At 63.9% G+C, this 115,343-nt stretch carries 94 protein-coding genes and 1 pseudogene (1 of these 95 running past the window's edge); 62 read left to right on the plus strand and 33 right to left on the minus strand.

All coding sequences use genetic code 11. From position 1 onward, the window contains the following. The 10 genes and pseudogenes from ABWO90_RS08345 to ABWO90_RS08390 all read left to right on the plus strand — a co-directional run. A pseudogene (locus tag ABWO90_RS08345) lies at nucleotides 1-390 on the plus strand (glutamine synthetase); the annotation flags it as partial. 104 nt (nucleotides 391-494) lie between these two features. Continuing rightward, complete coding sequence (locus tag ABWO90_RS08350; protein ID WP_353190751.1) at nucleotides 495-1,883, plus strand: aldehyde dehydrogenase family protein; 1,389 nt, start codon at nucleotides 495-497, stop codon at nucleotides 1,881-1,883. A gap of 36 nt (nucleotides 1,884-1,919) precedes the next feature. Then, nucleotides 1,920-3,083 carry an iron-containing alcohol dehydrogenase gene (locus ABWO90_RS08355; protein WP_353190752.1) on the plus strand — a complete coding sequence of 388 codons (1,164 nt, stop codon included), beginning with the start codon at nucleotides 1,920-1,922 and terminating at the stop codon, nucleotides 3,081-3,083. 9 nt (nucleotides 3,084-3,092) lie between these two features. Next, entirely contained in the window at nucleotides 3,093-4,550 is a 1,458-nt protein-coding gene (locus tag ABWO90_RS08360) for a M81 family metallopeptidase (RefSeq protein WP_353190753.1), read from the plus strand. 187 nt (nucleotides 4,551-4,737) lie between these two features. Beyond that, a complete protein-coding gene (locus tag ABWO90_RS08365) occupies nucleotides 4,738-6,243 on the plus strand; it encodes an amidase (RefSeq protein WP_353190754.1) in 1,506 nt (501 codons plus the stop codon). Nucleotides 6,244-6,288: 45 nt separating this feature from the next. Next, nucleotides 6,289-7,608: an MFS transporter gene (locus tag ABWO90_RS08370; RefSeq protein WP_353190755.1), complete on the plus strand. Its 1,320-nt coding sequence runs from the start codon at nucleotides 6,289-6,291 to the stop codon at nucleotides 7,606-7,608. Between the two features lie 168 nt (nucleotides 7,609-7,776). Continuing rightward, nucleotides 7,777-8,508, plus strand: coding sequence for an iron-containing redox enzyme family protein (locus tag ABWO90_RS08375; RefSeq protein ID WP_353190756.1), 732 nt, complete (start codon nucleotides 7,777-7,779; stop codon nucleotides 8,506-8,508). 94 nt (nucleotides 8,509-8,602) lie between these two features. Further along, nucleotides 8,603-10,057, plus strand: coding sequence for an aldehyde dehydrogenase family protein (locus tag ABWO90_RS08380; RefSeq protein ID WP_353190757.1), 1,455 nt, complete (start codon nucleotides 8,603-8,605; stop codon nucleotides 10,055-10,057). Nucleotides 10,058-10,090: 33 nt separating this feature from the next. Continuing rightward, the gene (locus ABWO90_RS08385) at nucleotides 10,091-10,570 is read left to right on the plus strand and encodes a GlcG/HbpS family heme-binding protein (RefSeq protein WP_353190758.1); all 480 of its coding nucleotides are present in this window, start codon (nucleotides 10,091-10,093) and stop codon (nucleotides 10,568-10,570) included. Between the two features lie 14 nt (nucleotides 10,571-10,584). Then, nucleotides 10,585-11,616 (plus strand): 2Fe-2S iron-sulfur cluster-binding protein, encoded by a 1,032-nt coding sequence (locus ABWO90_RS08390; protein WP_353190759.1) that lies wholly within the window; start codon nucleotides 10,585-10,587, stop codon nucleotides 11,614-11,616. A 65-nt stretch (nucleotides 11,617-11,681) separates the two neighbouring features. On the opposite strand, the gene ABWO90_RS08395 is transcribed toward ABWO90_RS08390, so the two are convergent. Further along, on the minus strand, nucleotides 11,682-12,611 hold the full coding sequence (locus ABWO90_RS08395; protein WP_353190760.1) for an ornithine cyclodeaminase family protein: 930 nt from the start codon (nucleotides 12,609-12,611) through the stop codon (nucleotides 11,682-11,684). A gap of 226 nt (nucleotides 12,612-12,837) precedes the next feature. Between ABWO90_RS08395 and ABWO90_RS08400 the strand changes: the two genes are divergently transcribed. The 5 genes from ABWO90_RS08400 to ABWO90_RS08420 all read left to right on the plus strand — a co-directional run bounded on the left by ABWO90_RS08400 (nucleotide 12,838) and on the right by ABWO90_RS08420 (nucleotide 16,351). Continuing rightward, nucleotides 12,838-13,149, plus strand: a complete 312-nt coding sequence (locus tag ABWO90_RS08400) for a 2Fe-2S iron-sulfur cluster-binding protein (protein WP_353190761.1) — start codon at nucleotides 12,838-12,840, stop codon at nucleotides 13,147-13,149. A 344-nt stretch (nucleotides 13,150-13,493) separates the two neighbouring features. After that, a complete protein-coding gene (locus ABWO90_RS08405) occupies nucleotides 13,494-13,772 on the plus strand; it encodes a 2Fe-2S iron-sulfur cluster-binding protein (RefSeq protein ID WP_353190942.1) in 279 nt (92 codons plus the stop codon). Further along, nucleotides 13,766-14,725, plus strand: a complete 960-nt coding sequence (locus ABWO90_RS08410) for an alpha/beta hydrolase (RefSeq protein ID WP_353190762.1) — start codon at nucleotides 13,766-13,768, stop codon at nucleotides 14,723-14,725. Before ABWO90_RS08405 ends, ABWO90_RS08410 begins: the two co-directional genes overlap by 7 nt. A gap of 193 nt (nucleotides 14,726-14,918) precedes the next feature. After that, complete coding sequence (locus ABWO90_RS08415) at nucleotides 14,919-15,593, plus strand: GntR family transcriptional regulator (protein WP_502922574.1); 675 nt, start codon at nucleotides 14,919-14,921, stop codon at nucleotides 15,591-15,593. Nucleotides 15,594-15,676: 83 nt separating this feature from the next. Next, the gene (locus ABWO90_RS08420) at nucleotides 15,677-16,351 is read left to right on the plus strand and encodes a methyltransferase family protein (RefSeq protein WP_353190764.1); all 675 of its coding nucleotides are present in this window, start codon (nucleotides 15,677-15,679) and stop codon (nucleotides 16,349-16,351) included. Between the two features lie 23 nt (nucleotides 16,352-16,374). On the opposite strand, the gene ABWO90_RS08425 is transcribed toward ABWO90_RS08420, so the two are convergent. The 8 genes from ABWO90_RS08425 to ABWO90_RS08460 all read right to left on the minus strand — a co-directional run bounded on the left by ABWO90_RS08425 (nucleotide 16,375) and on the right by ABWO90_RS08460 (nucleotide 27,928). Then, nucleotides 16,375-18,750 carry a TonB-dependent receptor gene (locus ABWO90_RS08425; protein WP_502922580.1) on the minus strand — a complete coding sequence of 792 codons (2,376 nt, stop codon included), beginning with the start codon at nucleotides 18,748-18,750 and terminating at the stop codon, nucleotides 16,375-16,377. 226 nt (nucleotides 18,751-18,976) lie between these two features. Next, complete coding sequence (locus ABWO90_RS08430) at nucleotides 18,977-20,020, minus strand: FecR family protein (protein ID WP_353190765.1); 1,044 nt, start codon at nucleotides 20,018-20,020, stop codon at nucleotides 18,977-18,979. A gap of 102 nt (nucleotides 20,021-20,122) precedes the next feature. Continuing rightward, nucleotides 20,123-20,620 carry a sigma-70 family RNA polymerase sigma factor gene (locus ABWO90_RS08435; protein WP_353190766.1) on the minus strand — a complete coding sequence of 166 codons (498 nt, stop codon included), beginning with the start codon at nucleotides 20,618-20,620 and terminating at the stop codon, nucleotides 20,123-20,125. A 199-nt stretch (nucleotides 20,621-20,819) separates the two neighbouring features. Beyond that, nucleotides 20,820-21,500, minus strand: coding sequence for a Fe2+-dependent dioxygenase (locus ABWO90_RS08440; protein WP_353190767.1), 681 nt, complete (start codon nucleotides 21,498-21,500; stop codon nucleotides 20,820-20,822). Between the two features lie 87 nt (nucleotides 21,501-21,587). After that, nucleotides 21,588-24,263 carry a TonB-dependent receptor domain-containing protein gene (locus ABWO90_RS08445; protein ID WP_353190768.1) on the minus strand — a complete coding sequence of 892 codons (2,676 nt, stop codon included), beginning with the start codon at nucleotides 24,261-24,263 and terminating at the stop codon, nucleotides 21,588-21,590. A 110-nt stretch (nucleotides 24,264-24,373) separates the two neighbouring features. Next, the gene (locus ABWO90_RS08450) at nucleotides 24,374-25,417 is read right to left on the minus strand and encodes a FecR domain-containing protein (RefSeq protein ID WP_353190769.1); all 1,044 of its coding nucleotides are present in this window, start codon (nucleotides 25,415-25,417) and stop codon (nucleotides 24,374-24,376) included. A 14-nt stretch (nucleotides 25,418-25,431) separates the two neighbouring features. After that, complete coding sequence (locus ABWO90_RS08455; RefSeq protein ID WP_353190770.1) at nucleotides 25,432-25,941, minus strand: sigma-70 family RNA polymerase sigma factor; 510 nt, start codon at nucleotides 25,939-25,941, stop codon at nucleotides 25,432-25,434. 184 nt (nucleotides 25,942-26,125) lie between these two features. Beyond that, entirely contained in the window at nucleotides 26,126-27,928 is a 1,803-nt protein-coding gene (locus ABWO90_RS08460; protein ID WP_353190771.1) for a sigma 54-interacting transcriptional regulator, read from the minus strand. A gap of 354 nt (nucleotides 27,929-28,282) precedes the next feature. Between ABWO90_RS08460 and ABWO90_RS08465 the strand changes: the two genes are divergently transcribed. The 5 genes from ABWO90_RS08465 to ABWO90_RS08485 all read left to right on the plus strand — a co-directional run bounded on the left by ABWO90_RS08465 (nucleotide 28,283) and on the right by ABWO90_RS08485 (nucleotide 33,268). Next, nucleotides 28,283-29,179, plus strand: coding sequence for a VOC family protein (locus ABWO90_RS08465; protein WP_353190772.1), 897 nt, complete (start codon nucleotides 28,283-28,285; stop codon nucleotides 29,177-29,179). Nucleotides 29,180-29,291: 112 nt separating this feature from the next. Next, the gene (locus tag ABWO90_RS08470) at nucleotides 29,292-29,864 is read left to right on the plus strand and encodes a flavin reductase family protein (RefSeq protein ID WP_353190773.1); all 573 of its coding nucleotides are present in this window, start codon (nucleotides 29,292-29,294) and stop codon (nucleotides 29,862-29,864) included. A gap of 58 nt (nucleotides 29,865-29,922) precedes the next feature. Next, nucleotides 29,923-31,392 carry a 4-hydroxyphenylacetate 3-hydroxylase family protein gene (locus tag ABWO90_RS08475; protein WP_353190774.1) on the plus strand — a complete coding sequence of 490 codons (1,470 nt, stop codon included), beginning with the start codon at nucleotides 29,923-29,925 and terminating at the stop codon, nucleotides 31,390-31,392. Nucleotides 31,393-31,425: 33 nt separating this feature from the next. After that, nucleotides 31,426-32,298, plus strand: coding sequence for a 2-hydroxy-6-oxo-6-phenylhexa-2,4-dienoate hydrolase (gene bphD / locus ABWO90_RS08480; protein ID WP_353190775.1), 873 nt, complete (start codon nucleotides 31,426-31,428; stop codon nucleotides 32,296-32,298). A 22-nt stretch (nucleotides 32,299-32,320) separates the two neighbouring features. Then, nucleotides 32,321-33,268 carry a SphA family protein gene (locus ABWO90_RS08485; protein WP_353190776.1) on the plus strand — a complete coding sequence of 316 codons (948 nt, stop codon included), beginning with the start codon at nucleotides 32,321-32,323 and terminating at the stop codon, nucleotides 33,266-33,268. Here ABWO90_RS08485 and ABWO90_RS08490 read toward each other — a convergent pair. Continuing rightward, complete coding sequence (locus ABWO90_RS08490; RefSeq protein ID WP_353190777.1) at nucleotides 33,255-34,079, minus strand: DNA-binding transcriptional regulator; 825 nt, start codon at nucleotides 34,077-34,079, stop codon at nucleotides 33,255-33,257. The genes ABWO90_RS08485 and ABWO90_RS08490 overlap by 14 nt on opposite strands. 291 nt (nucleotides 34,080-34,370) lie before the next feature. Between ABWO90_RS08490 and ABWO90_RS08495 the strand changes: the two genes are divergently transcribed. From ABWO90_RS08495 to ABWO90_RS08520, 6 genes are all read left to right on the plus strand, one after another. After that, nucleotides 34,371-36,227, plus strand: a complete 1,857-nt coding sequence (locus ABWO90_RS08495; protein WP_353190778.1) for a bifunctional 3-(3-hydroxy-phenyl)propionate/3-hydroxycinnamic acid hydroxylase — start codon at nucleotides 34,371-34,373, stop codon at nucleotides 36,225-36,227. A 1-nt stretch (nucleotide 36,228) separates the two neighbouring features. Further along, entirely contained in the window at nucleotides 36,229-37,185 is a 957-nt protein-coding gene (locus ABWO90_RS08500) for a 3-carboxyethylcatechol 2,3-dioxygenase (RefSeq protein WP_353190779.1), read from the plus strand. 18 nt (nucleotides 37,186-37,203) lie between these two features. Continuing rightward, nucleotides 37,204-37,989: a 2-keto-4-pentenoate hydratase gene (gene mhpD / locus ABWO90_RS08505; RefSeq protein ID WP_353190780.1), complete on the plus strand. Its 786-nt coding sequence runs from the start codon at nucleotides 37,204-37,206 to the stop codon at nucleotides 37,987-37,989. Between the two features lie 105 nt (nucleotides 37,990-38,094). Continuing rightward, entirely contained in the window at nucleotides 38,095-39,354 is a 1,260-nt protein-coding gene (gene mhpT, locus ABWO90_RS08510; RefSeq protein ID WP_353190781.1) for a 3-(3-hydroxy-phenyl)propionate transporter MhpT, read from the plus strand. 99 nt (nucleotides 39,355-39,453) lie between these two features. Beyond that, nucleotides 39,454-40,332: an alpha/beta fold hydrolase gene (locus tag ABWO90_RS08515; RefSeq protein ID WP_353190782.1), complete on the plus strand. Its 879-nt coding sequence runs from the start codon at nucleotides 39,454-39,456 to the stop codon at nucleotides 40,330-40,332. Between the two features lie 174 nt (nucleotides 40,333-40,506). Beyond that, on the plus strand, nucleotides 40,507-40,899 hold the full coding sequence (locus tag ABWO90_RS08520) for a hypothetical protein (protein ID WP_353190783.1): 393 nt from the start codon (nucleotides 40,507-40,509) through the stop codon (nucleotides 40,897-40,899). Between the two features lie 116 nt (nucleotides 40,900-41,015). On the opposite strand, the gene ABWO90_RS08525 is transcribed toward ABWO90_RS08520, so the two are convergent. Next, complete coding sequence (locus tag ABWO90_RS08525; RefSeq protein WP_353190784.1) at nucleotides 41,016-42,386, minus strand: APC family permease; 1,371 nt, start codon at nucleotides 42,384-42,386, stop codon at nucleotides 41,016-41,018. Nucleotides 42,387-42,646: 260 nt separating this feature from the next. Here ABWO90_RS08525 and ABWO90_RS08530 point away from each other — a divergent pair, with 260 nt between their 5' ends. Continuing rightward, nucleotides 42,647-44,110 carry a metal-dependent hydrolase family protein gene (locus tag ABWO90_RS08530; protein WP_353190785.1) on the plus strand — a complete coding sequence of 488 codons (1,464 nt, stop codon included), beginning with the start codon at nucleotides 42,647-42,649 and terminating at the stop codon, nucleotides 44,108-44,110. Between the two features lie 100 nt (nucleotides 44,111-44,210). On the opposite strand, the gene ABWO90_RS08535 is transcribed toward ABWO90_RS08530, so the two are convergent. Together ABWO90_RS08535 and ABWO90_RS08540 are read right to left on the minus strand one after the other, a co-directional pair. After that, nucleotides 44,211-45,242: an AI-2E family transporter gene (locus ABWO90_RS08535; protein WP_353190786.1), complete on the minus strand. Its 1,032-nt coding sequence runs from the start codon at nucleotides 45,240-45,242 to the stop codon at nucleotides 44,211-44,213. 39 nt (nucleotides 45,243-45,281) lie between these two features. Beyond that, the gene (locus tag ABWO90_RS08540) at nucleotides 45,282-45,959 is read right to left on the minus strand and encodes a DedA family protein (protein ID WP_353190787.1); all 678 of its coding nucleotides are present in this window, start codon (nucleotides 45,957-45,959) and stop codon (nucleotides 45,282-45,284) included. A 316-nt stretch (nucleotides 45,960-46,275) separates the two neighbouring features. On the opposite strand from ABWO90_RS08540, the gene ABWO90_RS08545 reads away from it, so the two are divergent. The 3 genes from ABWO90_RS08545 to ABWO90_RS08555 all read left to right on the plus strand — a co-directional run bounded on the left by ABWO90_RS08545 (nucleotide 46,276) and on the right by ABWO90_RS08555 (nucleotide 47,822). Next, on the plus strand, nucleotides 46,276-46,737 hold the full coding sequence (locus tag ABWO90_RS08545) for an outer membrane lipoprotein (RefSeq protein ID WP_353190788.1): 462 nt from the start codon (nucleotides 46,276-46,278) through the stop codon (nucleotides 46,735-46,737). 62 nt (nucleotides 46,738-46,799) lie between these two features. Beyond that, nucleotides 46,800-47,102, plus strand: a complete 303-nt coding sequence (locus tag ABWO90_RS08550) for a hypothetical protein (protein ID WP_353190789.1) — start codon at nucleotides 46,800-46,802, stop codon at nucleotides 47,100-47,102. Between the two features lie 195 nt (nucleotides 47,103-47,297). Then, nucleotides 47,298-47,822: a DUF308 domain-containing protein gene (locus ABWO90_RS08555; protein WP_353190790.1), complete on the plus strand. Its 525-nt coding sequence runs from the start codon at nucleotides 47,298-47,300 to the stop codon at nucleotides 47,820-47,822. A gap of 224 nt (nucleotides 47,823-48,046) precedes the next feature. On the opposite strand, the gene ABWO90_RS08560 is transcribed toward ABWO90_RS08555, so the two are convergent. Beyond that, nucleotides 48,047-48,367 carry an RcnB family protein gene (locus tag ABWO90_RS08560; protein WP_353190791.1) on the minus strand — a complete coding sequence of 107 codons (321 nt, stop codon included), beginning with the start codon at nucleotides 48,365-48,367 and terminating at the stop codon, nucleotides 48,047-48,049. 290 nt (nucleotides 48,368-48,657) lie between these two features. After that, nucleotides 48,658-49,074, minus strand: coding sequence for a BON domain-containing protein (locus ABWO90_RS08565; RefSeq protein ID WP_353190792.1), 417 nt, complete (start codon nucleotides 49,072-49,074; stop codon nucleotides 48,658-48,660). Nucleotides 49,075-49,281: 207 nt separating this feature from the next. On the opposite strand from ABWO90_RS08565, the gene ABWO90_RS08570 reads away from it, so the two are divergent. The 8 genes from ABWO90_RS08570 (at nucleotide 49,282) to ABWO90_RS08605 (ending at nucleotide 62,012) form a co-directional block, all read left to right on the plus strand. Further along, on the plus strand, nucleotides 49,282-52,032 hold the full coding sequence (locus ABWO90_RS08570; protein ID WP_353190793.1) for a cation-translocating P-type ATPase: 2,751 nt from the start codon (nucleotides 49,282-49,284) through the stop codon (nucleotides 52,030-52,032). 19 nt (nucleotides 52,033-52,051) lie between these two features. Further along, nucleotides 52,052-53,740 carry a SulP family inorganic anion transporter gene (locus ABWO90_RS08575; RefSeq protein ID WP_502922581.1) on the plus strand — a complete coding sequence of 563 codons (1,689 nt, stop codon included), beginning with the start codon at nucleotides 52,052-52,054 and terminating at the stop codon, nucleotides 53,738-53,740. A 300-nt stretch (nucleotides 53,741-54,040) separates the two neighbouring features. Next, nucleotides 54,041-55,102: an efflux RND transporter periplasmic adaptor subunit gene (locus tag ABWO90_RS08580; RefSeq protein WP_353190794.1), complete on the plus strand. Its 1,062-nt coding sequence runs from the start codon at nucleotides 54,041-54,043 to the stop codon at nucleotides 55,100-55,102. Nucleotides 55,103-55,115: 13 nt separating this feature from the next. Further along, complete coding sequence (locus ABWO90_RS08585) at nucleotides 55,116-58,376, plus strand: multidrug efflux RND transporter permease subunit (RefSeq protein WP_353190795.1); 3,261 nt, start codon at nucleotides 55,116-55,118, stop codon at nucleotides 58,374-58,376. Next, nucleotides 58,369-59,766: an efflux transporter outer membrane subunit gene (locus ABWO90_RS08590; RefSeq protein WP_353190796.1), complete on the plus strand. Its 1,398-nt coding sequence runs from the start codon at nucleotides 58,369-58,371 to the stop codon at nucleotides 59,764-59,766. The genes ABWO90_RS08585 and ABWO90_RS08590 overlap by 8 nt, the downstream gene beginning before the upstream one ends. Before the next feature lie 517 nt (nucleotides 59,767-60,283). Next, a complete protein-coding gene (locus ABWO90_RS08595; RefSeq protein ID WP_353190797.1) occupies nucleotides 60,284-61,123 on the plus strand; it encodes a LysR family transcriptional regulator in 840 nt (279 codons plus the stop codon). A gap of 278 nt (nucleotides 61,124-61,401) precedes the next feature. Next, complete coding sequence (locus ABWO90_RS08600) at nucleotides 61,402-61,779, plus strand: hypothetical protein (protein WP_353190798.1); 378 nt, start codon at nucleotides 61,402-61,404, stop codon at nucleotides 61,777-61,779. An 11-nt stretch (nucleotides 61,780-61,790) separates the two neighbouring features. Then, nucleotides 61,791-62,012, plus strand: coding sequence for a YMGG-like glycine zipper-containing protein (locus tag ABWO90_RS08605; RefSeq protein ID WP_353190799.1), 222 nt, complete (start codon nucleotides 61,791-61,793; stop codon nucleotides 62,010-62,012). A gap of 59 nt (nucleotides 62,013-62,071) precedes the next feature. Here ABWO90_RS08605 and ABWO90_RS08610 read toward each other — a convergent pair whose 3' ends face one another. Beyond that, nucleotides 62,072-62,332 (minus strand): type 2 periplasmic-binding domain-containing protein, encoded by a 261-nt coding sequence (locus ABWO90_RS08610; RefSeq protein WP_353190800.1) that lies wholly within the window; start codon nucleotides 62,330-62,332, stop codon nucleotides 62,072-62,074. Nucleotides 62,333-62,692: 360 nt separating this feature from the next. Here ABWO90_RS08610 and ABWO90_RS08615 point away from each other — a divergent pair, with 360 nt between their 5' ends. Then, nucleotides 62,693-63,157 (plus strand): ArsI/CadI family heavy metal resistance metalloenzyme, encoded by a 465-nt coding sequence (locus tag ABWO90_RS08615; RefSeq protein WP_353190801.1) that lies wholly within the window; start codon nucleotides 62,693-62,695, stop codon nucleotides 63,155-63,157. On the opposite strand, the gene ABWO90_RS08620 is transcribed toward ABWO90_RS08615, so the two are convergent. Further along, nucleotides 63,158-63,481, minus strand: coding sequence for an ArsR/SmtB family transcription factor (locus ABWO90_RS08620; protein ID WP_353190802.1), 324 nt, complete (start codon nucleotides 63,479-63,481; stop codon nucleotides 63,158-63,160). Between the two features lie 109 nt (nucleotides 63,482-63,590). Here ABWO90_RS08620 and ABWO90_RS08625 point away from each other — a divergent pair, with 109 nt between their 5' ends. Together ABWO90_RS08625 and arsB are read left to right on the plus strand one after the other, a co-directional pair. Beyond that, nucleotides 63,591-64,112: an arsenate reductase ArsC gene (locus ABWO90_RS08625; protein ID WP_353190803.1), complete on the plus strand. Its 522-nt coding sequence runs from the start codon at nucleotides 63,591-63,593 to the stop codon at nucleotides 64,110-64,112. Between the two features lie 50 nt (nucleotides 64,113-64,162). Beyond that, nucleotides 64,163-65,191, plus strand: coding sequence for an ACR3 family arsenite efflux transporter (gene arsB / locus ABWO90_RS08630; protein ID WP_353190804.1), 1,029 nt, complete (start codon nucleotides 64,163-64,165; stop codon nucleotides 65,189-65,191). 32 nt (nucleotides 65,192-65,223) lie between these two features. Here arsB and ABWO90_RS08635 read toward each other — a convergent pair whose 3' ends face one another. Continuing rightward, the gene (locus tag ABWO90_RS08635) at nucleotides 65,224-66,501 is read right to left on the minus strand and encodes a HipA domain-containing protein (protein WP_353190805.1); all 1,278 of its coding nucleotides are present in this window, start codon (nucleotides 66,499-66,501) and stop codon (nucleotides 65,224-65,226) included. Nucleotides 66,502-66,881: 380 nt separating this feature from the next. Here ABWO90_RS08635 and ABWO90_RS08640 point away from each other — a divergent pair, with 380 nt between their 5' ends. After that, entirely contained in the window at nucleotides 66,882-67,721 is an 840-nt protein-coding gene (locus ABWO90_RS08640; protein WP_353190806.1) for a class I SAM-dependent methyltransferase, read from the plus strand. On the opposite strand, the gene maiA is transcribed toward ABWO90_RS08640, so the two are convergent. Next, entirely contained in the window at nucleotides 67,712-68,356 is a 645-nt protein-coding gene (gene maiA / locus ABWO90_RS08645) for a maleylacetoacetate isomerase (protein WP_353190807.1), read from the minus strand. The genes ABWO90_RS08640 and maiA overlap by 10 nt on opposite strands. Before the next feature lie 267 nt (nucleotides 68,357-68,623). Here maiA and ABWO90_RS08650 point away from each other — a divergent pair, with 267 nt between their 5' ends. Further along, entirely contained in the window at nucleotides 68,624-69,514 is an 891-nt protein-coding gene (locus tag ABWO90_RS08650; protein ID WP_353190808.1) for a hypothetical protein, read from the plus strand. Nucleotides 69,515-69,518: 4 nt separating this feature from the next. Here ABWO90_RS08650 and ABWO90_RS08655 read toward each other — a convergent pair whose 3' ends face one another. Further along, complete coding sequence (locus tag ABWO90_RS08655; RefSeq protein WP_353190809.1) at nucleotides 69,519-70,376, minus strand: lysozyme inhibitor LprI family protein; 858 nt, start codon at nucleotides 70,374-70,376, stop codon at nucleotides 69,519-69,521. A 138-nt stretch (nucleotides 70,377-70,514) separates the two neighbouring features. On the opposite strand from ABWO90_RS08655, the gene ABWO90_RS08660 reads away from it, so the two are divergent. Continuing rightward, entirely contained in the window at nucleotides 70,515-71,840 is a 1,326-nt protein-coding gene (locus ABWO90_RS08660; protein WP_353190810.1) for an MORN repeat-containing protein, read from the plus strand. Nucleotides 71,841-71,842: 2 nt separating this feature from the next. On the opposite strand, the gene ABWO90_RS08665 is transcribed toward ABWO90_RS08660, so the two are convergent. The 7 genes from ABWO90_RS08665 to ABWO90_RS08695 all read right to left on the minus strand — a co-directional run bounded on the left by ABWO90_RS08665 (nucleotide 71,843) and on the right by ABWO90_RS08695 (nucleotide 79,212). Then, entirely contained in the window at nucleotides 71,843-72,469 is a 627-nt protein-coding gene (locus ABWO90_RS08665) for a hypothetical protein (RefSeq protein WP_353190811.1), read from the minus strand. A gap of 12 nt (nucleotides 72,470-72,481) precedes the next feature. Continuing rightward, complete coding sequence (locus ABWO90_RS08670) at nucleotides 72,482-73,897, minus strand: hypothetical protein (RefSeq protein WP_353190812.1); 1,416 nt, start codon at nucleotides 73,895-73,897, stop codon at nucleotides 72,482-72,484. Further along, nucleotides 73,894-75,561, minus strand: coding sequence for a vWA domain-containing protein (locus tag ABWO90_RS08675; RefSeq protein WP_353190813.1), 1,668 nt, complete (start codon nucleotides 75,559-75,561; stop codon nucleotides 73,894-73,896). The genes ABWO90_RS08670 and ABWO90_RS08675 overlap by 4 nt, the downstream gene beginning before the upstream one ends. Beyond that, nucleotides 75,551-76,663: a vWA domain-containing protein gene (locus ABWO90_RS08680; RefSeq protein WP_353190814.1), complete on the minus strand. Its 1,113-nt coding sequence runs from the start codon at nucleotides 76,661-76,663 to the stop codon at nucleotides 75,551-75,553. The genes ABWO90_RS08675 and ABWO90_RS08680 overlap by 11 nt, the downstream gene beginning before the upstream one ends. Continuing rightward, on the minus strand, nucleotides 76,650-77,234 hold the full coding sequence (locus ABWO90_RS08685) for a DUF4381 family protein (protein ID WP_353190815.1): 585 nt from the start codon (nucleotides 77,232-77,234) through the stop codon (nucleotides 76,650-76,652). Before ABWO90_RS08685 ends, ABWO90_RS08680 begins: the two co-directional genes overlap by 14 nt. After that, the gene (locus ABWO90_RS08690) at nucleotides 77,231-78,136 is read right to left on the minus strand and encodes a DUF58 domain-containing protein (RefSeq protein ID WP_353190944.1); all 906 of its coding nucleotides are present in this window, start codon (nucleotides 78,134-78,136) and stop codon (nucleotides 77,231-77,233) included. The genes ABWO90_RS08685 and ABWO90_RS08690 overlap by 4 nt, the downstream gene beginning before the upstream one ends. A 116-nt stretch (nucleotides 78,137-78,252) precedes the next feature. Next, the gene (locus ABWO90_RS08695) at nucleotides 78,253-79,212 is read right to left on the minus strand and encodes an AAA family ATPase (protein ID WP_353190816.1); all 960 of its coding nucleotides are present in this window, start codon (nucleotides 79,210-79,212) and stop codon (nucleotides 78,253-78,255) included. 395 nt (nucleotides 79,213-79,607) lie between these two features. Between ABWO90_RS08695 and ABWO90_RS08700 the strand changes: the two genes are divergently transcribed. The 6 genes from ABWO90_RS08700 to ABWO90_RS08725 all read left to right on the plus strand — a co-directional run bounded on the left by ABWO90_RS08700 (nucleotide 79,608) and on the right by ABWO90_RS08725 (nucleotide 87,919). Next, the gene (locus ABWO90_RS08700; protein ID WP_353190945.1) at nucleotides 79,608-80,738 is read left to right on the plus strand and encodes a formylglycine-generating enzyme family protein; all 1,131 of its coding nucleotides are present in this window, start codon (nucleotides 79,608-79,610) and stop codon (nucleotides 80,736-80,738) included. Nucleotides 80,739-80,785: 47 nt separating this feature from the next. Continuing rightward, a complete protein-coding gene (locus ABWO90_RS08705) occupies nucleotides 80,786-81,877 on the plus strand; it encodes an HAD family hydrolase (protein WP_353190946.1) in 1,092 nt (363 codons plus the stop codon). A gap of 137 nt (nucleotides 81,878-82,014) precedes the next feature. After that, nucleotides 82,015-83,586 (plus strand): arylsulfatase, encoded by a 1,572-nt coding sequence (locus ABWO90_RS08710; protein ID WP_502922582.1) that lies wholly within the window; start codon nucleotides 82,015-82,017, stop codon nucleotides 83,584-83,586. A 102-nt stretch (nucleotides 83,587-83,688) separates the two neighbouring features. Beyond that, nucleotides 83,689-86,415, plus strand: coding sequence for a fused MFS/spermidine synthase (locus ABWO90_RS08715; RefSeq protein WP_353190818.1), 2,727 nt, complete (start codon nucleotides 83,689-83,691; stop codon nucleotides 86,413-86,415). A gap of 50 nt (nucleotides 86,416-86,465) precedes the next feature. Next, complete coding sequence (locus ABWO90_RS08720) at nucleotides 86,466-87,431, plus strand: SphA family protein (RefSeq protein ID WP_353190819.1); 966 nt, start codon at nucleotides 86,466-86,468, stop codon at nucleotides 87,429-87,431. Between the two features lie 35 nt (nucleotides 87,432-87,466). Beyond that, nucleotides 87,467-87,919 (plus strand): glycine zipper domain-containing protein, encoded by a 453-nt coding sequence (locus tag ABWO90_RS08725; RefSeq protein ID WP_353190820.1) that lies wholly within the window; start codon nucleotides 87,467-87,469, stop codon nucleotides 87,917-87,919. A 39-nt stretch (nucleotides 87,920-87,958) separates the two neighbouring features. Here the strand turns inward: ABWO90_RS08725 and ABWO90_RS08730 are convergent, their stop codons facing one another. Next, complete coding sequence (locus tag ABWO90_RS08730; RefSeq protein WP_353190821.1) at nucleotides 87,959-88,984, minus strand: alpha/beta fold hydrolase; 1,026 nt, start codon at nucleotides 88,982-88,984, stop codon at nucleotides 87,959-87,961. A 187-nt stretch (nucleotides 88,985-89,171) separates the two neighbouring features. Between ABWO90_RS08730 and ABWO90_RS08735 the strand changes: the two genes are divergently transcribed. Beyond that, nucleotides 89,172-89,639, plus strand: coding sequence for a DUF2946 domain-containing protein (locus tag ABWO90_RS08735; protein ID WP_353190822.1), 468 nt, complete (start codon nucleotides 89,172-89,174; stop codon nucleotides 89,637-89,639). Between the two features lie 168 nt (nucleotides 89,640-89,807). Beyond that, nucleotides 89,808-91,337, plus strand: coding sequence for a PepSY-associated TM helix domain-containing protein (locus ABWO90_RS08740; protein WP_353190823.1), 1,530 nt, complete (start codon nucleotides 89,808-89,810; stop codon nucleotides 91,335-91,337). A gap of 21 nt (nucleotides 91,338-91,358) precedes the next feature. Here the strand turns inward: ABWO90_RS08740 and ABWO90_RS08745 are convergent, their stop codons facing one another. Continuing rightward, entirely contained in the window at nucleotides 91,359-92,558 is a 1,200-nt protein-coding gene (locus ABWO90_RS08745) for a citrate synthase family protein (protein ID WP_353190824.1), read from the minus strand. 166 nt (nucleotides 92,559-92,724) lie between these two features. Between ABWO90_RS08745 and ABWO90_RS08750 the strand changes: the two genes are divergently transcribed. Continuing rightward, entirely contained in the window at nucleotides 92,725-94,182 is a 1,458-nt protein-coding gene (locus tag ABWO90_RS08750) for a CoA transferase (RefSeq protein WP_502922575.1), read from the plus strand. A 45-nt stretch (nucleotides 94,183-94,227) separates the two neighbouring features. Here the strand turns inward: ABWO90_RS08750 and ABWO90_RS08755 are convergent, their stop codons facing one another. Together ABWO90_RS08755 and ABWO90_RS08760 are read right to left on the minus strand one after the other, a co-directional pair. Then, a complete protein-coding gene (locus tag ABWO90_RS08755; RefSeq protein ID WP_353190825.1) occupies nucleotides 94,228-96,003 on the minus strand; it encodes a GGDEF domain-containing protein in 1,776 nt (591 codons plus the stop codon). 216 nt (nucleotides 96,004-96,219) lie between these two features. After that, nucleotides 96,220-98,241, minus strand: a complete 2,022-nt coding sequence (locus tag ABWO90_RS08760) for an NADPH-dependent 2,4-dienoyl-CoA reductase (protein ID WP_353190826.1) — start codon at nucleotides 98,239-98,241, stop codon at nucleotides 96,220-96,222. A 153-nt stretch (nucleotides 98,242-98,394) separates the two neighbouring features. Here ABWO90_RS08760 and ABWO90_RS08765 point away from each other — a divergent pair, with 153 nt between their 5' ends. The 7 genes from ABWO90_RS08765 to ABWO90_RS08795 all read left to right on the plus strand — a co-directional run bounded on the left by ABWO90_RS08765 (nucleotide 98,395) and on the right by ABWO90_RS08795 (nucleotide 110,768). Next, nucleotides 98,395-98,967, plus strand: a complete 573-nt coding sequence (locus ABWO90_RS08765) for a PadR family transcriptional regulator (protein ID WP_353190827.1) — start codon at nucleotides 98,395-98,397, stop codon at nucleotides 98,965-98,967. A 131-nt stretch (nucleotides 98,968-99,098) separates the two neighbouring features. Further along, the gene (locus ABWO90_RS08770) at nucleotides 99,099-100,130 is read left to right on the plus strand and encodes a YncE family protein (RefSeq protein WP_353190828.1); all 1,032 of its coding nucleotides are present in this window, start codon (nucleotides 99,099-99,101) and stop codon (nucleotides 100,128-100,130) included. Between the two features lie 12 nt (nucleotides 100,131-100,142). Further along, the gene (locus ABWO90_RS08775; protein ID WP_353190829.1) at nucleotides 100,143-101,147 is read left to right on the plus strand and encodes a sterol desaturase family protein; all 1,005 of its coding nucleotides are present in this window, start codon (nucleotides 100,143-100,145) and stop codon (nucleotides 101,145-101,147) included. Nucleotides 101,148-101,469: 322 nt separating this feature from the next. After that, the gene (locus ABWO90_RS08780; protein WP_353190830.1) at nucleotides 101,470-102,774 is read left to right on the plus strand and encodes an efflux RND transporter periplasmic adaptor subunit; all 1,305 of its coding nucleotides are present in this window, start codon (nucleotides 101,470-101,472) and stop codon (nucleotides 102,772-102,774) included. A gap of 40 nt (nucleotides 102,775-102,814) precedes the next feature. Continuing rightward, nucleotides 102,815-105,964, plus strand: coding sequence for an efflux RND transporter permease subunit (locus ABWO90_RS08785; RefSeq protein WP_353190831.1), 3,150 nt, complete (start codon nucleotides 102,815-102,817; stop codon nucleotides 105,962-105,964). Next, on the plus strand, nucleotides 105,961-109,248 hold the full coding sequence (locus tag ABWO90_RS08790) for an efflux RND transporter permease subunit (protein WP_353190832.1): 3,288 nt from the start codon (nucleotides 105,961-105,963) through the stop codon (nucleotides 109,246-109,248). The genes ABWO90_RS08785 and ABWO90_RS08790 overlap by 4 nt, the downstream gene beginning before the upstream one ends. A gap of 83 nt (nucleotides 109,249-109,331) precedes the next feature. Beyond that, nucleotides 109,332-110,768 (plus strand): efflux transporter outer membrane subunit, encoded by a 1,437-nt coding sequence (locus ABWO90_RS08795; protein WP_353190948.1) that lies wholly within the window; start codon nucleotides 109,332-109,334, stop codon nucleotides 110,766-110,768. 21 nt (nucleotides 110,769-110,789) lie between these two features. On the opposite strand, the gene ABWO90_RS08800 is transcribed toward ABWO90_RS08795, so the two are convergent. Further along, the gene (locus tag ABWO90_RS08800) at nucleotides 110,790-111,509 is read right to left on the minus strand and encodes a hypothetical protein (RefSeq protein WP_353190833.1); all 720 of its coding nucleotides are present in this window, start codon (nucleotides 111,507-111,509) and stop codon (nucleotides 110,790-110,792) included. Nucleotides 111,510-111,657: 148 nt separating this feature from the next. Here ABWO90_RS08800 and ABWO90_RS08805 point away from each other — a divergent pair, with 148 nt between their 5' ends. Both ABWO90_RS08805 and ABWO90_RS08810 read left to right on the plus strand, forming a co-directional pair. After that, nucleotides 111,658-112,728: an Lnb N-terminal periplasmic domain-containing protein gene (locus ABWO90_RS08805; protein ID WP_502922576.1), complete on the plus strand. Its 1,071-nt coding sequence runs from the start codon at nucleotides 111,658-111,660 to the stop codon at nucleotides 112,726-112,728. Beyond that, nucleotides 112,725-115,001, plus strand: coding sequence for an esterase/lipase family protein (locus ABWO90_RS08810; RefSeq protein ID WP_353190834.1), 2,277 nt, complete (start codon nucleotides 112,725-112,727; stop codon nucleotides 114,999-115,001). The genes ABWO90_RS08805 and ABWO90_RS08810 overlap by 4 nt, the downstream gene beginning before the upstream one ends. A gap of 12 nt (nucleotides 115,002-115,013) precedes the next feature. Here ABWO90_RS08810 and ABWO90_RS08815 read toward each other — a convergent pair whose 3' ends face one another. Continuing rightward, nucleotides 115,014-115,343, minus strand: the 3' portion of a protein-coding gene (locus ABWO90_RS08815) for a putative pterin-binding protein (RefSeq protein ID WP_353190835.1). The gene runs 270 nt beyond the window's last position; 330 of the gene's 600 nt are visible here — the last part of the coding sequence; the start codon falls outside the window, past its right edge — the gene reads right to left on this strand; it ends in the stop codon at nucleotides 115,014-115,016.

The following is a 115,343-nucleotide window of genomic DNA, read 5'->3' on the forward strand; positions in this document are numbered from 1 at the left end:
TGGGGCATGGAGAATCGCACCACGGCGCTGCGTCTGATTCCCGGCACCGACAAGTCGCAGCGCGTGGAAGTGCGCATCGGGTCGGCGGACGCGAATCCGTACGTCGCGCTGTCCGCCGCGATCGGTGCCGGTCTGTACGGTATCGAGACGGGGTTGACGCCGCAGCCGATGGTGCAGGGCAACGCCTACACCCAGCAATTCCCGCCGGACCTGAAGCTGCCGAACACCCTGTGGGATGCGGCGCAGCGCCTGCGCGGCTCCGCTGCCGCGCGCACCTTGTTCGGTGACGCCTTCGTCGAGCACTTCGCGGCCACGCGAGAGTGGGAGGAGCGAGAGTTCCGGCGCCACGTCACCGACTGGGAGCTGGCGCGTTACTTCGAAATCATCTGAACCGCGAAACCGTTGCGAGTGGCGAGGCGGTCCGTTCGTTCCGATCGATTCGCGCGCCGCTCGCGTTGTCATGTCTCGACTTTCAGCCCTTCTGCCAGGCGCCCATGAAACAGGAACTCATTACTATCAGTCCCATTGACGGCCGGGAAATCGTGCGTCGTCCGTATGTCACCGAAGCCGACCTTGCGGCCATGCTGTCGCGCGCGCAGCAGGCGCAACGCGCCTGGCGGGCGCTGGCGCTCGGCGAGCGTCAGGCTCGCGTTGGCGCAGCAGTGGCGCGTTTTGTCGGAATGCGCGACGAGGTTGCACAGGCGATTACCCGTCAGATGGGGCGTCCCGTGCGCTACACCCCTGGCGAAGTGGACGGCTTCGCCGCCCGCGCGCGACACATGATCGAGATTGCCGAGACTGCGCTGGCCCCGGTGGCCGTGGCGCCTCAATCGGGCTTCACGCGCTACATCAAGCGTGAGCCCATTGGTGTGGTACTGACGATCGCGCCGTGGAATTACCCGTTGCTCACCGCCGTGAACAGCATCGTGCCGGCACTGGTCGCAGGCAATGCGGTGATTCTCAAGCACTCGGAGCAAACGCCGCTGTGTGCCGAGCTGATGCATCGTGCGTTCACCGAGGCGGGAATGCCGGACGGCGTCTTCCAGTTCGTCCATGCGAATCACGAGATGACGCAACGATTGATCGCCGCGCCGGAGATCGGTTACGTCTCGTTCACCGGGTCGGTCGGCGGCGGGCGCATGGTCGAGCAGACGGCGGCAGGGCGATTCATCGGTATCGGCCTCGAACTCGGCGGCAACGACCCGGCCTACGTGCGCGCCGACGCGAAACTCGATCATGCGGTCGAGACGCTCGTCGACGGCGCGTTCTTCAATTCGGGGCAATCGTGCTGCGGCATTCAGCGCATTTACGTGGCGCAATCGGTCTACGGTGCGTTCGTCGAACAGGCGGTAGCGCTCACCGAGCAATACGTGCTGGGCGACCCGATGGATCCCGCGACGACGCTTGGCCCGCTCGTGCGCGTGTCGGCGGCCGATGGCGTGCGCGCCATCCTCGCCGACGCCACCACTCGCGGCGCCCGCAATCTCGTGGATGCGCGTCGTTTCGAGGCGGCACGCGAAGGCACGGCGTACATGGCCCCGGCGTTGATGGTCGATGTCGACCACGGCATGACCTTGATGAACGATGAGTGCTTCGGCCCGGCAGTCGGCATCATGCCGGTCAAGGACGATGACGAGGCGATTCGTCGGATGAACGACAGCCCCTATGGCCTGACAGCGGCGGTCTTCACTTGTGACGAGGACGCAGCCGTGCGTATCGGTGAGCGTGTCGAGACGGGGACCTTCTTCATGAACCGGTGCGACTATCTCGACCCTGCGCTGGCGTGGACCGGCGTGAAGAACACGGGGCGCGGCGCATCGCTCTCGGTGATCGGCTACGAACATCTGACGCAACCGAAGTCCTTCCATCTGCGCTCACTCTGACGCGCCCGAACCGATTGCCTTGCCAAGGATGAGCTTATGAAACCCGCTTCCGTGAACTGGAATTACCCGACGTCGGTCAAGGTCGGCCCCGGGCGCGTGCGCGAATTGCCCGAGTGGTGCAAGAGCCTGGGGATGAAACGTCCGCTGCTGGTCACGGACCCTGGTCTTGCCAGCCTGCCGATGGTGGCGCAGGTGCGCGAGCACTGCAATGCCGCCGGGCTCGCGTGCGGACTGTTTCACGACATCAAGGGCAATCCCACGGGGGCCAACGTCGACGCAGGCACCCGGGCATTTCGCGATGGCCGGCACGATGGCGTCATTGCCTTCGGCGGCGGTTCGGCCCTCGATGCAGCGAAAGCGATTGCATTGATGGCCGGGCAGACGCGACCGTTGTGGGACTTCGAGGACGTCGGCGACAACTACTTGCGTGTGAACGTCGCGGGCATGGCGCCGGTCGTCGCCGTGCCGACAACGGCCGGCACGGGCTCGGAAGTCGGTCGCGCGTCCGTGATTACCGACGAGACCGCGCATGTGAAGCGCATTATCTTTCACGCACGCATGCTGCCTGCCGTCGTCATTCTGGATGCGGAACTGACCGTCGGATTACCGCCAAAGCTCACGGCAGCGACGGGCATGGATGCGCTGTCTCACAATCTCGAGGCTTACAGCTCGCCGTTCTATCACCCGATGGCCGCCGGCATTGCCGTGGAAGGCATGCGTCTGGTCAAGGACTACCTGCCGCAGGCCGTGCGTCATGGCGATGATCTGGAGGCGCGCCAGCAGATGCTCGTGGCGTCGGCCATGGGAGCGACGGCGTTTCAGCGCGGACTCGGCGCGATGCATGCGCTGGCGCATCCGCTGGGGGCGCTGTACGACGCGCATCACGGCATGCTCAATGCGATTCTGATGCCCTATGTGCTGCGGGCCAATGCGCCCGTCATCAGCGAGCGGATTGCAGCGCTCGCGCGCTACCTCGATTTGCCGTCGGCGACGTTCGACGGATTCCTCGACTGGGTATTGGCGCTGCGCGACTCGATCGGCATTCCGCATACGCTGGCCGAGATCGGCATCGGGGCCGAGGACGCCCAGCGCATCGGTGAAATGGCCGTGGCCGATGGATCTTCCGCCACCAATCCGATTGCGTTCGACGCCGACAGCTACGCCAAACTGCTGACAGCCGCCGTCCGGGGCACCCTGTAAGGACCCGTCATGGCCCGCATCGGTATCGGTGGTTTTCTTCACGAGACGAACACATTTGCGCTGAAGCCGACGCGTCTGACCGACTTCATTGCGGCTGACGCGTGGCCGGGGCTTCTCTGCGGCGACGAGATGTTCGAAGCATGCGCGGGCGTGAACCTGGCGCTTTCCGGCTTTGTCGAGGCGAGCGCAGGGCAAAGCCTGGTGCCGCTGGTCTGGTGCTCGGCGAATCCGGGCGGGCCGGTCACCGAAGACGCCTTCGAGGCGGTGGCGTTGATGTTGTCGCTGGCCATTCGCGACGCGGGTCCCCTCGACGCGCTATTCCTGGATTTGCACGGCGCCATGGTGTGTGAACATCTGAACGACGGGGAAGGGGATTTGTTGAGACGTCTGCGTCGCCAGATCGGTGCGGATGTGCCGATCGTCGCCGCGCTCGACTTCCACGCGAACGTGAGCGACGCCATGTGCCGGGAGGCGGACGTTCTGGTGCCGTATCGCACGTATCCTCACGTCGACATGGCCGATACGGGCCGGCGTGCGGCACAGATCATGCGACGCCTCCTGACCGGCCAGCGGCCGGCGAAGGCATGGCGGCAACTGCCATTCCTGATTCCGATGCAATGGCAGAGTACGCTCGCCGAACCGGCGGCATCGCTCATGGCGCAAGCCCGGACGATGAGCGATGCGCCAGGCACGTGGCTCGCAGCACTGGTGCCGGGATTTCCGCTGGCGGACGTACCGGATTCCAGTCCCAGCGTGCTGGTCTACGCTGACGAAGCGGGCGCGGCGGATCTCGCGGCGGCGTCGCTCGCGGAGGCCGTCGAGGGGCAGCGGGAGGCTTTTGGCGGTGTCCTGCATTCGCCGTCGGAGGCGGCAGCAATTGCGAAGCGCCACGACGGTGCGGGCGCAATCATTCTGGCGGATACACAAGACAACCCCGGCGGTGGCGCCGCAGGCGATACGACCGATCTGTTGCACGCACTGGTGCGCGAAGACGTCAGCAACGCATTGGCTGGCGTCGTATGCGATGCGACGTTCGCGGCTGCGGCACATCGGGCAGGCGTTGGCGCGACACTGCAGTTGCCGTTGGGCGCGGCGAGCGGCATCGGTGCCGGACCGCTCGCCGCTGAATTCGACGTCGTCGCCTTGGGTGACGGTCAATTTGTGGGAACCGGGCCGTTCTACCTCGGTTGCCGGATGGATCTGGGCCCGATGGCCCGGGTCAGGACGGGCGGGCTCGAGATCGTCGTATCCAGCCGCAAGCAACAGGCTGCGGATCAGGCGATGTTCCGACATCTGGGCGCCGAACCGTCGGCCTATCGGATTCTGGTACTCAAGAGCTCCGTGCATTTTCGTGCCGACTTCTTGGCATTGGCTGGCGAAATATTGATGGTCGCGGCCCCCGGGGTGAATGTCGCCGACCTGCGCCAACTCGACTACCGACATCTCCGCAAGGGCGTGCGCGTCTGATCCCGGCCCCCGCCACGGGCGGCCAGCGCCGCCCGGACGCCGTATCCGTGCGCTCCGCCACGGGCTATGCCGTCACAAACCACACGGCGATTCCCCGCATCTCCGCAGAAACCCTGATCTGTAATTGACTTGACAGCGACAATTTGTCCATCGATGGTATACAGAATACTGAAACGGGTTCTCCACCATGACAAATCCTGCTGTCGAGTCGCTCGACGACGATATCGCATCTTGGCAGTCGCCCGGCGCCCCGCAGTGGCGTTACGCCACGCTCACCGCCGCACAGGCAGCGTTGCGGCGTCGTGAAGTGACCTCGGAGGCACTGGTGTCGGCCTGTGAGTCGGCGTGGCGCCGCGCGAACCCGAAGCTTAACGCGGTCGTCGTCAGTGATTTCGAACGGGCTTATACGGTTGCGCGGCAGTGCGACGCCGAATTGCGCGCAGGCCTGGTGCGCGGGCCGCTGCATGGCATTCCGTTCACGATCAAGGAGTCGTTCGATGTCAAAGGGTGGCCCACGACCGTGGGTGATCCGGCGTTCACGGACAATGTCGCGACTCAACATGCCACGGTCGTGCAGCGCCTCGTTGACGCGGGGGCGATCCTGCTCGGGAAGACCAATGTCCCGATCTGGCTGCGCGACTGGCAAAGCTACAACGACGTCTACGGCACCACGCGCAACCCCCACGACCCGGGGCGCACGCCCGGCGGATCATCGGGCGGCAGCGCCGCCGCTGTCTCGACCGGCATGGCCTTTTTCGACGTCGGCTCCGACATCGGTTCCTCGGTTCGCAATCCCGCGCATTATTGCGGCATCTTTTCGCACAAGAGCACGCACGGCCTGGTGCCGCTCGACGGGCATGGGTTGCCCGGCGGCGTGACGCTCCCGGATATCAATGTGGCAGGCCCCCTGGCGCGCAGCGCGGCGGACCTCGAAACGGTGCTCTCGGCGATTGCCGGACCGTCGGCCGACGCGGCTTGTGCCGTGCGCTTCGAGCTACCGCCATGCCACGCGACCGACCTGCGCCAGATCCGGTTCGGGATTCTCGCCAACCACCCGATTGCCGACGTCGACGCCGAGGTGGAGCAGTGCATCGTTGACCTGGGACGCGTGCTCGAAGCGCGTGGGGCGCAAGTGGTGTGGGACGCCCGTCCGTCGCTCGACGCCGCCGAGCTGATGCGGGTCTACACGCTGATGCTACGTGCCTCCACCTGCGGCTATCTGGGCGACGACGCCTTCGAAGCTGCGGTGACGGCCGCAGCACAGGCCGACGCCGACGATATGCGCTACGCGTCGCTCCAGTATGCGGGCGCCGTGATGCGGCATCGCGACTGGCTCAGGTTGCAACCGGCGCGCGAGCGCTTCGCGGCGGCGTGGCGCGAACTGTTCGAGCGTGTCGATGTGTTGCTGTGCCCGGTGGCTGCGACGCCCGCATTCCCCCTGAACGAGGAGGGCGCGCCGTGGCAGCGCACGCTCGAGGTCAACGGCCGCGCACAGCCGCTCACCACACAGCTTTTCTGGGCCGGACACTCCGGTCTGTGCGGCTTGCCCTCGACCGTCGCGCCCGCAGGACGCACGGCACAAGGGCTCCCCGTGGGCGTTCAGATCGTGGCGCCGCTGTATCACGACCTGCGCTCGATCCATGTAGCCAGATTGCTTGAAGCCGCCGGCTACGCCTTCGCACCACCCGCCTGACGCATCGCCCCACAAAACCCACGACCCACCAAGGAGGACACCTTCATGTCCTGGCTCAGTTCACTGTCACGAAACGAGAAGCGTGCCTTCGCGGGCACCTTCATCGGCCATACGGTCGATGTGTACGACTTCATGATCTATTCCTTCCTCATCCCGGTGCTGCTCACCACCTGGAACATGAGCAAGGCCACCGCCGGCAGTATCGTCACCTATACGCTGATTGCATCGCTCGTGGGCGCCATCGGTGCCGGGCTGCTCGCCGACCGCTACGGCCGGGTGCGTATCCTGCGCTGGACCATCGCCATCTTCGCGCTGGCGTGTTTCGGCTGCGGGCTGACGAACTCGCCCACGCAACTGGCCGTCATGCGCGTGATCCAGGGCCTCGGCTTCGGCGGCGAATCGTCGCTGTGCATGGTGTTGGTCATGGAGACGATTCGTAACCCGGCGCATCGCGGGAAGTTCTCCGGCTTTACGGCAAGCAGCTATTCGTTCGGCTGGGCGCTGGCCGCACTGGCTTACAGCGCGATCTTCAACTGGCTGCCGCCCGAACTGGCTTGGCGCGTGTGCCTGTTCATCGGCGTGGCACCGGCACTGATGGTGATCTGGCTGCGTCGCAATCTTGAAGAGCCCGAGGCCTTTACGCGCACGATGGCCGAGCGCCGCCAGACCAGTCCGCTCAAGACCATGCGCGGCGTGTTCAGCGGCCGGCTTGCCGCTCGCACCCTCTGGTGCAGTCTGCTTTCCGGCGGCATGCTCGGCTCGTACTACGCGATCGCGACGTGGATGCCGACCTGGCTCAAGACCGAGCGCGGCATGTCGGTCTCCGGCACGGGAATGTGGCTGGCCATCACCATCGTCGGATCCCTCGTCGGATACGCCGTAGGGTCGTGGGCGACCGATAGACTCGGCCGCCGTCCGACCTACATTCTGTTCGCGGTCGGCGCGTTCGCGATGAGCATCGCCTACATGCTGATTCCAGCCCCCATGCCCGTGATGGTCGTGCTCGGCTTCCTGATGGGCGTACTGATGCAGGGAACGTTCGCCGGCGTGGCAGCGACGATCTCCGAGACGTATCCGCACGAGATTCGTGCGACCGGCTACGGTGTGGCCTACAACGCCGGACGCGTGATCGGCTCGGTGTTCCCGTTCATGGCGGGTTGGCTGGCCAGCGGACATACCACGCTGACGCTCGCGATTCCTATCGTTGCCGCCGTAGGGTATGGACTGGTCGTGATCGCGGCCATCATGCTGCCGGAAACGAACGGTATCAAGCTCGACGCCATCGAACCCGTCCATACGGGTGCTGACAGTTCACACGGCGTACACGCTGCTGTTCCCGGCGCTATCGGCCGCGCTGCCGACTGATTTCCCGCTTTCCTGTTCTGCTTTCGCGGCACGCGCCCCAACCGCAATTTGTTGTATTGGCATTTTCGTTAAAACTGTATACAGTGTACCGAAATGACAAATCGAACCCGCTTCGCAGCGACCGACACCGACGAAGCGGGTCATCCACCTGGAACCAAGGAGCAAGACATGGCTGACCTGATGGACCGCGAAACCTTCCGCGCGGCACTCGAAGAAGCAATCAAGGGCAAGAGCGCGAACAAGGCGCCGTTCAGCATTGCGTGGGCGAGCGGCAAGCTCTCGCGCGCTCACCTCGCACGCTGGGCGGAGAACCACTACCACTATGTCGGGCCGTTCGCCGACTACCTCGGCTATTTGTACGCCCGCACGCCTGACCACATGACCGAGGCCAAGGACTTCCTGCTGGCGAACATGTACGAAGAGGAAATCGGCGGCGACCGCCACACCGATCTGCTGATCCGTTTTGCCGAAGCCTGCGGCACGACGCGCGAGCGCGTGGTCAACCCGGACAACATGTCGCCGACCACTCGCGGACTGCAAAGCTGGTGCTACGCAGTGGCAATGCGTGAGGACCCCGTGGTGGCCGTGGCCGGGCTGGTGGTCGGGCTGGAGTCGCAAGTGCCGTCGATCTACCGCAAGCAAACGCCGACGCTGCGCGAGAAGTATCAGTTCACCGACGAGGAAGTCGAGTTCTTCGACCTGCATATCGTCTCCGACGAGATTCACGGCGAGCGCGGCTACCAGATCGTGCTCGAGAACGCGAACACGCCGGAATTGCAGCAGCGTTGCCTGAAGATCTGCGAGATCGGCGCCCAGATGCGTCTGCTGTACACGACGGCGCTCTATTACGACTACGTCGAGAACGAAGTGCCGCTACCCGAGCTGGGACTGGCCGCCTGAGCGGCGATCTGCCGCGCCGCCGTCGAGATCCGCGGTGCTTTCACGGATCTCCCGGCGGCGCGGGTGTTGAAGACTTCTTGCAGGACGCAGCGTGATGACGACCGTTCCCACATTCCTGAATTACATCGACGGCGAATGGTGCGCGAGCCGCTCGGGCGCCACTTTCCAGAATCTGAATCCCGCCGACACGCGCGACGTCGTCGGTCTTTTCCAGGCGTCGGGGGAAGCCGATGCACAAGCCGCCGTGCGGGCGGCGGCCAACGCTTTCGGCGAATGGAAGCGCCTGTCGACGACCGCGCGCGCCAAAGTGCTGCTCAACGCGGCGGCTTATCTCGAACGTCACGCAGAACGTTTCGGGGAAGAACTGACGCGCGAAGAGGGAAAACAGAAAGCCCTCGCCAAGGACGAGTTCCTGCGCGCGGCGCAGACCCTTCGCTTTTACGCGCTGGAAGCGCAGTCGTATGGCGGTGAAACCTTCCCGAACGACGACGGCGACATGACGGTGTACACCGTGCGCGAGCCGCTGGGCGTGGTGACCGTAATTTCGCCGTGGAACTTCCCTGTCTCCATTCCCGCACGCAAGATCGCCCCGGCGCTCGTATGCGGCAATACCGTGGTGTTCAAGCCTGCGACCGATGCGCCGCTGAGCGGGCTGCGTCTCGCGGAGGCCTTTGTCGAAGCCGGGATTCCGAAGGGGGTGCTGAACTTCGTGACCGGCAGTGCTTCGGCCGTCGGCCCGACGCTGGTCGGTGCGCGCGAGGTCAGGGCCATTTCCTTTACCGGATCGACGACCGCCGGCGAGCAGATCCACCGGGCTGCATCGCTGTCCACGCGCACCCAGATGGAGCTGGGGGGCAAGAACCCGTTGATCGTGCTCGATGCGCGCGACATCGACCGCGCCGTCGACCTGACGATCAAAGGCGGCTTCTCGCTGACGGGGCAAGCGTGCACCGGCACCAGCCGCGTGCTGGTCGCGCGTGACATCCGGACGACGTTCGTCGAGCGCCTCGCAGCGAAGACGGCGTCGCTGAAGATTGGCAACGGGATGCAACCCGGCATCGACATCGGGCCGCTCGCCACGGCGGGGCAGTTGCGCACCGTGCTCGACTACGTCGAAATCGGCAAGCAGGAAGCCACGCTGGTGTGTGGCGGTGAGCATCTCACCCATGACGCCTACGCCCACGGTTATTTCGTGACGCCGGCGATCTTCTCGGAAGTGCCGCGCGATGCCCGTATTGCACGCGAAGAGATCTTCGGCCCGGTGATCGCCGTGATCGACGTCGACAGCTATGAGGATGCGATCGCCGTGGCGAACGACAGCGACTACGGCCTCGCTGCATCGCTGGTCACCCACGATGCCCGGCTGATGCATCGGTTCGCGAACGACATTGAAGCCGGCACCGTGAAGATCAACCGCACGACGACCGGCAATCTGATCAACGCACCGTTCGGCGGGCTCAAGCGCTCGAGTACCGCCACGTTCCGGGAGTCCGGGCGCGACGGTCTCGAGTTCTACCTCCAGATCAAGACGGTCTATCGCGGCGTCTGACGCGCCGACTCGAACACAACCTCGATATCCGACATGAAACCTTTCTTCAAACTTGAACTCGCCGAAGCCCGCCACATGATCGCCGCCGCCATTGCGCGCTCGCAGGAGATCGGTGTCCTCGAATCCATCTGTGTGGTCGACGAAGGCGGCTTTCCGCTGGCACTCGAGCGTATGGACGGCGGGCGCATTACCGGGCCGCAAATCGCCTGGAACAAAGCCTTCACGGCCGCCGGACACAAACGCTCCACGCATCTCTTCACCACGCCGCCCAACGGGCCGGCGTTGCCCGGCAATGAAGCGTTCGGTATTCAGTGGAGCTTCGAGGGACGCTTCGCCGCGTTCGTGGGCGGCTTTCCGATCGTGGTCGACAAACAGGTCGTCGGCGGCATCGGCCTGTCGGGCGGCAACGGCGAGCAGGATACGCAGGCCGGACTCGCAGGCCTCGCCGCGTTGCAATCGTTGTTGCTCGAGAGCGGACGCGAAGTGCTGGTGCAGCCCGATATCAAGCTTTGACGTGGAGGCGCCCCGTGAGCTACCGAATCACATGGATCGAAGCTGAGCGCAGCTTCGACGCGACACCTGACGAGACGGTGCTCGACGCGGCCCGGCGGGCAGGGGTGGTGCTGCCGTCCGAATGCGAGTTCGGCGGCTGCGGGACTTGCCGCGTCAAGCTCGCACAGGGGCAGGTCAGCTATGAAGACCTGCCTGACGCGCTCTCACCGGCGGAGGCCGAGGCGGGCTACGCGTTGTTGTGTCAGGCGCGTGCCTGCTCGGATCTGGCGATCAGCACGGAGCGCGTGCTCGAGGCCCCGACGGCGCCGCGTCGGCGCGAAGCGCGTGTGGTGCACGTGGAGGCGTTGGCGCCCGACGTCACCCGACTGGTGTTGGCGTTCAATGACGGTGAGCCCTGGGTGTTTCGCCCTGGTCAGTACCTGAACATCCTGCCCGGCGATACGGGGCCGCGTAGCTTCTCGATGGCGTCGTCGTTACCGGCAGACGACGCTCGCGGGGAAATCGAGCTTCACATCCGGCAGATCGACGGCGGACATTTCACCCAGACCCGTCTCGCAAAGCTGCGCCCTGGCGACAAGCTGGACATCGACGCGCCACTGGGCGGCTTCGGCTATCACGAAGAAGACTATCGGCCCATCGTCATGGTGGCGACAGGCACAGGAATCGCGCCGCTGCGCAGCATGCTCATGCAGATGCTGGCGAGCGGCGACACTCCGCCGATTGATCTGTATTGGGGCGGCCGTACGCTGGCGTCGCTATATCTGCACGACGAACTGACGGCGCTCGCGAGCCAGCATGCGGACTTCCGTTATGTACCGGTGCTCTCACGTGCGCACGACGAATGGGATGGGGCGAGAGGGTACGTGCAGGATGCCGTGCTGTCAGACCACCCCGATCTCGGCGAGCACGCGGTGTACCTGTGCGGGTCGCCTGCAATGATCTCCGACGCCAAGCAGGCGTTTGTGGCGAATGGCGCCAGTGTGCGGTATCTGTATGCGGACAGCTTTACGTTCCAGCACCCCGTGCCGGTGGACGCCGCGGCCTGATCGCACCCGAGTATGTCGCCGATGCGGGCAAAGCGGATCTCTTCGCTCTGCCCGCATCGTCCCGATCAATGAGCGCGCGCGATGAACGTGTTGTAGGCGAGTGCGGCGAGTGCCACGTCTTGCAGGCCAAAGCCCACGGCCTTGTATAGGATGATCTCGTCGTCACGCTGGCGTCCGGGCGTCATGCCCTCCAGCACGTCGCCCAGTTCGACGACCGAGTCCCAGTTCACCAGGCCCGGTGCGGCCAATATCAAATCTCCGGCTTCTTCGCGCGCCTGTTCGCGCAACTCGACGACGATGCGTGCTGCGCGGGCGACGGTGTTGTCGTCGGTTTCGCGCGTATGCGGCAGGCTGGAACCGATGGCCGCGACGAACGCACCGGGCGACAACGCCTGGCCATCGAACAACGGCATGCTCGAACGTGTGGCCGTGATGACGATGTCGGCGCCGTCCAGCGCTTGCGCCGCGCCAAGCGCCTTGGCGTGCATACCTTTCGCCCCGTAGGCGGCATTGAGAGACGCTGCAAGCTCGGCATCGCCTTCGATGCCCACGATACGCAGATCCGTGACGTCGGTGAACTGCGCGAGCGCGTGGGCATGTGCGGCCCCCTGAACGCCGGTGCCGAAGATCGCTGCCGTGCGCGCGTCTTCCCGGGCGAGTGCCTTCACTGCGAGCATCGTCGTTGCCGCAGTACGCAGGCGAGTGATGGCATTGGCATCCAGCGTCGCAAGGCATGCCCCGTCCGAAGCGCGGAACAGCACGATCACAAAGTTGAACTGCCCCCGGATCGTTGTGTAGACCTTGGCGCCTGCGACATCCGCGCCCGGAAGCACGGCGCCGAGCGTGGAGAGTTTGGTGCCTTGCGCTTCCGTTCGCACGCGACACTGTACCGCCGCAGCGCCTCGCGCCAGTTCGCGAAAGGCGTGCTCCAGTGCAGGAATTGCCTGTGGGAAGCGGATGAGTTCGTCGATCTGTGTATCGGTCAGGTGGATCATCGGTCGAGGTCCGTTCGGTCAATGGTGAGTATACGGTATACGAACGGTAGATTTTTCTCAAATTCCCTTGAAATGTGAGCGCGGGAAATCCCCTTATTTCGCCACATCTCCAACGGCGCCTTCGGATTTTATTTATTGTGGTATACAGTATTCATATATGCGATACACTGACGCAAAACCTGCCGGGGATACCAGCGCGGCGGTGATTCTGCAGAGAGGAGGAGGCATGCCAGTCGTCGTTTTCCGTAGTAATGGGCAGATGTACAAGGAAGAAGTAAAGGCGAATACCAATCTCGTGGTGCGTGCCGGGATCAAGCAGTTTCCCTTCCCGCACTTGCGCTACGAGTGCGGCATGGGCAAGTGCGCGCGCTGCGCCTGCCGCGTGCTGGCGGGTGGCGAGCATCTGCCCGCGCCGAACTGGAAAGAGAAGAAGCAACTGGGCGAACGACTCGACGAGGGATTCCGGCTGGCCTGTCAGTTGTGGATCGAGCAGGACATCGAACTGGCGCAGGACGACGAGCCGACGGCGGCGCTTTGAGCGCGGCACATCGTCAACGAGGACAACGCATGTACATCGTACTTACCAGCCGTCCGGGGCAGTACCGCAGCGAACCGACGCCCGGCATCACACCGATCGAAACGCATGATTATTTTTATGGCACGCGTCATGTCGCCGCGTTTGTCGTGGCGAAGCTCGACGGCCCATCCCGGGTGAAGATCATCGATGACGCCGATCCGGGCGCAGCCAATCTGGTACCGACGAAATTCTTCGAAACGTTCGAGAGCGTGGCGGGCGCCGTCGCGTCGCTGGCGTCGCTGGTCGGACACGACACAACACAGGCACGGCTCTGCCGTCGCGATGCCGAGACAACCGTCAGCAATATGGTTCAGATCACGTTCATTACGAATAATGGCAAGACCGTCGAGGCACCGCCCAACAGCAATCTCCTGCGTGTCTCGCTTCGGGAGAAGGGCGGCATTCCGTTCAAATGTGGTGGCGGATTATGCGGCACCTGCCGCTGTCGGGTGGAAGCCGGACGTGAGCACACAGACGACGTGAAGCAGAAGGAACGGCGCCATCTGAGCCCAGAAGATCTGGCCAACGGCTATCGCATGGCGTGCCAGACGTTCGTCAACGGCGATGTGAGCGTGTCATGGTGAGCTTGCCGGAAATTGCCTCGGGGCCGTTCTCGGCGTTGCCATTGGCCCGTCGGCGCGAAATGCTCGAACTCGGGCCGCGCTGGAACGACGACATCCTCGCCCATCGCAAAGCGGTCATCGACTGCTACACGCCGATTCTGGCGGCTGCCCCGAAGAGTCCGCACGTTGAGCGGGACGTGCCTTACGGCGAGCACGCACGGCAGGTATTGGACATTTTTGCCCCCGTGACGGATGGCACGGATGCCACCGCATTGCGCGAAGCCGTCGTGTTCGTTCACGGTGGTGCATTCGTGCGCGGCAACAAGAGCGTGAATGGCGAAGTCTACGACAACGTGTGCCATTGGTTCGCCCGTCAGGGCAGGGTGGCGATCAACGTCGAGTATCGCCTGGCCGATGAGGCCCCCTGGCCCGGCGGCGCACAGGACGTCAGGCAAGCGATCGACTGGATTCACGCGCATGCGGTGCGCCTGGGCATCGATACGTCTCGCATCTTCCTGATCGGCCATTCGGCGGGGGGTACGCATGCGGCAAGTTGCCTGTTCGACCCTGCGCTGACAGGTCCGGCAGCCCGACAGCGGTGCACGGTGGCCGGCTTGGTGTTGATCAGTGCGCGGCTGTTCGCCGACGTGGATCCGCGCAATCCCAACGCGCGGCCTGTACGTGCCTATTTCGGGGACGACGAAGCCCGGTACGTCGAGCGCTCGCCGTTGACCCACGGGGCGCATAACTCGCTGCCAACGATGATCGCGATCGCGGAATACGAAAACCGGTTTCTCGACGACTACGGTGCGGCGTTCTTTCAGACGCTATTGCGAGCACGGGGCGTAGCGCCGCGATTCGTACAGATGCGGGGGCACAATCACACATCCATCGTCGCGCATTTCAATTCCGGCGAGGATTGGCTCGGGCAGGAGATTCTGGCGTTCATGGGCGCAGTACCGCGTGTTGCCTGAGCCGACGGACGACAGCAGCGAAATCGGCGGTGCCGTGCGCAAGGGGCCTTGACCCTGCGCAACGATAGCGCCTTCCATATCGTGTACAGTCTACAAAATGCCGGCGCTGCGATAAAATGCGCCGGTTATGGGTGCCTTGGGCCGCGATGAAGGTCCGATGGCGCAGGACTGTCGGTTTGTGGAGAGTGGAATTATGGTGCGGGGAGCCACGGGGGCAAACGGTCGCGAGCCGATCATGCACCAGCAATTGTCGGACCTGGTGATCGCCCGTCTGCGCGAGTCCATCACGTCGGGCGCCTACAAGCCGGGCGATCGCCTTGTCGAAGGACGCATTGCACAGGAACTCGACGTCTCGCGCGTGCCCGTGCGAGAAGCCCTGCGCGCACTGGCCGTCGAGGGACTTGTGGAAGTCCGTCCGCGGCACGGTGCGGTGGTGGCCTCGTTCGACCCGGCATCGGCGCGTGAACTCGTGCAGATTCGCGCCACGCTGGAAGGGCTGAACGCGCGCCTCGCGGCGGAACATTGCACACCGGACCTCGTCAAGCGAATCGAAAAGGTGCTGCAGGAGGGGAACGCGAAGGTGGCGGCAGGAGAGACGGCCGGGCTGCTGGAACTGAATGCGCGTTTTCACGATCTGCTTTACTCGGCCGGGGCCAATGCGATGCTCGCCGAGCTGATGCGTTCGATGCGCGATCGCTCGCGCATGCTGTTCGTCAACGCCAGCGACGAAGAAGTGCGCATCACCTGGGAAGAGCACGCTGCGATCCTGCGGGCGGTGCAGTCGGGGGATGCGGCGTTCGCTGCGCTTCTCGCCGAACGCCATGTCACGCGCGCGGCACAGTACTACCTCGACAACATCGCGCGCTGAACCGGACAGCGATCCGCGCGTGGGCAGGCCGTGACATGCAGGCGTAAGCTGTCATCGTTACGCTCCACGCGACACGTTGCGAAATGCGGAATGCGACCACGACCCTGTGGCGCAATCTGGTGCTCGGCTACGGCCTGATTGCGCTCATCTTGTTCCTCTCGGCAGGCACGCTCCATTTCTGGCAGGCCTGGGTATTCCTGGCCGTCGGTGCCGTCACCAGCCTGCCGTTGACGCTATTCATCGTCAGGCATCCGTTGCTCGTTGAAAGCCGCGCCAGAGCTGGCCCTGGTGCAGAGCAGCGAGGCATTCAGAAAATCATCGTATGGGCGCTCATGCCGGTCTGGATCTCGGCGTTTGTCGTTCCCGGACTCGACCAGCGTTTCGGCTGGTCAGTCATGCCGCCTTCGATCAGCATCCTCGGTAACCTCCTGATACTGGCGAGCATGTGGCTGGTCTACCGCGTGTTCGAAGCCAATCCGTTCGGATCGGCGACCGTGGAAGTCACCGGGTCGCAGCGCGTGATTTCCACGGGACCGTACGCTGTCGTCCGTCACCCCATGTACTCGGGAGCGACGCTGTACTTCGTCGGCAGCGCGCTGGCCTTGGGCTCGTATTGGGCTTTGGTGCCTGCCACGCTGATGGGCTTGGGATTCGCCTGGCGCCTGCGCGACGAGGAACACTTTCTCGCAGCGCAATTGCCAGGCTACACCGCGTACTGCGCCAAGGTCCGCTGGCACCTGATACCGGGGATCTTCTGAAGGGAGCGCCGTCGGCGACTGGCTCACCAGCGGTGTTGATACGTGGCCGTGAGCGTGATCCCCGCGCCCGGCAGATGGCTCGTGTTGTTACTGTTGCGCATGAGCTGGCTGTAGAGCGGGTAATAGTAGCGATTGAACAGGTTCTGCACGCCGACGGTGGCGGTGTCGTTCTTTGTCAGCTCGTAGCGGCTGATCACGTCCACCGTGGTGTAGCTGGTGGCGTCCATCCGTCCGAAGCTGGCCATGCCGTTCAGGCGATAGTCACGCCCGGAAAAGTAAGTGACCTGAAGCCGGTTGCTCCACTTCGGCGTCGGTTTGAACTGCACGTAACCCGTTAGCTTGAGCGGCGGAATGCGGTAGCCGCTCATGTCCTGGCTGTTGGCCCCTTGCGGCGTTTCACGACCCTGCATCCACGTGAACGTGCCGCCGAGCCCCCAGCGTTCGTCTTCGGTCAGATAGTCCGCAGTGCCTTCCACACCGAAGATCTTTTCCGCCGTGCGCGTCAGGATGAGACCGTTGTTGAAACTCTGGACGTCGCCGAGATCCGACGTGGTGTAGAAGACGGCAAGCGAAGTGAGCGTGTTGCCGAACACGCCGCGCCAACCCAGTTCGTAATTGTTGGTCTTGACCGGGCGCAGATCCGAGGAATTGATGTCGAACCCCGGGCGCGCATTGCGAACCTGAACGCCAATGTCTGGAAGATTGAAACCCTGACTGAAGGCGGCATAGAACTCGTGCCCCTTGACCGGCGAATAGGTCACGCCAAGATTGCCGAGCAACGCGGTGTAGTTCGTCGTGCCACCTTTGACGCTCTGCGGATTGGCGACCTTCGACTGCGACAGGGGGACGAAATCGTTGAAGCTCGCCGTGGCGTATTGGTAGCGCAGGCCACCTTCCGTCGACCAATGGTCGTTGAACTTGTGCTGCAATTGCGCAAACCCGCCGAGGCTGCGGGTGGTGAGCGGCGGCAGATAGGTCGCCTGGCCGATCTTGCGGAAGACGCGTCCGCCGCTGGCGTCGTACAGCGCCGGGTCGAAGATGTCGAGCGGCATATCGCTCTTTTCCTGCTCGAAGTCCATCCCCCAGACAATACGGGTTTTCTTCTCGGCGCCGATGGGCGTCTTGATCGTCAGGCGGCTGCCGAAGACCGTCGAATCCTGCATGGTCTGGTCGACGTTGCCGCCGCGTGTCGCCACCGCACGGGCATCGAAGGGCGTAAAGCGCGTGAAGTAGTCGCGATAGTAGAACTGCGCAGACAACTGGCTGCCCAGCAGATCACGGTGCTCGTACTCCAGGTTGACGAGTGTGTTTCGCAGCTGATTCTGATCGTCGAGCTGCAAGCCGTCGATGCCACGCGCGGGCACGCTGCCGGCCGGCAGGCGCGCGACCGACGGATCGGATGCGTAACGTGTGTCCTGCGACGAATTGATGCGACTGACCGACAACTGGACACGCTGATCGGGCGCAAAACGCAGCCCGAGCTTGCCGCCGATGTTGTAGTTGTTCGACGAAAACAGGTCGCCCTGGCTCGGCTCGGGCGCGATGCGCTGACCGCGGGCATCGTAGGCATTGCCGATGCGGCGGCCGCCGACGTCGAACGCGTAGTCGAGCATGCCTGTGCTGCCGGAGAAGTGCTGCTGGATGTCGGCGCCGAGTCCGTCCGCGCGCAAGCGCGAGAGCGGCGAGCTTAGCGACACCGTCGTGTCGGCCTTGGGTTCCCCCCCCGCCGGTCGGGTCGTGATGGACACGATACCGCCGGTGGCGCCGCCGCCATAAATGGAACTACTGCCGCGCAAAACTTCCACGCGCTCGACCAGCGCCGGATCGATGTTGGCCAGATTGCGGGAGGAGTCGCGGTTGGTATTGAGCGGCACGCCGTCGAGCAGCACGAGCATGCCGCGCCCGCGCAGCGTCTGTCCGTAGTCCGTCACCGTGCGGCTGGAGTCGGCCATGCCCGGCACCACCTTGGCGAGTACCGTCGCGAGGCTGTCCGACGCCGTCTTGAGCTCGTCGAGTTCGGCACGCTCGATCACCGTAACCTGACGCGTCGGGCGCACCAGGTCGCTCGTCGTGCGCGACGCCGTAATCTCTACCGGCGCGAGTGCCAGCGAGTTCACCGGCTCGCTGGGCGAAGCTTCCGCCTTGCTCGACGTGGCAGAAACCAGCACGTATCCCTGATTCCCGCTGCGGCGAAATACGATGCCGGTGCCCTGAAGTAGCGCTGACAAGGCGGCCTCAGGCGACATCGAACCGCGCACCGCGGGCGATGTCTTGCCGCGCACGAGGTCCGGCGTGAAGAACAGCTGCAAATTGGCTTGGCGTCCGAACTGGACGAGGGCGTCCGACAGCGGCTGTGCGGCCAGACTGACGTCGATAGGTGTGCCTGCATTGGCAGACACACCGCCTGACGGCGTTTGCGCGAGCGCCTGCAGGGGCTGGCTGCTCAAAGCAGCGATGGCGGCGAGGAAGAGTGTCGACGCGGCCGTCCGCGGACGGTGCGACAGGGCATGGCGAGCGTGTGTAAAACCTTTCACGGCAATAGGTCTCTGTTCGATTTTTGATGGATTCGCAGCGCGATGAACGGTGCGAACTCTCAGAAGACGAATCAGCGACCAGAAACCTGAATTACTTCGACGAAATAGTGACGCTGCCGTTGGGGAGCGTCTGCAACCTGACCGGCAGGAACTCGGGCAGGGCGGCCAGCAGCGCGTCGGTGTCGTCGGCGCTGAAGACGCTGGTCAGTCGCAACCGGGCAGCGGCGCTGTCCGAAACCGTGACCGGCGCGCGCCGGTACCGAGAGACTTCCTCGACCACGTCGGCGAGCGTTGCGTTGCGAAAGATCAGCTTGCCGTCGCGCCATGCGAGCGCGGTGGTCAAATCCACCGGCTGCGCGGGGGCAACGGAGCCGTCCGCACGAACGGTGGTGCCGAGTGCGCGCGTGAGTGTCACGGACGATCGGGCCACAGTGGCGGCACTGGCCCCCGCATTCCCGTCTACCTTGACGGATCCCGACTCGACCGCGACCGAGACCCCGGTCGTCGCCCGGCGCACATCGAAGCGTGTTCCTGTCACGGTCACGCGCCCTGCGCCGGCGTCGACGACGAATGGACGCGCGGCGTTGTGGGCCACGGAAAACATGGCCTCGCCGCTGATCAAGGTGACGTCTCGCTGTTCGGGGGAATATCGAACGCGCAGATGCGTTCGCGTGCTCATTTCCACGGTCGTACCGTCGGCGAGCGTGAGGGTGCGCCGTTCTCCCGGACCTGTCGTGTATTCGTCCGCCGCGTGCGCGGTCGTCAGTGCAGGCGAGCGGGTCTGGACGATGTCCACGTTCTCGTCGGCGCGCCAACCCAAACGCACGATGCCGATCGATACCGCGAGCAGGCAGAGGCTCGCCCCGGCGATCCAGCGATAGGACTTCGACCCACGCCCGGCCGGTGTTGGGTCTCGTTGCCCGTCAGGCGCAGCCACCAACGCGCGCAATCGGTCAGCCGGAACCGCAGCCGCAGCCTGCCACACGCGCTCGAGCGCCGAGTACTCGGCACGGTGCGTCGGATCAGCCGCGAGCCAGGCGTCGCGCGCAGCCTGCTCCGAACCGGTGAGCCGACCGTCGAGCGTCTTGGCAAACCATTGCGCCGCCTCCTGGCGAATACGTTCAGCGGCGGGCATCGGACAAGGCGAGGAAGTTGGCGAAAGCGTCAGAACGCATCGGGCGAACGGATCGGTAAAGGGAGCGGGGGAGGCTGGATAGCGATGTCACGGTCGCAAGCATTACTGGGGCGCCAGTGGGCCGAGACGTTCGCGCAAGTGTTTCATCGCCCGAATCATATACTTCTCGACCATGTTTTTCGACAGGTCGAGACGGTCCGCGATTTCCTGCTGGCTCAAACCATCCAGCCGTTGCCAAACGAAGACTTGCCGGCATTTCAATGGCAGCTCGGCAAGCGCGGTTTCGATGGCGAGGGCAAGTTGCGCGGCGTGAACTTCTTCTTCGGGATTACCGGACGTGGCTTCGTGCAAGGCCAGCGCGTCGAGCGTGGTCTGTTCCCGGCCGCTGTCACGCCGGTAGCCGTCGATGGCGATATTGCGCGCGGTCTGATGCAGGTAGGCGCGCGGCTGCTCCGGTGGCGTTTCCAGCTCCAGCACCCGAAGCAATGAGTCCTGCGCCAGATCCTCCGCCTGATGACGATTGCTCAATTTGCCCGTCCATGTCCGGAGCAATTCGTCGTAGTAGGCAAATAGGCCGCGTGGGCGAGTGGACGCCGACATCACGCAAGCGAGACAGCCAATTCAGCGATGGCAGCGTGGCGTCCAGCGGGATAGCGCAAATTCGAAAGGCACACGGGCAGGCGAGCGGCGGGCACCGCAATGCACGGTGCCGAACCTATTTTCTTGAATGAGACTGATTATCATTTCAACGAAAAGGCACGTCAAGCGAGTTATCTCGTTGAGCGCGCGTTCGCGCCGATCAGCAGTCGGCGTGCAGCCGGAGCAGGTTGTGATAGGTGTTCGTGAGCGACAGCACGGCGGGATGGTCGTCGGGCATGGCCTGCCGAATCTGCATGATGGCCATGTCCAGTTCGTGCAGAATGCCGCGCTGCTCGTGCGAGCGCACGGTCGACTGGGTCCAGAAGAACGCCGCCAGGCGCGTGCCTCGCGTAATCGGGCTGATGCTGTGAATCGTGTCGGTGGGGTAGACGAGCAGGTCGCCCGCCTGAAGCTTGTACGTCTCCGTACTGTGCAGACGATGGATGACGAGTTCCCCGCCGTCGTACTCGTCCGGATCCGAGAGAAACAGGGTCGACGACAGATCGGCACGCATTCTCGGTGCGCCGGGCACGGTGTGGATCGCGCCATCGACGTGCGCCCCGTAGCTCATGCCGGTGTCGTAACGATTGAACATCGGGGAGCGCACACGTAACGGAATGGCGACCGAGTTGAACAAGGCGTTGCGTCCGAGTGCGCGCAGAATCAGGTCGCCCAGTTCCTCGTACGTCTGCGAATTGATCTGGATCTGCACGTTGCGCTTGACGTCGCGGGCCTGCTCGCCGGCACTCTCTTTGCCATCGACCCACGACGCCTTGCCGAGCACGTCGCGGCAATGCGCAAGCGCTTCGGGTGTCAGGACTTTGGGGATAGTGACGATCATGGGGGCCTCTCGTGCGTCTCGTTTTGAATCGCTTCGAATCACTGCGAAGGGGCCACCGACGGGGGTTTCCCGCCGATGGCCAACCGATTACATGGAAATACGGGTGCTGAGAATCACTGCGCGGCCCGCCGAGGGGATGGCGCGCGCCGTGTTCGCGTTCTCACCCGCGAAGTAGTTGTCGTAGTTGATGCGGTTCGCCAGGTTGTAGCCGTTGAGCGCCACGCGAACGTTCTTGTACTCCCAGGCGAGCATCGCGTCAAACGACAGGCTGAACGGCACCTTCGCCATCATGTCGTCACGAATGTACATGCCGTCGCGATACGTGAGGCCGCCGCCGACCATGAAGCGTCCGGGCAGTACCTTCGACCATTGCGGCGTCAGATCGTAAGTCGTCCACAACGTGGCCGAGTTGCGCGCTGCGCCCTGGACCGGATTGCCGATGTTGCTTCTGGTCGCCGAGTCGACGATCTCGCTGTGCAGCCACGCATAGCCGATGTAGGCCGTCCACTGCGGGGTGAGCTTGCCCGACAGGCCCAGCTCGACGCCGTAATAGCGTTCCTTGTTGCCGGTGGCCGTCAGGTTACCCGTGCCGTCATCGTAGTACGAGTTGTTCTTCTCCGTGCGGAACACGGCGCCCGACACGCCGAGACGTTCGCCGAGCAGGTCCACCTTGCCGCCGAGTTCGAGCGTCTTGGTCTTCTCGGGCGACAGGTCGCGGAGGTTGTTGCTGGCGGTCGTCACGCTATTCACGCCCAGCGGGTTCGCGTCGGCGGTAATCGATCCGGCCCACGGCGTGGTCGAGGCCCATCCATACGACAGGTAGTACGACTGTTGCGGCGTCGGCTCCCACATCAGGCTCAGGCGCGGGCTGATGAAGCTCGCGCTCGTGCTCACGTTGGACGCCTCGCTGCCACTGCTCAACGTGGAAAGGCGAGACGTTTGCGAGTAGTAGTCCCAGCGCACCGAGCCGAGAATCGACCACTCCGGCGTGAAATGGACACGATCGCTGGCGAACAACGCAACGTCCGTCAGCGTCGAGTCACGCACATCGTTCGTGCCGTTCGGATCGATGGCCACGATGTAGTTGCTCGACGAGGTGTTCGGACGCAGCAACGTGCCGGGGATCTTCGTCGTCGTGCCGGACATGTCGGGCTTCATGTACGCGTAAGCCTGGCGATGATCCGTCTGGTACGAGAAATCCAGGCCGAGACGCACGTCGTGCTTGAGCGCGGCCGTGTCGAACGCGGTTGCCAGCGTCGTCACGTTCTGGAAGCCCGTGGAACGTTGCGAGTAACGCGGCCCGCCGCCGGAACCGAGAATGATCGGGCCGTCGCCTGTCGTGAAGAAGGAATCGGCGCAGGCCTGATCGCAAGTCGCGGACGTTGAGCTGAACATGCGCTCGTAGTAACCGAAGCGCGTGTCGTTGCTGATCGAGGTCGTGTCGCTGATGCGGTGCTTGAGCAGCGACGTGAAGATGTCGGCCGTGGAGTGATCGCGGTCCGTATCCTTACCGTAATAATTCGAGCGGGGAACGCCGAAGGCCGAGGCGACGGGCTCACGCACCGCGGTCGCGGTGCGACCGATCAGCGGCTGCCCGTAGTCCGGGGTGCGCTTGTTGTCCTGATGGAAGTAGTTCAGGTACCAGGTGGTGGGCGTGGTCAGCCCTGCCGCGAACGACAGCGCCATGCCCCAGCGATCGGACTTCACGCCATCGCGATCGACGATGTTCTGGTCCTGGCGCATGGCGTTCACGCGCAAGGCCGTCGTGTCGCCCAACTGACGGTTGATATCCACCGTCTGCCGGTTCATCGGACCGTTGCCGAGCATCGCTTCGACCGATGCCGCGTTATCGAGATGCGCCAGCTTGGTCTCGCTGTTGATCACGCCACCGTTGGACCCCATGCCGAAATTCTCGGACGACGGCCCCTTGACCACGATCACCTGCTCGGTGTTGAACGTGTCGCGCACATAGACGCCGAAGTCGCGCAGCCCGTCGAGGAACGCATCGTTCTTGGTCGTCGCGCCGCGAATCCGGAACTGATCGCCGTTGGCCCCGCCATTCGCTTCACCGATGGCGACCGTGATGCCCGGCACATTGCGCAGTGCTTGTTCAAGCGTGGTCGCCTGCTGCTGTTGCATGACGTCCTGCGGCACGACGTTGACCACCTGCGGAATCTCGCGGATCGGTCCGGGCATGCGTGCGATGTTGGTCTCCGCGTGGAGCAGGTTGCCCGCGGCGAGGGGATCGGCGGTGACGTTCGACGGCGGCAGCGATGCCGCGAGCGCGTTGGAGTTTACCGTCGCCGTAGGCAGCAAGACGTGGCCCGCACTCGCGGCGCCATCGTTAGCGGCGACCTGTACGCCGTAGCTGCCGTCCGGCCAGCGGACCGCCTTCAGTCCGGAGCCACTCAGCAAGACGTTGAGCGCTTCTTCCGCCGTGTACTGGCCATTCACGCCCGCCGTCACTTTCCCGGCGGCCTGATCGGGCGTGAAGGACAGCAAGGCATTGGACGTGCTTGCCCAACGGTGCAGGGCGGGCGTGAGCGGACCCGCCGGAATGCTGTAAGTGCGAGCCGTGCTTTGCGAGGCCTTGTTCGTGGCGGTTTGCGCCACTGCGGGTGTGACAACGCCCCCGTACAGGGCGGCACTGCAGAGCGTTGCCGAAACGGCCAGCGTCACCGCCTGACGTTTCGGTGCCCGAGGCATCCCCGTGGATATGCGCGACCGGTTCCGGCCCTGGTTGTTGTTATGACTGCGTGACATGATCTGTTTACCTGAAAGAGATATCAAAAAATCCATCTTCATCAGGTAGGTGCCGCGAGAATCGAAATCGGGCAGATGTTTCTGAAAATAATTGCGGAATTGCCTGGGACTCAGTGAGACGCGTCGATCATCGTCCAGTACCGGGTCACGCTGCGAATGCGCACGGGGAGCACACGAGGCAACGACGCCAGAATGCGATCGGTGTCGGTGATGGGGAACGCGCCCGAGATGCGTAGATCGGCAACATCGGGGGACACGCGCACCACGCCGGTCCGATAGCGCGCGACTTCGTTGACGAATGCAGCGAGTGTCATGTTGTCGGCGACGATCTGGCCGTGGAGCCAGGCCGCCTGCGTGTCGCCGGACGGTTGAATCGGGCCGACGACGTCGTTCCGGAAGTCGACTTGTTCGCCTTGCCTGAGCGTTGTGGCAACGTGAGGTGTCTCGGCGGAACTGATGTCGACGCGCTCGCGCAGCACGACACAGCGGGTGTGGTCGGGATGCACGCGTGCCATGAAATCGGCACCGCTCGTGCGAATGACGCCGTGCTCGGTGACCAGTGCCAGCAGCGGCGCCTCGTTGGATCGGGCTGCGTGGCTTGCCATCCGCACACAGACCTGCCCCTGCAGCAATTCGATCTCACGTCGACCGTCGCGAAAGCGAGTGGAGACGGCGGTCTCGGTGTCGAGGAAAAGAGACGAACCGTCCCGCAGCCGCACCGACTTCGTCTCGCCTTTGCCTGTGCGGTAGTCGGCGGAAATCGCGAGCGCAATCTGGCTGCGGGTTGCGATGCCACCGGCGCCGAGCAGGAGTCCGGTGAGCGCGAGTCCCTTGACGACACTGCGGCGCCGCGCCCGATGCTCGCGTTCGGCGAGCGTGGGAGCATGCGGTGAGTAGGGCGTCAGGGTGCGGTAGGCACGCTCGACGTCGAGCTCACGAATCCTGCCGAACACGGATTCCACTTTTTCCCAAGCCACCCGATGCTCGCCCGACGCCCTGAGCCACGCGCTCCACTGCGCATGCTCGCGCTCACCGGCGTCGCCCGACTTGAGGACGGTGAACCATTCCACTGCCTGATCCAGCGCCGCGCGAGACGGCGGCACAGGGGGCAGGGTGGACGGGTGAGGGAAGGCGGAATCCTTCTGGGCCGGCATCGCGATGGGTCCCGTCAGTCAAGAAGCGCCAGCACGCATTGCCCGTTGGCACGCAGCAGGTACTGTTTGACGGAGCTGGCCGAGACGTTCAGCCGCTGCGCGATTTCCGAATACTTGAGATCGAGAAGGTGCGCCAGCAGGAACGCCTCTCTCACTTTCGGCGGAAGACCGTCCAGTGCGCGATCGATTGCCGACAACGTCTGCAACGCGATCAGGCGGACTTCCGGTGCCGGCGCGTGGTCTTCCGGGAGTTCTGCCAGCAATTCGAGATAGCTCGTCTCGAGGACCTGGCGGCGATGGTAGTGAGACAGCAGGCGACGGGCAACGGTGGCGAGGAACGGACGTGGCTCGCGAATGGACGCGACGCTGCCGGCATCGATGATGCTGACGAACGCATCCTGTGCCAGATCGGCCGCAATGCTGGCGTTGCCAAGCTTGCGGCGAATCCACCCCGTCAACCAGCCGTAGTGGTCGACATATAACCCCGTCACCTGGCGACGGAGTTCTGCCTCGCTCGAAACCACGATGTCCTTGCAATGCCTGCCCGGTATTTCTCAAGGGCACGCATCATAGTAATGAGAATTATTCGCAATATAGGGTGAAGCCCTTGCGAATGCAACAACTTTTTCTGAAAGGAGGGCGTCAGGCGTCGGAGGACGACGCCCGGACAAAGCGTGCAGGAGGCATGAACACCGGTTCGGGAAGTCCTCAGCGATCCTCCTCGTGCTTCTTTACTCGGTAATCGAGCTGCGAACGCGTGATGCCGAGCAATCCGGCTGCGCGTGAAATGTTGCCACCAGCCTGTTTGACCGCCGCGCGCACAAGGGCTTCTTCCATCTGCGGCAGCGAGGTCATGCCTTGCCGGACCACGTCTTCGGCAATGGCGTCCAGCGACAGCGTGGGGCCGGTCGCGTCCGACGACGCATCCGGCGGTTCATCGTGCTCCGTGAGCCCGCCGTCCTTGCCCAGCGCGAGAAACGCCGACGCGTGCAAGGCATCTTCGACGCTCGTCAGGTGGACGATGTCCAGAGATTCGCCTTCGGGCACCATGATCAGACCGCGCTCGAGCATGTTCTCGAGCTCGCGGATATTGCCGGGCCAGTCGTGATGGATGAGCGCCTGCATCGCGCGCGGCGTAATGCGCGGTGTAGTACGCATATGGCGTCGGGCAAACCGGTGCAGCAGCGCCTGCGCGAGCACCGGGATATCGTCGCGCCGTTCGCGCAAGGGTTGGATCAACATGGGGAAGACGTTGAGGCGGAAGTAGAGATCCTCCCGGAACCTGCCTTCCTGCACGGCCTGCTTGAGCGGTTCGTTGGTTGCTGCGACCACCCGAACGTCCGTTGTGACGGTGCGATTGCTGCCGAGCCGTTCCAACTGCCCGTTCTGCAACACGCGCAGCAATTTGCCTTGCGCGGTCATGCTCAGCGTAGCGATCTCATCCAGGAAGAGCGTGCCGCCGTGGGCGGCCTCGAAGCGGCCCACGCGCGCCGAAGTGGCTCCCGAGTAAGCACCTCGCTCCACACCGAACAACTCCGACTCGATCAACGCCTCCGGAATCGCCGCACAGTTGACTTCGACGAACGGGTCGCCCGCACGTCCACTCAGACGATGAATTTCCCGGGCGATGAGGCTTTTGCCTACGCCACTCTCGCCCAACAACAGCACCGTTGCCTGGGTTCCCGCGACCCGCTCGATCTTGTGACGCAGCAGCGTGTAGGCCGTCGACACGCCCACGACAAGGGATTCCGGGGCTTCGTCGATAAGCGCATGCTCCACACCCTCGGCCGTAGCGTCTTCTCCGGGCCCCATCGAAGTCGCAGCGGGCACATGGATTCGGGTATCCCGCTGTTGCGGCAACAGGTAGCGCAGATCCTCCTGTGCCTCCTCCCATTCGCTCGCCGGGCGCGCCACGATGCGGCAGTGCGCATGCCCCATCGAGCGACACTCGACTTCACGCACGACGATCTGGCGTTGCGCGCAAACGCTCAGGTATCCGGAGCAATAGCCGACGGCATTCCAGCACACCGCATGATTGCCAACGCCATGCGAGGCGATGTGCGCTTCGTCCTCCAGCGACTCCTTCCAGATCGCCTCGCCCCGGTAGTCGTCGGCGTGCAGATCGCCTGCCGCCAGCCCCGGGCCGGAGTGCTCTGGCAACAGAAATCCCTGCAAAGCGTGCAGCGTCCCCCCGGCATTGAGCACGTCGCGCCACGACACGTTGGGGCCGCCCATCTTGGAGACCATCTGCGCATCGCGCTGGCCGGCCTCGTAGCCGATGCGCGTGATGATCGTGCGCGTCTGCTCCATGCCCAGCGAATCGATCAGTGCTTCGCGCAAGGCGGCGAACGCCTCGGCATGCAGAAGTACCACGCGCCGCTCGCCCAGCCAGATGCGACCTTCCGCAACGGAAAACCTCAACCGGTTCGCCAGATCCCGGACCTGCGGCAACTTGAGATCGACGAGCACGTCGGGCACGGCGATCGTCTTTTGGGGGGGCTGAATCGACATTTACAACCTCGACTGACTGCAGAAATGTCCGCGCACGGCATTTCCTGAAATTATGAAAACGTGTCTCCTGCGTTTGGGCACGACTTCCTGAAATTCTGAAATGCGTGGCGCCGTGGCAGTCCTTCGGCAGAGCGAGATCATCGCGCAGTCCGGCCGATATGTGGCGCGCCACTGTCGAAATTGCGGGTAAACGTGGAAATCCCCGAGCTTTGGCGACGATTTTCAGCATCGGCGATCATGCTGGCACGGTATTCGCTATATCGATGGCAGGCCTCGTACACAAGAGGCGAGCGCAACGTCCGCATCGCATGCGGCGTTCGACCATCGATAACGATAGTGAGAAGGAGACATACCGTGGCAGACATTGCGAATCTCGGATACCTGGTGCTCGGCGTGAGCGATCTCGACGCGTGGGAGCACTTCGCCGTCGACGTCGTTGGCCTGCAGGCCGGTCGCCGTACCCCCGGAGAAGCACTGGCCTTGCGAATGGACGACTACGCGCAGCGCATGCTGCTGGTCAGGCACGAGGCGGACGATCTGCTCGCCGCCGGATGGGAAATGCCCAACGACGAAGCGCTCGATCGATTCGTGGCACAACGTCGTGCGGCGGGTCACGCCGTGGAGGCGGGCGATCCGGCATTGGCGGTGCAACGCGGCGTGGCAAGGCTGTTCTGGTGCGAGGACCCTGATGGCATTCGCCACGAGTTCTACGTGGGCGCGACGCGTGCCGCCATGGCCGATCCGTTCCGCTCGAAGGTCATGCGTGACGGCTTCAGTACCGGACGTCTCGGCGTCGGCCACCTCGTAGCCGTGCCCAAGGACACGGTGGCAACAGACACCTTCGTGCGACAGGTGCTCGGCCTCAAGGTCAGCGACTACATCAGCGGCGAAATCGCGCCGGGTGTCGTGCTCGACATTGCCTTCTTCCACGCAGTCACCGGACGTCACCATTCGCTTGCTTGCGCAAAGGTGCCGTTCCCGCATGCCAAGCGCATCCATCACATCATGGTCGAAGCCCTCGACATGAACGACGTCGGCCTCGCTTACGACCGGTGTGTTGCGGCGGGATTGCCGATCGTGATGGAGCTCGGGCACCACCCCAACGACGGGATGTTCTCGTTCTACGTGAAAACACCGTCGGGCTTCGCGCTCGAATTCGGCGCAGGCGGCATTGTCGTTGACGACGCCCATTGGGAAGTCCGCCGCTATGCGCAGTTGAGCGACTGGGGACACCGCAACCCGGCGCACTGATCCCTCTGCCGGCCTGCGCCGGCACCTCGCAACATTCCGATGCTCTGCCGATCACGCCTGACGCCGCCGCGTCCGGCGGTGGCGGCGTGCGTCCTGACGTCAGGAGACTCATATGAATCGCCCCCAACATCACGCCGCACCCACCGCGCGCGACACCGCGCGACTGGCCGAACCGCTCGCGTCGCCGGCCGACGTGTTCAAACAAGGCATGCGCCGCCTGGCCGGTGCCGTCTGCGTTATCGCTACCGGCCACGCCGGCGAGCGGGCAGGACTCACTGCGACGGCCGTCTGCTCGGTGAGCGCCGAACCGCCGCGCTTGCTCGTGTGTGTCAACCAGAGCGCCAGCGCGCATGACCGGATCGCAGCCGAAGGGCGCTTGTCGGTGAACGTGCTCACGCATCAGCAGCAGCACATCGCCGAGCGATTCGCCACCAGCAGCATCAAGGGCGAAGCGCGCTTCGCACAGGGCGAATGGCGTGCCGTCAACCATGTGCCGCTGCTCGACGATGCGTGCGTCGCTTTTGCCTGCGAGATCGTCGAACGCATTCCCGCAGCGTCGCATTCCATCTTTCTCTGCGACGTCGTGAGTTGCCGGGTCGGCGGCCACACGGGCAGTGCGTCCGACGGCCTGCTGTATTTCGACGGCCGCTTCCGTCGACTCGACGGTGCGTGCACCGACGCCTGATAGCGCGCTCACCCCCGATTTTTCTCAGTTTCATCCCCCATATCCCGAGGAGACAACCATGGGCATTCGTACCGGACAGCAGTTCATTGCGTCCCTGCAAGACAACCGCAAGCTCTATATCGACGGCAAGCTCGTGCGCGACGTCACGACCTACGGCCCGCTCAAGGGCGTGATTGCGACGATGGCGGCCCTCTACGATCAGCAGCACGATCCCGAATTCGCCGAAATGCTGACCTACACGTCGCCGACCTCTGGCGATCGGGTCTCGAAGACGTATCTCGAAGCAAAAACCCCTGACGAGTTCCGTGCTCAGGCGGCCTGCTTCCACTTCCGCACGCAATCGACGTTCGGTCTGATGGGACGACTGACCGACTTCATGTCGGGCTTCCTGCTCGATCAGGCAGTGGGATTGCGCGCGATGGGCAAGCACGACGCCGCAGCGCGCGCGCAACGCATCGTCGAGCGTTGCCGTGAGAACGACCTTCAGGTCACGCATGCACTCATTGACCCGCAGACCGACCGTTCCAAGCCCGACGCCCCGGTCGAGGCGGTACGTGTGGTCGAGCGCCGTCCAGACGGCGTCGTCGTGAGCGGCTGCCGCATGCTTTCCACGCTCGCCCCCGTCGCCAACGAGTGCTACGTCGGCCCGTTCTTCCCGCGCAAGCCCGGCGAGGAAGACTTCGCGTTGGCGTTTCTCATTCCGATGAACGCGCCGGGGCTGTCGATTCTTGCGCGTGAATCGTTCGATCGCAGCGAAGACCGCGGGCAGGGCACTTTCGACCGTCCGCTGTCCTCGCGTTTCGACGAAGGCGACGCCATTCTCCTGTTCGACCGTGTGTTTGTGCCGAACGACCGTCTGGTCGTGAACGGCGACATCGACGCGTACAACATGATGATGAAGCTCTCCACGGGCTACACGTTTGTTCAGGCATGCACGCGCTCGACCATGAAGCTGCGCTTCCTGACGGGGCTGGCCACCGCGATTGCGCGCGCCAACGGGCGTGACAAGACGCCGCGCTTCCAGGCGGCCATCGGCGAATTGTGCGGTCTGGTCAACGTGGCCGAAGCGATTCGCGCCGGGGTGATTTCGCACGCGCATGCACGCGTGGATGCCTTCGAGCGTGGCGACATCCTGCAGGAGGGTGACGGCCTGGGCGAACCGAAGTTCGCGCTGGGTGCCGGCATGGCCGCACTCAATTTCTTCTTCCCGAGCGCCAATACCAAAGCGGCGGAAGTGCTGCGCATGGCGGCCGGCTCAGGGGCGCTCGCCGTGACCGAAGCCGACTATCAGAACCCCGACATCGGGCCGTTGCTCGACCGTTGGCTCATTGGCCCGAACACGACCGCAAAGGACCGTTTGCGCCTGATGAAGATGGCCTGGGACATGACCGGCACCGAGTTCGGCTCCCGTGCCGGCCTCTACGAGCGGCTCTATTCCGGCGACCCCGAGCGCAACGCCATCGGCTGGTTCCACAGCCCGATCACCGCTGAATGTGAAGCGTTGGTCAAGCGCGCGCTCGCCATCTGATCCCCCGATTTCAAACGCAAGAGGAAACATGTCATGAACGTGCTTACTGAAGCCGCTACCAGCCGGTTCGCTACGATCGAAGCCCCGGGCCTGGCGCAGTTCAAGATTCACTACAACGACGCGGGCAGTGGACCGGCGGTCGTCATGTTGCACGGCGGCGGCCCCGGCGCCAGCGGCTGGAGCAACTACTACCGCAACATCGAGCCGCTCGTCGCCGCAGGCTTTCGCGTGATCCTGATGGATTGCCCGGGCTTCAACAAGTCCGGCGAGATCGTGTCCGACGTGCAACGGGGCTTGCTCAATGCCCGTGCCGTCAAGGGGCTGCTCGACGCACTCGAGATCGATGTCGCACATCTGGTCGGCAATTCGCTCGGCGGTGCAACAGCCCTGAACTTCGCGCTGGAGTATCCGGAGCGGCTCGATCGCCTCGTGCTCATGGGGCCGGCCGGCATGGGCCACAGCCTTGTTCAGCCGAATCCGCAGGAAGGGATTCGCAAGATGTTCAAGCTCTATACCGCGCCGAGCTACGAGAACTTCGTCGACATGCTCGACGTGTTCGTCTACGACCCGTCGGGCATCACGGAAGAGTTGCGACGTGGCCGGTGGGACAACATCGCGGCCCATCCGGCCCATCTGCGCAATTTCGTCGAGAGCGTGAAACAGGCGCCGGTCACCAGTTGGGACGTCTCGTCGCAGATCCATCGCATCAAGCACCGGACGCTCGTCACCTGGGGGCGAGACGACCGGTTCGTGCCTATCGACAACGGGCTGAAGCTGCTGCAAGGCCTGGCCGACGCACGACTGCATGTGTTCTCGCGCTGCGGCCATTGGGCCCAGTGGGAGCACGCCAACGCGTTCAATCGCCTGGTCGTGGATTTTTTAGTCGCACCGGCGGACGCCGCCTGACAGCAAGGAACTGGAGGAGACAATGCAAAAAATCAAAGACAACGACATCCGTACATCCGCTTCGCAAGTCACGCAGAAGACCCACGCCGCACGCGCCCTTCGGTGGCTGGGATCGCTGGCCGCGTTGAGCGCAGCCATGCTCTGCGCAGCCCCAGTGCAGGCGGCTGGCCACTACGTGCCGGGTGTGGAAGGCATTCAGGCGGCATCGGTGCCCGGGCCGGGCATGTACTTCCTCGGATACGCCGTCAACTACAACATCAACCGGTTGACCGAAGCGCCCGGCAACAACGAAGGCACGGTCAACGCACTCGCACTTCGCGGCGCCTGGATCACTCAGGCCACGTTTCTCGGCGCGAACTACGGTATCGAGGCGATCGTACCCATGACCGCCAAGTCGTTCACGTTCAACGGCATTGGATATGCAGGCAGCAGTCGCGGCGTAGGTGACGTGTACGTGAGCCCGCTGGTGCTCGGCTGGCACGGCGCACAGTGGGACCTGTCGTTCGGACTCGGCCAGTGGCTCAATGTCGGCACGTTCTCCGCGACCGATCCCACTTCACCGGGCAACGGCTATTCGTCCACGATGCTCTCGTTCGGCGGCACCTACTACCCGGACACGGCGAAACAGTGGTCGGTGTCGGTGCTCATGCGGGCGGAAAAGAACTACTCGCAGCGTCAGACGGGGATCACGCCCGGTAACGGTCTCGTGGTGGAGTGGGGCATCGCGCGCCATCTTACGCCGACCACGCAGTTAGGTCTTGTCGGCTACTACCAGGGCCAGATCTCGAATGACAGTGGCGACGGCGCGAGCCCCATGCGGCCTCGCAAGGCGGCCGTCGGGGTCCAGTTCGACTGGATGATCCCAAGCGAAAAGCTGTTCCTCAAAGTCGCCGGCTATACCGAGTACACCGCCGGCGGCGGCTCACCGAAGGGCAATCTGATCCGGTTGGCACTGGTCAAGGCGTTCTGACGTCGGTCGGAGATCGTGCAGATGGAGGCGGTTGGACCAAGGCCGCCGCCATCTGCGCTGCCGCGTCCTGCAACGGTGGCACGAAGCGCCGTACGGCCTCGGCGGGGCTGACCGCCTGATCGAGGTAGATCACGTTGAGGCTCGCGAGCACGCGTCCTTCGGACTGAATGGCGACCGCCACCGCGCCGATCTTGCGCTGATCGTGCCAGTCGCCGTGGTTCGCGCCGAAGCCGTTCTCGCGTGTCTGACGCACGAGATTACGAATGAAGGCGTCGTCGTTGGCAAAGCGTTGCTGCAGCTCCCCGCCGGCGCCGGTGCGCAGCAGGTCGAGAATGTCCTCCCGCTCGGCATCGGGGCAGGTGCCGAAATACGCACGGCCGGCCGCCGTGAAGAGCATCGGCAGTCGGCGGCCCACCATCGCACGGTGAAACGACAGCGGACTGAAACGGTGTGTCGTTTCGCGAATGATCATGGCGTCGCCCTCGGGTGTCGTCAGGTCCGACGGCCAGACGACACGCTGCATCAGTTGCCCCATGATCGGCGGCGCGACGGTCGCGATCCGCTCGTCGTCCGTGAAGCCTTCGCTGAGCGAACGCACGGCGAGGGCGAGCCGGAACGTATCGTCCGACGCACTGCGCCGCACGAAGCCATCCTCCAGCAGCGTCTCGAGCAGGCGTCGCACGGTGGTGCGGTGAATTCCGGTCGCCTCGCTCAGTTGTTGGGGCGTCGCACGGCCGCGCTCCATCGCATTCATCGCCCGCAACACGAGTAAGCCGCGCGACAACCCGCGCACATTCGGGTACTTGCTCATGGAAAACTCGATAAGAATCAACGTTGTGCATTCTATGCACATTTCAGTGAAATTGTTGAGCGCCCGGTGCGACGTCCCTAGACTCATCAAAAAATCTGAGCGCTGACGGAGACACCTTCCTTTCTGCCCGGACGACGCGCACGCAACGCAAGTCGACTGGCAGCCGATCCAGGCCCAACGATTAGCGGACGACACGATCCGCGACCGATTGACCCAACGCAGCACGCCATCAGTACGCGCAAAACCGGCGCGGGGGCGCGCTCGTGCCCAAGAAACAGAGGAGCGAGACACATGACGGCATCCATCCATGCATCTCCCGGCGCGGCGGACATCACGACCGACATCACGACCGACGTCGCCATCGTCGGCGCCGGCCCGGTCGGGCTAATGATCGCCAACATTCTCGGCCTGCAAGGCGTGCGCGTGACCATCGTCGAGAAGCTCGACCAGCTCATCGACTATCCGCGCGCCATCGGACTCGACGACGAAGCGTTGCGCGTCTTCCAGGCCGTCGGACTCGCCGAGGCGTTGCTGCCCCACACCACGCCCGATCACTGGATGCGTTTTCTCACGAGCGAGGGGCATTGCTTCGCGTCGATCGAACCGCGTACCGACGAATTCGGCTGGTCACGCCGCAATGCATTCATCCAGCCGCTCGCCGACCGCGTGCTGTTCGACGGACTCGCGCGTTTCCCTCACGTGCAGGTGCTGTTCGGCCACGGTGTCGAGGCCTTCACGCAGGACGACCGTGGCGTGACGCTGACGGCGCGTACCCGCGACGGCGAAAGCCGCACGATCCGCGCGGGTTATGTGGTGGGTGCCGACGGCGGGAACAGCCAGATCCGTCGCATGCTGCAAGTGCCGTTCGAAGGCCGGACAAAACCGAATCAGTGGATCGTCGTCGACGTACGCAACGACCCGGTCGGCGCGCCGCACGTCTACATGCATTGCGACCATGCGCGACCCTACGTGTCGGCGGCGCTGCCGCACGGCATCCGCCGCTTCGAGTTCATGGTCATGCCCGGCGAGACGGAAGAAGAATTGTCGAAGCCGGAGAATCTGACGGCGCTGATCCGCAAGGTGGTTCCGCATCCCGACAAAGTCGACTACATCCGCAAGCGCGTCTACACCCATAACGCGCGTCTGGCCGAAACATTCCGTGTCGGGCGCGTGCTGCTCGCGGGCGACGCCGCGCACATCATGCCGGTGTGGCAGGGGCAGGGCTACAACAGCGGTATTCGCGACGCCAACAATCTCGGCTGGAAGCTCGCGATGGTCGTCAAAGGCCAGTGCACCGCCCGGCTGCTCGATACCTATACGGCAGAGCGACGCGCCCACGCACGCGCCATGATCCACCTGTCGGAAGTCGCGGGTGACATCTTCGCACCGACGACCCGCTTCGGCGTGCGCTTTCGCGACACCTTCGTGCGCAGCTTCAATCTCTTCCCGTCGGTCAAGCGCTACTTCGTGGAAATGCGTTTCAAACCGATGCCGCGCTATGAAGCGGGTGTGGTGCTGCTGCCGCCGCCGCAGTCCACCGGCGGATGGCTGGCGCGATGCCTCGAGCGCGCCGGCAACTCGGCGCCGGGTCGTCTGCTGGGATTGATGAGCCAGAAGCGGGAATCGTGGCTCGGCCGCCTGGTCTATGGCCGCGATCCGCACGCCAGCTCACCCGCAGGACGCCTGTTCATTCAGCCGAAAGTGCGCACCGAAGATGGTCAGACGAAACGCCTCGACGACGTGATCGGCAATCGCTTTGCCGTGATCGGATGGGGGGCGGATCCCACGTTCGGCCTGACGCGGCAAGCGCGCGCGATCGCAGACAGGCTCGGCGTGTGCTTTGTTCTCGCCAAGCCTGACGTGCAGCTTGCGCATACCGACGATGTCCCCGAGGGCGTGATCGCCATCGGCGACCCGCTCAATCGTCTGAAAGACTGGTTCGGCGCCCGTGCGCAGTCTGTGGTGCTGCTGCGCCCCGACCGATTCATCGCCGGCGTTTGCGGTCCGCAGGAAGTCTCCGAAGCGCTCGTGGAACTGGCCGAAAAGGTCGCGCTGGACGTCGAGCCGATTCGCCTCGTGACGACCGGGCCTGCCGCCGCCGAACCGGTCGATTGCCCGATCCCCATGCCCAAAGTTGCCGGAGCCTGAGATGCCGATTCATCTCGAATGCCTGTCCCATACCCCGCTGCACGGCTACTTCGATCCTGCCGACGACGTGGTGGCCGAAGTGAAGCGTGTCCAGCAAGCCGCACGCGAGCGGGTGCGTGCCTTCGACCCGGAGCTTGTCGTCGTGTTTGCGCCGGATCACTTCAACGGGTTCTTCTACGACGTCATGCCGCCGTTCTGCATCGGCGCAGCGGCCACGGCCATCGGCGACTTCAACAGCCTGGCCGGTACGCTGCCGGTGCCGTCCGAGACCGCCCACCGGATCACGGAACACGTGCTGGCGGCCGACATCGACGTGGCCCTGTCGTATCGCATGCAGGTAGACCACGGCTGCGCCTACGCACTCGAAGTCCTGACCGGTGCCCTGGACACGTACCCCGTCGTGCCGGTCTTCATCAACTCGGTGGCGCCACCGATGGCCACGCTGCGCCGTTCCCGTTTGTTGGGCGACGCCATTGGCCGCTTTCTGGCATGCACTGACAAGCGCGTGCTGGTCGTGGGCTCGGGCGGCATCTCCCATGAGCCGCCCGTGCCCGAGCTCATCGGCGCGACGGAGGAAGTGGCAGAGCGTCTGATTGCCGGGCGCAACCCGTCGCCCGAGTCGCGCGCAGCGCGCCAGGCCCGTACCGTCGCCGCCGCGAAGGCCTTCACGTCGGGCGACAGCCCGATGCATCCGCTCAATCCGCAGTGGGACAAGGCCTTCCTGCAACTGCTGACAAGCGGGCGTCTGAATGCCGTCGATGGCATGAGCAACGACGCCATTACCCGCGACGGCGGTAAATCGGCCCACGAAATCCGCACATGGGTGGCAGCGTTCGCCGTGCTCGCCGCGTATGGCGAGTACCACGCGTCGGTCGATTACTACCGCGCGATTCCCGAATGGATCGCCGGATTTGCCGCCATGCACGCGATGCCCCGATCGCTGGCGGCCGCCGCCTGATTTCCCAAGGAGACTTCAATGTCCAATGCCCAATTGATCCAGACCCTGGCCGAGCGTCTTCGACGGGCCGAAGCGACGCGCAAGACGATCGCCCCCGTGCGAGGCGACATCGCCCTCGACGACATGGCGAGCGCCTACGCCGTTCAACAACGCAATGTCGACGCGCGGCTTGCGAACGGCGAGCGCGTTGTCGGTCGCAAGATCGGTCTCACGTCGCCTGCCGTGCAGCAGCAGCTGGGGGTCGATCAACCGGACTTCGGCGCGTTGTTCGCCAGCATGGCTTACGGCGATGCACAGCCGATGCCGCTCTCCACACTCATCCAGCCCAAGGTGGAAGCCGAGATTGCGCTGGTACTCGAACGCGACCTCCTGCAAGCGACGAACACGTTCGCCGACATCATTGGCGCGACCGCCTACGCCGTAGCCGCAATCGAAGTCGTCGACAGTCGCATCGAGCAGTGGAACATCCGCTTCGTCGACACGGTGGCCGATAACGCGTCGAGTGCACTGTTCGCGCTCGGCAGCCGGCCCGTGAAGCTGTCCGACATCGATCTGAGCGCCTGTGCAATGACGCTTTCGCGCGACGGCGAAGTGCTCTCTCGCGGCAATGGCGCCGCATGCCTCGGCAATCCGCTCAACGCCGCCGTCTGGCTCGCCAATCGGATGGCGCGCCTCGGTACGCCGCTGCGTGCCGGCGACGTGGTCCTGACCGGCGCACTCGGTCCGATGGTGCCGGTCACCGAGCCGAGCACGTTTACCGCAAGCATCGAAGGACTCGGCAGCGTGCGCGCCACGTTTGCGTGAAGCACACGCCGCCGACATCAGCCGTTCCCAACGTTGAAGCCGTTCCCGCCAAACCCGCCATCGCAGAAGACAAGAGCGGATATTTCTGAAACTGGAGACTAAGCAATGAACGCATCACCTCAAGGCGCCGCGACCTCGAAAGGTAGCCTCGCGACCATCGGCCTGTGTCTGGCCATCGCACTGCTGGAAGGACTCGATCTGCAATCGGCCGGCGTGGCCGCACCGCGCATCGCCAAGGAGTTCGGACTGTCGGTGGCGCAAATGGGCTGGGCGTTCAGCGCCGGCGCCATCGGCCTGCTGCCCGGCGCCGCCCTTGGCGGACGCCTCGCCGATCGCTGGGGACGCAAGCGTGTCCTGATGTTGTCGGTTGCCCTGTTCGGCATCTTCTCGCTGGCCACGGCACACGTCTGGAACTTCGAATCGCTCCTGAGCGCGCGCTTTCTGACCGGCCTCGGGCTGGGGGCAGCCATGCCCAATCTGATCGCCTTGTGCGCGGAAGCCGCCCCTGACGGCCAACGCAACACGGCCGTAGGCGCCATGTACTGCGGCATGCCGTTCGGCGCAGCGCTGGCGGCGGTCATCGGTATCGTCAGTCCCAGCGAAGCGGGCTGGCGTCATGTGTTCTACGTGGGCGGCTTCGGGCCGTTGCTGATGGTGCCGCTGCTCGGGCTGTGTCTGCACGAGTCGGCGCAGTTTGTCGCCACACAGGCAGCGCGCGTATCGGATGCCGTGAAAGCAAGCACCCCGAGCGTCGTGCACGCGCTTTGGAAGGAAGGCCGCACGCGCACGACGCTCGCGTTGTGGATCAGCTATCTCGGCACGCTCATCGTGCTGTACTTCCTGATGAACTGGCTGCCGTCGATGGTGGTGGCCAATGGGTTGTCCCGTGCGCAGGCCGGCGTGGCGATCATGATGTTCAACATCGGGGGCGGCATCGGGGCGATCGGTATCGCGAACATCATGGATCGGTTTTCGCCGCGCATGACGGTGATCGGCATGTACGTCGGCATTGCGTTGTCGCTGGCAGGCTTGTCCAGCGCGATCGGCGCGCTGACGATGGCCGGCGGCGCGTTCTTCTGCGGCCTGTTCCTCGTGGGCGGGCAGTCGGTGCTGTATTCGATGGCCGGTCAGGCGTACCCGACCGAAGTCCGTGGCACGGGCGTCGGTGCCGCGGTCGCCATCGGACGCCTCGGCTCCATTCTCGGGCCGCTGATTGCCGGCCAGCTGTTCGCGTTGGGGCAAAGCGCCTCGATGCTCGTGTCGTCGAGCATCCCGCTGATCGTGGTCGCCGCCATCGCCGCGCTCACGGTCGTGGGCACGTTCGCACCTCGGGTCATCGCAGGCGCCGTTGCGCCGGGGCGTTGATCCCGGGGCCACCACACATTCCAATGCGTGGACCGGACAAGGCAGCCCACGACGGCACGCCTTGTTCCCTCACTCTCAACCTGTACAGAGGAAGTCATCATGACGGTAGTCCAATCGGCCGATTCGGCCCTGACGGAAGCGGCCACGAGCCGTTTCGTCTCCGTTCGCGACGGCGACACGGTATTCCGCATTCACTACAACGACGCCGGTAGCGGCGCCGAAACCGTGGTGATGCTGCACGGCTCGGGACCGGGCGCCACCGGCTGGGCCAACTTCAATCGCAACGTCGAACCGTTGGTCGATGCGGGCTACCGTGTGGTGCTCGTCGATTGCCCGGGCTGGGGAAAGAGCGACCCGGTCGTCAACACCGGTTCGCGCTCGGAACTCAACGGCCGTGTGCTCAAGGCGGTCCTGGACGAACTCGATATCGCGCGCGTGCACATCATCGGCAATTCGATGGGAGGTCACAGCGCCGTCGCCTTCGCACTCTCGAACCCGAGTCGCGTCGGCAAGCTGATTCTGATGGGGGGCGGCACCGGTGGCCCGAGCCAGTTTGTGGCGATGCCGACGGAGGGCATCAAGCTGCTCAACGGACTTTACAAGGATCCGACCATCGAGAATCTGAAGCGCATGATGAACGTGTTCGTTTTCGATGCGAGCGCGATCACCGACACGCTGATGCAGGCGCGTCTGGACAACATGCTGGCCTGCAAGGAACACCTCGAGAACTTTGTGAAGAGCCTGGCGGCGAATCCGAAGCAGTTCACCGACTACGGCTCGCGCCTGGGTGAGATCGCTGCGCCGACGCTGATTGTCTGGGGCCGTGAAGACCGTTTTGTGCCGATGGATGTCGGGCTTCGCCTGCTGGCCGGCCTGCCCAACGCCCAACTGCACGTGTTCAACCGGTGCGGCCATTGGGTGCAATGGGAACACGCGGAGGCCTTCAACCGCATGGTGATCGACTTCCTGAAGCATTGAGCGGCGCGTCGGTAACAATTGGAAACCTTGATCCTGCGATCGTTACTCGAATTCCCTTGGCGCCCGCGCAACGGGCTTCATATAGTTCCGATAGCGACAGCCGGTATTTTGCCGGGCGTGGCGCGAGCGCCCCGAACGGGGCATCCGATCATTCCCTTTGCACAAAGGTGTTCCATGGACGTTCAGCAACTGGTTTCCGAATTTCTCGCCTCCGAGCATGGCAGCCAGGCCACGCAGGCCCTGGCGGCCCAGGGTATCAGTGGTGACGACGCGCAACAGATGTTGAGTCAGGCCGCCGAAGCGACACACAACGTCGCCGACGAACAGAGCGGTGGCGGCTTGTTGGGCGAGCACTCCGGCAAGAGTTTCCTGGTCGGGTTTGCGGCAGGGATGCTTCGCGGCGAAGGCTTTTTCAAATCGTTGGAAGACGGCGGGGCAGGGATGTTGACCGGCCGGGTTGCCGAGGCACTGGCAAACCGCATGGGAATCGATCCGGCAACGGCGTCGACCGTCGCTGCGGCGGCAACGCCCTATGTCGTGGCGTTCATGAAGGAGAAATTCGCCTGAATCCGGATGGGATCGCCACGTCAAACGAGGGCGATCCTGTCTCGCAAACGGAATGTTGACAGGGCTGCCGGGGACGATCTCGCGCAGCCCTTTTTCGTCGGCCGTCGTCTCACCCATCAACCGCGCGGTATCGCCCAGATCATCTTCCGGTTCATCAGGAGCGGAATGGCGCCGATCACGATGCCGCCCATGCCCACGACATTCGTGACCCAATCGAAGGTCGGCACGCTATAAAGCGCAATAAAGAAAAGGAAGAGCCCGCTCGCCACCGGCCAGACGACATGCGTTGCGGCAACCCACGGCCCCTGCGTGAGCGTCTTTCGGTAAAACCAGCCGCAGGCAAGCCCCGTGAGGCCGAGGTAGAAACAGACCTGGAAGCCGATGGCTGTGATCGAATCCTGGAGGATGACGTTGATCGTCGGCAAATACGACGACATGAGCAGCAGCACCAGGCCGGTGATCCAGATGAAGAAGATCGCGATATGCGGGGTTTGCCAGCGAGGGTGCAGGCGCGCATACCGGTGATGCAGTGCGCCGTCGCGACTCTTGGCGAACAGCGTGCGTGTGAACTGGAGCATCTGCGTCTCAACCGTGCCCACCGTACTGAGCAACACGGCGATGATCGCCACGTAGCCCCAGGTCGGCCCGAACAGCTTCTGCGCGATCGCGAAGATGATGTTCGTGTTGTAGTGCTGGATCTCCGCGTCTGTCAGGCCAAGCAACGTGATGACGATGAAGATGAGAAAAAACACCATGAGGAAGACCATTGACCAGAAGGCAGCTCGCCCGGGCGTTCGATTCGCGTCACGGGTTTCCTCGCTGAGATTCAAGGTGACGTCCCAGCCATAAAAGAAGAAGATCGCCACCAGCGCACCGCTCGCGAACTGTTTTGGCGTGAACGAGAAAGGCGAGAACCAGCCCCACGAGAACGTGTGTTGCGCGGCGCGCGGGAAGACGAAGAAGCTTGCAACGATAATGACCAGCAGGATGGCGCCCTCGACGAGGGTCATCAGCACCTGCATGTAGCTGGTGAGTTTGATCCCCTTGATGACCACGGCGCTCACGAGCGTGAGCCAGGCGGCGGCGATCAACGTGACATAGTGGACGTTGTTCATCATCGGCCGGTCGAAAATGAGGAGCGTGGCGTTGGCGGCGGGAATCATGGCCGAAACCATGAACACGCAGCACAGCACCAGCAGCGCCCAGCCGACGAAGAAGCCGAGTGTGCGGCCGAAGACCATGCTGACCCACGAATATGAGGTCCCTGCGCTCGCCAGCGCCCGGTTCATGTTGATGAACGCATAGGCGATACCGAACATGATGAGGCCGCAGACCAGTATGCTTGCCGGGGAGAGGGTGCCGGCGGTGCCGATGATCGTGGACGTCGTGATCTCGACGCTGTACGCCGGTGCCGTGCCGGCAATCCCCATGATGACGGATTCGACGATGCCCAGCGAATCGGCGTTGAGCTTGACGGGTGAATCCATGGGCATGACTCCCGGCGAAGACTGAAGGGGAGGGATGAGCCGACTTTTACTCTCTACCGGATGTGCCCGCAAGTAGGGGTATGCCTTGCCTTCCGGCGGGCGGCCGGCCCGGTGTCAGTGAGCTTCCCGGGCACCGTTCGATTGACTTATCCTTAATCGTCTGATCGGCGCCGGCCCGCCGGTGTCTGCGCATTTCCCGACGTTGCCGCCGGCATCCCCTGGCGACGACGGCATCGACACATTTCCGCTTTGGAGGGCGTATGGATCGAGGCAAGCGTGGTGATCGCGGTGGCATGACGCAACAGATGGGGGCGTGCCCCTGCAACAAGGCGCAGGTGCAATGGGTGAACCGGCTCATCGAAGTCGATCTGGCTCGCCGCGGCGTGGTTGCGGGCTTGTCTGCCGGGGTGCTGGCGATGCTGCTGCCGGGACTCGGCAAGGCACAGACGGCCCCTGCGCCCACCGCGACTGCCAAGCCGGTCGTGTTGACGAACTTCCGTCTGTTCGATGGCAAGTCTTCGCGGTTGCGCGATGGCTTGTCCCTGACCGTGGACGGCAATCGTATCGGCAGCCTGACACAAGGGCGGCCGGCGACCGGCGACGGCACGACAGTCATCGACTGCCACGGGATGGTGCTGATGCCCGGGCTGATCGACATGCACTGGCATTCGTTGCTTGCAGCATTGCCGGTCCAGACGATCCTTCAATCGGACATGGCGTTCGTATATCTGGCGGCTGCGGCCGAAGCGGAGCGCACGCTGCTGCGCGGGTTCACCACGGTGCGCGATGCCGGTGGCCCGGCGTTCGCGCTTCAGCAGGCGATCGACAGCGGGCTGATCTCGGGGCCACGCATCTATCCGTCCGGCGCCATGATCACGACCACGGGCGGCCACGGTGATTTCCGTCCGTTTACCGATTTACCAAGAACGGGGGGCAGCGTCAGCCAGATCGAGAAGGACGGGGCGGCGGCAATCGCCGACACCGAAGAGGAGATTCGGCTGCGTGTGCGTGAGCAATTCATCCGCGGCGCGTCGCAGGTCAAGATCGTGGGCAGCGGCGGGGTGTCCTCGCCGCGCAGTCCGCTGGACATGCTGACGTTCACGGAGCGTCAAATGCGCGCGGGCGTCGAGACGGCCAACGACTGGGGGTCCTATGCAATGGTTCACGCCTATACCCCCGCCGCCATCCAGCGCTCCCTGGCGGCGGGGGTGCAGTGTATCGAGCACGGGCACCTGATGGACGACGCCACCGCTTCGCAAATGGCCAAGCGCAACGTGTGGTTGAGCACACAGCCGTTTCTGAGTCAGGACGACGTGGCGCCGCTGTCGGGCGTCGGACTGATCCGGTTCCAGGAAATCATCGCGGGCACGGACAACGCCATCAAGCTCGCGAAGAAACATGGCATCAAAACAGCGTTCGGCACCGACCTGATCTTTTCGGCAACGGTTGCGACCCGCCAGGGCGCGATGCTGGCCAACATGGGCCGGTGGTACAGCAACGCCGAAGTCCTGAGCATGGTGACGTCCGGCAATGCCGCGCTGCTGGCGCTGTCGGGAAAGCGCAACCCGTACCCGGCCGGGTTGGGGACGATCGCGCCCGGCGCCTATGCGGATCTACTGCTCGTCGACGGCAATCCGCTCGACGACTTGACGCTTCTCGCCGATCCCGGCGCACACCTGAAACTCGTGATGAAAGACGGCAAGGTGTTCAAGAATCAGGTTTGAGGCGAGCGCGCAAACGGATGTCGTGCGCCGGGGCCGGTTCCACGGGCGCCGGTGCACGACAGTTTTGAAAGGCGCCGCAATCGAAAGGCCGTAGCGCCTCTCAATCGTCGTTCGTGATCAGCTCTGCAAAGCGGCGCGTGGAGCCAAACGCCGAGAAGGCGATGATCAGTGCGGCAGTAATCGGCACCGCAAGGAAGGCACCCGCCACCCCCCATATCGACGACCAGACCGCGAGGCTCACCAGAATCACGGCCGGACTGAGATTGAGCGACCCGCCCATCAGCCACGGATCGACAAGGTGACCGATCACGAAGTTGATGAGCGTCAGCGTGATGAACACCAGCATCGCTTCCCCGAACTGGCCGAACTGCAGGGCGGTGAGCAACGTCGGTACCACGACGGAGATCATCGAACCGGCGTAGGGAATGAAGTTCAACAAGCCGATCAGGACCGCCCAGAGCTCTGCGAACTCCAGGCCCACGAAGCGCATGCAAATCCAGCTCAACACACCGAGAATCATGCCAAGCAGGGCTTTCAGGGCCAGATAGGTGCCAATCTTCGCGTTGATCTCGTCGATCACCGATACGACGCGGGGAGACCCGGCGGCGAAGCGAACGAGCTTTCGGCGGAATTTCGTATGCTCGATGAGGAAGAACGCGGTGTAGAGCAAGACGACCACAATCGTCGCAAGCAGTGACGACACAGACGACAGCGTACTGGTGATGAGGGACTGCACGTTGACGCTCGCCAGCAGGTCTCGACGGATCGCGGTCCAGCTCGCTTCGGTTTCGATGTGCAGAATCGCCGCGAACTTCGTCAGCAGGGTGAGCAATGTCGCTTCGTACATCGGCGCGACGGCAATGAGTCGGTCCTTGTCGGCTAGCAGCAAATTGACCGACAGGTAAACGGCGAAGAGCATCAGCGATACGGCGATCGTGTAACGCACGCCGGCACGCATTCGATCACCCACGTACGGAATACGGCGAAGCAGATCGGCGAGACCGAAGATCACGTAAGCCGCGATGATCCCGAACGCAATGGGTACGACCACCGGGCGTCCCACATGCAACAACCATCCGAGTAATGTGACCAGCACAAGCGCACAAGTCGACTTGATCAGCACCTGGTTCATGACGCTCCTCGGGCTAACGTTACGTGCCTTCTCACGGGACTACAGGCTTGATCGCTGAGGGTGTTCCGCTTTTGCAGCTTCGGCGCGTGCCCGCCGCTTGCGCCGCACTTTCCAGAGCGCGTTGATCAGCAGCGCCGCAACGCCCACACCAATGACGATGGCCAGCGCGATATGAAGGTGCGAGCGTACCCACGGGATATGACCGAAGTAGTAACCGGGTCCGACGAGTACCGCTACCCAGATCAACGCCCCGCCGAGTGCGAAGCGGAAAAAACGGGGAAACTGCATTCGGGTGGCGCCTGCCATTGCGGGCGCGACGGCGCGCACAATCGCGATGAACGGCGAATACAGCAACAAGGAAGCGCCGTGGCGCGCATAGAGCCCGCGCGTTCGCGCGCTCGCCCGATAGATCCAGCTCTGTTCCTTCGGTTGCCAGACATTGGCGATGGCGCGTGCCACACCATAGTTGAATACCGTTCCCGCCAGTGCCGCCACCACGAGCGTCGGCGCAAGCACGAGGGGATCCAGAACCCCGACGGCAGCCAATGCGCCAGACAGGAAAAGCAACATGTCAGCAGGCAGAAACACCAGCGGCAATACGCCGATGCCGCAGAAGATCAGCCCGCCGAGAATCAGGTAGGCGAGGGGCCCGTGCTGGATCAGCAGCGCCTCGAGGTTTTGCTCGAGTTGCAGGACGAACAGCAGGGTGGCTGTCATTCAATTCCGCCAGGTGGCAAGAGATCGTAAGGCGAGCATAGCAGCACCGGATCGCACTATTGGTAATCCGATCATTCTCGCCCATCCAAATCGACATTCATTTTTGCGACATCACATGCTAAATTGAAATGCAGAAATCGAATAGTGACACGCAACATGATAGTCCCTGGCTCTATTCGACTGGCATTCGGAAATGCGCATCACGTTGAATCCCGAATGTGGTTCTTTTTTATTTTGTGGCAGATGAGTTGCGAGCGGATCCATCCTGTAGTTCACTAGGTGTGTTCCGAGACATGCCTATTCGCCGGAGAATGTCATGCGTAACATTGCTGCAGCGTTGATCGTTCCTGTCGCGGCGTCATTCCTCCTCAGCGGATGCGAGGGTCCCACTTCAGCATCCACATTTCGTCCCAACCAGGCGATGCAGGCGCAGGTCGTCGAACTTGGCGTCATCGAGACCATTCGGCCCGTGACTATCCAACCAGGTCCGTCCGGCGTGGGAGCAGTCGCCGGTGGCGCGCTGGGCGGCATAGCGGCGGGCAGCAACATCGGGCGGGGCAGCGGCGCGGTGGCGGCCGGCATCGGTGGTGCGGTGCTTGGCGGTGCCGCAGGCAATGCGGTCGAGTCTCGTGTGACGCGCCGGGCGGGCGTCGAAATCGGTGTCGTCCTCGATTCCGGACAACGCATCTCAGTCACGCAGGATGACGATCAGCAATTCGCGCCTGGCGATCGCGTCCGTATCCTCTTCGGTACCAACACTGTGCGCGTTACCCGCTAGGACTCACCACAGCAATACGGGTTGCTAGCTGTTCTTCACCCCTGGAAACGGAGAAACGAAGCATGAAAATGGCTATCCATCGCAAGTCCGTCGTTGTTGCCATTGCCGGCCTGATTGTCGCTGCTCCGGTGTTGGCACAGACACCGGCGCCAGCCCCGGAGGCGCCGGCTGCGGCGGCAACTCACAGTGATCCGATCGTCCAGAAGCGCATGGAAGTTCGCGAACAGAATCGCCAGCACCGGGCGAACAGAGCGCAGGCGAAAAAGAAACAACAGCAGGCGACCCAGCAATCCAGGGATGAGAGAAATCGCGCCAATGCCGAGTCCCGACAACGTGCCACTGATGCGATGAAACCGCAGAACTGACGACCGAAGGCTGGGACATCCCCGTTCCAGCCTTCTTGCATTGGCATGGCTCGTCGCGGGTTTGATCCCCTTGCTGACGTGATGTGAACTCGCCCACCAGGCGCGGAGTTTCGCCCCAGGCTGTCGTCGGCAAGCGTGACTCCAGTGCTGGCGGCGTGCGTGGGTGGCCGGTCCCAATTTCAGGAAACCAGCATCATGAGCGCACGCCCCGCATTCTCGGTGATCAGCACGGTTTTCTTCGTTATCGCAGGCCTGTTCTGCATCGCAGTCCCGTTCGTTTCGGACTCGCTTCTCAGCAATCTTTTTATCGGCCGAATGCTGCTGCTTTGCGGCTTTCTCCACGGCATCAATCTCTTTACCACGCGAGAGCCGTGGCGTTTCGTCAGACGAATTCCACCGGTCGTGGTGCCGATCATCATTGCGTTCCTGATCTTTCTTAATGACGGCATTCACGCCCGAAGCCTGACCGTGATGCTGATGATTTTCTTCATCCTCGATGGCTATTCGAAGATTGTCGCCTCACTCGAGTCGGGCACGCGCCGTGTCGGCAAGGTGGCCATGGTAAGCGCGGCGCTGTCATTCTTCCTCGCCATCTATCTGGCCGCGACGTTCCCTGCGGCGCCATTGCCGGTGCTTGCGCTATTCCTTGGTGTGGACATCATTTCGATGGGATTGACCAACTTCCCGTCGCGAGTCGCATTCGAGACACGCAACCTGTGACTGGACGAGGAGGGCGCGCGTCAACAGCCCCGTCTGAACGGCGATGCGCGAAAGCGCATCATCGCGCGAGAGAAAGAAATGCGTTTGTGAGAGAGGGTCTTGCGCACGTATGACCTACGCGCGTGATTCGCTTTGCGTGGGCGATGCGGGTGTCGCAGGGTCCGGTTCGCGATGGCTTCGCGAAACCGTAACCCTGCGGTGCGTCGGCGATTGGGGGAATCGTTTTAATCTGTACCGGAAACGATCTTCACGATCTTCCAGTTACCGGTGGTCAGCACGTAGTCACCATTGATACCGAGCCACCTCTGGCCACGCGGCGCCGGCTGCAGGCCGTGCCCCTTGTAGTCCGTGAGAACGAACTGATTGGTTCGGTATTCCGCAGGCACCGACATCCCACTCTTCCAATCCCGATGCGGAATGCTGGGCGCCATTTGCTGTCGCCCTCTGTCGATAGGCGCCACATCAATGGGATTCTGCGCCAGCGACGGCAGCGCCGTGCCCGCGAGCAGGGCCGTAACTCCGAAACAAACTAGTTTGCTCTTCATGACCGAGTCCTCATTGACAAGTGAGATGCAAGACTGTTGAACGGGGAATCGCAATTTCAGTTTCGCACAAGAAAACCTGGCAGCAGGGTAGGAAGATACGTGCACCGAAAACACGTTGAGGAGCGCTGATCGCTCAAGGCGCACTTTAGCCGACCAGCATTGTTCTCGGCCGTTCTGCCAAGCATAAAGTAACAGCCGACACACAATGCCAGCGGGCACTCGTTCCGAGTATAGATGGCACGAATCAGAATTCAAGGTGGCAATACCTTGCGACTATCTCGGTCACCGAGTCATCGCCGATTTCGCGCAGTGAGTCGATTCGTCACTGAAGTCACGCCGCGAACCGATCTGGCCGCATTGCCCGCGCGAGATATCTGCCAGCTGTCGGGGACCGTTCCGGTCAGCGTAACGTGACCGTGCCACGACTGAACGTGGATTCTGGAATGATCGAGGCCCGATACGCGCTGCAAAGCACGTCGAACGTCACGGGTAACGGCATTGTCCTGTCGCATCCGGTTTGGGGGACGTGCCACGACAGAGGGCGGTGTCGCCGATTCGGCCTGAGCGCCCACTGGCGATTGTGCTTGCACCTGTGTCGCACAATTCATCAAGCCGATGAATACGCCGACACCCAAAACGCTGCTTACATTGTGGATCTTCATTGCTCCTCCCAAAACCAGCATCGAACGATGAATGGAAAGACGCATGCAGCTCTCGCAACAGGCAAAGCATGTACCACTTTAATGGATTTTTCTTGCATTGCTTCATGAATATTTGGTGTGATGCATAAAATGAGTGTGCGACGTCGTGCTAGCAGCGAAATCACTCACCTGAGGCTTCCTGCGACACCGGCGCCACTTTCTGTAAGTCACGGGCAGTCTGCGGAACTCGTCAACTTTGGAAGGGACGACACAATGTCTCATCGAATTCCCCCGGGCACCGACGGCAGCGAGACCTCTTGGCATGCGCTGTCCGCCTCAGAGGTTGCTCAACGCCTCGGAAGCGACACCGTCAATGGACTGACCGCGAGCGAGGCCGACGAACGGCTCGGGACATTCGGCAAGAATCGACTTCCCGAAGGCAAGCGACGCTCTGCGCTGATGCGCTTCCTCGGACAGCTCAACAACATTCTTGTCTACGTCTTGCTGGGGGCGGGATTCGTCAAGCTGATGCTGAGTCTGTGGCTGGATGCCGGCATCATCTTCGGGGTCGTGCTGCTCAATGCGATGCTGGGCTTTTTTCAGGAGGGCAAGGCGGAGAAAGCACTGGATGCGATCCGCAACATGCTCAACGCCGATGCGCGGACGATACGCGATGGCGAAACGCGGATGATTTCCGCAGTCGACCTCGTGCCGGGGGATGTCGTTCTGCTTGAATCGGGCGACAAGGTGCCCGCCGACCTCCGACTGACCGAAGTCAGGAACTTTCGCACCGAAGAAGCCGCGTTGACCGGCGAATCGGTGCCTGCCGAGAAGCGAACCGAACCCGTCGCGGTGAAAGCGACCGTCGGAGACCGTGAAAGCATGGCGTTCTCCGGAACGATGGTCGTATCGGGCAGGGCCACCGGCATTGTCGTTGCCACCGGTAACGAGACCGAACTCGGCAGAATCAATCAGATGCTTGCCAACGTGAGCCCGTTGGAAACGCCTCTGTTGAAGCAAATCAAGCGGCTCGGATATCTGATTACCGGCGCGGTCGCCGTGGTCGGCGTCATCGTCTTCGCTTATGGTCACTGGGTGTCGGGCATGGACTTCGTGTCGCTCTTCCAGGCGGTCGTCGGCATCGCGGTGTCGCTCATTCCCGAAGGTTTGCCTTCGCTTATCACGATCACGCTGGCAATCGGCGTTCAGCGCATGGCGCAGCGCAATGCCGTGATACGGCGCTTGCCGGCCGTCGAAACGCTCGGCGCAGTCTCGCGCATCTGTTCCGACAAGACCGGCACACTGACGCTGATGGAAATGATGGTTGTCTCAGCCGCGGCAGCAGACGCAGCGTATCGGGTCAGTGGCAACGGATACGCCCCGGAGGGCGATGTCACCCTGCACGGGCAGAAGGCAGAAGGCGACCGGGTGCTCGAACTCTTCGCACGCAATTCACTGCTGTGCAACGACGCCGAGATCTTCCTGCGCGACGGCGTCTGGACGGTCGAAGGCGACCCTACCGAAGGCGCGCTATACCCGTTTGCGAACAAGCTCGGATTACGACGCGAAGATGAACGGAACACGTGGCCGCGGATCAACGCGATTCCCTTCGAGTCCGAACACAAGTTCATGGCAACGGTTCACGCCGGCCCCGCTGGCACGGACGTCCTTTTCGTCAAGGGCGCGCCCGAGGTAATCATGGCGCATTGCGACCGGCAGCAGCTTGCCGACGGCGGGCAGTCTGCGCTCGACCGGGCGCATTTCCAACGCGAATCCGACGCGATGGCCGGCCGCGGCGAGCGCGTGCTGGGACTCGCCTGGATGGAGAACTCAGGGCTCGGCACCGGAGCGATCGGCCCGGATGATTTGCCGAAGCATCTGGTCTTCATCGGGTTGATCGGTCTGCTCGATCCGCCTCGCCCTGAAGCCATTGCGGCAATCAAGGAGTGCCATACCGGCGGCATTCGCGTCACGATGATCACGGGCGACCATCGGGTCACGGCGGCCGCCATCGCAAAAATGCTGGGCATCGGCGACGGCAAGACGGCAGTCACTGGCGACGAAATTGAAGCGATGAACGAGGCCTCCCTGCGGGAGACCGTGCGCGACGTGGACGTATTTGCGCGTGCCAGCCCCGAGCATAAGCTCCGGCTGGTGAGGGCGATTCAGGCCAATGGACAGACCTGCGCCATGACAGGCGATGGCGTCAACGATGCACCGTCGCTTAAACAGGCCGACATTGGCATCGCGATGGGGATCAAGGGGACGGAGGTGACGAAAGAGGCGGCCGGCATGATTCTCGCTGACGATAACTTCGCCTCTATCGGCGCGGCCGTCAAGGAAGGCCGCACGGTCTATAACAACATCGAGAAAGCGATCCTGTTCATGTTCCCGACGAACTTCGCGCAGGCGCTGGTGATCGCCGTGGCGATTCTCATGGGGCTGGCGCTACCCATCACGGCGCCGCAGGTGTTGTGGGTCAACATGGTGACATCGGTCGCGTTGGGGCTCGTGATCTCTTTCGAGCCGCATGAAGTCGACGTGATGCGCCGCCCCCCGCGTTCGGTGCAGCGACCGATCCTCACATGGTTCGGTATCTGGCGCATCATCTTTGTCGGCAGTGCGCTGCTGACGTTCACGTTGTGGGCGTTTTATTCGATGAAGGCGGACGGCGCGTCAGATGCGCTGGCACGCACGGTCGCCGTCAATGCGATCACCATTGGCCAGTGCTTCTATCTGCTCAACAGTCGCTATCTGATCGACAGTTCGTTATCCATACATGCCCATCTCGGCAATTTGTATTTGCCGCTCGGCATCGGCGCCGTCGTGATCCTGCAATTGCTCTTCACGTATGCGGGGCCATTACAGGCGATGTTCGACACGGAAGCGGTGCCGTGGCGGGTTTGGCCCTGGCTGATCCTCGACGGCTTCGTGCTGTTTCTCGTTGTCGAGCTTGAAAAGGTGATCATCCGATCGAGCAGCACCTTGCGGCAGATCGTGACTTCCGTCGAAGCGGGGGCGTGATCGCGCCTCATGCGAGTGGATAAACCGCTTCAGAAACCGGGGTTCCCGAATCGTGCTGACTCGACCCAGATCGCTGCCACTGCTCGATTTGCTGGCAGGCATTTCGCTGGCAGGATTGCTCGTTCCGGAAGCTGTGGCTTATGCCGGCATCGCCAATCTCCCGCCCGGCGCCGGCCTCATCGCACTGTTCGTCGGTTTGGCGGTGTATGCCCTGGCGGGAAGCAGCCGTTTTGCCATCGTCTCATCGACGTCGTCATCGGCAGCAGTGCTCGCCTCCATGCTGTTGAACGAATCCGCGCTCACCCCCGGCGTACGAACCGAAGTCGCTGCGGCCGTCGTCGCCACCACCGGCGTGCTGTTCCTGATTGCCGCGGTGGCTCGCCTCGGTAATCTGTCGGGTTTCATTGCGATTCCGGTGTTGCGCGGATTCACGTTCGGTCTTGCGGCTACCATCGTCATCAAGCAACTGGCGGCCATTCTGGCTGTCCCGACGCATCACGGCGACACACCGCGGTATGTGTTGGACCTGGTGCGCGGACTACCTCTGGCCAATCTCCATAGCGTTGCCGTGGGGCTTGTCGCCTTGGCGATTCTCTTCGGGCTCGGCAATCGCACACGCGCATTGGCGATGCTCGTCACAATCGTGGCGGGAATTGCGTCGAGCTATGCGATTGATTGGACTCGTTACGGTGTGACGCTGGTCGGGCGCATCGATCTCAGCGGCGCTCAACTGGGAATACCGGACCTGTCACGCGCGCAGTGGACGCAGGCGGCGGGCATGGGCTTCGCGCTCATGCTGATCCTCTATGCAGAGTCCTATGCGTCGATCCGTAACTTCGCGCTCAAGCACGGCGACCCGATAGCCCCGAATCGCGATCTGCTTGCGCTCGGCCTTTCCAACTTGCTGGTCGGCCTGCTTCACGGCTCGCCAGTGGGTGCAGGGTATTCGGCAACATCCGCCAACGAAGCCGCCGGCGCGCAAACCAAGTTTTCCGGCATCATCGCCGCCGCTACGGTTGCACTCGTGGCGTGGCTGCTGTTACCCCAACTGGCGCGCACCCCGGAGCCAGTCCTCGCCGCCATTGTCATTTTTGCCGTCAGTCATTCGCTGCGTCCTTCGGTGTTCAAGCCGTACTGGGTCTGGCGGCGGGACCGCCGGATGGTGATCGGGGCAGTGGTGGCGGTATTGCTGCTGGGCATCTTGCAGGGATTACTGGTTGCCATCGGCCTGAGCTTGGTGCTGGTGTTGCGCAGGCTATCCGAGCCGACGGTCAGCGTGCTCGGGCGCTGGCGTGACAGCCACGATTTCGTTGACGTGGCAAAGCACCCGGAGGCACAACCTTTGCCGGGCATCCTTATCGTGCGTCCAGAGGCGCAATTGTTTTTTGCCAATGTGGAACGCGTGCTGGCGCGCGTGCACACGCTTGCGCAAGCGTCCTCCATCCACGCCATCGTCCTGAGTCTGGAAGAATCTCCGGACCTCGACGGCACCGCAATCGAGGCTTTGCATCTTTCGGCGCACGCGTGGCACGCACAAGGAAAGCGCCTTTACTGCGTCCGGCTCAAGCCGCAAGTCCTTGAAGTGCTTCGTCGAGGAGACGACGAGGTTTTTTCAAGCGATACGCTTTCGGAAATGAGTGTAGACGAGAGCATGCGCGCATTCTCGCTGGCGCAACTACCGCAAGCGAACACCGATGCGCAGCAGTGAGGAACGATGTCGACCCACGGCGCGCTCGCCGTTCTGCCGTCGTGCCCACATGGCTGCGACCCGTTGAATTCGCTGGCACCAGGGGTAAGCCGCGCCGCGTGACATTTATGAATTTTGACCGTATTCTCACTCCTGGACGTCAAGTGTCTGAGTAGATCCAAGTTCGGCTAAACGCACCGTTTCACTGCAAACCTTGCGGAGGCTCGATTGCGATATTGCGAACCAAGGCGACGCAGCATCGGCATAGTGTTCGTCGCGTTGCTATGCTTCGGGTGCCGGGATCGGACACCGGCGGACGCTATGCCGACGCCGCTGCCCACCGTCGTTGTTGAAACCGTACAACGCACATCGGTGGGAAATCGTGTTGAGCTGCCCGGCCGTATCGAGGCGACGAAGACAGCGGAAGTCCGAGCCCGGGTGGACGGCATCGTCGAGCAACGGCTCTACCAGGAAGGCACCGACGTGGCGGCCGGCACACCGCTCTTCCGAATTGATTCTCGAGACTACGACGCAGCGCTCGTGCAGGCGAAGGCCGCCCTGAGCCGCGCGAACGCTGCACGCGAGAATGCGGCTTCGGTGGTGGAGCGCTTTCGGCCACTGGTAGCACGTCAGGCCGTGAGCGCGCTCGAGTTCGAGGCAGCAGACACAACCCTCCAGCAGGCGCAGGCCAACGTGAACGACGCTCGCGCGGCGGTCGCATTGGCGCAGTTGCGCGTGGAGCGGTGCGTCGTGCGGGCGCCAATTGCGGGCCGTGTCGGGCGGGCACTCGTGACCGAAGGTGCGCTGGTGAGCGCCGGCGCGGCCACGTTGCTGACACAGATTAACCAGCTCAGCCCGATCAACGCGGTCTTTTCACAATCCAGCGTATCGCTGCTCGACTTGCAGAAGGCGGTTCGCGAGGGCGCTGTGACAGCTTCCAACGGCAAACGAATCGAGGTCCACCTGCTGCTGGCGAATGGCGAGCAGTTCGGCGAGGCGGGCTATCTCGACTTCACGGACCTCTCGGTAGATCCGTCCACTGGCACCCAGGTGTTGCGGGCCAGGTTCCGAAATGCTGACCGGGTCCTCTTGCCGGGACAATTTGTACGCGCGCAGTTTGCGATGGGCAGCCTGCAGAACGCCATTGTCGTGCCTGAGCGAGCGTTGCAGTTCGAGCAGCAATCGACCAGCGTGTCGATTGTCACGACAAACGGCACCGTCGCGCGCCGAAATGTCACGCTTGGGCAGCATGAAGTCGGCGCCTGGGTCGTGACCAGTGGCCTGGCGCCCGGGGAACAATTGATCGTTGACGGATGGCAACGGGTGCAGCCAGGGCAACAAGTCAAGGCCGAGTCGGCACCGCAGCCCAAGACCGGATCCTGAAGGACGCGCGCTCATGAACCGCTTCTTCGTCTACCGGCCGGTCTTCGCCTGGGTCGTGGCGTTGTTCGTTGTCCTGTTCGGCGTGATCGGGCTCTCGCTGCTGCCCATCGAACAGTACCCCGATGTCGCCCCTCCATCGCTCACGGTTTCCGCAACGTTCCCAGGCGCCGACGCACAGACCCTAGATCGAACGGTCACGTCGATCATCGAGGGTGAGCTCAACGGCGTCGACAACTTTCTCTATATGTCGTCCGCGAGCCGCTCGAACGGCACCGCACAGATTTCGGTCGCCTTTACCCCGGGGACCAATCTCGACATTGCACGCACGCAGGTCCAGGACCGTGTCAGCCGCGTCGAACCCCGGCTTCCCATGGAGGTACGCCAACTGGGCGTGCGGGTGACGAAGGCATCGTCGGGTTTCCTGATGCTTATCGCGCTGCAGTCAACGACAGGCGAGCAGTCGGCGGTTGAACTCGGCAATTTCGCGGCGAACAATATCGTCAACGAGTTGCGCCGTATTCCCGGTGTTGGCGAAGCCCAGCTGTTCGGCTCCTCCTACGCCATGCGGATATGGCTCGATCCGGAAAAGCTCGGCAGTTTTGGATTGTCCGCAGCGGAAGTCTTTGCGGCGATCCAGGAACAGAACAATCAGACGGCGGCTGGCAGTCTTGGCGACCAGCCGCTCGCGCCGGGCGCAGAACTGAACGCGCAGATCATCACGCAGAACCGCTTCTCCACGCCCGATCAGTTCCGTGAAATCATCGTTCGGTCCAACCCGGACGGGTCAACGGTGCGGGTTGGCGATGTGGCACGCGTCGAGCTGGGTAACGACAGCTACGGCTTTCGCTTTCGCGTGAACGGCAGGGAGTCCGCCGGCATCGCCATTCAGCTTGCCAGCGGGGCGAATGCGTTGTCGGTGGCGGCTGGCGTAAAGCAGCGCATGTCACAGCTCGAGCCGACGTTCCCGAAAGGCCTGACGTGGGTGGTGCCGTTCGACACCACACCATTTATCACTACGTCGTTGGCGGGCGTGATGCGCACCATGATCGAAGCGCTCCTGCTGGTGACGGTGGTCGTCTATCTGTTCCTGCAAAAGTGGCAGGCAACGTTGATTCCGACGATCATCGTGCCCATCGCGCTCATTGGCACCTGCATCGGCCTGCAGCTGTTCGGTATGTCGATCAACCTGCTGACGCTGTTCGGCATGGTAGTCGCCATCGGCATTCTCAACGACGATGCCATCGTCGTGGTCGAGAGTGTGGAGCGCGTGATCCAGGACGAGGGACTCGACGCCACACAAGCCACGGTCAAGGCCATCGGTCAGATCGCCGGTGCCGCCATCGCCAGTACGCTCGTGCTGGTGGCTGTGTTCGTGCCGATGGCATTCTTCCCCGGATCGACCGGCGCGATCTACCGGCAGTTCTCCGTCACGCTGAGTATTTCGATCTTCTTGTCGACGCTGCTGGCGCTGACGCTGGGCGCCGCCATGTCGGCGAACTTGCTCGGTCGTTCACGCGCCACTGACGCCTCGGACGAAAATCCCGACGGCGCTGCCAGCCAAGGCCGACGGGGTGTGCTCCGTCACCCGGTGTTGCGCAAGGTGGCGGCTTTTCGACAACGCGTGTTTGACGGCTTCAACAACGGCCTGAACCGTGCCACTGACCGATATGTCGTCGCTGTGGAAGCGATGCTGAAAAAGCCACTGCGCTGGTTGTTGGTGTTCGCAGTCGTGTGCGTGGTCACCGGCCTCTTTTTCTCGCAACTGCCGCGTGGCTTCATTCCCACGGAGGATCAGGGACATATTTTCGTGTCATACACGGCGGCACCGGGTGCAACGGCACAACGCACACAGGACGTCGTCGATCAGGTCGAGGCCTTTCTCAACAAGCAGCCGCAGGTAAGGGGAGTGACTTCGGTCACCGGCTTCAGCTTCTTCGGACAGGGGCAGTCGGCAGCCATGTCGTTCGTCGACCTGAAACCGTGGGATGAGCGTCGTGGCGCGGAAAATTCGGCGTCGATGCTGGTGGCACGCACGAATGCGGTCGTCCTGCAAATTCCGCAAGCCCTTGTGTTCGCGCTCGATCCGCCGGCGATCCCCGCGCTCGGCAATGCCAACGGCTTCTCGATGAAAATCATTGACCGCAGCGGCGTAGGCGGGCCGGCGTTGCAGCAAGCCGTGGGCCAGATGCTGATGGAAGCGTCGCAGAGCTCAGTTTTGACGGGCGTACGTCCTGAAGGGCAGCCGTTTGCGCCGCAATTGTTCGTCGACATCGATCGTGTGAAGGCGCGCGCACTCGGACTGCAAATCGGCCAGGTCAACAGCGCGCTGGCCCTGCTATTCGGATCGAACTACATCAACGACTTCGTCTACGAAGGGAACGTGTTGCGCGTGCTCATGCAGGCCGACGCGCCAAACCGCATGAGCCCCGATGACATCGGCGCCATCCGGCTGCGCAACGCTGCGGGTGAGCTCGTGCCGTTCTCGGCATTCTCGCGCGTACGTTGGACGTCGGGACCGCAACAACTGGATCGATATAACGGGTTCCCTTCGGCCACGCTCTCCGGGCAAGCCGCCCCCGGGCGGTCGAGCGGCGCAGCCTTGAACGAAATGGAGCGCATCGCAGGCCACGTGCTAACGGGCAGTCTCGCCTATGAATGGACCGGCACCGCCTTCGAAGAACGGCAGGCCGGCGGACAGATCGGATTGCTGCTCGCGCTTTCGCTGCTGGTGGTGTTCCTGCTGCTCGCCGCGCTTTACGAAAGCTGGAAGATCCCGGTGTCCGTGTTGCTGATCATCCCGCTGGGCGTAATGGGCGCGGTGGTCTTTACGTCGGCGCGGGGATTTTCGGCAGACGTCTACTTCAACATCGGGCTCATCACCATCATTGGGCTCGCCGCCAAGAACGCCATCCTGATCGTCGAGTTTGCCATCAAGGAAGAGGCTGACGGCAAGGACGCTGCCACTGCCGCAATCAACGCTGCTCGCCAACGTCTGCGGCCGATCCTGATGACCAGCGTGACGTTCGTGCTCGGCATGCTCCCGCTTGTGGTTGCAACCGGACCCGGTGCTGCGGGGCGTCAGGCGGTGGGCACCGGCATCATGGGGAGCATGCTGACAGCGACCGTGTTCGGCATCTTCTTCACGCCACTGTTCTACGTGGTCGCCCGAACCTGGATCGGGCGCAAGCGAACCGTCGACGCTCCGGCGCCGACGCCCGCATCTAGCTCAGGGCGCGAGGGTGTACGGGAAGGCGACGGAGGGCGCGATGCTTAAACGAACCTTTGGCGTCGCATCCGCGTCCTTCATGCTGGCATCGTGTAACTTCGCCCCCACGTACGAACGACCCTCCACGACGCTGCAAGACACATTTGCCGTAACGGACTTTGCCCCCATGTCTGAGGCCCGTGCAGCGCAGGAGGTCACGTGGCAGGTGTTTTTCCGGGATCCCGCCTTGCACCAGCTGATTTCGCGTGCGCTTGAACGCAATCAAGACTTTGCGGCTGCAGTCGCGCGTATCGATCAGGCAAAGGCGCTTTACCGGATTCAGCGCTCTGCGCAACTCCCCACGGTAGCTGTGGGCGTTGATGCGACTCGGGCGCGCATACCGAATACGCCGACGGGCGTGGCTTCGGTGGCCAATCAGTTCGGCGCCCAGGTGGCCGTCACCGCGTTCGAGCTCGATTTCTGGGGGCGTGTGGCGAATCTGTCGGAATCGGCCCGCAGAAACTATCTTGCGACGGCATACGGCGCGAGGGCGTTCCGCATTTCACTGATTGCCAGTGTCGCCTCCACTTATTACGCGATTCTCGCTGGCGATGAAGGCGTGGCCCTTTCGATGCATACGGCGCAAACGCGTGAGTACGCGCGCGAAATAGCCAGGCTGCGTCTCCAGGCCGGTGCCACTTCACTCGTCGATTACGAACAGGCGGACATTCTCGCCACGCAGGCGGAAACCCAATTGGCGGAGCTTCGCCGAACGACGGCTCAACTACGCAACCAGTTGGCCGTGCTCGTCGGCGGCCCGTTGTCCCCCGAGCTTGCACAGACGCAAGGCATCGGCAATACGGAACAATTCGGGCCACTGGACCCGGGCCTGCCGTCGGCGATGCTCGATCGACGTCCTGATATTCAAGCCGCCGAGGAGGCCTTGCAAGCCGCCAATGCCGACATCGGTGCGGCCCGTGCAAACTTCTTCCCGCGTATATCGCTCACGACGACCTTCGGGTACGTGTCGACGGAGCTCAGCAACCTGTTCACGCATGGCGGTCAGGCCTGGCTGCTGGCGGGCGGCGCGAGTCTGCCGCTATGGGACTGGGGAGCGCGTCAAGCCCAGTTGGGATTCTCCGAGGCACGCCGGGACGAATTGACCGCTAACTATCGAAAGGCGATCCAGGTAGCGTTCCAGGAGGTGTCTGACGCCCTGATTGCGCGGCAGCGCCTGCGGGAACAGATCAATGCGCAAGAACGCGCAGTGAGTGCCGAAGCCCGTCTCGCCGAGACAGCAGAACTCCGGTATCAGAACGGCATTTCAATCTACCTTGAAGTCGTTGACGCACAACGCAGTCTCTTCACCGCTCAGCAACAGTTGATCCTGTTACGCGCCGCGGAGCTGCAAAATGGGGCAACGCTATACGCAGCGCTCGGTGGCGGACAGAACGATTGACGCTTCAATTCATGACGATGCTGGTCATAAAGCGACGGGAGGAGGGTGTGGACCAAGCACCAACCGCGCCGTCCCTGAAGATGCGGATCGGCGCGAAACGCGGCTAATTCGATGGGCATCGCCAATCAGCTGACTTGGTGCCAATGGCGTAGGGCCACCACCACAGCCGCTGTTAGCGCGCAAACGACTGCGCAGACGAGTGTCAAGGCGAGCAGATGCGCAATCGCGTATCGAAGCCGGCTCATGATGGCTTCCCATTCGCAAGGGTGCGCGGCAACTGTGCTCGCTGCGCGTGCCCTCTGTGCGCATCGAGCACCACGCGGGTCTCGATTCGAGATTTGCCGCGAGCACGGATGGCGTTCAGGTCATAGTCGACAGACAGGCGATGCAAATGGCGTGCGGTGAGCATGGACGCACCTGAAAATGGAAGGTCGAGTGCTCACCATAGCGAAAAGCGATTCATTGAAAAACAGAATGATTTATATTTCAGTGATCGCGTTTTGGAATGATTGCCCGTATGAAGTCCCTCGACATCGAAGCAGTTCAAGCCTTCGTCCTTACCGCGGATTTGCAGAGCTTTACTCGCGCGGCCGAAGTGCTCGACATGACGCAATCGGCCGTTAGCGTGAAGATCAAGCGCCTGGAAGAAGGGCTGGGACGCAAACTGCTGGAGCGCACGCCCAGGCGCGTGCGGCTGTCCGCGGATGGCAGCAATTTCCTTGCGGGGGCCAGGGCACTCGTCGCCGCGCACCAGGGGGCACTGGAGGTATTCACGCCCAAACGGCGACGAATGTTGTTGGGCATTAGCCACCACATCGTGGGCGCCGAGTTGCCACAGCTTTTACGGCATGTTGGCCGAGCCGACCCAGGCCTGACGCTCGACATACGTATCGCCGCATCGCGCGAGCTTTTGGAAGCATTTGACGACGGCGATATCGACGTCACGATTGTTCTGCGCCATGACAGCCGACGTCAGGACGGCAAAGTGATCTTGCGGGAGAACTTTGGCTGGTTTGCCGCGCCGGATTTCGAGTGCCGCGTCGGTGAGCCGATTCGTATCGCGACGCAGCCGCAGCCGTGCAGCGTTCGCGCGATGGCGATCAGGTCGCTCGACGCAGCAGGCATCGCGTGGACAGAGGCGTTTGTGGGCGGCGGCGTTAACACCCTCGGCGCGGCTGTTTCGGCGGGTCTGGGTGTCGCGGCTCTGGGGCGTCGGGTGGCGCCACGCGGCACGGTAGACGTGGCGGGGCGGCTGGGTTTGCCCCCGTTGCCCGCGCGAGACGTTGTCTTGTACACGAATCTGCGAGATCAACAAGCGAGGGCCGCGATTCAATCGCTGACTGCCGCGCTGAGATAGTTGCCGGCCACAGAGTAGGGCGCTCACAGCCATTTAACAGAACTAACAAAATCAATCACATACCAATTATGAGGTCGTCTGACGAATTGAAAGTCTCAGGCTCTGCAGCGTGATCCACTTGCGTTTTCGCGCAGAAAAACTAAGATTTTTAAACTACAGAATTCTTATTGCGAAAAGCAACTAATAGTTGTCAGAAGAAAAACCCTTCGAATTTACTGGTTGGTTGACCGCGCGAAGGCGCGGACGACCTGGAGCGAGTGACTACCACGAGGGATGTGATGACCATGAAACCGCAAATAAAAACGCTGTTATCCCTGACTTGTCTGTCCTTGGCGATGGCGGGTAATGTCGCGCGAGCGGAAACAATTCCGATCGTTACCGGGCAGAACTGGGTGTCCTCTACGGACGGGGAAAAGAAGGCCTACCTCGTCGGCATTTCCAATCTGCTCGAAGTGGAGCGCGCCTATCCCACCTACAACGCAAGGAACGACGGTGTCGCGCAGCGTTTCGAGAAGGGGCTGCATGGCGAGACGCTTGACAGCGTGCGCCAGTCCCTGGATCGGTATTACGCCGCAAATCCGACGATGCTCCAACACCCGGTTATCGAGACGATTTGGTTCCAAGTTGTCAAGCCCAATCTGGATAAAGGTCAGTGAGGAGGAACACCATGAAGCGACTCTTTTTGATCATCGGTATGGGCAGTCTCGTTGTCGTGACCGGTTGCACCGACATGTCGCCTCGCCAGCAGGGCACCGTTAGCGGGGCCGCGATTGGCGCGGCCTCCGGCGCGGGTATCGCAGCCATCTCGGGCGGCGACGTCTGGACCGGCGCAGCGATTGGCGGCGTGGCAGGCGGCGTGGCAGGCAATATACATGGCGGGCGGCGATAGGCCCGCAGAAAGTTGGCTGCTTTTCGAAACGGACACGGGCCTGATCGATCCTTTCGCTCTCATATCCCGGTGAGCGCGTCGGCCCCGAGGTTCAGCAATGTGGTCGCTTCGATAATGCGTTGCTTCATCCACTGATGCGCCTGGCTCGTATTGCTGCGCTGGTGCCAGCTCAGGAACAGCACGATGACCGGCACCGAGAACGGCAGCGGGCGCATCGCAATCTTGCCTCGCGTGGGCGGCGTCATGGCAATACGCGCAGGCAGTGCTGCGATCAGATCAGAGTCCATCAGAATCGACGTCGCCACCGAAAACTGATTCACCGACATCTGCATTCAGTACAGTTGCATATTTGTGTCCGAGAAAGCAGGGGTTATTGCCCTAAGTTGCGTCCGCCGACTATCCGAGCCGGCTACAGATGAGGGCGTTGTTGGTGGACTGGTCAATGCGGGTCTCCTGCAATACTTGATTTAACATAATGTACATTATGCGAATATCCGATGTGCAAAAGAAAGGGCAAATTGCCCCCCAATCCACAGCCTTGCCGCTTGCACACGAACCAACAATTCCATAACATTGGAAATATCGAAATTTCAGCTTCCCGATTTCTTGTTCGAAAACCCCTGCGCCAGCGCGTCACCGTGAATGCGCTCAGGCGTCGGCCAACATGAGGAGTATCCGAAGTGAAGCGATTCCACGTTCATATCACCGTGCCGGACATTTCTGCCGGCGTGACCTTCTACACCGGGCTTTTCGGTCAGGCACCGTCAGTACTCAAGGACGACTACGCTAAATGGCTGGTCGACGATCCTCGTCTGAATTTCGCCATTTCCGCACATGGCGCAGAGGCAGGCATCGACCATCTGGGAATTCAGGTCGATTCGGACGACGAGCTTGCCGTCCTGCGCAGCCAGTTGGAACTCGCGGGCGCCAATGTGACGAATCAGCCGGACGCGAAGTGTTGCTACGCGTCGTCCAACAAGCACTGGACCGAAGATCCGGCTGGTGTCCCCTGGGAGGCGTATCACACGTTGTCGAGCATCCCGACCTACGGCGCGAACGCCGGGCAACGGGGCGAGGAAATAAGTGGCGCAGCTTGCTCGTCGCCCCGCCCGGACACGTCTGGTGCCAGAAAAGCTTGCTGCTGATCAACACTTTCGAGATGACGCCGGCTCGCACAGTCCCGGCATGCCCTGGCAGCAGTTTTCGGTGAGGAATCCGATGAGCGCGTTCATTTTGCTCATCGATGCCGAGTAATAAATGAAGCGGCCTTCCTGCCTGGACGCGATGAGTCCTGCGTTGGTGAGCTCTTTCAGATGAAATGAAAGCGTGGCATTTGCGAGCCCCAGGGCTTCGGCAATGCTGCCAACGCTCAGCCCGTCGGGGCCGGCGACAACCAGCAGCCGAAACACGGCGAGACGATTGGCCTGAGCCAATGCGGCAAGGGCTTTGACGGCATCGGAATCGTTCAATGTGGTCTGCAATTTCTGGTTAGGCGGCAATGTTGAGAACGAGGCGCGTACGCCGGATAGGCGTAGCAACACTTTCAAAATTTCGATATTTCCGGAATTTTAGTCAATCATGACACATGCAGAAACCCGCAAGAGCAACGTGCTGTTTCTTTGCACGCATAACGCAGCACGGTCCATCCTCGCAGAAGCCATTCTCAACGACATTGGCGGCGAGCGTTTCGTCGCGTTCAGCGCCGGCAGCCAACCCGCCGGTCAACCCAATCCGTTTGCGCTTGAGTTGCTCGCGTTGCATGGCACCAACACGTCGGACCTCCGGAGCAAATCGTGGGACGAGTTCGCACAACCTGGCGCACCAGCTATCGACTTTGTCTTCACCGTATGCGACAACGCGGCGGATGAAACCTGTCCCATTTGGCCGGGTCATCCGGCCAAAGCGCACTGGGGCGTGCCCGACCCGTCGCAGACGAAAGGTACTCCGGACGACATCCGCCGTGCCTTCCTCCGAACCTATGTGCAATTGCGCACGCGAATCGAATTTCTCGTGGATCTGCAACTAGACAAACTCGACCCGGCCGCCGCATATGGCGAGCTTCAAAGCATGGGCGATGCGCTTCGTGCCAAGGGGGAATGATGTCTGCGCAACTGCCATCCGATACCCCAACGGCCTCTCCTTCGACCGAGATGGGTGCGTTTGCACGTTATCTGTCACTGTGGGTGTTGCTTTGCATGGCCGCCGGCGTGCTCATCGGGCACATCGCATCGGACGCCGTCGCGCAAATTTCCCGGCTGGAAGTCGCACACGTGAACATCGTGGTCGGCGTGCTGATATGGGCGATGATCGTGCCGATGCTGCTGAATATCGATTTTGCCTCGCTTGGGCGTGTCGCGGAGCATTGGCGGGGCGTGGGCGTCACGGTTGCGATGAATTGGTTGGTCAAACCGTTTTCAATGGCCCTGCTTGCGGGGTTCTTCATTCGTCATCTGTTTGCCGCATGGCTCCCGGCCGATCAGTTGGACAGCTATACCGCAGGACTGATTCTGCTTGCCGCTGCCCCCTGCACGGCAATGGTCTTCGTGTGGTCGCAATTGTGCAAGGGAGACGCGTACTTCACGCTTTCGCAGGTGGCCCTGAACGACGCCATCATGGTCGTGGCGTTCGCGCCCATCGTGGCCTTGCTGCTCGGTGTGTCCGAAGTCACAGTACCGTGGCCGACGCTGATCGTCTCGCTCGTCGTGTATATCCTGATTCCGTTGGCGCTGGCGCAAGCCGTACGTCGTACGCTGCTCACGCGTGGGAAAGCTCGCCTCGCGGCCGTTGCCTCGGCCATCGCGCCCTATTCGATGGGGGCGCTCCTGGCAACGCTCGTTCTGCTTTTTGCCTTTCAGGGCGAAGCGCTGCTTAACGAGCCCCTCGTCATTGCGCTGCTGGCGGTACCGATAGTCCTGCAAGTTCTGCTGAACGCGGGGCTCGCTTACCTCGTCAACCGAAAACTCGGCGTGGCGCACTGCGTCGCGGGACCGTCCAGCCTTATCGCTGCGAGCAACTTCTTCGAGCTGGCGGTTGCCACGGCCATCAGCGTCTTCGGGCTTCGCTCCGGTGCAGCACTTGCCACCGTGGTCGGTGTACTCGTTGAAGTGCCGCTTATGCTGTTCGTCGTACGGGTCGTGAATCGAACGAAAGGCTGGTACGAGGCTCGCGCCCGCCGGTGACGCCCCGCCCCGCCCATGAGAACCAACGCGCCCTACTCCCCTTGCCTGCGCGTCGGCATCAGCGGCACGACGAAATCTCGCGCAACAGTCAGATTAGCCGTCGCAAGTTCTCGAAATGCGACCGGAATCGGCACCGGCGATTCGTTGCGACTCACGCGCGCCCAAAACACTTCCGCCGCACGAAACGCCCTGTCCCATACAACGGGACGCGCGCCGATCGTGCCGACCCTCGGTGTGATCGGCAAAAGATCGGGGTCGACGCCGCCGCCCACGGTCGCGTAACGCATCGGCAGAATGTCGTAAGCGGGCGCAACACGAGAAAACCGCCCGCGTTCGTCCGCCAGCAGCGAGATGTTCTCGAAATGCCGGTCGCCATTGCCAATGAGTTCGCTGAATGCTGCCATGACGTGAATCCGGGACGCTTCCTCCGCCGACAATAGCTTCGCCTGCTCACACCGCACGGCGAACTCGGACCACGTGTCGCGCCGACCAAACCATTCGTCGTCGATCGCCCCCGCCGACAACATGCCCACGCGCCCAAACGCGCCGATGCGATCGAAACGCCGCACCTCGAGGAAGACATAGTTTTCGGACGTCAACAGCTCGGTCTGCGCCGCAGGCACCCACGCCACATCGAGCGACGCGAGCGCAAGATGCTCCAGCACGAGCAGATCGGCCATGCGTGAGCCCTGCTTCGCAAACTTGACGATCACGTGGCCGGTGTCCTGCGTGAAGCTAAGGAACTTGGGCTGTTCACCGCCCGCACTCGATCCGTACGAGGCATCCTTGAGTTGGTTCGCCATGCCCTCGAAGGCCTCGAGCTTCTGGTCCGAGGTCACCGGTGCCAATTGACGGAATTCCATCTCCCGCTGCAACGACGCGTCGCCATAAATCAGGTTGCCTGGAAGATTGAAGCCCCGCGCAAACAGAAATGCGATCCGATGCTCTTCGCTCCAGTCGCGCAGATTCGCCGGGAACAACATTCCCAGCGCCGCAGATCTGGCGACCTGACGCCCCAGAAAACCTGACGGCGACGCAAAATGCATATACGGCGGCAGACCGTCATAAAGCCGGTTCCGACGATCAGACAATTCCAGTGTCGCCCCGCCGCTCAGGAACTCCATCTGCGCGAACGGCTCGATCGCGCCGTCGCCGAGGACCTGATACACGGGCTGGCGAGCATTCAGCGCGCTCGGCAGCGCTCGCAGAAGACCGTATTTCGGCGTTCGCTCACCCGAAATTCGAAAGTTCGTGAATAGTTCGGGGGCACTGCGGACCAGACGCGAAAGCGTCGGCTGACTGATGGCCATCGCCGACGTAATTTCGTGCGCCGTCCTTACCCCGTGGGACAGGAGGCGCCGAAGTTCGTCGATTCGAGGCAGTGGTTCTGACATGGGCCGGCCCGTTATTCAGCGACAATGGAATAGTTCATGAATAGTTCAAGAATAGCACGGGCGCGAGAAATTGCCGGTTCTGCGTCGTCTGCGCCCAACAGTGCCCAATGGACGCCTTCCCGTGGGGGTGTCTGCGGCGAAGCGTCGAGTGGGAAGGCCGTCCGCGTCATGGCATTGAAGCCAGCTTCGGCACCCTGGCGGCCTGCACCGGCTGGCCCGCGCTCGTTCCGGGACGGAATTCGGTAAACTAGCGGTCTTTCCGGGACGGTTCGCCTCCCGCAGTCATTCAAGTCCTCATGTCGAACACGCACGAAATCCGCCCCGGCCAGTCCGTCGAGCTGCTCAAGGAACTTCATATCCTGACGCGCGACGGCAAGATGAATCAGGATAGCCGCCGCAAGCTCAAGCAGGTCTATCACCTGTTCCAGTTCATCGAGCCGTTGTTGCAGGAAGTAAAGGCCGACAGCGGCCGCGTGACGCTGGCGGACCACGGCGCGGGCAAGTCGTACCTCGGCTTCATCCTGTACGACCTGTTCTTCAAGTCGCTGGCGGACGACTCGCACATCTACGGCATCGAAACCCGCGAGGAACTGGTCAAGACCTCGCAGGCGCTGGCGCAGCGCCTGGGCTTTCCGGGGATGTCGTTCCTGAACCTGTCGGTAGCCGATTCGATCACCTCGCCCGATCTCCCCGAAAAGATCGACGTCGTGACGGCACTACATGCGTGCAACACTGCCACCGATGACGCCATCCGCTTCGCACTCGCCAAACAGGCGCGCCATATCGTTCTGGTGCCGTGCTGTCAGGCGGAAGTCGCCGGCGTCCTGCGCAAGCACAAGGGCAAACAACTGGCAGGCAACCCGCTCACGGAAATCTGGCGTCATCCGCTGCACACACGCGAATTCGGTAGCCAGGTCACCAACGTGCTGCGCTGCCTGCAACTCGAAGCGCATGGCTATCAAGTCAGCGTGACCGAGCTGGTGGGCTGGGAGCACTCGATGAAGAACGAACTCATCGTCGCCCAGTACAAGGATCTGCCGCGTCGCCGACCGGCCGAACGCCTCGAGAACGTGCTGGAATCACTCGGCCTGGAAGAGCTTCGCGAGCGCTTCTCCACGGCCCCGATTCAGGCCTGAAAGCCGGGCTGTCGCCGCGGATGCGCGGCGGCAAATTCCGGCATCGCGAAACAACGCGCCGACAGCGCGGCGACGTTGGGAAACGCCGACAAGTCCAACTGATACAGGTTGGCGATGACCACCTGACCGGCGATACAGATGTCGGCAAGAGTCAGCGCGTCGCCAAGCGCAAACGGCGCCGCCGGCCGTTCAGCGAGCATGCGCTCGTAAGTCGCCAGCCCTTCCCTGCCCCAATGGCGGCACCATGCCTGTACCGCCGCCGCGTCCGCCCCGAGCGCGGATGTCAGGTACTTTCGCACCCTCGGCACCACGAGCGGATGCGAATCCGCCGCCGATACCGACGCCAGGGCGCGCACATAAGCCCGGTCCATCGCATTGGACGGCATCAACTGCGGCGTGGGATACATCTCGTCGAGATACTCGATAATGGCCAGCGACTGGAACACTCGCTGCCCGTCATGCACCAGCGTCGGCACACTGTGCCCGGCGTTCACTTCGGCGTAGGCCGTGTCGAACTGGCGCCCCGCCAGCAAATCCACTTCGATCTCCTCGAACGGTAATTGCTTCAACGCCAGCGCCACACGCACACGAAACGCCGCATTCGATCGCCAAAAGCCGTAGAGCTGGATAGCCATGCTTACCGTCCGTCTTCATTTCAATGGGGAAAGGCATGCGCGATGGAGGCCGGAAACGATCCATCAATTGCATGTGCAATCGTAACGTGCGGATCATGCCATTCATGAATTGCATTTGCAACTCACCCCATCCACCGGGTCCGTCGTCGAGTGGGTGACAAAACCCGTCACTTCGGCCAGAATTTCCCCGGCCCGCCGGGCTTTGCCTGGATACTTCGGCGTGCCAATCCCTGGTTGCATCGACCAACTCAGTTGAAGGCTCAAGACATGTCACATCCTGTCTTTCTCGAGAGTCCGCCTTGGCCACGCATGCCGGAGGGCCGCAAGGGCGAATTGAAGTCGTACTTTGCCGCCGGTGGCCCGTCATTGGAGGCAAACGCCTGCCTCCCCCTCTTCTGGAAGGTGCTGTTTGCCACCGAAGACATTCATTTCGCCTACGTGGTCGACGACTACGATCCCGAAGACGAAGCCATTGAACTGCAAGAGTTCCTCGAAAGCGCGACACCGGACGAAAAGGCTGCGAAATACCCGTATCTGGTCACGACCAAAACGCTGGCGCTCGAGTGCGCCGCGCGACGGCGGGATCGTCTGATCGACCTGCTCGGCGAACGCTATCGCCCGATCTACGACGCCTTCGTCGAGTACGTTGGCACGGCATATGGCCCGTTCATTCTCATTCGCACGAGCGGCCTGCCCGATGTCACCGATGCCACCGAATGGCTGACAGCGCAAATGGAGCAAGTCGCCTCGCTGGACGGTGGCACACCGATCGATGCCCATCTCGTCGAGGAAACCGAGGCATTGCAACGCGCTGCCGACGGCGACGCTGTCTGGCGCGCGACCGGCGTAGGTTACGCCCATGCCGAGGTCAACCCGTGGCCGAGCAAGGCGCTGGTCGACGCCTTCCCGGCTTGTGCGCCCCGGGCCCGCGCGACAGCGTCGGCCAAGGTTGCCGACACGCCTGAAAAGCGCAAGCCGACGTATCGCGATCAGACGGGCCTCGACAAGGCGCTCGAATGGCTGGCGATTCTGCTGTTCGGCGTGACGGCCGTCGGCACCTGGTACGTCACGCACTCCATCTGGAAGGCGGCTGTCGCCACGGTGGCGGTCACTGCGGTCATGGTCTGGCTGATGCTCCGCGTGCAACGCACCCGTTGACCGTTCAGTTGGCGCCTATCATGCCTTCGAGGCCGACCAGCCACTGCAGGCGAGCGAACGTGTCGTTGCGGGCTTGCAGCGCCCGGCAGGCCTGACCCTGTGGCGTCTGACTGTCCGGACAGACCGCATCGGCAAGCGCCGCTTCAGCCGTCATGAAGCGGCGCCATTGGGCTGCCGCCACTCGCGCGGTCCCCCGAGAAGCCGCGGGCATTCGCCGCGCCATCGTCGTCGAAATCACCGTAATGTCTCGCGCGTAGCGTGGCGTCGATTGCTTTGCACACCGCGCGATCGCACCCGCCTCTGTCAACTTCACGCAATTCGCCAGTTCGAAGCGAAGCCCCCGTTGCGGGACAGGGCTGCCGCCGTCTGGCCGTTCCAGGGCCACCGGCAACGGCCAGCCGTTCACCGGAGGCATGGCGGACGGTGCGCCGGAGACAACTGAGAAATAGCGCATCAGCGTCTGCGCCCGGCGACGGGTCACCGACATCACATCGTTGGCATTCATCGGCGCATACATCGTGCCGTGCACCGTGCCATACACCGCGGCGATGAGCTTCAGATCGGCGTCGCGGCTCGCCACCCAAGCCCGCTGTGCGGCCACCAGCACCGGCCGAGACGCGTCCGGCAAGTCGCGTTGCAACGCCTGATAGGTGGCATTCAGCCGGTCGTCCCACGCGCGGGTCGCGGTGTCGATACAGGCATCCTGATCGCCGGTCGCCTTTTTGTCGGGGTCGGCGAGACAGTGCGCCAGGCTCTGGTCGATGTCGTCGCCATTCGTTGGAGAAGCGGCCTCGACCGACGTCGCCGCACAGGCCAGAGACAACACCATCAATGGGATGCCTTTCATCCATTTCAGCGTCACGATTTTCCTCCCTGCGCGCCCTGTGTCGACGGTCGCTGACAAGACCCCGGCGTCCCCCAAATGGTGGATGCCGCACGGTCGGAATTTTCGCTATCTTCCCAGCCAAACCGGATGCACACAATAACCAGGGAGAAAGTCATGACACACGGGTCAAATCTGACGCGGGGGGCATTGCTCGCGCTCGCTACCGCGGGGGCCATCGGGCTGCTCGGTGCCGCCCCGGCACACGCCACGGGCTTTATCACCGCCTCGAATACCAACTGCAAGGTCTGGTCGGATGACGAGGGTACCAGCGGTGCCGTCTGGACTTCCACGTGGGTCGGCCCCTGCAAGAACGGCATCGCCGACGGGCCGGGCGTGCAGGAATGGATCAAGGACGGCGTGTTCAGCGCCCGCTTCGAAGGCCCGATGAGCCAAGGCAAACGCAGCGGCACAGGCGTCTACACCTGGGCCTCGGGTGACCGCTACGAAGGACCGTTCGCCGCCGACGGACGCACCGGCCGGGCCAAGTATTGGTGGCCGAACGGCGACTATTACGAAGGCGATTTCATCGCAGGCAAGCGAACCGGCAAGGGGTTGTACGTCTGGGCGAGCGGCAAGCGCTACGAAGGTGACTTCGTCAATAGCGAAATGACCGGCGATGGAACCCAGGTGGAACCCAACGGAAACGTCTACACCGGGCGGTGGCTCAACAGCCAATTCGAGGGCCCGGGTGTCATCACATTCGCCCAGGACGGTTCGCAGCGCGCCGGAACCTTCGTCAACAGCAAGATATGGGATGGCGCCGATACGAATGCGGACGGCTCGCTCATCGCCACGTACTCCAATGGCGTGCGCACGCGCGCCAGCACCGCATCGTCCTCCGACGGTCCGGGGGTTTTTTCCTTCGTCGCCAGCCTGCTGGGCGCCGCCGCGCAAGGCGTCGCCAGCGGCGGCGGGCGCAACGCGGCGCAGATGCAGGCCGTTGCGACGGCACTTCAAGCCACCTCGGGGAGCGGGTCCTCGTCGGCCATGCCTGCAGTGCAGCCCGCGCCGATGGCGGTCGCCGCATCCGGTAACAATTATGGTGCAGCGTCGGGCGGCACGACTGGCAGCAATGCCAACGCAGGACGCAAGACCGTTCCGCCACTCACAGGCTGCGTAGAGCAGGTGCGGATTCCGCGCGGTGGCAAGGGCTGGGGTGGTTGGTGGGACTGGGAGACCGGCATAAAAAACACGTGTAGCTACGCGATCATCGTGGCCTGGTGCGTCACCGGAGACAACTCGGCCGACGACGCCGCGCGGTGCGAGAAGCAGTACTCTGGTTTCTACGGCCTGCAGCCAGGAGAGCAGTCGTCCATGCATACCGACCGGTTCGGCACGCTGCAAACCCTCATCTGCAAAGATCCGGCACGCCCGCTGAACATCACGTGGAGCGGCACCCGGTTTACCGGGCAATGCATACTCGTCCCCGGCATGTCCTGATCTCAGCCGCGATTGTTTCCTCTCTCTCGTCGTCCTGCCGGTTCCGGACCCTGTCCCGTACCGGACGGGAACATCCCATCGCCCCGGCGCCCGTGATGACCAAGCGCTTCGGCCAATGCCACACGGGCTGCCATCAGCATCGCCGTCAACTCTTCCGCACGCACCCGCAAGGCCCGATTCTCGCCTTCCAGACGCTGTAACCGACGATAAGCGTCGGCGGCGTCGAATGGCGGTTCGCCTGCAGAGTCCGACGCGGGAAACCCGGTCGCATCCGGGCTGAGTAGCGCCATTGCACGCGCCACCTGCTGCGCGAGCGTGTGTTGCGTCGCTGCGTGTAAGCCGCTTCCCGGAGCGTTGACGTTGCCGGCCATACCCGGTGGCGCCATTCGAGCACGCGTGATGGCACGTTGCACGGTGCCCGCGCTCGGCAGCCGTTCGATCCCGGCCCCCGAGAGCAGACGCAAGTAGGTTTGCGCGCTGTGCAGCCGATGTGTCGTGGCGCACGCGTCGCGAATGAACTGATCGAGGAACGCCGTATTGGAGTCCCGGTGCACGGCATTGGCCTGGCGCGCAGCCGCGTGCAGCAGGCCGAGGGTGACGTCGTCGAAGCGGGGGGAAGTGCGTGGCATCGGGAAGCCTCGTCAAGGGGGAGGACGACGACCGGGGCGGCGCGAGCGCGCCGGAGGGTACAACGGCGGCAGGTCATCGGCCTCGCTCGACCGATGCGCGGCCCGCTTCATCTGCCTCCTGACCTGCGTGAGGCAGTGCATGAAACCGCGCTCAGGGCCAGTGGCCGCCGGTGATGGCGTATCACCGGCCGCGTAGCGCGCATACACCGCGTCTCGAAGCGGTGCGATGCCGGGCGAGTCGACGTCGGCCAATCCCGAGCGCCCTGCCCCGTGGTCCGCTGCGCAGCGATCCAGCCAACCGTACAGCGACGCCACGAACGCCGGCCACGACCGGTTGCGCGCCGCACGACGCAAAACGCGCCACGCATGCGGCTCACCCGTCCGGACGGCCTGTCGCCATGCGACGAAGCGTTGGCGCGCCCCCCGCACGGCGTTTGCGATTCGAGGCCATAGCCAGAGCAAAGCGGCCAATGCAGCCATGCCGGCGCCCGTCAGCCAGAGATCGGATCGATCCAGCACGATCACCCGATGGGCCGCGCGACCGACCGCTTCGGCCGGAATCTCGAACAGCGGGGTCTCTCGGGCGCCCCGGGCGCTCAGCGATACGGCGGGCAATGTGGTCTTCTCACGGCGCTGTGTCGCCGTATTCCACCATTCGATGTCGATGGCGGGCAGTTCGATATGGCCGGCACGGTTGACCACATACATCGCCGAGTCCGTGCGGATGCCCGCCACCAGTCCACGGCTGCCTTCGAGGTCATCCTTCGTCTCGGCCGGACGCGCATAGCGCTGCGTGCCCTCCACGTCGCCCAGCGGGGCGGGCGGAATCAGAATGGCTTGCGTCGCGTCGGCCCGTTGCGTCACCGTGCGGGTGATCGTATCGCCGACCTGCAGACGCGACGGCAACGGATCGATGCGCTGGCTGACGGTCAGATGCGTCGTCGGAAAGAACACCGCCATCCCCTCGGCGCCGGGCGGCACCGTCGCGACGAATGACAGTGTCGGCGTCATGAGCGTGACCGGCCCGGTCGCGCCGCCCGGCTGCGCATGAATTGCAAACGACGGGATGGTGTACCGACGTCCGGTTTGTGGCGCAATGCGATACGCGCGGCTCACGCCGAACCATCGCTGATCGCCGATCATTTCGTTGACGTTGTGGGCCTGTTCGTCGGGCAGCGTCACGATGGCGCCCGGTAAATCGAACAGCGGCCAATCGGGCGCGTCGCTCAACCATGTCGTCGTGAGCACGTCGACAACCAACCTGACTTGCGTGCCGGCGACGATCGGTCCCGCAGGTTCGAGGTGCGCGCGGATCATCGTTCGCGGCGCGTCGTCGGCGCGGGCAAGCGCCACCGTCATGGCAACACTTGCCACCGCGACGAGCACCATCGCCCTATGCAGGAACCCGCGAAGCGCCAGTCGGTTCATGGCCCACCTGCCTTCGCGCCGCTTTCAGGTGATGCCTTAACGGGCGCAGGTTTCTCGACGGGCATTGCGGCTTCCTGCTCGAAGCGCTGACGCAGAAACAAGGCGGGTGACGTGTTCAGGCCCCGCATCCAGACATCCTCGGCAGGCGCCATCGCGGCCACGGGCTTCGGCGCGCCCTTCCCTTTGCGCTTATCGTTCTGTTGTTCCTGTGGCGACACCTGCTGCGATGCGTCGTCCGTTTCCTGAGGTGCATTGAGCATATCCTTCATGAGCGCGATGTTGGCCTTGGCCTCCGCCCAGTCCGGATGCAACGACAGTGCAATGTCGTATGCCTTGATCGCGCCCGCATAGTCGCCGAGATGGGCGAGCGAATTCCCCATGTAGAACGCGACGACATCGCGCTTTCGCTGAGCAAACATCTGCGAGAACGTCGCGAGCGCATCGTCGTAATCTCCCGCCGCGTATTGCGCGCGACCCTTCCACATCGGATCGTCGAAACGAGCCGCCGCCGTGGCGAAGTCGCCTTTCGAGAAATACCACCGTCCCTGTTGATCGCGCGTGGCAAAGGCATCGATCCATCGCCAGCCATCGCCTTGCGGCGCCTTGTCAGCCGCACGAACACTGTCGGGTACCGCCGCGAACGCGAGCGACAGGACGACTGCAGGCAACCACTTGACCGTCCAGCCGCGCCGGAACGACACAAGCACCAGCAGCAGCACCGGTACGATCAGCCAGAAGCCGTTTTCTTCCCAGCGCGCCTCGCGATGCGCTTCGTCCATCTCGGCGAGGTACGTCTGTGCGCGGCGTTGTACCCAGACCACGTCGTCGCCGTCGGCACGCAGGCTGGCCAGCGGTATGCCGGCGTCGCCCGCCAGCTTGCGGATCCCGGTCGCGTCGAAGGTCGCCGTGACCGGATAGCCGTTGGCGTCGGTCGCCACGGTACCGTCGGCGTTGCGCACCGCGCCACCACTGGCAGTACCGGCCGCCAGCCACAGCAGTTGCTGTTTCGACGCCTTCGCACGCGCGACGAATGCCTCGCGCGACGCCGCATCGAAGCCGTCGCCAATGAAGACAATGGTCCCGGCCGCCGTCTCATGCGCGAGCAACCGCTCGGCAACGTCGAGCGCGAGATCCATGCGCTGGCCGCCCTTCGGCATCAAATCGGTGGCGAGCGCAGGCACATAGAGATCGAGCATCGCCGGGTCTTCGGTCGGTGGCACGACCAGATGCGCCGTGCCTGCAAACACGACGAGCCCCGTGCGAGCGCCCTTGCGCGCGCGAGCCAGATCGAGCACCTTCGCCTTCGCCCGTTCGAGCCGCGTCGGCGGCACGTCAGTGGCGTCCATCGACCGGTCGAGCGCCAGCGCAATGACCATCGGCGCCTTGTCCTGACTGAACGGCGGGCGCACCTGCTCCCACGTCGGCCCCGCGACGGCAAGGGCGCCGACCGCAAGCAACATGGCCACCGTATGCACCGGTTGCAGACGTCGCGCACGCGTGTCGCCCACCAGCAGGTGTTCAAGCAGCGCGGGCGCGATGAATTTTCGCCAACGCACCCGGACATCACTGCGTCTGCGCCAGACGACCGGCAACAGCACCGCGGGCACCAGCAGCCATAGCCACATCGGCCGCAGAAAGTGGAAGGCGCTCAGGTCAATTTCCATTCGCCGCCTCCGTCACCGGGGCCGGCGCCGCATCGGCGGCACGCGGGGCCAGGCGCTTCCCAGGCGCATCGACGGCATCGTCGCCCCCCCGATGATCGCCCGTGCTTCGCGAGCGCCACGTCCCACGAATCACGGCGACCAGCAGCGCGACGAGGTGATAGACCGCCACAAGCAGCAGCGCCAGGCCGAGCGGCACCCAGAAGTACTCGGTCTGGGGTCGGTAGATGTCGCGTTTGATTCGCTCGGGCGTGAGTTTGTCCAGTTGCGTGTAGATGTCGGCGAGATCCTGTTCCCGGCCGAATGCCTGATACGACCGTCCGCCCGTGGTGCTGGAAATTCGCTGCAACGCGGCCAGATCGACACGATCTTCGCCTGTGGCATTCTCGTCGCCGATCCCGATCGTGTGAATCACGAGATGGTGTTGCCTGGCGATACGCGCCGCCTGATCCGGCGGTATCTTGCTGGCCGTGTCATTGCCGTCAGTGAGCAGGATCAGCACCTTTTCGGGAGCGGTCGAATCGGCGAGCAGCTTGACGGTCAGCCCGATGGCGTCGCCAATCGCCGTGCGCGGGCCCGCCATGCCGATCTGCATCTGATCCAGCAGAATCTGCACGCTGTCGTGATCGAGCGTGAGTGGCGCCTGCGGGTACGCGGCATCGCCGAACACGACCAGCCCAATGCGGTCGCCCCGTCGTTTCGCGACGAAGTCGGCCACGACGTGCTTCACCGCCGTCAGTCGGTCCGTTCGCTCCCCGGTGGCGGCGCTCACGAAGTCGGGCGTGCCCATCGACTGCGACAGGTCGATGGCCAGCATCAGGTCACGCGCCGGGGTTTCGTGCGTGATCGGCGGCTCGACATGCACGGGGCGTGCCGCCGCCAACACGACGAGTCCCCACACAACGGGCAGCAACACCCACTGCAGCAAGTTGCGCCGCAGATGCACGCCGCCGGGCGACGGTCGCTCGCCTGCCGCCTGCGCCATTTCGTGGAAGAACGGTGTGCGAATCGCCAGCGCCGCGGCACGATAAGGCGGCACAAGCCATGCGACCAGTACGGGCAGCGGCAGCAACAGCCACATCCACGGAAGCTCAAACTTCCACATGGTGCTCACGTATCCATTGGCGTGCGCGCTGCATCAGCGCGTCGATGTCACGCTGGGGCGTACCGTCCACGCCGGTGCGTGCGTAACTGGCCATCGCCAGATATTGGCCATCGCGGGCCTCGAAATGTCCTCGATGCCGGTTCAGGAACTCGATCCATGCCTGATCCCGCATGGCCGCTACGCCGGTCGATGCAGCAGGTGCGGCCGATGGGTAAGCCGCCATCGCCGTGCGCTTGAGCAACGCGGCGACCGACGCCACCGCCGCGGTGCGCCGCGCCGGGTCACGAGCGAGCGGAATCAACGCATCGATCTCGGCCAGCGCGAGGCGCCGGTAGCGCTCGCGCCGATAACGCCGCCAAACTCGCCAGGCACACCACGCCATCGCCAGCAGCAAGAGCACTGCAACGACAGCCCATCCCCATGTCTGCGGCAGATACGACACCTGCGCCGGCAGCGCGAGCTCGTCGAGTCCGGTGAGTGCCACCGACGCTTCCATCGTGTCCGGTGCGTCGTCGGGGAAGTCCGCATAAGCCGGTGTGGTGGACGTGGCGACCGCCGCTGCTGCACTCATAGGCCGCCCCCATGCGTCACGTGATGCCGTGCGCCAAGCATGCGGCGGACCTGATCGAGTGCGGGCTCTGCGCTGGACAATGGCATCCACGGCACACCGCTCAATCGCAACAAATCGGCGACTTCGGCCGTACGCCCACGAAAGAAAGCGGCAACCGGGGCGCGCACGCGCTCGCTGGCAATACGAAGCTCCACTTGCAAATGCCCTTCGCTGACCACGAGTGCGCTGCGTTCGTCGACGTGCTGCCACAGCGGGTCGAAGACCAGCCCGGCGACAACGTCGTTATGAACGCTCAGTTGCCGCAGCAACGCCTGCGTGCGCGCATCGGCACCCGCAAAATCACTCACAATGCAAATCAGATGATCGTGCGGCGCCATATGCAGCAACTGGCCGAGCGCTGCATTGAGTTGCCCGTAGGCCGTTCGCGCGGGACTGTCGGCGCGAAGTTCGGCGTTCATCCGCGCAATCGCACCGAACAGACGCGCGATGCGGCTCAGGCTTCGCAACGGCCGCACGCGCTCGACCTGCGAATCGTTGAACACCACTCCACCGACACGGTCGCCCGCGCCGTACCCCATCCACGCCGCAAGCGCAGCCGTCTCGGCCGCCACGACCGACTTGAAGGCCCGCTGCGAGCCGAAATGCATGCTCATGCGCTGGTCCACCACGACCTGTACGGGCCGGTCGCGCTCCTCCGTATAGGCACGAACCAGCGGACGCGCCAAGCGCATCGAGGCGCGCCAGTCGATGTGACGGATATCGTCGCCCGGAACATAGCCGCGAATTTCGTCGAAATTCAGGCCGCGTCCACGCAAACGCGACGCGTGGTTGCCCGACAGCACACTGCGAACCGGCGCAGGCGCCACGAAGCTCATGCCCCGCACGCGAAAACGCAGCCGCATCAGATGCGGCACGTCGACATGCACGGTGCCGAGGGTATCGGCGGGAATGTCGCGGTGGGTCGTGGAAGACGTCGGTCGTGTGGGCATGGGCGCGCGCTCGGAACGGACGCCCACGCTCAGGCCGGCACCGGCGTGGTGTCCACGAGCCGGTCGACGACACGGTCGGCATCGATGCCGTCGGCGTTGGCGTCGTATGAGAGCACCAACCGATGCCGCAACACAGGATGCACGACGGCACGCACATCGTCCGGGGTAACGAAGTCGCGGTCCTCCAGCCAGGCATGCACGCGGCTGGCGCGATCCAACCCGATCGCGCCGCGAGGGCTGGCACCGACCTCGATCCATCGCGCGAGGTCGGGATCGGTGGCCAACCCATGCCGGGTACCACTCACCAACGCCACGATGTAGGCGTCGATGGCCGGCGCCACCGAAATATCCTGAATCTCACGCCGTGCCGAAAAAACGTCTTCCTGAGACAGCGCGCTACCTGCCTCCGGCGTGCGTCGCGTTTCGTCGCGCAACAGTTGCAACATGCTCTGCTCGCTCTGCGGCGACGGATACGTAATGAGTATTTTTAAAAGGAAGCGATCCATCTGCGCTTCCGGCAAGGGATAGGTGCCTTCCTGCTCGATCGGATTCTGCGTGGCCATCACCATAAAGAGATCGGCCATCGGATGCGTCTTTCCCGCAACGGAGACTTGTCGCTCTTCCATCGCCTCGAGTAATGCTGACTGGACTTTTGCCGGTGCGCGATTGATCTCGTCGGCGAGTATTAAATTACCGAATATCGGCCCCGGCTGAAATTGAAGTACTCGTTCCGCACCGGACTGCAACAGTGTTTCGCCACCGGTGATGTCCGACGGCAGCAGGTCCGGCGTGAACTGGATCCGGCGCATCGTGGCTGCCAGACGCGCCGCAATGGCCTTGACGGTGCGCGTCTTCGCCAGCCCCGGCAGGCTCTCCAGCAGGACATGACCGTCGGCGAGCATCGCGATCAGGATCTGCCGGACCACGGCTTCCTGGCCGACGACCGCCTGCGCGATATCTTTTTCGAATTCGATAATGGTATTTTTCATAATACCGATAATTTAAATAATTTTAAAAATACTCCACCTCACAATCGACAAATGAAAATCAACATCAACAGTAAGCAAACAATCTGTTTGCGTCAAAGATTTATTCGATAGATCTCCAAAATTTCAATTGAGTTTACTTAAATTAAATAATAGGCTTTAAGCCAATTCGGAGGCTGACGAAGCTTTCGCTTGAGTCGTCGAACGGAATATTCCGGTAGGTCAAGCAGGAGCCTCGGCACATGTCACGACGCAAACGTACCGCGCAACCCCACACGCCATCGGGCACCGATCGCCCCGCCGCTGCCTCGACGGCGGGTGCGCCGCAGCGTGGCCGCCGAACGTTCCTTCTCTGGGCTGGCGCCGCGCTGGGTACATCCGTCGCGGCCGGCGGTGCGATGTCATGGGCGATGACACGAAACGACGCCACCCACCCGCGAGACATCAAGGTCGTGATGGGCGACGGCGTGCGTGGCCCCAAGGGCATGGCGTGGATTCCCGGCGGACCATTTCTGATGGGTAGCGACAGCCGCATGGCGCAGCCCAACGAAAAGCCGGCCCATCCGGTGCGCATTCGCGGCTTCTGGATGGACGAACACCACGTCACCAACGCGGAATTCCGGCGCTTCGTATCGGCTACCGGATATGTCACGACCGCCGAGCGCAAACCGGAGTGGGAAACGCTCAAGGTGCAGTTGCCCCCGGGCACGCCGCGCCCGCCGGATAGCGCGCTCGTGCCCGGCGCCATGGTGTTCGTCGGCACCGACCGGCCGGTGCCGCTTCAGGACTATTCACGCTGGTGGCGCTTCGTACCCGGCGCGGACTGGCGCCACCCCGGCGGGCCCGGCACCAGCATTGCGGGCAAAGACGATCATCCCGTCGTTCAGGTTTCCTATGAAGACGCGCAGGCCTACGCGAGGTGGGCTGGCAAACGGCTGCCGACCGAAGCCGAATGGGAGTTCGCGGCGCGCGGCGGCCTCGAGCAAGCCACCTACGCCTGGGGCGAGCAGTTCGCCCCGGGTGGCAAGCAGATGGCCAACGTATGGGAAGGCGAGCAGGCGCAGCCGTTTCCGGTCGTCAATCCGAAAGCCGGCGGCGCGGTCGGCACCAGTCCGGTCGGTACGTTCCCGCCGAACGGCTACGGGCTTTCCGACATGACAGGCAACGCGTGGCAATGGGTCGCCGACTGGTATCGCGCCGACCAGTTCCGGCGTGAAGCGTCGGCGGGCAAGCCAATCGACAATCCGCCCGGCCCGGCCGACTCGTGGGACCCGGCCGACGCCGGTGTGCCGGTGCAAGCGCCCAAACGCGTGACGCGCGGCGGCTCGTTTCTATGCAACGAGGCGTACTGCCTGAGCTATCGGCCGAGTGCACGACGTGGCACCGATCCGTACAACAGCATGTCGCATCTGGGCTTCCGGCTGGTGATGGACGAGAACGCGTGGCAGGCGTCTCGGCAACACGGCCAGAACACGCTGGCGGCGAATTCGACGGCACCGGCCAAACCGGTCGCACGTCAGGCGCCGTGACCGGATCGCGACGACCATCGAGTCTGATGACCCATCACCTCACCTGCATGCGAGCGGTCCAACGACGCGGTACGCGCCAGTGGCGAGGCGCGGCCACGACGCTTGTCGCCGCCATTGCGCTTGCGCTTTCCGTCACAGCCTGCACGACAGCGAACTCGTCGGCCACGCCGCCGGGCGCCCCCACGGATCAGGCGAGCGCGTCGGCCACCGGCCTGCCCTCGTGGCGAGATGGCGCAGCGAAGCAGGCCATCGTGACGTTCGTCTCGGACGTCACCCGTGAGGGGACGGCGAACTACGTAGCGCCAGCCGAGCGAATCGCGGTGTTCGATAACGACGGCACGCTGTGGAGCGAACAGCCGCTCTACTTCCAGCTCATTTTCATGGTCGATCAGGTGAAGGCGAAAGCGCCTGCGCATCCGGAGTGGAAGCGCAATCCGGCATTCCGCGCCCTGATGGCGGGCGACATGGCCACGCTTGGCGCACAAAAGAAGCCGCTCCTGCAACTGCTGGCCGCTGCCAACAGCGGCATGAGCGTCGAAGACTATGACGAACAGATCGACGACTGGCTTGCCTCGGCGCAACACCCCACGCTGCACCGTTCCTATACGTCGCTCGTCTATCAGCCGCAACTCGAGCTACTTGCATATCTGCGCGCGAATGGCTTCAAGACGTACATCGTCTCCGGCGGCACCACGCAATTCATGCGGGCGTGGGTCGAGCGCGTCTACGGTATCCCGCCCGAGCAGGTCATCGGAACGAACGAAGGCGTGAAGTACGTCAGCCAGAACGGTCAGGGGCAGCTCGTGCGCCAGCCCACGGTCGATTTTGTCGACGACGGCCCCGGCAAGCCTGTCGGCATCTATCGGCGTATCGGGCGCAAGCCGATTCTTGCGTTCGGCAACTCCGACGGCGATCTCCAGATGCTGGAGTACACGACCAGCGGCAATGGACCCCATCTGGCACTGCTGGTGCATCACGACGACGGGGCGCGTGAGTTCGCGTACGACCGCAAGTCGAAGATCGGCAAGCTCGACCGGGCGTGGGATGCCGCGCTCGCCCGAGGCTGGACGGTCGTGAGCATGCAGCACGACTGGGCCGTCATTTTTCCCACACTCCCTCCATCCAACGCCATGCACTGAGCACACGAGTTCCACACCTAACGCGCACCGTGCCTCGGGGTAGACACAAGACCGCACAGCGCACATTCGACTTTTCCTCATTGGAGACGACGATGTCATTCTCACTCAGACGTGTCTTCAGTTTCACCAGCACAGCGATGCTCGCCGTCACGGCAGCCTACGTGCTGGTCGCGCCCGGCGACGCGCCAGCGCAAGGCGGCACCAAGCCGCCGAATATTCTGGTGATCTTCGGCGACGACATCGGTCAGTCGAACATCAGTGCCTATTCCAACGGCCTCGTCGGGTATCGCACGCCGAACATCGACCGGATCGCCAAGGAAGGCATGATCTTCACCGACTATTACGCCGAGAACAGTTGCACGGCCGGACGTTCGTCGTTCATCACCGGCCAATCGCCGCTGCGCACGGGCCTGTCGAAAGTCGGTGCGCCGGGGGCCACCGTCGGTCTGCAAAAGACCGACATCACCATCGCCGAGGCACTGAAACCGCTCGGCTATGCGACCGGACAATTCGGCAAGAACCACCTCGGCGACCGCAATGAGTATCTGCCGACCAATCATGGCTTCGACGAATTCTTTGGCAACCTGTATCACCTCAACGCCGAAGAGGAACCCGAGCGTCCGTACTGGCCGAAAGACCCGAACGACCCGTATGTGAAGAACTTCTCGCCGCGTGGCGTGATTCACAGCACCTCCGACGGCAAGGTGCAGGACAGCGGCCCGCTCAACAAGAAGCGCATGGAGACGATCGACGACGAGACCGAAGGCAAGGCGACCGAGTTCATCCAGAAACAGGTCAAGGCGAACAAGCCATTCTTCGTCTGGATGAACTTCACGCGCATGCACATCTATACGCATGTGCGGCCTGAATTCCGCGGCAAGAGCGGCATGCCGGGCAACGAGTACGCCGACGGCATGTGGGAGCACGATCAGGACGTGGGCAAACTGCTCAAGCTGCTCGACGACCTCAAGATCGCCGACAACACCATCGTCATCTACACGACGGACAACGGCCCGAACATGTTCACCTGGCCCGACGCCGCCATGACGCCGTTCCGCAGCGAGAAGGACTCCAACTGGGAAGGCGCGTTCCGTGTGCCTGCCATGATCCGCTGGCCCGGCAAGATCAAGCCAGGCAGCGTGTCAAACGAGATCTTCTCCGGCCTCGACTGGTTTCCGACGCTGCTCGCCGCTGCCGGCGACGATGGTGTCAAGGACCGGCTGCTCAAGGGGTGGACGCCCAAGGGTGGCAAGACCAAGTTCCGGAACCATCTCGACGGGTATAACCAGTTGCCTTATCTCACCGGCAAGACGACCAAGGCGCCGCGAGACGAGTTCTACTACTTCAACGACGACGGCGAACTCGTGGCCATGCGCTTCGGCAACTGGAAGGCCGTGTTCTGCGAGCAGCGCGCGCCAGGAAACTTCAACATCTGGCAGGAACCATTCGTCTGTCTTCGCGTGCCGAAGATGTTCAACCTTCGTATGGATCCCTATGAACGCGCGGATATTACTTCCGACCAGTACAACGACTGGCTCGCGAAGAATTCATATCTGACGGCCATTGCAACCATGAAGGCGTCGGGCTTCCTGCAGACGTTCGTCGACTATCCCCCGAGCCAGCGACCGGCCAGCTTCAGCATCGACCAGGTTCGCAAACAGGTGGACAAGAAGATCGATCAGTCCTTCAAGAACCGCGGCCTCGAGTAAGCGACGCCGCAACCCCGCCGCGCCGGAGTCGACAGACTTCGGCGCGGGGTCGAATACCCAACACGCTGTAGCGCCACAACCCGAAGACGACAACTGCGCGACATGACCGATATGCTTGCATCGCCGTCGATTTCCGCCCCTCGCGGCCGCCGCAACCGGGCGAGCGCCTCCACGACCGCAGCATCCGCCGCGCCGGCCCAGCCGGCTCCCTCAGCTCCCTCGGTCCCAACCGATTCGACGGACGCCGCCAACCTCGTCCAGGCCGCCCCCTCGGTCGCATGGCCTGCGTTGCTGCTGGTGCTTTCGGGCGCATCGGCGCTCGTGTTCCAGATGCTGTGGATCCGGCAACTCTCGCTTGTGGTCGGCGTGGAGGTACACGCCGTGTCCGTCGCGATCAGTGCCTTCTTTGGTGGACTCGCATTCGGTGGCTGGTACTTCGGCCGCCGCGCCGATCTCACGGCAAATCCCATGCGGCTATACGCCGGGCTCGAAGCCACGGTCGCGTTGACCGCCGTCGCCAGTACCCTGCTGCTCGCCCGCGCGGCATTGCCGTTCGCGTGGCTCGAAGCCCACGCCGGCGTGGTGGCCTGGGGGTTGCCGTTCCTGCTCGTCGGCCTGCCGGCCGTCTTCATGGGCGGCACGCTGCCGGTGCTCATGCGCTCGCGCGGCGAAATCGACGGACACGTCGGACAGGTCGGTGCCAGGCTCTACGCCGCCAACACGATGGGCGCCGTGGTCGGCGTGCTGGCCGTGCCGTTCTGGTTGATTCCCTCACTAGGCATTCAAGGTGCCGCTTTCGCCGCCGCCAGTGTGAACGTGCTGATTGCCTTCGCGGCCGTCGCCGCTTCGCGCAGGGCGTCAGCCGTGGTCCCACCACGTATCGGGCACCCTTCCCCGCCCCCGGCCACCTCCGCCGATACACCGGCCCGCCGTCGAGTCCGCCTTGCCGTATGGCTGTACGCACTCGCTGGCGGTGTGGCGTTGGGTTACGAAGTCATGTGGTCGCAGGCCATCGTCCAGTTCGTCAGCACACGCGCCTTTGCCTTTGCCATCGTGCTGGCGACCTATCTCTGCGGACTCACGCTCGGGAGCGCCCTGGTCGCACGCCACGTCGGGCGCTCACGCGATCCGTGGGGCATGTTCGGATGGCTCGTCGCGGGCGCAGGTGTCGCTGCCGTCGGCACGCTCTACGGGCTGGGTGATTGGATCTTCATCGCCCAGGGCGAGTTCGCGGGCTTTGTCTACGCAATGACGCACAGCACCACGCTCGCCATGTGCGCGCGGTTTCTCGTGGCGGGACTCGGGATCGTCTTCGTGCCGACGCTGTTGCTGGGTGCCGCTTTTCCGTATGTGTTGCGGCTCGCCGTAGACGCTGACGACGTCGGCCGTGGCGTCGGACGTGTCGTGGCCCTCAACACGGCGGGCGGCATCGCCGGTTCGCTCGTGACCGGTTTCTGGCTTGTGCCGTCGCTGGGTCTCGTGCGCACGCTGGGCGTGCTGGCGGGGCTGGCCTGCGTCGTTGCGCTCGTCGCCGTCATACACGGTGGGGGCCGCGCTGCACGGGCCGGTGTCGTCGCGCTCACGCTCCTGCTCGTGACGGCTGCCATTGCGACCCCGCCGCAGCGACTGGCCACGCTGCTCACCGAGGCACGCGGCGGCGAGCTTCGCTTCTACGACGAAGGGCGCGGTGCGACGGTGGCGGTACTGGCACAGCACTCGGGCACGCACACGTTCAATCGTCTCTATATTCAGGGCGTCTCCAATTCGGGGGACGCGATGACATCGCTGCGATACATGCGGCTTCAGGCGTTGCTGCCGCTCGTCGTCGGCCACAGCCAGCCGAAGCACGCGCTGGTCATCGGCCTTGGCACAGGCATTACCGCCGGGGCGTTGCTGCAATACCCCGGGCTGTCGCAGCGCGTGACGGCGGAACTGTTGCCGGCCGTGGTTCGGGCGTCGTCGAACTTTCAGGGCAACTACGATGTGGCGCGTGACAAGCGCATGGAGATGCGGGTGCGCGACGGCCGCCGGGAACTGCTGCGTAGTGACCAACGCTACGACCTGATCACGCTCGAACCGCCGCCACCGAGCGCGTCGGGCGTCGCCAACCTCTACTCCACCGACTTTTACCGGCTCGCGTCGCAACGCCTGAGCGAAGGCGGTGTGGTTGCGCAATGGCTGCCGTTGCCCACGCAGAACGAAGCCGAGACCAAGGCGCTCATCGCGAGCTTCATCGCGGTATTCCCGCACGCAAGCCTCTGGACCACGGAGCTACACGAGATGCTGCTCGTCGGCGGGCAGCAGCCACTTGTGCTCGACGCGGCGTCCATCCGGGCGCGCTTCGCGCAGCCGGGTGTGGCCCAGGCACTGGGTGAAGTCGGTGTGGCGTCCCCGGGGGCGTTGCTCGCGACCTGGGTCACGGACCGCGCCGGACTGGCCTATTACGCGGAAGATGCCGCGCCCGTCACCGACGATCGACCCGGCATCGAATATGCGCCCTGGGTGGCACGGCAGGCGTTCGCGCCCACGCTCGAGCATCTGCTCTCACTGCAGACCGAGCCGCCCGTCAACGGTGCCGACGATGCGCTCAAGGCCGACCTCACCCGTTCACGGCAGGCGCTGCTGTCGTTCTATCAGGCGTCGCTCGCGGCACTCTCAGGCGACCGGAATACGTGGGCGCGACAGCTCGACGCCGCCATGCAGCTCGACGGCGACAACCCGTACTTCCGCTGGTTCGCCGGTGAGCGTACCGGGGCTTCACGTTCCGCTTCACGCCCCGCTTCACATCCCGCTTCACATCCCGCTTCACATCCCGCTTCACATCCATGACGCCCGAGGCCAACGCCATGTCCTTGCCCCGCTTCGCGAGAAGGTCCCCGATGCTTTCCCGTCGCCACGGCGCTCTGGCGATTAGTGCGGCGTTCAGTGCGCTGTCGCTGCTCGCGCCCCCCGTGCATGCGACCGAGGGCGCGCTCGGGCGGCCCGTCAGCGGTACCGGCGTGCAACCGAATGCGGGCGTGGTGTCGCCGGAGCCGATCTGGGCGGTGAACATCGCCGAAATCTATTTCGACGGCAGCATCGGCGGGAGCCGCGAAGTGCCGATTGCCGGCAAGACCTCGCTCGGGCTGGACGGTCAGCTGTCGTTCACGCTTGCCACCCTGATGAAGACGTGGAACACCGGCACCGGGGCGTGGAATTTCGCGTCGAGCTTTACGCTGCCCTATCTGTGGACGAGGACCACGGCCACCCTCGGCGTCGGGCAAGCGTCGGCAAGCACGTCGCAGACGGCGTCGAACCTGTTCGACATCTCTTTTACGCCGATCATTGCGGGCTACCACTTTTCGCAGACGGACCACATGTCGTTTTCGGTCGCCATCTGGGCGCCGACCGGGCGCTACGATCCGAACGCACTGGCCAACACGAGCCTGAACAACTGGACCTTCATCCCGCAGGTGGCCTACACGAAGTTCGTACCGTCATACGGTCTCGAATTCGATGTCATCGCCGGGGTGCAGTTCTATACACGCAACACGGCCACCAATTACCAGAACGCACCACTGTTCACACTCGATGTCATGGGTCTGAAGAAGTTCTCGAACGGCTTGGGGATCGGACTCGTGATGGGAACGACGCAACAGTTGGGCAGCGACAGTGGTCCGACCGCCGATCGTCTGAACGGCTTTCGCGGACACGATTTCTCGATGGGTCCGATCGTGACGTATGACACCAAGGTTGCGGGCAAACATCCGCTGTCGTTCTCGGCCCGCTGGGTACCGACGGTCGCGAGCACGAACCGGCTCAAGAGCACGGCGACGTTCATGGCGACGGCTACGTTGGTGTTTTGACGTTCGCCCCCGCCGCTAACCTTCCGGAGATCTCCATGAAATCCGCCATTTTTGTACTGAGTGCGCTGTTGACGATTCCGGCTTTCGCGCAGAAGCCTGCGGTGTATCCCGCGCATGGGCAAAGCGCCGAAAAGCAATCGAGCGACGACGGTGCCTGCTATGCCTGGGCCAAGCAGAATACGGGGGTCGACCCGGCCGTCGTGGCGCAGCAGCAGGCGCCTGCGGCAAACGGTCCTACCGGCGCGCGCGTCGGCGGCGCAGCACGCGGGGCGGCTGCCGGTGCGATCATCGGGGACGTCGCGCACGACGACGCCGGTCACGGGGCCGCTGTCGGCGCCACCGCCGGTGCCATGGCCGGCGGGATACGCGCGCGCCGCCAACATGCCGCACAGGCGCAGGCGGCGCAAAACGCCAAGACGTCGGAAATGGACTCGTACTGGCACGCGTATGGCGCCTGCATGGAAGGACGCGGCTACACCGTCAAGTAGCGTGCGCCCGGCGGTGATCGCCGGGCGCCTCGCGCCAACTTAAAGCGTCACCACTTCGAGGATCGCCTCGGCGAATGCCTTCGGGGCTTCCTGCGGCAGGTTATGGCCAATGCCGCCGCCGATGTTGCGGTGCTGATACTTCCCGGTGAACTGCTTTGCATAGGCCGAGGGGGCCGGATGCGGTGCACCGTTCGCGTCGCCTTCCATCGTGATGGTGGGCACGGCGATTTTGGGCGCGGTGGCCAGACGCTTCTCCAGCGCATCGAAACGCGCCTCGCCCTGCGCGAGGCCCAGACGCCACCGGTAGTTGTGAACCACGATCGCCACGTGATCCGGGTTGTGGAACGCGGCAGCCGAACGCGCATAGGTTGCGTCGTCGAACTGCCACTTCGGCGACGCCGTTTGCCAGATCAGCTTGTTGAACGCGTCGGTGTTCGCAGCGTAGCCTTGCGCGCCGCGCTCCGTGGCGAAGTAGAACTGATACCACCACTGGAGTTCGGCCTGCGGCGGCAACGGCGTGCGGTTGGCTTCCTGACTGCCGATCAGATAGCCGCTCACCGACACCAGCGCCGTCACACGCTCCGGCCAGATCGCCGCCACGATGTTCGCGGTGCGCGCGCCCCAGTCATAGCCGCCCAGAATCGCCTGGTCGATCTTCAGGGCGTCCATGAGCGCGATGACGTCGGCGGCCACCACGGCTTGCTGTCCGTTGCGCGGCGCCGATGCCGAAAGCAGCCGCGTCGACCCATAGCCGCGCAGATACGGCACGATCACGCGATAACCTTGCGCGGCCAGCAGCGGCGCCACGTCGACATAGCTGTAGATGTCGTAGGGCCAGCCGTGCAGCAGAATCACGACTTTGCCGTTTTTCGGCCCCGCCTCGGCATAGCCGACATTCAGATCGCCCGCGTCGATCTGCCGGATCGCCTCGAACGACGTATGTCCACCCACCGGCGACGACGACGCGGCACGCGCCAGTGACGAAAACCCGAGTTCCGCGAGCGTGACCCCGGCAAGGGTGGTACCGAGCAGGCGACGGCGACGAAGGTTGACCGGATCCGACATGATGGTTGTCCTCTTTGAGTGATGGTCCGGCACACGGGCCGGGATACGATGCCAACACGCCTGCGGCCTGTTCGATGCGGGCCGAGCGCGTAGGTAACGTTATATCCGGGCCTCTGTCGTCATTTATGTCCGAATGTATCTGCCGTCCTACACGACACATACGGATTCAAAAATCGCTCGTGATAGCATGCTGGCTTGTCTGAAAGCCACGGTCCACGCCCTTCTCCGCCAGATGTCGCTCACCACCCGCAAACGCCTGATCGCATGGCTCGGCCTCGCCGCCATGTGGCTCGCCGTGGGCATGCCGGTAGTGAGCCAGATGCTGGCGGCGCATCGCGCGGAACAGGCACGCTTGCTCGACACCGCATTCTGTCGTGTTGACGGCGCCACGCCGTCGCTGGCCGTAGCACCCGCAGCGCACGACGCCGGGCCTTCGCACGGCACTCACGTGTCGCATGCGTCGCACGAACGCTCCGGCGACGTCTGCGGGTACTGCTCGTTGCTCGCCAACCACCCACCGCTCGTGATGCCTGCGCCCACAGGCGCTGTCTCGTTCACATGGATTGCACGCGCCGGACCGGTTGCCACGGTCCGAACGTCGCACGTCCAACTCGCCTTCACGCCGCCTGCGCGCGCGCCGCCTGACGTTTCCTGATCTCGCGTTCCGTCCGATGCGTTGCCGTTTACGGTCATCGCATCGTTCCTCATTCGCGCTCCCCGCCGGTCCGACGTCCATGATGTTCGCTACGGCGGTATGCGCGCGCTGCCGCGCCCACGCCACGATGGCCGCGCGGCGGCGACTCGAGACAGCATCCGTCGCCCCATGCAGATTCCGTACACCCAAGCGCGCGAAGCGCAATCGGCCACCGCCGCCGGCCAATATCGAACGCTCTGGCGCTGGCACTTCTACGCCGGTCTGTTCGTCATGCCGTGGCTCATGGTCCTGGCCCTCACCGGCACGCTCTACGTCTTCCAGCCCCAAATCGAACCGTGGCTCTATCACGACCGGATGGTCGTCGCTGCGGCTTCGTCACCCCGCCTGAACGAGCAAACGCTGATGGAGCGCGCGGCGGCGGCCCTCCCGGCGGGATCGCAGATCAGTTCCGTCGAGGTCAATCGCGACCCCGCGCGCAGTGCCGAATTCATCTTTCGTCTGCCCGGCGGCGAGCGCGAAAGCGTCTACGTCAACCCGTACACCGGGGCGGTGCTCGGCACGTTGAGCGTCGAGCACCGGCTGATGAAGCAGGCGCGTGCGCTGCATCGCTCGCTCATGCTCGGCAAGCCGGGCGAGTTGCTCATGGAGCTGGCCGGTTGCTGGACGCTCGTCATGCTCGCTACCGGCCTGGCCCTTTGGTGGCCGCGCGCCGGTACAACATGGGCGAATGCCTTGCGCCCGCGCCTGCAACTGCGTGGCCGCCCGCTGTGGCGCAACCTGCATGGCGTAATGGGCTTGTGGCTGGCGGTCGGCGGACTGGCGTTCGTGTTGACGGGACTCCCGTGGTCCGGCTCGTGGGGCACGCAGTTCAAGGCGCTCGCAACGCAGGCCGGCATGGGCTCGCCGCCTGGGGCATGGGGCAAGGCACCGGTGCAGTCGCAAGTGCCCCATACCGTGGACAAGCCAATGAAGATGGACGATCTGCCTATCGCGCAAATGCCGTGGGCCGTGGGCAACACGACAGTGCCGCAATCGTCGCGCCCCATCGGGACAGCCTCGCAGATGGGGGCGATGCCGGGCATGGCCCATGAGGCGCACGGCGGCGGTGGTGGACACGCCGAGCATGCCGGGCACGAAGGTATGGGCAGCGCATCGGGCATGTCGCCGGCCCGACTGCGCGCAGAAGGCGCGATGCCGATCGACGCGGTCATGGCGATTGCCGCCAGTCACGGCGTGCGCACCGACTACAGTCTGGTCGTGCCGTCGAGTGCCGACGGTGTCTACACCGTGTCGTACTTCCCCGCAGACCCTCGCGACGAACGCACGCTGCATATCGACCAGTACAGCGGCAAGGTGCTGCTCGACATCGACTACAACGCCTATGGTGCTGTCGCACAGGCGATCTCGTACGGTACGTCGCTGCACATGGGCAAGTACTTCGGTGTCGCCAATCAGTGGCTCTGCGCGCTCATTTCCATGGGGCTTTTCGCGATGGCAGCGACCGGCGCCGTGATGTGGTGGATGCGTCGCCCGGCGCGCGCCCTCGGTGCGCCGTCGCGACCACCGGTACGCCCGCCGATGCGCGCCTGGCGAATCGGCATGGTCACGCTGGGTTGCGTCTTCCCACTGATGGGCGCGACGATGGCGCTCGTGTGGGCGGGCGACCGGGCAGTATTCGGACGTCGCGCAGCCGTCTGAGCGAAGTGCCGGCGCCCGGCGTCACCGTGGCGGCACCGGGCGTTCCCCGACATAGGCGGCACGCGGACGGATCAGTTGCGTGCTCGCGCGCTGCTCCCTCGCGTGCGCAATCCAGCCGATGGTGCGTCCCAGTGCGAAGAGGCCGAACGCCGCACCCACCGGCAGCCCCAGATGGCGGCGCACCGCGACCAGTGCAAAGTCGAGCGACGGCCGTTGACCGACCAGCGCATCTGCCGCATCGATCATCGTCTGCCAGGCCGGATGCGACGGCAGCACTCGCGCGAGCATCGCGCTTGCCCGGACATCGCCCGCCGGATACAGATGGTGGCCGAAACCGGGCAGCTTCTCGCCCCGCGCCAGACGCTCGCGCATGCGCTCGGCGACGGCCGTTTCGCCGAGTTCGTCCCACATCGCTTCATTGCGTGCCGTGGTGCCTCCGTGGCGTGTACCGGTCAGCGCGCCAAGCCCGGCAACAATGGCCGCGCGCAGACTCGCGCCGGTCGACGCCACGCACCGCGCCGTAAAACTCGATGCATTCAATTCGTGATCGGCGCACAGCACCAGCGCCATGCGAATGAGGTCGGTACCCTCGACGTCTTTGACGCCCCACGCCCGCGCGCACTGTATGTGAATCGGCGCGTCATCGGGTGCCGTCCCCAGCAGGCAGGCGGTCATCAGGCGCAACAACGTCGCACTGCCCTGCACCACCCGCATCGGGTCGCGCTGCCAGATGGCGGTGCCGTCGTCATCGCTCGCGACGGTGAACGTCGGCAGCAGCGCTGCCTCCGCGCGTTGGCCCCGATACCGTTCGAGCAGCGCTGCGGGCCAGTCGTCCGATACACGCCGAAGGTCGTCGGTCCTGGCAAACGCCGCGGCTTCGTCGCATTGCCACAGCCATGCCGCCGTGGCCTCCACGGATGCCGACTCCGCCATCGTCAGCGCGTCGCGCCCGCGGTAATAGCAACGGCCGTCCTCGATCAACGTGATGGACGACTCCAGCACCGGCATCCCCCAGTCGAGCGCGGCCTTGGCAACCTCCTTCGGCTTGCGCCCCCGGGTACGCTGGGCGGCCAGCCGCTCGACGTCCGCAGCTCGATACCGTCGCTCGCGATGCGTCTTGCCCGGCTCCGCGTGCAACAACCCCCGACTCACGTAGGCATAAAGGGTTTGCAGTGACACGCCAAGGCGCTCGGCAGCCTGTGTTGCGGTGAAGTAATTCATCGTGATTTCCGCGGGAGATGACGTCGGAACGCGGCCGGATGGCCAACAGATTGATTAAGTTAATCAATATTGACAATAAAATCCATCGGCATAAGCTTCAGTGCGCCGGCAGTCTCGCATCGCGACGCATTGCGATGTCATGTATCGATCTCATCGAGGACGCCCCATGCCTTTCACCGTTCCCGCGTACGCTGTGCCGCTTGCCGACGACGCAAGTTTCGTCGCCCCCTACCTGCACGAAATGTGTCATGCCATCGACGCCACCCATGCGGGAGGACCGCCCGTCGACATGTGGATCAGCGGGCACGGTGCGTTGCCTTGCGCATTTCCTTACACCGATTTCGCCACGGCCGCGATTGGCGCGGCAACGCTCGCCGTCGCCGGACTGACGACGGGTGCCGCCGGTCACTACGGGCTGACCGGGCCTGCCGCGTTGCCGCAGGTGACTGTCGATCGGCGATTGGCGTCGTTCTGGTTTCAAACGTCATTGCGGGCGCAGGGATGGTCGTCGCCGCCGATGTGGGATCCGGTCGCGGGCGACTATCGCACCGCCGACGGCTGGATTCGCTTGCACACCAATGCCCCGCATCATCGGGCGGCCGCGTTGCGCGTACTGGGTGTCGAGGCCGACCGCGACGCCGTGACGCGCACGGTTGCGACATGGCAGGCGGACACGCTCGAAGCGGCCATCGTCGCCGAAGGCGGATGTGCCGCCGCCATGCGCACCCTTGACGCGTGGGACGAACATCCACAGGGACTGGCGGTCGCAGACGAACCGCTGCTGCAATGGGAGACCTTCGATGCCGGATCGGCGAGACGTGGCACCACGTGGCAGCCGATGCGCGAGCGCCCCCTGAGCGGCATTCGCGTGCTGGACCTCACACGAATTCTCGCAGGCCCGACAGCCACCCGATGCCTGGCGGGATTCGGGGCACAGGTGCTGCGCATCGATCCTCCGGGATGGGACGAACCCGGCACCGTGCCCGAAGTCGTGCTCGGCAAGCGCTGTGCGCGTCTGGACCTGAAACACCCCGAGGGACGCACGGTGCTCGAAGCGTTGTTGCGCGACGCGGACATCGTCGTGCATGGCTACCGTCCGGACGCGCTCGAACGACTCGGTCTCGGCGCCGCGCGGCGGCGCGAACTCAATCCGTCGCTCATCGACGTCTCGCTCGACGCCTATGGCTGGACCGGTCCGTGGCACGCGCGTCGGGGTTTCGACAGTCTTTTGCAAATGAGTGCCGGCATAGCTGAGGCTGGCATGCGGGCCACGGGCGCGCAACGTCCGGTGCCCTTGCCCGGGCAAGGGCTCGACTACGCCACCGGTTACCTGATGGCGGCTGCGGCGGTGCATGCGCTGAAGTTGCGTCAGTCGCAAGGCGTCGGCGCGACGGTACGTGCGTCGCTGGCGAGAACGGCCCGCCTGCTGGTCTCGCATCGCACGTCCAATCCCGCTCCGACACCGCTCGCGTCGGAAACGTCGGACGATCTGTCGGTACGCATCGAGGACACCTCCTGGGGGCCGGTGCGGCGTGTCGCGACGCCGATGTCGATTGCGGGAACGCCCGTCGATTGGGCGCTGCCCGCCCTGGCGCTGGGCACTGCCACACCGCAGTGGGCGTAACGCGCTGACGAATAAGGCGACGGTGGGCTCAACGCCCCTGACGCCTTATTCGATCGCGTGATGCCCTGCCTGCCGGGTGGCGTGGAGCTGCCGCTCCGCCTGACTCAACATCGCGGACATACGGGTCGGATCGCCCGCCGGTCTGCCGTTGGCATCGCAAGTCTCCGGGACCGCCATCGCAATACCGAAGCTCGCCGATAGCGGCAGGACCTTGCCATTCGGCAGCTTGAGCACCGTGGCTTCGATCCGTCCACGCAATAGCTCGGCGAACTGCCGCGCGCGCGACTCATCGAGCACACGCGCAAGAATGACGAACGCATCGGCACCCAGCCGCGCGACAAGGTCCCCCGACTGACAGGTGTTCAGACAGACGGCCCCGACGCGGCGCAGCACGTCGTCACCCAACGCGTGGCCGTAGGTCGCGTTGATTTGCGTGAAGTTGTCGATATCGAACTTGATCAACGCCACATGCCCCGGCGACGGCGTCGCCCACAGCGAACGGGACTGGCGCTCGAATGCCTGCCAGTTCATCAGGTGCGTCAACGGATCGGTGTCCGCGCTGATTTCCAGTTCCCCCATCAGGCGCACGCGATCACGGCGCAATTCCGTCAGTTCGACCGCGTTGAGCCGCAATACCCGCAGAGAATCGAACACGGCACGTACCTGCGGCAGGCGCATGGACAGACCGGCCCCGGGCACGAGCGCATCGAGGTTGCCCTGGGCAAGCCCGTCGACGAACCGGGTCGCGGCTTCAAAAGGTTGCACCACGCCGCGCCGGAAATTGCGCAGCACGACCACGATCACCAGCACGAGCGCGACGCTCGCCAATGCCGTCAGGATGAGCAGCCGCAGCGCATACGCGCGTTGTTCGTCGACCTTCCGCTGGGCGAGCGACAGCATGACGTCGCGAAAATCGGTAATGGCGCGCATCGTCGGTACGTACTGGCGGGCGAACTCGGCCGTGGTCGGCGTGTGCGTGTTCGGCTGCCCGGCCAACGTGCGCACGGTGGCCACGTAATGCAATCCGGCCGCAAAATACTGGGCATTCAGCGCACCGAGCGTTCCCGGATTGAGCGCCGGGAAATCGGTCATGCGCGTCGAGATCATGTCGCGCAACTGCTCGATACGTCCGAGCGTTCGTTCGAGGTTTCGTTGATCGGCTTCGTTGAGGGGATGGCCGGTGGTGAGCGTGGCCGTGAAGTGCGAGCCGAGTTGCCCGGCATACTCGCGCAGATCGGCCGCCAGGCGCGCCAGCACAATGAAATGCAGCGCCTCGGGGGCGCCGCGAGAAATCACATTGATGCGAGACGACGCCACCGGCGTGAAATCGGCAATTACGCGGACCATACGGTCGACGGCGTCGCGTACCGCGGCGTCGCTGCGCATCTCGCGCGGACGCTGCGCCAGCAAGTCGACGTTGGCGCTGGCCGCCGCGAGATCTAGCCGTGCCCGCTCGATCGCACGCAGACTCCCGCCGCATTGCTCGCAGCGCGCTTCGGAAAGCGCCGAGAGCAGCTCCTGCAAGCGCTCATTGGTCGCCCCACGCGCATTGCGCAAAGCGACGACGGATTCATTCGGAAGGGGGAGATCGGCGCCGAGCACCGCGTTGGCCGGCCCGCGCTCGGCCGAGGCTTTTTCCATCGCAAGCAGCGTGGCGCGCAGGGCGTCGAGCGCGACGGTGGCGTCGCTCGCACGCTGGTACGTGTTCCATGCCAACGTGAGCAGGCCGCTGCAAAGCACGACCACGACGAAGACGAGGGCGAGATTCTGGATTCGCAGACGGCCGGCGAGCGAAACGGTGGAAAGTGGCGTGCGCTTCATTGACGATGACACCGTCGGCCACACGGTACGGACTCCCCACTCGAGCCGCTACGGTCTTCTCGCCGTCGCGGAGGCAATCTGCGGCATGCCGCGCAAACGTCGTGCCCGGCACATGGCACGTACGCTTTGACATCGGAACGATGCCGGCAGGCGGCGTCGAGCGACGAGGCGTGATTGTCGCACAACGATCTGCCGCCGCCGGCGAGCCCCCCGAACTTATAGGTCGATGGCCAGTTCCGTCCCCTGCTTGATCGCCCGTTTGGCATCGAGTTCTGCCGCCACGTCGGCGCCACCAATGATGTGCACGCGTGCCCCCGCCGCCCGAAGGCCATCCGCCAATTCGCGCAATGGCTCCTGTCCGGTACACAAAACTACGTTATCAACGGGCAGCACATGCGGCGCATCGTCGATGGTGACGTGCAGCCCGTCGTCGTCGATGCGGCGATAGGTCACGCCAGGAATCATCTCCACGCCACGATGCTTGAGCGACGTCCGGTGAATCCACCCGGTGGTCTTGCCGAGGCCGTCACCCACCTTCGATGTCTTGCGTTGCATCAGGTACACCTTGCGCGGCGACGTCTGGGCCGCCGGCACCCTCAGGCCGCCCGCATGGGCGTAATCCCGGTCGATGCCCCACTCCGCGTAGAACTTTTCCGGCACCAGCGTGGCGCTCTCGCCTGCCTGCGTGAGGAATTCGGCGACATCGAAGCCGATGCCACCGGCGCCGATGACCGCCACGGTCTTGCCCACGGGCGCACCGCCACGCAATACGTCGATGTAACTCAGCACCTTCGGGTGATCGATGCCCTCGATGTCGGGCGTGCGCGGGACCACACCGGTGGCCAGCACGATGTCGTCGTAACCGCCGTCGGCCAGTGACGCCACCGTGGCACGCGTATTCAATTGCACCTTGACGCCCGTCGCATCGAGCTCATGACGGAAGTACCGAAGCGTTTCGAAGAACTCTTCCTTGCCAGGGATGCGCTTGGCCATGTTGAACTGGCCGCCGATCTCGGCATCGGCCTCGATAAGCGTGACGTCGTGGCCGCGACGTGCGGCGACCGTTGCCGCCGCCAGACCTGCCGGCCCGGCACCGACGACCGCCACGCGGCGCGCGCGCCCGGTCGCCTCGATGCGCAGCTCCGTCTCGTGGCAGGCTCTCGGATTGACCAGACACGACGTGATCTTTCCGCTGAACGTGTGGTCCAGACACGCCTGATTGCAGCCGATGCACGTATTGATGGTTTGTGCCCGACCGGCAGCAGCCTTGTTCACGAACTCGGGGTCGGCCAGCAGCGGACGCGCCATCGACACCATGTCCGCCTCGCCGTCCGCGAGAATCTGCTCGGCGACTTCCGGCACATTGATCCGGTTCGTCGTAATGAGCGGGATGCCGACATGCCCCTTGAGCTTGCCGGTCACCCAGGCAAACGCCGCACGCGGCACGCTGGTGGCGATCGTCGGGATTCGGGCTTCATGCCAGCCGATGCCGGTGTTGATGAGCGTGGCGCCGGCCGACTCGATCGCGCGTGCAAGTTGCGCCACTTCGTCGAAGGTCGAGCCGCCTTCGACCAGATCGAGCATCGACAGACGGTAGATGATGATGAACTCGCGCCCCACCTTCGCACGCACGCGCCGGACGATCTCCACCGGAAAGCGGATGCGGTTCTCGTAGCTGCCGCCCCAGGCGTCGGTACGATGATTCGTGCGCGCCGCGATGAACTCGTTGATCAGATAGCCTTCGGAACCCATGATCTCGACGCCGTCGTAACCGGCGCGCTGGGCCAGCGCCGCGCAGTTCACGAAGTCGTCGATGGTGGCTTCGATATCGTCTGCCGACAGCTCACGCGGTTTGGCCGGGGTAATCGGCGCCTGCAAGGCACTCGGCGCCACCAGATCGGGGTGGTAGGCATACCGCCCGAAGTGCAGGATCTGCATGGCGATCTTGCCGCCTGCCGCATGCACGGCGTCCGTCACCACACGGTGTTTGTCAGCTTCTTCCTCGGTACTGAGCTTCGCACCCCCTGCATACGGACGCCCGGCGTCGTTCGGTGCAATACCCCCCGTCACCATGAGCGCCACACCGCCGCGCGCGCGTTCCGCGTAGAACTCGGCCATGCGGGCGAAGCCGTTACGCGCCTCTTCGAGCCCGACATGCATCGATCCCATCAATACACGGTTGCGCAACGTCGTGAAGCCCAGATCCAGGGGCTGCATCAGGTGGGGATAGCCGCTCATCGTTGTCTCTCCTCGTCCGGCGGGCGCCGTGGGGGTTTGGGGGCAAGTCGTCCGGTTATGCAACCGGTTGCATAGTTTGAGGCGATTCTAAGCGGCGACCGGCAACTATGCAACGGGTTGCATAGTAGAAATAGAGTCCCTACACTGCCGGACATGCCGCTCGCCCATGCCCTGATGACCTCGTTGCTGGAGAAATCCTCCTCGGGGTACGACCTCGCCCGCCGTTTCGACAAGTCGATCGGCTTCTTCTGGCACGCCACCCATCAACAGATCTACCGCGAGCTGGCGCGTATGGAGGCTTCGGGCTGGATCGACTCGATGGCGGCGCCCGACGGAGGACGTACCCGCAAGCGCGTCTACCGGGTCCTGGACGCCGGCCGAGACGAGTTACTGGCGTGGGTCGCCACCGATACTGCCCCCTCCGACCTGCGCGACGACCTGATGGTACGCCTGCGTGCCGACGCCGCCATCGGGCCGCTCGGCCTGCGGCCCGAACTGGAACGCCGGGCCAGCATCCATGCCCAGAAGCTCGCGGCCTACCGGGCCATTGAAGCGCGCGACTTCCCGGAGGCGGAGCCACCGACGCGCGAAGCCGCGCTGCAACGGCATATCCTGCGGCTGGGCGTGCGCTACGAGCAAGGCTGGCTGGACTGGACCCAGGAGGCTCTGGCGCTGCTCGCCCAATGGGATGGCGCCACCGGGCGTGCCCCGTCCCAAGACGGATGACCGCCGGCCGCCAAATCACACTTTCGTCCCATTTTCTTGTCAACGGACGAGCCGCGTGGCGCGTTTAACGTGAGACTCGACGTGTCGCTTACCGGCGCACGTCACCGTTTTTCGCCCCACCCAAGGCATTCATGGTGTTTTCTCTCAAGCCCTCCAAGCTTTCCTGGCTGACCGGCCGGGCGCGCACCCTCGCGACGCTCACCGCCTTGGTCGCCGGCACCCTCCCGGTTCTTTCCGCCAACGCCGGCACGGTCATCGTGCTCGACTCCGGCGCCGCCCAGCTTTCCCTGATCGATCAGGCCTCGCACAAGGTCGTCGGCACGATGCCCACGGGCAAAGAGCCGCACCACCTGATGATCACGCCCGACAAGCGTTCGCTGATCGTGGCGAACTCGGTCTCGAACAGCCTGATGTTCCTCGATCCCAACACTGGCAAGCTGCAACGCCAGGTCGCGGACATCGACGACCCGTATCAGCTTGGCTTCTCACCCGACCGCAAGTGGTTCGTGACGGCAGCGCTGCGTCTGGATCGCGTGGACGTGTATCGCTACGACGGTGAGAACGTGACGGTCGTCAAGCGTGTCCCGCTGGCCAAGACGCCGAGTCACATGACCTTCTCGTCCGACAGCAAGACCGTGTTCGTCACGCTGCAGGACTCGGGCGAACTGGCGGCCATCGACCTGGCGACGCAGACCGTGAAGTGGCGCATGCCCGTGGGCAAGACCCCCGCCGGCCTGTGGATGACGCCTGGCGACAAGTACCTGCTCGTCGGCATGACCGGCGAAGACGACGTGGCCGTGGTCGACTGGCGCGCGCAAAAGGTCGTCAAGCGAATCCAGACCGGTCGTGGCGCACACAACTTCCGCTCGCTCTCCGACGGCCGTCATATCGCCGTAAGCAACCGTGTCGAGAGCACGATCAGCATTCTCGATTACGAGTCGCTCACGAAGGTGGCGGACATCACCGGCCTGATGCCGGGCCCCGACGATATGGAATTGTCCGCCGACAAGCGGTATCTTTGGGTGACTTTCCGATTTGCACGTCATGTTGGCGTGATCGATCTGACGACGCGCCAACTGGTCGACCGCATTGCCGTGAACCGGTCGCCGCACGGTATCTTCTTTGCCGAGCGCGCCCCCGTCCTTTCGCCGAATCCGGACTGACGAGGCAGCCAGATGATTCAGGAAGCGATCAATTTCGTCGATAGCGGCATCTCCGCCGTGCAAACGCTCGTCTACGTGGACGTGGTGCAGCCGTTGCTGTTCCACTTCAACCTGATGGGCTATGACGACGATATCTACGACGCGCTGTACTGGGTACTGATCGGTGTCGTTCAGATCGGGCTGACCTATGCACTGCTGCGCCCGCTGGAGGCGCTGCGTCCGGTCGAGCAATGGCAGGACCGCCGCCAGGTGCGCGCCGACGTGATCTACACGTGGATCGCCAAGCTCGGCATTCTGAACCTGCTGTTCTTCGTGGTACTCCAGCCCGTCTTCAACGGCCTGCAGAGCCAGATGGTGATCCACGGCTTGCCGGCCATCGACCTCGACGGGCTGTGGCCCGGCGTGACAGACCAGCCGCTCGTGTCGTTCCTGCTGTATCTGACCGTGCTGGACTTCGCGGGTTACTGGTATCACCGCTGGCAGCACCGCTTCGGCGTCTGGTGGGAATTGCACGCGGTGCATCACAGCCAGCAACAGATGTCGTTGTGGTCCGACGATCGCAACCATTTCCTCGACGACGTGATCCAGGCCGGTTTCTTCGCCGCGATCGCGCTGTTCATCGGGGTGCAGCCGGCACAGTACGTGGTGCTCGTGGCGGTCGGTAACTTCCTGCAGAGCGTTCAGCACGTCAACGCCCGCCTGCCGTTCGGCCCGGTGCTCGAACGGCTGATCGTGAGCCCGACGTTCCACCGCCGCCACCACGCCATCGGCTATGGCCACGAGGGCACGCGTTATGGCTGCAACTTTGGCGTGCTGTTCCCGTGGTGGGACATGCTGTTCCGCACGGCGTCGTGGGAACGCCAGGTCGAACCGACCGGCATTCGCGATCAATTGCCTGCCCCGCAAGGGCGCTCGCGCCGGTACGGCATGGGCGTGATTGCACAACAGGTGCGCGCTCTCGGCCGCATTGCCCAACGCCTCTCTCTGCGCCGCACGGCAAACCGCCCGGCGGTCTGAGAACGGCCGACGCAGGCTTCCCGCGCCTTACCGGGCAGCCCTGCGGTAACACGATGTAACAGGGGGACGGTTCTCGTCCCCCTGCGCGCAACGCCCCCACCCGCCACCGTCCGCGCACGGCTTTTTCCTTGTAATCTCGAGACTATGCGACGCCGTTCGCTGCCTCGGCCATTCCGATTTCCGTGCGCCAGCAGGTAACACGCCGTAACCTCCGGCGCCTGCGCGTGCCGCCAAAACCGGCACCCCCGTCGCTAGACTGCTAAACGTGGCATCCCGGGCCGTTCCGGGACGCTTCCCGGCACCGTGCCGGGGGGAGGCAGACATGGACAAGACGTCGGGCACCGGGGCGCCACCGCCTCCGGCGCAGCAGCCGCAAGCACCGAAGAAGCGCCGCACGGCGCTGTGGATCGGCATCGTCATTGTCGTGCTGATCGCATGGATCGCATGGCACTTGCTGCATCGGCATACCACTGCGCGTACCGCACAACCGCTAATCGTCTCTGTTGCCCGGGTGGCATATGGCGAGATGCCGGTCACGATCACGTCGCTCGGCACGGTCACGCCGGAAGCGACCGTCACGGTGCTGCCCCAGTTGAGCGGCTACCTCACGCAGGTCGGCTACCAGGAAGGGCAAGACGTCAAACAGGGCCAGTTCCTCGCCCAGATCGACCCGCGTCAGTACGAAATCAGCAAGGAACAGGCGCAGGCGCAACTGGCCAAGGACCGCGCGGCGCTCGCGCAGGCGCAGGCCGATCTGGCGCGCTACACGCAGCTCCACGCGCAGAAGTCCATTGCCGAGCAAACGTTCACCGACCAGCAGTTCACCGTCGCGCAGGATCAAGCCGCCGTGAAGGCAGATCTGGCCAACATCAAGCAATTCGAACTCGATCTCACCTACTGCCGCATTACCGCCCCGGTGTCGGGGCGCGTCGGCCTGCGCCTCGTCGATCCGGGCAACTATGTCACGTCGACGAGCACGACCGGCATCGCGGTCATCACGAGCATCAAGCCGACCACGGTCGAGTTCACCGTGGCGCAGAACGCCCTGCCCGCCGTCATGAAGCGCTACCGCACCGGCACGCCGCTCACCGTGACCGCCTTCTCCAGCGACAACACCGAACAGCTCGCCACCGGCTCCCTCTACGCCGTGAGCAACCAGATGGCCACGTCGACCGGCACGGTCACGCTGCGCGCGCGCTTCGCCAACGACGACGAGGTGCTGTTCCCGCAGGAGTTCGTCAACGTCAAGCTGCTGGTCGACACGCTCCAGCACGTGGTGCTCGCCCCCACGCCCGCCGTGCAGAGCGGCGCACCCGGCGAGTTCGTGTATGTCGTGACCCCGAACAACACCGTGTCGCTGCGCAAGGTCACGATCGGGCCGAGCGACGGCAAGCACACGGTGATCACGGCAGGCCTGAATGCCGGGGACACGGTCGTGACCGACGGCATGGACCGGCTGAGCGACGGTGCGCACATCGCGCTGGCCGGCGCTGCGAGCGGTGCGGCGGGCGGTGCTGCGAGCGGTGCGGCAGGCGCGTCGCCAGCCGGCGACGGTGCAGCGTCCGGGCACCGTGGGGGGCATCGCCCCGTAACGGCATCCGGCGCGTCGGCCCCGGCCGCGCAATGATCCGGCGCCCGCTGCCCCGGACGCCGTCGACGACCCGCTCATGAACTTCTCGCGAATCTTCATCCTGCGCCCGGTGGCAACCTGGCTGCTCATGATCGCGCTCGTGCTGGTCGGACTGGTGGCCGTGCGGGTGCTGCCGGTATCGTCGCTGCCGAGCGTCGACTATCCGACCATTCAGGTACAGACGTTCTATCCCGGCGCGAGCCCGTCGGTCATGGCGACGACCGTGACCGCGCCGCTCGAAGTGCAGCTCGGACAGATTCCGGGTCTGCAGCAAATGATCTCGTATAGCGCCGAGGGGTCGTCGATCATCACCCTGCAGTTCGACCTCTCGCTCAATCTCGACGTGGCGCAGCAGAACGTGCAGCAGGCGATCAACGCGGCGACCAGCCTGTTGCCGAGCGGACTGCCCGCCCCGCCGACCTATGCGAAGGTCAACCCGGCCGACCAGCCGATCATGACGCTGGCCGTCACGTCGAAGTCGCTCTCGCTCACCCAGTTGCAGGACGCCGCCAACAACCGGCTCGCCGCGAAGATCTCGCAAGTCGCCGGCGTGGGGGTCGTGACGCTCGCCGGGGGCAACGTTCCTGCGGTGCGCGTAGAGGCCGATCCGCACAAGCTGTCCGCTTACGGCCTGAATCTCGACGACCTGCGCACCCTGCTGGCAAACGTGAACGTGAGCCAGCCGAAAGGCAACTTCGACGGCCCCGAACTCGATTACACGCTCGATGCCAACGACCAGATCACCGACCCGCAGGACTATCTGGACACCGTCATCGCGTACCAGAACGGCAATCCCGTGTACCTGCGCGATGTCGCACACGTGAGCAAGGCCGCGCAGGACGTCGAGCGCGGCGCCTGGCTGGGCAAGACACCGGCCATCGTGCTCAACGTGCAGCGCCAGCCCGGTGCGAACGTGATTGCGACCGTCGACCAGATCAAGCGAGCGCTGCCGCAACTCGAAGCCACACTGCCCGCAGGCATGGAGGTGAGCGTGGTTTCCGACAGCACGGGGGTGATCCGGGCATCGGTCAACGACGCTGCGTTCGAGCTTGTGCTGGCCGTGGTGCTCGTCGTCGCGGTGATCTTCGTGTTCCTGCGCAACGTGCCGGCCACCATCATTCCGAGCATTTCGGTGCCGGTCTCCCTGATCGCCACGCTCGCCGTGATGTACGAGCTTGGTTACTCGATCGACAACCTGTCGCTCATGGCGCTGATCATTGCGACAGGCTTCGTGGTCGACGACTCCATCGTCATGATCGAGAACGTGGTGCGTTATCTCGAAGCGGGCATGCCGCCACTTGAGGCGGCGCTAGCAGGCGCGGGGCAGATCGGCTTCACGATCCTGTCGCTCACGATCTCGCTCATTGCCGTGCTGATCCCGCTGCTCTTCATGGGGGGCGTGATCGGGCGGCTCTTTGGCGAATTCGCGGTCACGCTCGCGGTCACCATCGTGATATCGGCCATCGTCTCGCTCACGGTCGTGCCAATGCTGTGCGCGCGGATTCTCCGTGCGCAGGAGGAACGGCATCCGAGCCGCTTCGAGCGGCTGAGCGAGCGCGTGTTCGACAAAACGCTGGCGGCATACGAGCGCGGACTGAAATGGGTACTCGACCACCAGTTCCTCACGCTCATGGTGGCCATCGCCACGGTGGTACTGACTGTCGTGCTGTACATCGTCATCCCGAAGGGGCTCTTCCCGGTGCAGGACGTCGGCGTGCTGCAAGGCATCACCGTCGCGGACAACTCCGTGTCGTATGCGGCGATGGTCAACCGTCAGGCGGCACTTGCCGATGTGGTGCTGCAAGACCCGGATGTCACCTCGATCACCTCCTACGTCGGGATCGACGGCATCAATACCACGCTCAACAACGGGCGGTTCCTCATCAACCTCAAGGCCCGCGACGACCGCAGCGAGACAGCCGCCGAGATCGGCCGGCGGCTTCAGCAGGCCACCGCGAAGGTGCCCGGCATCCGCCTGTATGTCCAACCCGCACAAGACCTGACGCTCGACACCACCGTCTCGCCGAACCAGTACAAGTTCGTGCTGCGCGGCCCCGATCAGGCCACGCTCTCGCAATACGTGCCACCGTTGATTGCGCGCATGAAGCAGATTTCGTCGATCACCGACGTGGCGAGCGACCTCGACACGAGCGGCCTGTCGATCCGGGTGGAAGTCAATCGTCAACTCGCCGCGCGCTACGGCATTACCCCCGCGACCATCGACAACGCGCTATATGACGCCCTCGGGCAGCGCATCGTGTCGACGATCTTCGAACAGTCGAATCAGTACCGGGTCATTCTGGTGGCCAAACCGGAATCGCTGAACACGATTCAGTCGCTGGGCACGATCTACCTGCCGAGCCAGACGAGCGCCAGCGGACAGGTGCCGCTCTCGGCCATCGCCTCGCTCAAGATCGTGCGCACGCCGCTCGCCATCAGCCATTTGCAGCAATTCCCGGCCGTGACGGTGTCATTCAACCTTGCCCCGGGTGCCTCGCTGTCGAGCGCGGTCAAGGAAATCCGCAATGCCGAGCAGGCCGTGCATCTGCCGGCGTCGATTGCGTCGTCCTTCCAGGGCGCCGCGCAGGCGTTCGAAGACTCGCTCTCGAGCGAGGTCTATCTGCTGGTCGCCGCCCTCGTCGCTGTCTACATCGTGCTGGGCGTGCTTTACGAGAGCTTCATCCACCCGGTGACGATTCTCTCGACGCTGCCCTCGGCCGGTATTGGCGCCCTGCTCGCGCTCATGCTCACCGGAAACGATCTCGACGTGATCGGCATCATCGGTATCGTGCTGCTCATCGGCATCGTCAAGAAAAACGCCATCATGATGGTCGACTTCGCGCTCGACGCCGAACGCTCGCAGCACAAGCCGCCGCGCGAGGCGATCTTCGAGGCGTCGCTGCTGCGCTTTCGCCCGATCCTGATGACCACGCTCGCGGCCATGCTCGGCGCCCTGCCGATGCTCCTCGGCTCGGGCACCGGCTCGGAACTGCGCCGCCCGCTGGGCCTGGCGATCATCGGCGGCCTCGCCCTCAGCCAGTTGCTCACGCTGTTCACGACACCGGTCATCTACCTGTACTTCGACCGACTGGCCGCGCGCGTTCGTGAACGGCGCGCCGACCGGCGCGCGCGCAAGGCTGGTAATGGCGGTTCACCGCCTGCCGATCCCCCGGGAGACGCGCAGTGAATCTCTCCGCGCTCTTCATCAAGCGCCCGGTAGCCACGACACTGTTGGCGATCGCGGTCCTGATTTCCGGGTTTCTCGCGTATCTGCGGCTGCCCGTGGCGCCGCTGCCCAACGTCGCTTTCCCGGTGATCGCGGTGCAGGCCAGCATGGCGGGTGCCAGCCCCGAGATCATGGCGTCGACGGTGGCCGAGCCGCTGGAGCGCCGTCTCGGGGTGATTGCCGACGTCACCGAACTGACCTCGACGAGCACAGTCGGCTCGGTATCGATCCCGGTGGTGTTCGGCCTCAAGCGCGACATCGAAGGGGCGGCGCGCGACGTCGAGGCCGCCATTCAGGCCGCGCGCGCCGATCTGCCGAGCACCTTGCGCAGCAACCCGAGCTATCGCAAGTTCAATCCGGCCGACACGCCGGTCATGGTGATTGCACTGACCTCGGCCACGCTCACGACCGCCCAGCTCTACGACTCGGCCGACTCGGTCATCCTCCAGCAACTCTCGCAGGTGGACGGCGTCGGCCAGATCACGGTCGGCGGCGGCGCGCTGCCATCGGTTCGCGTCGAACTCGAACCGGGCAAGCTCAATAGCTACGGCATCGGTCTGGAAGACGTGCGCGCCGCACTGTCCTCGGCCAACGCCAACAGCGCCAAGGGCCATCTGGATCAGGGCGATCAACGCTTTCAGGTCACCTCCAACGACCAGATCAGCAAGGCCGACGGCTACAAGGACCTCGTTGTCGCCTACCGCAACGGCGCGCCCGTGCTGCTGCGCGACATTGCGCTCGTGCGCGACAGCAACGAGAACATCCGCAACGCCGGGCTGTTCAACAACAAGCCGGCCGTGCTGGTCATCGTGTATCCGTCGCCGGGCAGCAACGTTGTGAAAACCGTCAGGCAGATCCGCAGCATCCTGCCGCTGGTCGAAGCCACGCTGCCACACGACATCAAGGTGAATGTGGCGCTCGACCGGTCGGTGTCGGTCGAGGCCTCGCTGGGGGACACCGAACGCACGCTGATCCTGGCAGTGCTGCTGGTCATCGGCGTGGTCTTCGTCTTTCTGCGCTCGGCCCGCTCGACGCTGATTCCCGCCGTCGTGCTGCCGCTGTCGATCGTCGGTACGTTCGGGCCGATGTATCTGCTCGGCTACAGTCTCGACAACCTCTCGCTCATGGCCCTGACCATCGGCACCGGCTTCGTCGTGGACGACGCCGTGGTCGTCATGGAGAACATCGTCCGCCATCTCGAGCTCGGCGTGCCGCCCAAGGAGGCGGCACTGATCGGCGCCGGGGAAGTCGGCTTCACGGTCCTGTCGATGAGCCTGTCGCTGATCGCCGTGTTCCTGCCGATTCTGCTCATGCCGGGCATCGTCGGGCTGCTGTTTCACGAGTTCGCCGTCACGCTCTCCATCGCCATCCTGATCTCGATGGTGATTTCGCTCACGGTCACGCCAACACTTTGCGCCTACGTGCTGACGCGCGAATCGGCAACATCCGAAGCCCGCTGGTCACAATGGATCGGCCGCCAGTTCGACCGCTTTCGCGACGCCTACTCGCGATCGCTCGCCGCCGTGCTCGATCACGCGGGCCTCGTCGGACTGGTGATGCTGGGTCTGCTCGTGGGCAACCTGTTCCTGTTTCGCTTGCTGCCCGCGACCTTCTTTCCGGAGCAGGACACCGGCATTCTGATCGGCCAGATCCAGGCCGACCAGAGCATTTCGTTCCCCGCCATGCGCCAGAAGCTGGAGCAGTTGCAGACCATCGTGCAGACGGATCCGGCCGTGGCCTCGGTCGCGGGCTTCACCGGAGGACGCTCGTTGAACTCGGCCACCGTCTTCGTCCAGTTGAAGCCGCTCTCGGAACGCCGACTGTCGGCAGCCGCCGTCGTGAACCGCCTGCGGCCGAAGCTCAACGGCGTCTCCGGCGCGCGGCTGTTCTTGCAGGCCCAGCAGGATCTGCGCATCGGCGGGCGTCAGTCGGCGGCCGAATACCAGTACACGCTGACGAGCGACGACGCACAGGCACTGTACAAGTGGGTGCCGAAACTCGTCACCGAACTGGGCAAGCACCGTCAGACCATGACGGACGTCAATACCGACCTCCAGCAGAACGGCTTGCAGATGTACGTGAACATCCACCGTTCGACGGCAGCGCGCTTCAATCTGCAACCGAACCAGATCGATAACGTGCTGTATGACGCGTTCGGTCAACGCACCGTCTCCACGATCTACAACCCGATCAATCAGTACTTTGTCGTGATGGAAGTCGCACCGAAGTACTGGCAGTACCCGACATCGCTCGACCAGATCTACCTCAGCACTGCGGCGGGCAACGCCAATGGCACGGCGCAGACGCAGATGTCGGGCAAGACCGTCAGCGCAACGAGCACGAAGAGCACGGCCTCGGGCACCAATGCGCAGAACGCCAACGCCGTCGCCAACCAGCAGAACAACGCCATTTCGAACAGCCGTGGCGGAAATTCGAGCGGCAGCGCCGACAGCACCGCCGCAGAGACGATGGTGCCGCTCACGGCACTCGCCAGCTTCCGTGCCCGTCACACCGCCACGCAGGTCAATCACCAGGGCGGCATGGTGGCGGCCACCGTATCGTTCAACCTGCCCCCGGGCGGTTCGCTGAGTCAGGCCCAGATCGCCATCGACGAGGCGACGCGTGCCATCGGCATGCCCGCGTCGATCCACGGCGCGTTCGCGGGGGCCGCACAGGCTTACTCGCAATCGATGGGCACGGTGCCCTTGCTGATTCTGGCGGCATTGGGGGTGGTGTATATCGTACTCGGCGTACTGTACGAGAACACGATCCACCCGCTGACCATCCTCTCGACGCTGCCCTCGGCCGGGATCGGCGCAACCCTCGCGCTGCTGATCTTCGGCACGCCGTTCTCCGTCATCGCCATGATCGGCATGATCCTGCTCATCGGCATCGTCAAGAAGAACGGGATCATGATGGTCGACGTGGCCATTCAGTTGCAGCGTCATCAGGGCATGGAGGCCAAGCAGGCGATTCATCAGGCGGCCGTCGTACGGCTGCGCCCCATCATGATGACGACGTTCGCCGCCGTGCTCGGCGCCGTGCCGCTGGCCATCGCCCTCGGCCAGGGGGCGTCGCTGCGCCAGCCGCTGGGCGTCACCGTCATGGGCGGCCTGCTGCTCAGCCAGGTCTTCACGCTCTATACGACACCCGTCATCTATCTGTATCTGGACCGTTTGCGCGCCCGTCTGGCACGCTGGTCCGCACGCCTGCCCTGGCATCGTCAGCCGGGTACGGAGGTCTGACCATGACACCGACCGAAACGACCCACCGGGCATCGACCCCGCCTTCATCGCGCTCGCCGGTGTTGCGCCGTCTGCCCCTCGCGATGATTTGTGCAGCAGTACTGGGATTGCTCGACGGGTGCGCCGTCGGCCCGGACTACCAGCGTCCGGTCGTCGACATGCCCACCCGGTTCACGGAACTCGACGGCTGGACACAGGCACGCCCCGATGCAGAAGGCCCCAAGGGCGAGTGGTGGAAGGCTTTTCACGACCCGTTGCTCGATACGCTGGAGCCACAGGTGCAGGTCTCGAACGAGACCGTGCGCCAGAGCTACGCGAATTATCAGGAAGCGCTCGCGGAAGTGCGGCAAGCCCGGGCGGGCCTGTTCCCGACGATCGGTATCGACGCGTCCGCCAATCGCTCGCGTGGCACCAGCGGCGGCGCGAGCACGACCGCGGCACTGGCCTCGCGCAACGGCGCGAATATCGTCAATTCGGCATCGGCCGAAGGCACCGTGAGCTGGGCCCCTGACATCTGGGGGCAGGTACGCCGCGCGGTCGAACAGAGCAGCGCGACAGCGCAGGCCAGTCAGGCGACACTGGCCAACGCCACCCTCTCTGAGCAGATCGCGCTGGCCAACGCGGTCATCGATCTGCGCATCACGGATGCCAACATCGACTTGCTCACGCAGACGGTCGAGGCCTACACGGAATACCTGCGCGTGGTCGCCGATCAGGACCGGGCCGGAACGGTCCCGCCGTCCGATGTCATCACAGCCCGCACGCAGTTGGAGAATGCGCGCGCGAGCCTGATCGCGCTGGGCGTCGCGCGCGCCCAATACGCCCATGCGATCGCCGTGCTGGTGGGGCGCACGCCGGAATCGCTCAGCATCGCGCACAGCACGTCGCTGCCGACCCTGCCGGACGTACCGATCGGTCTGCCGTCGACGCTGCTCCAGCGCCGACCGGACATCGCGGTCGCCGAGCGTCAGATGGCGGCACAAAACGCCGCGATCGGCGTGGCGGTCGCGGCGTATTACCCGAACATCACACTCTCGCTCACGGACGGCTTCTCCGCCGCGCCGGTGGCGGGCCTGTTCAAGGTCGCCAACTACGTGTGGTCGCTGGGGGCGAGCGCCAGCCAGACGCTGTTCGACGGCGGTGCGCGCAGCGCCAGGGTCGACGCCGCCCGGGCCGCCTACGACGCCGCCGTGGCGGGCTATCGAGGCACCGTGCTGAGTGCTCTGCAGGGCGTGGAGAACGATCTGGCCTCGCTGCGCATTCTCGAACAGCAGGCGCAGGTGCTCGAGGCCGCAGTGCGCGATGCGACCGATGGCGCGCGCATCGCGATGAACGAGTATCAGGCGGGCACCGTGGACTACACCACGGTCGTCACGGCGCAGACAACGCAACTCACGACGCGACAGAATGCGCTGAACGTGCAGGAGTCGCGGCTGCTCGCCGCCACGTCGCTCATTGGCGATCTGGGTGGCGGCTGGTCGGACAGCGAGCTGGCGCAGGCGGCACCGGACCGGAAGTGACGGGAGGCCGTTGGCCCGACGTCACTTCTGGCCGGCAGCCTTGGCCGGCGCGCAGCAGTTCGTCGTGTCGATGACCTTGCCTCGGCAGGATGGCAGCGACGGCATCGATTTGCAAAGCAACGCCTGATACGACCTGCCGTACCGGTATCCCTTGCCGAGCATGCACAACTGGGCGGCGGCCACGTCGTTGAGCATCATCATGTCGGACGGCATGTCCAGCTCGGTGTAGCCGCACGCCGTCATGTCGCGTCTGACCGTCGAGACGTCGCTTCCCTGCTTCGTCCAATAGGTATAGGCGGGCGGGAGCGGTGCGCGCGGCTCGACTGTCGTCGGATCGAAGTCAGGCGCCGTACCGAAGGTCTTGCCGCGCGGGACGTTGGCGCACGCGGGCAGTCGGGGCGACGTGGCGCACAGAATCCGGCCGTCCTGATACCGGAAGCCGCGATCGATCATGCACAGTTCGCTCGCCGCATAGGCATTCGTCGTCATGGCCTCCGGCCCGACGTGTGCCGAATCGGGAAAACCGCAAGCGAGCAAGGCACTGCGGACGCCCGGTTCGTCGACGCCCGGTTTGGCCCACAGGGCATGGAGCGGTGGCGCGGGCTGGAAGGGCCGCGTCGTACAGGCGCTCAATCCGATCAGCGCAGCGAGTGAGACAACGCCGGCGAAGACCGTCGACCGGACAGCCCGGGGCGCCGGAAGGCTGGCGTCGAACGTTCGGCGTACTTGCTGTGTCGGCATTCGAATCCCATGAAGTCTGCGTGACGACGAAGATGCCCGTGGCACTCGTCGGGTGGCGGGCATTGTACCGTCATGCCTTTCCGTCACGTTCTGCTGGTATTCTTTTGCGCTGAGTATGACTGCCCGGCCCGGCCGGACTTCGATCGACATGGTGCAACTGCAATCTCACGCCGGCGACGCGTTTGCCGGCCCTATCGCGTGGTACGTCTATGTGCTGCGCTCGTTTCTCGCGCTGGTCGTGCTGGGCGCGTGCGCCTGGGGTGTCATGGCCCTCGCCTACCGCTGTCCGGGCCCGGCGCTCGTGCGCTACGTCGTCATCGCCCTGTGGGTGGCCCTCGGCGTGGCCGCAATGATCGCGCTGTTTCGGGTGCGCGCAGGCGCGTCGCTCAAGGGATGGCCGCTCGGCTTCCTGGTCGCGATGATCCTGCTCGTCGGGTGGTGGCAGACGATCCGGCCGTCGAACGACCGGAACTGGGCCGCCGACGTGGCGCAACTGCTCGATGCGCAACAGGACGGTTCGCGCGTCACGCTGCACAACGTTCGCAACTTCGCGTGGCGCACCGAAACGGACTTCACGCCGCGCTGGGAAACCCGCGAGTACGACCTCGACAAGCTGGTGAGCGCCGATCTCGTGCTGTCGTACTGGATGGGCCCCGCCATCGCCCACACGCTCGTGTCGTTCGGCTTTTCCGACGGCCAGCGCGTGGTGTTCTCCATCGAGATCCGCAAGAAGCAAGGCCAGAAGTTCTCGGCGGTCGGCGGATTCTTCAAGGATTTCGAAGCCACGCTGGTGGCGGCCGACGAGCGCGACATCCTGCGCGTGCGCAGCAACGTTCGTGGCGAGACCGTCTATCTGTATCGCCTGAACATTCCGCCCCAACAGCTTCGTGAGGTCTTCGTCGGCTATCTCGAACGCGCCCGTGCGCTGCGCGACGAACCGGCCTGGTACAACACCCTCACGAGCAACTGCACGACTATCGTGTTCGAACTGGCACGGATCATCGCGCCCGGACTGCCGCTCGACTACCGCCTGCTGCTCTCGGGCTACTTCGCCGAATATGCCTTCGATCAGGGCGGCCTCACGCCCGGCTTCACCTACGCGCAATTGCAGGAACGTGGCAACTTCGTCGCGCGGGCGTTGGCGGCAGGCGACTCGCCCGACTTCTCGATGCTGATCCGCCAGGGCGTGCCGGGCGACGATCCGAAGGTGACGCCATGACGATGCTTCGACTGCCGCTCTCGCTGCACTTCGGCGCGGGTCACGCGTCCTGGCGCCGCCATGCGCGTCGGATCGCCACGCTGGCGGCCGCCGTCATGATGGCCGGGTTGTCCGGCTGTGCCATGGTGGAAGTGCGCTCGCTGGGTCCGGAGCAGTACATCGCAATGAAGCGCGGCGACATCCTGTCCACGGGCAAGCTGAGCGCCTCCACCGACGAAACGGTCCGTGTCGCGGGTCTCGACGAGACGATCTGCGCCCGGACCTCGCTCGATTGCATCGACGCCCTGGGCCGTGCGAAGGAAATCGACATCGACCGGCGGCTGGCCGCGATGGCCGAAATGTCGATGCAACTCGCCATCGCGCAAACGCCCTCGGGTGACCGGCAGTGGAACGACACGCAATTCGACCTCTGGCTGCGCACCGCCCGTTATGCCTACGCCTACCTCTTCTACGGCGACCGCCCATCCAGCGAGCGGGCGTTCGAAGACCGTCAGACGCAGGTACGCGACTATTACAACTTCGCGGTGCAGACGTTCTCCGTCGCGCTGTTCCGGCGCGCGCAGACAACCGGCGACGACGCGGTGGCCGGCTGGACGTTGCCGGTCGACGCCAGCAGCGTGCGCTTCGGCGGCAATCACATCGATCCACGTGAGGTCCTGCCCGCTTCCACGCTGTCATTTGCAGGGGTGCGCAGCCAGTACCGGCGCGACGGCTTCGGCGCAGAGCTGGTGGCTGTCCTCGACGAGAAATCCGCAGCCGACGCGCTCACATCGATCTCCCGAACACCGGCCCCGCAAGGCGACGCGTCTACCGGCCCTGACATCGATAACGTCTACTCGGCGCGCAACGACACCCCCGGTCAGGCCCGCAGCAGCGGCGCGCGCAACGCGCGTGAAAGCAAGGCGTCGCGCGACTTCCGACGGGCCACCGATCCGAATGCCGGGCAAGTGTTCAGCGAGATGCCTTCACCATCGCTCACGCTGCTGCTGCGTTTTGACGGCACGACACTCGAAGAAGTCCTGACGACGCACGTCGCCACGCTGGTCGTCTACGACCCATACCGGCAGTCGTCCGTCGAACTGAACGGTCAGACGGTGCCGCTCGCGGGCAACTTCACCGCCGGATACGGGCTATGGCTGGCACGCTCCGGCTTCGCCCGGCAGTCGTTGCGCACGCTCTTCGGGCGGGACCGCGGCATCGTGCGTCCGCACATCTATCTGATGCAGCCGTTCGATCCGGGCCGTCGCGTGATTTTGATGCTGCATGGGCTGGCCAGCAGCCCCGAGGCGTGGGTGAACCTCGCCAACGAGATCCAGGGCGACGCCACGCTGCGCCAGCACTTCCAGGTCTGGCAGGTGTACTACCCGACGAACTCGCCGATCCTCGTGAACGCGATGGCGATCCGCAACGCCTTCGACGCCACGCTCAAGCATTTCGACCCCGACGGCTTGTCCGCGGCCTCACACGACGCCGTGATCATCGGGCACAGCATGGGCGGCGTCATCGCGCGCCTGATGGTGTCGAGTGCCGACGACGAGCTTTGGGACGTCTTCCAGAACGACTATCACCTGAACGACGATCAGGTCGATCGCGCGCGCGACCGGCTCGATCCGTTGTTCCACTTCGGGCCGGTGCCGCAGTTCGAACGGGCGATCTTCATCGCCTCGCCGCACCGGGGTACGCCGTTCGCTCGCAATCGTCTGGGACGCTGGGTCTCGAACCTCATCAAGCTCCCGGTCACTCTGCTCTCGGGCATCGACGACGTGCTGCACTTCGCCACCGGCACGGAGGACGCCCCGTCCGAAGGCAAGACGCGCTATGTGCCGAACAGCGTCGACCAGTTGCGCGACGACGACCCGTATGTGGTCGCCGCCGCCGGGCTGAAGATCTCGCCGAAGGTGCAGTACCACTCGATCATCGCGCGTCGCAGCGCACAGGGACCGTTGAATGAATCGACCGACGGTGTGGTGCCGTATACGAGCGCACATCTTGCCGGGGCCCAGTCCGAGCGCGTGATTGTCTCGGGACACAGCGTGCAGGAAACGCCGCAGGCCATTCTGGAGATTCGCCGGATTCTGCACGAGGACGTGGACCAGCTCGACCCGATCAAGCTCCCGGGCCGTGCCGGTCCGGCGCAGACATTTCAGCCGATCGATCCGCCGCAGCTCGTCGCCCCCGTCGCGCCGGCGGCTTCGGCTGCCGCACAGCCCGGCACGACATCCGGCAACGCCCGGCCCACGCCGGGCAAAACGACAAAAACGCCGTCGCGATAATGCGACGCCAGCTCAGGAAACCGCGTTGATCTGGATGTGATAGACGCCCCACGGGCACAGCGTGAACCGCTCCTTGAGCGGTTTTCCGGCCAATGCGGGAACCTGCGCGGGTTCATAAACCGCCCACAGCGGCCCGAGTCCACCGAGCGGCAGCGGCTTGTCGTCCAGATGCGTAGCCAGCAGAAATCCGTACTCGCGCACCTGTCCGAGTGTGCTCGCCACGACATAGCCGTCGATGGCGCGCAGCAGTACTTGCGTGAGCGGATTGCCGGGCACCCCCACCCGCGCCAGCACGTCGGCCAGCCGGGGACCGCGCAGCGTGTGTGGCTTCTCGTCGTACTC

The organism is Pandoraea pnomenusa, from assembly GCF_040391475.1.
In the GTDB taxonomy this organism is placed as follows: Bacteria; Pseudomonadota; Gammaproteobacteria; order Burkholderiales; family Burkholderiaceae; genus Pandoraea; species Pandoraea pnomenusa_C.

Bases quoted from the DNA above. Each gene is read 5' to 3' on its own strand.
- ABWO90_RS08705 (WP_353190946.1), top strand. From the start codon at position 80,786: ATGCGAGCGGTCCAACGACGCGGTACGCGCCAGTGGCGAGGCGCGGCC.
- ABWO90_RS08540 (WP_353190787.1), bottom strand. From the start codon at position 45,959: ATGACAGCCACCCTGCTGTTCGTCCTGCAACTCGAGCAAAACCTCGAG.
- ABWO90_RS08770 (WP_353190828.1), top strand. From the start codon at position 99,099: ATGGTGTTTTCTCTCAAGCCCTCCAAGCTTTCCTGGCTGACCGGCCGG.
- ABWO90_RS08635 (WP_353190805.1), bottom strand. From the start codon at position 66,501: ATGGCCATCAGTCAGCCGACGCTTTCGCGTCTGGTCCGCAGTGCCCCC.
- ABWO90_RS08730 (WP_353190821.1), bottom strand. From the start codon at position 88,984: ATGTCGGATCCGGTCAACCTTCGTCGCCGTCGCCTGCTCGGTACCACC.
- maiA (WP_353190807.1), bottom strand. From the start codon at position 68,356: ATGGCTATCCAGCTCTACGGCTTTTGGCGATCGAATGCGGCGTTTCGT.
- ABWO90_RS08570 (WP_353190793.1), top strand. From the start codon at position 49,282: ATGTCTCATCGAATTCCCCCGGGCACCGACGGCAGCGAGACCTCTTGG.
- ABWO90_RS08785 (WP_353190831.1), top strand. From the start codon at position 102,815: ATGAACTTCTCGCGAATCTTCATCCTGCGCCCGGTGGCAACCTGGCTG.
- ABWO90_RS08430 (WP_353190765.1), bottom strand. From the start codon at position 20,020: ATGCCCGCCGCTGAACGTATTCGCCAGGAGGCGGCGCAATGGTTTGCC.
- ABWO90_RS08580 (WP_353190794.1), top strand. From the start codon at position 54,041: ATGCCGACGCCGCTGCCCACCGTCGTTGTTGAAACCGTACAACGCACA.
- arsB (WP_353190804.1), top strand. From the start codon at position 64,163: ATGGGTGCGTTTGCACGTTATCTGTCACTGTGGGTGTTGCTTTGCATG.
- ABWO90_RS08735 (WP_353190822.1), top strand. From the start codon at position 89,172: ATGCTGGCTTGTCTGAAAGCCACGGTCCACGCCCTTCTCCGCCAGATG.
- ABWO90_RS08375 (WP_353190756.1), top strand. From the start codon at position 7,777: ATGGCTGACCTGATGGACCGCGAAACCTTCCGCGCGGCACTCGAAGAA.
- ABWO90_RS08470 (WP_353190773.1), top strand. From the start codon at position 29,292: ATGAATCGCCCCCAACATCACGCCGCACCCACCGCGCGCGACACCGCG.
- ABWO90_RS08545 (WP_353190788.1), top strand. From the start codon at position 46,276: ATGCGTAACATTGCTGCAGCGTTGATCGTTCCTGTCGCGGCGTCATTC.
- ABWO90_RS08360 (WP_353190753.1), top strand. From the start codon at position 3,093: ATGGCCCGCATCGGTATCGGTGGTTTTCTTCACGAGACGAACACATTT.
- ABWO90_RS08395 (WP_353190760.1), bottom strand. From the start codon at position 12,611: ATGATCCACCTGACCGATACACAGATCGACGAACTCATCCGCTTCCCA.
- ABWO90_RS08550 (WP_353190789.1), top strand. From the start codon at position 46,800: ATGAAAATGGCTATCCATCGCAAGTCCGTCGTTGTTGCCATTGCCGGC.
- ABWO90_RS08350 (WP_353190751.1), top strand. From the start codon at position 495: ATGAAACAGGAACTCATTACTATCAGTCCCATTGACGGCCGGGAAATC.
- ABWO90_RS08445 (WP_353190768.1), bottom strand. From the start codon at position 24,263: ATGTCACGCAGTCATAACAACAACCAGGGCCGGAACCGGTCGCGCATA.
- ABWO90_RS08460 (WP_353190771.1), bottom strand. From the start codon at position 27,928: ATGTCGATTCAGCCCCCCCAAAAGACGATCGCCGTGCCCGACGTGCTC.
- ABWO90_RS08710 (WP_502922582.1), top strand. From the start codon at position 82,015: ATGCTCGCCGTCACGGCAGCCTACGTGCTGGTCGCGCCCGGCGACGCG.
- ABWO90_RS08565 (WP_353190792.1), bottom strand. From the start codon at position 49,074: ATGCGTCTTTCCATTCATCGTTCGATGCTGGTTTTGGGAGGAGCAATG.
- ABWO90_RS08380 (WP_353190757.1), top strand. From the start codon at position 8,603: ATGACGACCGTTCCCACATTCCTGAATTACATCGACGGCGAATGGTGC.
- ABWO90_RS08370 (WP_353190755.1), top strand. From the start codon at position 6,289: ATGTCCTGGCTCAGTTCACTGTCACGAAACGAGAAGCGTGCCTTCGCG.
- ABWO90_RS08485 (WP_353190776.1), top strand. From the start codon at position 32,321: ATGCAAAAAATCAAAGACAACGACATCCGTACATCCGCTTCGCAAGTC.
- ABWO90_RS08625 (WP_353190803.1), top strand. From the start codon at position 63,591: ATGACACATGCAGAAACCCGCAAGAGCAACGTGCTGTTTCTTTGCACG.
- ABWO90_RS08590 (WP_353190796.1), top strand. From the start codon at position 58,369: ATGCTTAAACGAACCTTTGGCGTCGCATCCGCGTCCTTCATGCTGGCA.
- bphD (WP_353190775.1), top strand. From the start codon at position 31,426: ATGAACGTGCTTACTGAAGCCGCTACCAGCCGGTTCGCTACGATCGAA.
- ABWO90_RS08760 (WP_353190826.1), bottom strand. From the start codon at position 98,241: ATGAGCGGCTATCCCCACCTGATGCAGCCCCTGGATCTGGGCTTCACG.
- ABWO90_RS08420 (WP_353190764.1), top strand. From the start codon at position 15,677: ATGCGGAATGCGACCACGACCCTGTGGCGCAATCTGGTGCTCGGCTAC.
- ABWO90_RS08440 (WP_353190767.1), bottom strand. From the start codon at position 21,500: ATGATCGTCACTATCCCCAAAGTCCTGACACCCGAAGCGCTTGCGCAT.
- ABWO90_RS08410 (WP_353190762.1), top strand. From the start codon at position 13,766: ATGGTGAGCTTGCCGGAAATTGCCTCGGGGCCGTTCTCGGCGTTGCCA.
- ABWO90_RS08450 (WP_353190769.1), bottom strand. From the start codon at position 25,417: ATGCCGGCCCAGAAGGATTCCGCCTTCCCTCACCCGTCCACCCTGCCC.
- mhpT (WP_353190781.1), top strand. From the start codon at position 38,095: ATGAACGCATCACCTCAAGGCGCCGCGACCTCGAAAGGTAGCCTCGCG.
- ABWO90_RS08675 (WP_353190813.1), bottom strand. From the start codon at position 75,561: ATGGAAATTGACCTGAGCGCCTTCCACTTTCTGCGGCCGATGTGGCTA.
- ABWO90_RS08435 (WP_353190766.1), bottom strand. From the start codon at position 20,620: ATGTCGGCGTCCACTCGCCCACGCGGCCTATTTGCCTACTACGACGAA.
- ABWO90_RS08355 (WP_353190752.1), top strand. From the start codon at position 1,920: ATGAAACCCGCTTCCGTGAACTGGAATTACCCGACGTCGGTCAAGGTC.
- ABWO90_RS08690 (WP_353190944.1), bottom strand. From the start codon at position 78,136: ATGCGGCTGCGTTTTCGCGTGCGGGGCATGAGCTTCGTGGCGCCTGCG.
- ABWO90_RS08515 (WP_353190782.1), top strand. From the start codon at position 39,454: ATGACGGTAGTCCAATCGGCCGATTCGGCCCTGACGGAAGCGGCCACG.
- ABWO90_RS08660 (WP_353190810.1), top strand. From the start codon at position 70,515: ATGACACACGGGTCAAATCTGACGCGGGGGGCATTGCTCGCGCTCGCT.
- ABWO90_RS08475 (WP_353190774.1), top strand. From the start codon at position 29,923: ATGGGCATTCGTACCGGACAGCAGTTCATTGCGTCCCTGCAAGACAAC.
- ABWO90_RS08650 (WP_353190808.1), top strand. From the start codon at position 68,624: ATGTCACATCCTGTCTTTCTCGAGAGTCCGCCTTGGCCACGCATGCCG.
- ABWO90_RS08415 (WP_502922574.1), top strand. From the start codon at position 14,919: ATGGTGCGGGGAGCCACGGGGGCAAACGGTCGCGAGCCGATCATGCAC.
- ABWO90_RS08665 (WP_353190811.1), bottom strand. From the start codon at position 72,469: ATGCCACGCACTTCCCCCCGCTTCGACGACGTCACCCTCGGCCTGCTG.
- ABWO90_RS08715 (WP_353190818.1), top strand. From the start codon at position 83,689: ATGACCGATATGCTTGCATCGCCGTCGATTTCCGCCCCTCGCGGCCGC.
- ABWO90_RS08585 (WP_353190795.1), top strand. From the start codon at position 55,116: ATGAACCGCTTCTTCGTCTACCGGCCGGTCTTCGCCTGGGTCGTGGCG.
- ABWO90_RS08725 (WP_353190820.1), top strand. From the start codon at position 87,467: ATGAAATCCGCCATTTTTGTACTGAGTGCGCTGTTGACGATTCCGGCT.
- ABWO90_RS08560 (WP_353190791.1), bottom strand. From the start codon at position 48,367: ATGAAGAGCAAACTAGTTTGTTTCGGAGTTACGGCCCTGCTCGCGGGC.
- ABWO90_RS08535 (WP_353190786.1), bottom strand. From the start codon at position 45,242: ATGAACCAGGTGCTGATCAAGTCGACTTGTGCGCTTGTGCTGGTCACA.
- ABWO90_RS08605 (WP_353190799.1), top strand. From the start codon at position 61,791: ATGAAGCGACTCTTTTTGATCATCGGTATGGGCAGTCTCGTTGTCGTG.
- ABWO90_RS08600 (WP_353190798.1), top strand. From the start codon at position 61,402: ATGACCATGAAACCGCAAATAAAAACGCTGTTATCCCTGACTTGTCTG.
- ABWO90_RS08525 (WP_353190784.1), bottom strand. From the start codon at position 42,386: ATGGATTCACCCGTCAAGCTCAACGCCGATTCGCTGGGCATCGTCGAA.
- ABWO90_RS08680 (WP_353190814.1), bottom strand. From the start codon at position 76,663: ATGTGGAAGTTTGAGCTTCCGTGGATGTGGCTGTTGCTGCCGCTGCCC.
- ABWO90_RS08775 (WP_353190829.1), top strand. From the start codon at position 100,143: ATGATTCAGGAAGCGATCAATTTCGTCGATAGCGGCATCTCCGCCGTG.
- ABWO90_RS08695 (WP_353190816.1), bottom strand. From the start codon at position 79,212: ATGAAAAATACCATTATCGAATTCGAAAAAGATATCGCGCAGGCGGTC.
- ABWO90_RS08400 (WP_353190761.1), top strand. From the start codon at position 12,838: ATGCCAGTCGTCGTTTTCCGTAGTAATGGGCAGATGTACAAGGAAGAA.
- ABWO90_RS08685 (WP_353190815.1), bottom strand. From the start codon at position 77,234: ATGAGTGCAGCAGCGGCGGTCGCCACGTCCACCACACCGGCTTATGCG.
- ABWO90_RS08745 (WP_353190824.1), bottom strand. From the start codon at position 92,558: ATGAATTACTTCACCGCAACACAGGCTGCCGAGCGCCTTGGCGTGTCA.
- ABWO90_RS08720 (WP_353190819.1), top strand. From the start codon at position 86,466: ATGCTTTCCCGTCGCCACGGCGCTCTGGCGATTAGTGCGGCGTTCAGT.
- ABWO90_RS08755 (WP_353190825.1), bottom strand. From the start codon at position 96,003: ATGAAGCGCACGCCACTTTCCACCGTTTCGCTCGCCGGCCGTCTGCGA.
- ABWO90_RS08555 (WP_353190790.1), top strand. From the start codon at position 47,298: ATGAGCGCACGCCCCGCATTCTCGGTGATCAGCACGGTTTTCTTCGTT.
- ABWO90_RS08800 (WP_353190833.1), bottom strand. From the start codon at position 111,509: ATGCCGACACAGCAAGTACGCCGAACGTTCGACGCCAGCCTTCCGGCG.
- ABWO90_RS08595 (WP_353190797.1), top strand. From the start codon at position 60,284: ATGAAGTCCCTCGACATCGAAGCAGTTCAAGCCTTCGTCCTTACCGCG.
- ABWO90_RS08765 (WP_353190827.1), top strand. From the start codon at position 98,395: ATGCCGCTCGCCCATGCCCTGATGACCTCGTTGCTGGAGAAATCCTCC.
- ABWO90_RS08810 (WP_353190834.1), top strand. From the start codon at position 112,725: ATGACGATGCTTCGACTGCCGCTCTCGCTGCACTTCGGCGCGGGTCAC.
- mhpD (WP_353190780.1), top strand. From the start codon at position 37,204: ATGTCCAATGCCCAATTGATCCAGACCCTGGCCGAGCGTCTTCGACGG.
- ABWO90_RS08520 (WP_353190783.1), top strand. From the start codon at position 40,507: ATGGACGTTCAGCAACTGGTTTCCGAATTTCTCGCCTCCGAGCATGGC.
- ABWO90_RS08500 (WP_353190779.1), top strand. From the start codon at position 36,229: ATGCCGATTCATCTCGAATGCCTGTCCCATACCCCGCTGCACGGCTAC.
- ABWO90_RS08365 (WP_353190754.1), top strand. From the start codon at position 4,738: ATGACAAATCCTGCTGTCGAGTCGCTCGACGACGATATCGCATCTTGG.
- ABWO90_RS08670 (WP_353190812.1), bottom strand. From the start codon at position 73,897: ATGAACCGACTGGCGCTTCGCGGGTTCCTGCATAGGGCGATGGTGCTC.
- ABWO90_RS08490 (WP_353190777.1), bottom strand. From the start codon at position 34,079: ATGAGCAAGTACCCGAATGTGCGCGGGTTGTCGCGCGGCTTACTCGTG.
- ABWO90_RS08385 (WP_353190758.1), top strand. From the start codon at position 10,091: ATGAAACCTTTCTTCAAACTTGAACTCGCCGAAGCCCGCCACATGATC.
- ABWO90_RS08780 (WP_353190830.1), top strand. From the start codon at position 101,470: ATGGACAAGACGTCGGGCACCGGGGCGCCACCGCCTCCGGCGCAGCAG.
- ABWO90_RS08750 (WP_502922575.1), top strand. From the start codon at position 92,725: ATGCCTTTCACCGTTCCCGCGTACGCTGTGCCGCTTGCCGACGACGCA.
- ABWO90_RS08495 (WP_353190778.1), top strand. From the start codon at position 34,371: ATGACGGCATCCATCCATGCATCTCCCGGCGCGGCGGACATCACGACC.
- ABWO90_RS08530 (WP_353190785.1), top strand. From the start codon at position 42,647: ATGGATCGAGGCAAGCGTGGTGATCGCGGTGGCATGACGCAACAGATG.
- ABWO90_RS08405 (WP_353190942.1), top strand. From the start codon at position 13,494: ATGGTTCAGATCACGTTCATTACGAATAATGGCAAGACCGTCGAGGCA.
- ABWO90_RS08805 (WP_502922576.1), top strand. From the start codon at position 111,658: ATGGTGCAACTGCAATCTCACGCCGGCGACGCGTTTGCCGGCCCTATC.
- ABWO90_RS08795 (WP_353190948.1), top strand. From the start codon at position 109,332: ATGATTTGTGCAGCAGTACTGGGATTGCTCGACGGGTGCGCCGTCGGC.
- ABWO90_RS08640 (WP_353190806.1), top strand. From the start codon at position 66,882: ATGTCGAACACGCACGAAATCCGCCCCGGCCAGTCCGTCGAGCTGCTC.
- ABWO90_RS08700 (WP_353190945.1), top strand. From the start codon at position 79,608: ATGTCATGGGCGATGACACGAAACGACGCCACCCACCCGCGAGACATC.
- ABWO90_RS08740 (WP_353190823.1), top strand. From the start codon at position 89,808: ATGCAGATTCCGTACACCCAAGCGCGCGAAGCGCAATCGGCCACCGCC.